Here is a 111462-nt window from a genome sequence, read left to right as displayed (position 1 = left end):
GGCGGGCGCGATGCCGGCCTCCGGCGGGTGAGCCATGCCCTGGGCCGAAGCGCTTGTCCACCGGCCAACCCGCCCGCCCGCTTGTCTCCCCCAGGCCCCCTGCCTATCTTGCGGCCGACGGAATCAGCAGGAAAATCAAAGATGTCGAATACCAGAAACCTGATCGCCTCCGCCCTTGCAGCCATCGTCGTCGGTGGCGGCGTCATGGCCTATGACACATGGAAGGGTGCCGAATGGGTCGTCTCGCCCGAACAGATCGCCGCCGCCAAGGCGGAAGGCAAAGCCGGCTACGAATCCTCGCCTGGCACCGTCACCGTCCTGCCGATCCGCAGCGAGACGGCTGACATCCTGCCGTTCAAATGGGGCCTCTACGGACTTGCCGCCGGAGCCCTGACCTTCCTTTCCCTGCGAAAGAAGAAGGCGGCCGCCTGACATTGCCGGGATGCCGGATTTCGTATTGCCTCGCGAAATCCGGCATCACCCGCGCCTGTGGCCCATTTTTCATCGCATTGCGCGTTACAGTCGGGTCATGGACAAGTCAGGCCTGCTCTTCCTCTTCCTCCTCGGCGCCCTCGCGGCCCTCGTCGTCAGCGTGCTCCTCATCGAAACGGAACAACCGACAGCACGGCAGGACGACGGATCCCTGATCCCGCCCGAAATGACGGACCACGCCCGCTGATCTTGATGAGAATGGAAGGATGGCGGAAGAGGTGGGATTCGAACCCACGGTAGACTCTCGCCTACGCCGGTTTTCAAGACCGGTGCCTTAAACCGCTCGGCCACTCTTCCGTTGATGAAAGGCATTGCCGCCCCTCGAGCGATGCGGCTTTTTAGCAGCTTTGCTTGGCGCGTCAACTTGCTCCGCCGCGACCGCCCCGGCGATCTGGTGAAGGTGACGAAGGCTGCATCGTGAGGTTGTCTTGGCAAGGTCCCGGGATTCAACGAATCTTAAGGCAGACGCCCCTATCGTCTGCGCCATGCGACAGGGAGGCCGGCCGCGCGCCGTGCTTAGAGGGGCCATGATTTCCGAAGACGTTCTCAACTCGGCATTGCGCGACCTGTTCGACGTTTCCCCTGTTCCGTTCTCGATTTCGACGACCGACTTCAACTCCCGCTACATCAAGGTCAATCCGGCATATCTGCGGCTGGTCGGCCGTTCCTGGGAGGAACTGGCGGAAAAGCCGCTCGCCATCGATCTTCCCTACCCGATAGATCATCCCGCCAGGCTCGAGCGGATGCATCTCCTCGAAACGCAGGGCTTCTACGACCTCACGGAAGTGGAGATGCTGAGAAGCGACGGGCAGATCTTCCCGACGCTGATCACCGCGCAGCGCCGAAGGATTGCCGGCGAAAGCCTGGACATCGAGATCGTGATCGACAATTCGGAGCGCAAGGCGCTGGAGAACGCTATCCTCCATGCCGCCCGGACCGACGCGATGACGGGCCTTCACAACCGGGCCTCCTTCGAGGCCCATCTTGTCGAAGCCCTTTCCGTGACCTCCGACGAACGCCGCCTGTCGCTCGCTTATATAGACCTGAACCGCTTCAAGCAGGTGAACGACAGGTTCGGCCATTCCATCGGCGACCGTGTGTTGAAGGAGGTTGCCCGACGGATACGCGAATGGAGCGCCGATGGCGATTTCGTCGCCCGGCTGGGCGGCGACGAATTTGCCGTCGTTTCCTCGTTCAGTTCCGCTCGACCGATCACGCTCGCGCGGTACCTCGGCCTCGCGGCACGGATAGCGGATCTCATGCAGATCGATGGTGAGCCCATTCAGGTCGGCGCGGCCATCGGCATAGCGCAAGCCACGCACGATATGGGCTTCAGCGCCTTCCTCGATAATGCCGACAGGGCGATGTATGAGGCGAAGGCGACCGGCAGCCTGATCGAGGTCCGCTTCGATAAACCTGTCCATGCGCGCGAAATGAAGCTTAGCTGCGGCTAGCACGTGGGCCCCGGCAGCGAAATTTCTGCTTTTGCCGAACCGCCCTTGTTTTCGACACATTGGCCTCCTATATCACGGTCAACGGCATTGCTGATGAGCGCTGGAACGTTTCTGCCGCTCGCAATCGCCGCCATCGCCTGATGCTTTTGACCACGGATGTACTGGCACGGGTGAACAGGTGATGATGAGGAAGGTCGGTGCGTTTTCGCCCCGGCCTTTTTTGTTGCCCGGAACAATCGGGCGGCCTGCCGGTTTCGCCTACGCACCACAGGAGGCCGGCCATGGAACGGACATCCACCGCAAAGCTTGCCGCTGAATATCTTCGCCTGGGCGGCGGGCGGCTCGCCAAGATCGACGACAATCTTCTCAGCACCCGCAAGTGGGAGCATGAAAGCCGGCTGGCCGAGGCGTTCTGGAACGATCACATCGCTCCCCTCGACGAGCAGAGCCGCAACGAGGTAATCTCGCACCTGCCGACGATAAACCAGGTGTAACCGAAAAGTCGCTGGCGCTTAAGTTGCTGTTGGCGGCCCTTCGCGTGCCCACACTCCGCCACGATCTTGGCCATGAGATGACGGGCAACCGGGAACCAATGCACCGGATTCGCCATTATCGTGCCAGTTAGAAGGAGTGCACAGATGAACAAAAAGCTTGGAACTGCCCTGGCGTTGACCCTTGCGCAGGTTTTCGCGACGACGGCCGGCGCGGCGGACATGGTCATTCGCGAGGAAGCCCCCGCCTATGTCGATCCCGGCGCACGCGACGGGGTGAAAATCGGCATGCTGACCTGCGATGTCGGCGGCGGCGTCGGTTATGTGCTGGGCTCCGCCAAGAGCGTCGATTGCGTATTCAAGGCGACGAACGGCGAGCACGACACCTATAGCGGCGTCATCCGCAAGATGGGCGTGGACCTCGGCTTCACGACGCAGGGCCGCATCATCTGGGCCGTGTTCGCCCCGACCGCCGGCTATCACCAGGGCTCGCTCGGTGGCCTCTACCAGGGCGCCACGGCGGAAGCGACGGTCGGTGTCGGGATCGGCACCAATGTGCTCATCGGCGGCACTTCCGGCTCGATCCATCTGCAGACGATCAGCGTCAGCGGACAGATCGGCCTCAACCTCGCGGCAACCGGTACTTCCGTAACGCTGACGCCGCAAGGCTGACGCGAACGACGGGCGGCTTCGGCCGCCCGTTTCGCATGGCGCGCAATCTGCTAGAATGCGCGTGGAGGATTCTTCCATGTTCCGTATCGCCCTGCCCCTTATGACCGCCCTTGCCCTCACCGCCTGCACCATCGCGGATGGCCCTGGCATCGAGCCCATTCCCGGAAGCATCACTTATGGCGGCCACCAGCCGCGCACGAAGCTGACGAAATCGCCCATCGGCAGCACGTTCGATCACCGGTTCTATGACGATCGTGGCCGGCAGGTGATCGAAACCTACCGCATTCAGCCAGACCGGTCGCTTCTCCTGATTCGCCGCCGCATACGCTTCGACTATCTTTGACGCAGGAGACGATCATGCTGGAAAGCACCGACATCGAACTTGAGGACGAGCGCCTGAAACAGCTCGACATCCTTGCGGAAGAGCGCGCAATGACACCGCCCGAGCTGATGGCACACTACGCCTCCGGCTCCTTCGGCTTCCACGAGGCGGTACACACGGCCTCCATCGTGCTCGACCTCGTCGACGACCAGCTGCTTCAGCATCCGGCGATTGCCGGCAACAGCGAATGGTTCCGTCTCGCGGCACGCGCCAGCGAAGCGCTCTTCAACCTCTACCAGGCAATGGGAGCCGCACAGGTTGCCGGCCACACCGCCGACGAAGGCAAGCGCCCGGAAGACCTCAACGCCAGCAACGACGACTAAGCCGGTTCCGCCTTGCGCCTGCGGGGCGGAAATCCACCTGTCCTCTTACATTATCAAACGAAAGGCGCGTTGCTCCACGCAACGCTGCCGACCAGGACTTCGATCGCCGCTATCCGGCTACCTGCTGCCCCTCGCGCAGGGCTTGAACGACACGCTCGCGGCCGACGCGGATGACATTCTCCATCGCCCGGCGCGCACCCTCCTCGTCCCGCCGGTCGATCTCCTCGACGATGCGGATATGCGTTGCCGCCACATCCCCCCTCTTGCCGCGGTCGGCGGCGGGGGAGCTGAGCTTGAAGGCGCCGACGAGCGCCGCTTCGATCAGGCTGCCCACGGTGCGCAGGAACGGGTTGCGCGAGGCTTCCAGAACCGAGAGGTGGAATTTCAGGTCCGCCATGGCGAGCGTTTCGGCAGTATGCTCCGAATCGCCCATGGCGACGGCGAGCCGCATCATCTGGCTGATATCGGCTTCCGTGGCATGGCGGGCGGCAAGCGCGGCGGCATGCGGCTCGAAGGCAAGGCGCACTTCCGAAAGGTGCAGCAGGAAGTCCTCGTTGATGCCGACGGCGAAGTACCAGGTGAGGATATCGCTGTCGAAAAGGTTCCATTGCGTGTTCGGCGTCACGCGCGTGCCGATGCGCGCACGCGGCACGATGAGGCCCTTGGCGGCCAGCGTCTTCATCGCCTCGCGCAGCACCGTACGCGAAACCTTGAAGCGAGCGGCAAGCTCGGCATCGCCCGGCAACGTCGCCCCGACGGGGTATTCGCCCGCGATGATGGCCCGGCCCAGCTCGTTGACCACCTGCGCATGACTGGTGCGCGTGTTCATCCCGCTGATGACCGTTTCAAGCAAACCCTTGCGCAAGAACCTTCCCCTCCTCCGTTCCGAAGAACCCCTTCTTCCGCGGAACCATCCGGCAGGTATAGAGCAATTCCAGCAAAAGTGCGAAGCGGTTTTGCGCGCGGAATTGCGCACAAACAAGGAGATAGGACTTTCGCGGGCACAAACGGAAAAGGCGCCCGCAAGGGGCGCCTTTCCTTTGGTCGGTGCGTTGCCGCTTACTGCGGCAGCTTGTCGTCGACGCCGGCGACGTAGAAGTTCATGCCGAGCAGCGTGCCGTCGTCCGAAACCTGGCCAGCGGCCAGCCACTCGGAGCCGTCCTGCTTCTTGACCGGGCCGGTGAAGGGGTGCAGCTCGCCGGAGCGGATCTTCGCCTCGACGTCTTCCGCGGCCTTCTTCACGTCGTCCGGCATGTTGGTATAGGGCGCCATGGTGAGAATGCCGTCCTTCAGGCCGTCCCAGATCTGCTCGGACTTCCAGGTGCCGTCGAGAACCGCCTTGGTGCGCTTGACGTAATAGGCGCCCCAGGTGTCGACGATGGCGGTGAGCTGGGTGTTCGGGCCGGCCGCGATCATGTCGGAGGCCTGGCCGAAGGCGTGGATGCCGCGCTCGGCGGCGACCTGCATCGGCGCGGTGGAGTCGGTGTGCTGCGTCAGGATGTCGACGCCCTGGTCGGCGAGCGCCTTGGCGGCATCGGCTTCCTTGCCCGGGTCGGCCCAGGTATTGGCCCAGACGACCTTGACCTTGAAGTCCGGGTTGACGGACTGCGCGCCAAGCATGAAGGCGTTGATGCCCATCACGACTTCCGGGATCGGGAAGGAGGCGATGTAGCCGGCGACGCCCTTCTTGGACATCTTGGCGGCGATCACGCCCTGGATGTAGCGGCCTTCATAGAAGCGGGCATTGTAGGTGCCGACGTTTTCCGCGCTCTTGAAGCCGGTCGCGTGCTCGAACTTCACGTCCGGGAACTTCTGCGCGACCTTGATCGTCGCATCCATGAAGCCGAAGGACGTGGTGAAGACGAGCGCGCAGCCCGAGCGCGCCATGCGCTCGACGGCGCGTTCAGCATCCGGGCCTTCCGGCACGTTTTCGAGGAAGGCGGTCTCGATCTTGTCGCCCATCTCCTTCTCGAGTTCCTGGCGGCCGCGGTCGTGGCCTTCGGAGTAGCCGCCGTCCGTCTTGGAGCCGACATAGATGAAGCAGATCTTCGTCTTGTCCTGGGCGCTGGCGGCGACGGCGAAGCCGAGAACGGCGGCCGACGTTGCGAGAGCGAGAATGATTTTCTTCATTTTATCCTCTGAGGGTTGGAGTGGTTGTTTCCCGTCTTCTTGTTCTCGTCACCGATCCGGCACGAACGGCTTGCCGAGCGAGGCAGGCGTGTTGATCAGCGTCATGCGCCGGTTGTGCGATATCAGGATTAGTACGATAACAGTGGCGGCATAGGGAAGAGCCGACAGGAACTGCGACGGAATGCCGATGCCGAAGGCCTGCGCATGCAACTGGCTGATCGACACCGCGCCGAAGAGATAGCCGCCGAGCAGCACCCGCCAGGGCCTCCACGAGGCGAAGACGACCAGCGCCAGCGCGATCCAGCCGCGCCCGGCCGACATGTTCTCCACCCATTGCGGCGTATAGACCAGCGAGAGCTGCGCGCCGGCAAGGCCCGCGCAGGCGCCGCCGAACATCACGGCGAGATAGCGCGTGCGGATGACATGGATGCCGAGCGCATGGGCGGAGGCATGGTTGTCGCCGATCGCCCGGACCTTCAGGCCCGCGCGGCTCTTGAACAGGAACCAGTTGACGCCGATGACGATGGCGATCGACAGGTAGAAGATGATGTCCTGCTTGAAGAGCAGCGGGCCGATGAAGGGAATGTCGGCGAGCAGCGGGATCGCGATCGGCTCGAGCTTGGCGCCCGACATGCCGACATAGGGCTCGCCGATCTGGCCGGAAACGCCAAGGCCCAGGATGGTGAGCGCAAGGCCGGTCGCCACCTGGTTGGCGACGAGCGTCAGCGTCAGGAAGCCGAAGAGCAGCGAGAACAGCGCCCCGCCGGCAATGCCGGCGAGAATGCCGATATAGGGCGAGCCGGTGACCTGCGTGGCGGCGAAGGCGATGGCCGCCCCCATCACCATCATGCCCTCGACGCCGAGATTGAGCACGCCGGTGCGCTCCGTGACGAGCTCGCCGATGGAGGCGAGCACGAGCGGCGTTGCCGCGGTGATCACGGTCAGGAGGATGGCCTCGATCATGCCCATCAGAGCGCTCCCTCGTTTCCACGGGTAAGGCGGGAGAAGACCAGCCGGATCTTGTACTGGATGAGCGTGTCGCAGGAGAGCACGAAGAAGAGCAGCAGCCCCTGGAAGACGCGCGTGACCTTGTCGGAGACGGTGAGCGTCAGTTGCACAGCCTCGCCGCCGACATAGGTGAGCGCCAGGAACAGGCCCGCCGCGATGATGCCGAGCGGATTGAGGCGTCCGAGGAAGGCGACGATGATCGCCGTGAAGCCATAGCCGGGCGAGATGATCGGCTGCAATTTGCCGATGGTGCCGCTGACCTCGGAAATGCCCGCAAGGCCGGCGAGCGCGCCGGACAGCAGCATGGAGAACCAGATCATGCGCTTTGACGAGAAGCCGGCAAAGCGCCCTGCCCGCTCCGACTGGCCGAGCACGGTGATCTCGAAGCCCTTCAGCGTGTAGCGCATCATCACCCACAGCGCGACGGCGGCGATGATGGCGAAGGCGAAGCCGAGATTGGCCCGACCGGAGGAAACGAGCTCGGGAAGGATCGCCTCCGGCGCGAAATCGCGCGTCACCGGGAAGTTGTAGGCATCGGGACTGCGCCAGGGGCCGCGCACGAGCCAGTCGAGGAAGAGCTGGGCGATATAGACCAGCATCAAGCTCGTCAGGATCTCGTTGGTGTTCATATGTGCCTTGAGGAAGGCGGGCACGCCGGCATAGAGCGCGCCGCCGACCATGCCGAAGATCAGCATCAGCGGCAGGACGAGCGAGGAATGCCAGTCGTGAAAGACGACCGGCACGATGGAGCCGGCAATCGCTCCGGCGATGAACTGCCCCTCGGCGCCGATGTTCCAGTTGTTCGAGCGGTAGCAGACGGAAAGGCCGACGCCGATCAGGATCAGCGGCGCGGCCTTGATGGCGATCTCGTGCAGCGACCAGACGTCGAGCAGCGGCTCGATGAAGAAGCTGTAGAGCGCCGAGCCCGGGCTCTTGCCGAGCAGCGCGAACATGATGCCGCCGGCGATGACCGTCAGGCCAAGCGCCAGGAAAGGCGAGAGGATGGAATAGAATGTCGAGGGATTGGCGCGCTTTTCGAGTTCAATGCGCATGAGCCGCCTCCTCGCCCTCGGTCTTGCCGTACATGCCGCCCATCAGGAGGCCGATCTTTTCGCGCGTCAGCTCGCGGGCCGGATAGGCATCGGAAAGCCGCCCCTCGCTGATGACGGCGATCTCCGTCGCCACCTCGAAGATCTCATCGAGGTCCTGGCTGATCACCAGCACCGCCGAGCCCGATTTCGCAAGGTCCACGAGCGCCTGCCGGATGCGGCTTGCCGCCCCCGCATCGACGCCCCAGGTCGGCTGGTTGACGATCAGCACGGCCGGCTGGCGGTCGAGCTCGCGGCCGACGATGTATTTCTGCAGGTTGCCGCCGGAAAGCGAGCCGGCGGCCGGGTCCTCGCCGCTCTTGCGCACGTCCATCGTCTCGGAAATGCGCCGCGAGGCGATGTGCACGACGGCGCGGCGGATGATGCCGAGGATGCCGCCGGAAAGGAACGTTCGGCGATCCGACTGGTTGCGCGCCAGAACGAGGTTGTCGGAAAGCGGCAGGCCCGGCACGGCGGCATGGCCATGGCGCTCCTCGGGCACGAAGCCGGCGCCCATCAGGCGGCGGGCGGTGATGCCGAGATTGCCGGCGGCCCTGCCGCGGACCGAGACGGCTGACGCATCGGCGACCGGATATTCGCCGGAGAGCGCATCGAAAAGCTCGCCCTGCCCGTTGCCGGCGACGCCCGCGATGGCCAACACCTCGCCGCCACGCACCTTGAGACAGACGTTCTTCAGCGCGACGGCGAAGGGCGTGCGCGCCGGAACGCTGAGATGCCTTGCCTCGAGCAGCACGTCGCCCTTGGCATTCGTTCCCGCCGCGCTGACGGAGGCGACATCGCTGCCGACCATCATGCGGGCGAGCGAAGCGGGCGTCTCCTTGCGCGGGTCGCAGGCGCCGGTGACCTTGCCGTGGCGAAGAACGGTGGCGCGGTCGCAGATGCGCTGCACCTCCTCGAGCCTGTGGCTGATATAGAGGACCGAGCGGCCCTCGGCCTTCAGCTTGGCGAGCGTTTCGAACAGGCGGTCGGCCTCCTGCGGCGTCAGCACCGAGGTCGGCTCGTCGAGGATGATGAGTTCCGGGTTCTGCAGCAGCGCGCGCACGATCTCGATGCGCTGGCGCTCGCCGACGGAAAGGTCGGCGACATGGGCCTTCGGATCGAGCGGCAGGCCGTAGAGATGGGAAAGGCGCGAGGCTTCCTCGGCCACCTTCGAGAGCGAGATGCCGGGGCTCAGCGACAGCGCGATGTTCTCGGCGACCGTCAGCGCCTCGAACAGCGAGAAATGCTGGAAGACCATGCCGATGCCGAGGCGGCGGGCCGCGCCGGGGCTTGGAATGCGGACGGATTCGCCCTTCCACAGAATCTCGCCGCTGGTTGGCGCCAGGACGCCGAACAGCATCTTGACCAGGGTGGACTTGCCGGCGCCGTTCTCGCCCAGAAGGGCATGGATTTCGCCGGGCTGGATATCGAGGTCGATGCCGTTACAGGCGGCAAACGAACCGAATAGCTTTGTCAGGCTGCGGACAGCCAGCAACGGACGGCCCCCAGACGCTCCAACGGCTGACACTATGCCCCTCTTTCCTGCAATCCCGTTCCCCGCGCCTCTTCAGGTCGTTTTCAGGGAATGAGCAATGTCGTTCCACTCGTTTTTCTTGATTCCAGATCCGTGTGGGCGCGTCCCGCGTCCGCCAGCGAATAAGTCTGATGAATATTGATACGCACTTTGTTGCTGCGCACAACATCAAAGAGCGAATTTGCACATGCATCGAGCGCCGCGCGTGTCGCGATGTAATGGAAGAGCGTCGGGCGGGTGGCGAAGAGCGAGCCCTTCTGGGCGAGAAGCCCCATATTGAATGCATCGACCGGGCCGGAGGAATTGCCGAAGCTGACGAAGAGGCCGCGCGGCTTGAGACAGTCCAGCGATTTCGGGAACGTGTCCTTGCCGACGGAATCGTAGACGACATCGACGCCGGCCCCATCGGTCAGCTCCCGCACGCGGGCCGCGAAATCCTCCCTGCCGTAATCGATGACGTGGTCGTAGCCGTGCGCCAGCGCAAGATCGATCTTCGCCTGCGATCCGGCCGTGCCGATCACCGTCGCGCCGAGCGCCTTTGCCCACTGGCCGGCGATGAGGCCGACGCCGCCCGCCGCCGCATGGAACAGGATCACGCTGCCGGGCTTCACAGGGTAAGTCTGGAGTAACAGATACTGCCCCGTCATGCCCTTCAGCATCATGGCGGCGGCAGTTTCCAGGGAAATGCCCTCCGGCACCTTCACCAGGTGCTTCGTCGCGACATTGCGCTCGGCCGCGTAGGCGCCGTCCGCCGAGGCATAGGCGACGCGGTCGCCTACGGTAAAATCCGTCACGCCTTCGCCGACCGCCGTCACCGTTCCCGCCCCTTCCTTACCGGGAATGAACGGCAGGTCGGCCTTATAGAGGCCGGTGCGGAAATAGACGTCGATGAAGTTGAGGCCGATGGCCGCCTGCCGGATCTGCACCTCGCCCGGACCCGGCGGGCCGAGCGGCGCGTCTTCGAGTTTCAGGACGTCCGGCCCGCCGAGACTGCGAACGACGATCGCCTTGGTCATGTCATGCTCCTCCGGGTTCTAGAGCATTTCCAGCAAAAGTGCGAAGCGGTTTTGCGTCCGGAAATGCGACAAAACAATGAGTTAGAGCGTTTTCGTGATTCGGAGAAAAGCGAAAATGCTCTAGCGCCGGCCGAGGCTGGGAAAGACCTGCAGCACGCCGCCGATGACATAGAGATAGAGACCGGTGCCGACCACGCCCCAGACCACCCAGGCCGGCGATGCGAAATGCAGGAGCAGCGCATAGATGCCGAGGAACGACCAGAGGAAGAAGATCGCCAGATTGAGCGGCCGCAGCCGCTGGACGCGCACCGGATGCAGGAAATTGATCGGCATGAAGGTAAGGAAGACAGAAACGAAGACGACGACGGACGCCGTCACCTCGCTCGCCTGTATGACGAAGAGCGTGAAGACCACCATGTTCCACACGACCGGGAAGCCCGAGAAGAAATACTCGTCCGTCTTCATGCCCATGTCGGCATAGTAGATGGCGCTCGACACCACGATGGCGCCGGCCGCGACGAAGGACCACGGCTCGCCGATCATGCCGCTCTGGTAGAGCGCGAAGGCCGGCAGCAATACGTAGGTCACGTAGTCGATGACATTGTCCAGCGTATCGCCGGACCAGTTCGGCAGCACTTCCTTGACGCGCACCTTGCGCGCGATGGGCCCGTCGATGCCGTCGACGAGGAGCGCAAGGCCGAGCCACCAGAACATGTCGACGAAACGGTGCTCGGCCGCGGCCACGACGCCGAGAAAGGCGAGAAACGAGCCGGACGCCGTCAGGATATGGACGGAAAAGGCGCGGATTTCCGCATAGGGCACGCGCTTGTAGTTGAAGAATTTCATTGCGGTTCGCCGTCCATCCCTTGGGGCTTTTTCCCGGCCGCGATCCGCCGAACGCGCCCTCTTCGTGTCTTGCCGTAATATGCATTGATTGCCGGCCATCGCCAGTGAAAATCCGCGGCCCGCCGGTGCGTATCCGGCCCTGCGCGGATTCATCCCATGGAAATTGCCTCTTTGCGGCCCTACTCTTGCCCGCTACAAGCATCGCAAATCTGTGGGAAACGTTTCCCATTCCGGAGGTCGGTCATGAGACAATTCGATATCGCGATCGTCGGCGCGGGCCTTGCCGGCAGCCTCGCGGCCCTCGCGCTTTCCGATTCGGGCCGCACCGTCGCGCTGATTGCCCCGCCGACCCGCGTTGCGGACGGCCGCACGACAGCGCTCATGGACCAGTCCATCGCCTTCCTGAAGACGCTCGCGCTTTGGGATGCGATCGCCCCGCACGCCGCCGCGCTCGAGACCATGCAGATCCTCGACGGCACGACACGGCTCCTGCGCGCGCCGCCGGTCGCCTTCCGCTCCGGCGAGGTGGGGCTCGATGCGTTCGGCTACAATATTCCCAATCTCCCCTTCCTCAAGGTACTGGACGAGCGCATCGCGGCGCAGGGCAATATCGCGCGGCTGGAAAACGGCGTGACGGCCGCCAACAGCTTCGAGAACGGCGTGGAGCTGGTGCTGGACGATGGCGAGCGTGTCCTCGCCGCGCTGGTCGTCGGTGCGGACGGCAAGAAGTCGCGCATCCGCGACAGCGCCGGCATCGGCGTTCGTGCCTGGTCCTATCCACAATCCGCGCTGGTGCTGAACTTTGCGCATGAGCGGCCGCACGGCAATGTCTCGACGGAATTCCACACGGAAAGCGGCCCCTTCACGCAGGTCCCCCTGCCCGGCCGGCGCTCCAGCCTCGTCTGGGTCCTGCCGCCGAAGGAAGCGGCGCGGCTGCGGGACCTGCCCGTTTCCGACCTCGGCCAGGCGGTGGAAGAGCGCATGCAGTCCATGCTCGGCAAGGTCACCGTCGAAGCCGGCGCCCAGAGCTTCCCGCTCTCCGGCATGACGGCCGACCATTTCGGCAAGGGACGCTTCGTGCTGCTCGGCGAGGCCGCCCATGCCTTCCCGCCGATCGGCGCGCAGGGGCTCAACCTCAGCCTGCGCGACATCATGGCGCTCAAGGAGCTGATCGGCGATAGTGAGCCGGCGAACTATTTTGCGCTTGGCGAGCGCTTCGACCGCAGACGCCAGGCCGACATCCGCTCGCGCACGCTCAGCGTCGATCTCCTCAACCGCTCGCTGCTTTCCGATTTCCTGCCCGTGCAATTCCTGCGGTCCGCCGGCCTGCACCTGCTGTCCGCCCTCGGGCCGCTGCGCAGCATCGTCATGCGCGAGGGCATCGAACCGCTCGGCTCGCTGAAGGCCTTTCGCGAGGGCCTAAGGGAACGGGTCGCCCGGAAGCAGGCCTGACTTGATGAGGTAGAGCACGATCGTCACCGTCGCGACGGAAAGAACCGTCGTGATGAGGATCGTCGCCGACGCCCTCTCCTGCCACACGCCATATTGCTGGCCGATGACGAAGACATTCGTCGCGGTCGGCAGCGCCGCGAGCAGCACGGCCGTATAGACCCAGACCGGATCGAAATTGCCGGCAAGGCCGAGCACCAGATACATGACGACCGGCAGCAGCAGGAGCTTTGCCGGCACGATATAGCCGATCTCCACCGGCACGCGCTTCAACGGTCGCAGCGCCAGCGTGACGCCCATGGCGAAGAGCGCGCAGGGCGCGGCCGCCTGCGCCAGGTAATCGATCAGCCGCTGCAGGGATTGCGGCGGCTCGAAACCGGCAAAGGCGGCGGCGAAACCGGCTGCCGTCGCGATGATGAACGGATGCGTGACGATCTTGTGGAGGATACCGCCGACGACCTGATGGGCCGGCCGCTTCTCGCCGCCGGCAAGCGCCATCAAAGCGGGCGCCACCATGAAATGCAGCATGTTCTCGAAGCAGAAGACGAGCGCCACGGGCACCGCCGCCGGCTCGCCGAAGGCGAGCAGCGCAAGACCGGGCCCCATATAGCCGATATTGCCATAGGCCGCGGCAAGCCCCTGCATGGTCGCCTCGCCGACACTCGCGCGGCGCAGCCACAGCCCCAGGGCGAAGATCAGGCAGAAGACGAGATAGGTCGCCCCGACATCGGCGACGATGAAATCGACGCGGGTCAATTGCTCGATCGGCGTCTTCGCCACCAGCTTGAAGAACAGGGCCGGCAGCGCGATGTAGATAATGAAGGTATTGAGCCAGCCGAGCGCCTCGACCGGCTGCTTCGTGATCTTCGCGACCACGTAGCCGAGGAGAATCATGCCGAAGAACGGCAGGACCAGTCCGATGATATCCGCCATGGGCTAAGGTCTGCTTCCGCTTGCCGAGGATGATGTTTCCGACTAGCCGATTTGCGAGAGAATGGGAAACGTTTGCTGGAACCAGATCGCAACGGCGCTGACATAGCCGAAGATGAAGGCAAGGCCGGTGAGGACCAGCAGCCCGCCCATGATCTTCTCCACCGTGCCGAGATGGCGGCGGAAGCGCACGAGGAAGCGCATGAAGGCGCCGGAAAAGCCGGCCGCGATCCAGAACGGAATGGCAAGGCCGAGCGAATAGACGGCCAGCAGCACCGCACCGTCGCCGACGGTCTCGCGCGCCGCGGCGATTCCGAGGATCGCCCCCAGCACCGGACCGATGCAGGGCGTCCAGCCGAAGGCGAAGGCAAGGCCCATTATATAGGCGCCGGAGGCCGTCGCCGGCTTGCCACCGCCCTGGAAGCGCGCCTCGCGGGCAAAGAGCCCGATGCGCAGCACGCCGAGGAAATGCAGGCCCATCAGGATGATGATGACGCCGCCGATCTGGGCGAGCACGTCGAGATGCTTGCGCAGCACCATGCCGATCGTCGAGGCCCCGGCGCCGAGCGCGACGAACACCGTCGCAAAGCCCAGCGTGAAGAAGAAGGCCGCCAGCAGCACAGCGCCCCGCGTATCGCGCCGCACCGCCACCGCCTCGCTGCCGCGGAACTGGTCCACCGAAATGCCCGCCATATAGCACAGATAGGGCGGCACGAGCGGCAGCACGCAGGGCGACAGGAAGGACAGCGCCCCGGCAAGAAGCGCGCTCAGAAGGGAAATATCGGCAATCGACAAGGGGCTACTCCACCACGGCCGGAGAAAGCGGCTCCAGACCGCAACCGGCCCGCCCGCATCTCCGTTTGCGCCTCTGATAGCCGCCGCGCCCCGCTCCTGCCAATCACCTTTTGGAGAACGCGGCGAAATGCAGCAAAAGCTGTTTTTCGCCACATTTTCTGGGTTGACCCGGCAAACCCGCCTGCATATGTTCCGCGCACTTCCGAGGAGCGCATTCGCTCCGCTTGGGAGCGCGTAGCTCAGCCGGTAGAGCAACTGACTTTTAATCAGTAGGTCCAGGGTTCGAATCCCTGCGCGCTCACCACTTTCACCTGGTTTCCGCGTCCCGAAAAATGCCGCCTGATTTGTCATCAGGAGCATATACCGCCAGCGAAGCGATCGACTTCCTAGTGGACTGTATATTTCAGCAGTCCCAGCGACCAGTTTACGCTGCGGTTCTCCGTGTCGCGCGTCCAGGTCTGCTTCAGCGTGCCGGCTATATCGGCGATGGTGGTGCGGGCGTCGAGTTCCTTCGTCAGGCCATAGTCGTTCGGGGCGACCTTGGTGAGATCGACGTCGTCGGCGATGACGATGGCGACAAGGACGTTTTCGCCCGGCCCGTCGGCCTCGAAATCGAAGCCGTAATAGTCGTCTGGAATGGTGAGCGGCATGTTGGCGGTCAGCGGCGTGATCTTGCGGGCCGCCTCGTTGGGGAATATCTGCGTCGCCTTGCCGTCCTTGTCGACGTCGTAGAGGATGAGGAGCCCGCTCGTGGCGCTCGTCACCGTGATGCGGAAGGCGTCCCCCGTCTTCAGATAGTCCGAGGAGAGCGCCACCTGGACGTCGCCGGTCTCGGCCTTGCCGAGGATATCGCCGACGGCCTCGACCGGGTCGGCGGCGACATAGGCCGTCTGCTGGGTGTTCTCGACCTTCACCTCCTCGACCTTGCCGTAATCGGTCGTCGGCTGCTGCGCTGTCTCGCCGCCCGCCTGCTGCGCCTGCCCGCCGGCATCTGCCGGCGCGACGGCGCTGGCGCCGAGCAGCGCGTAATTCACCTCGAGCTGGGGGTCTAGGCCCTGGCATTCCGACTGCGCGGCGCAATAGGACTGAGACTGCTTCTTCACATATTCCAGCAATTCGGCATTGGAGACGATGCCGTTGCCATTGCTGTCGGCGGCGGCGGTCTCGTGGCCGTTGACATAGGAGAGCGTGAAGACGCCGTGCCTCTCCTCCGGCGGCAGGCGGGTATCGTCCCAGGCGACCTGATAGGGCGAGGCGGCGCTCCACGCTTCCACGCCGTTCTGCCTGGCGGTCTCCGGCTTGTCGACCACGGCGACATCGATGCGCAGGCCGCGTGTCTTCACCGCTTCGCCTGGCTTTGCATGCGGGCGCGGCAGGAAGCGCGCGCTTTCCATCGCCTCGGCGACCTCCGTCGAGAGCGAGCGGGAGATGGTGCCGGAGTGGCAGGCATCGATGACGATGGTGACGGCGCGATCCTTGAGCTTCGCCAGCATCGCATCGATCTCGTCGTCGAGAATCACATTGGTCCAGTCGCCGTCGCCGGCGGCGATGTCATAGGTGGAAAGCGCCTCGTCGAGCCCGTCCTCCTCGTCGCCGCTCACGTCCTTCACCTGCAGGCCGTGGCCCGAAAAATAGAAATAGACGCGGTCCCCCGGCTGCGTGCCGTTGACCAGCCAGTCGTCGATGCTGGCGAGGATCGCGGCCCGGCTGGCATCCTGGTCCCGCAGGACGCGGATCGAATCGGCCGGATAGCCGAGCTTTTCCTTCAGCAGCGTCTCGATCAGCGGCGCGTCGTTCTTCGGCCCTTCGAGGAACATCTTTTCCGGCAGGTTGGCATAGGTGCCGATCCCGACGATCAGCGCGCGGTCGGCGGCGGAGGCCATGGAGCCAAGACCGAGCGAAAGCAGAAGGGCTGCGGCATACCGGATCATCAGAGCGCTTCCCGCGTGTAAAGGGGTTGGATGGCGACGCTCGCCTCCTTGCCGTCGAGGCGCGTCATCAGCGCCTGGAGCAAGGCGGCGGCGGTCACGTTGCGGTCGGCGAGCACCGCGCCGATGGCGTCCACCGGCTCGGCGGTCCAGATCGTGATGAGGTGATCGGCGCCGAAGGGCTTGACCACCTCGACATCGGTCAGCTTGAACTCGGAACTCGCCGTTCCCGCCGCCTGCATGTCGAGGAACTGCACCTCGCCCGTATTGGCGAGGTTGAAGACCAGCATGTTGGGATAGCGCCCGGCCGGGGCGTCGAAGCGCAGGCGATCGCCGGCGGCATAGATATCCCGCGTCGGCCTCAGGGAGACGGATCCGGGATTCTGGCTGGCCATGGCCTTCAGGAAATCGAGCAGCACGAACTTGCCGACCACCGCCTGGATGCGGTCCGGACCGATATTTTCCGCGGCGACATCGCCGTTCGGCGTATAGAAGACGCCATTGGCGACATCCCAGCGGAAGGGCGTGCCCGTGCCGTCCGTGTTCTCCGGCTTTTCGGCATCGCCGTCGATCTCAAGGGCGATCTTGCCAGTCCAGCCGAGCTCCCGCGCCGGTTTGAAGGCGTGCGGCGTCGGATTGTCGCCGGCGGCCTCGCCATTGCCGGGAAGGCCGCGCGTGAGGCGCACGACGACCTCGCTCTCCGAGCGCGCCACCTGCGGCGTGAAATTCGGCACCTGCAGCGCTTCCGAGCGGTTCTTCACATTCGAGAAGACATAGTCCTCCAGTTCGATGCGGGTGATGATGCCGTCGCCGTTGCGGTCGGCGCTGCCCTCCACCGCGCGGGCGAAGCTCCAGCTCAGCGCGCCGCGCGGTTCGCCGTCGATGATGACCTCCGGCGTCGGCTGGCTCTCCAGCGACGCGGCGAGCACCGTCACCTGCTTGAAGTCGATTTCCTTGAGATTGGCACCGTCGATCGCCTCCTGCGAGGGCGCGGCGAGCTTGACCTTCACGGCGGGCGCAAGGCGCGACTTGCCCTTGATGGAGCGGCTCATGCCGCCGGAAAAGCAGCTGTCGGAGACGAAGAGCACATGCACGCCCTTGCCTTCCGCCTCCGCGAACCAGGCATTCATCTCGTTGTCGACGATGATCTCCCTGGAGGTCTCCTCGTAGCGGTTGCGGTCGAAGCCCGGAAGCTGGAGGAATTCGTCGAGCCCGTCCGCCTCGTCGCCCGCGATGAGTTCCGGCATCTGCGCGCCGTGGCCGGCATAGGTGAAGATGATGGTGTCGCCCACCGCCGCCTCGGCCACCATGTCCGTCCAGGCCTTGCGGATATCGTCCTTGCGCGCCTCGGAATTGGTGAATTTCACGACCTTGAAGCCCGCGGCGCTCATCGAGCGGTAGACGTCCTCCGCGTCGCGCACCGCGCCGTCGAGGCTGACATCGTTCGGATACTGGTCGACGCCGACAACGAGCCCGTAGGTCTGCGCCGCGAGGGCGGCGCCCGGAAAGGCAGCGGTGAGGGAAAGCGCCAGGAGGCGCGGCAGCAGCGCCCTCATTCGAGATCCACCTCGACCCGGCGGTGCAGCTGGTTCAGCGTCTCCGTGTCATAGGCGCTGGCATCGTCCGGCTTGAAGGGCTCGTCCTCGCCCTTGCCGACGGTCGTGATCGTGCCGGCATAGCCGGCATCGTAAAGGTAGGTCTTCAGCGTTTCGGCGCGCGCCAGCGAAAGCTTGTAGTTGGCCTCCGCGGTGCCGACCGGGTCGGTGTGGCCGATGAGCTTGATGGCGGCCGGCTTGACGGCCTTCAGGCACTCGGCGAGGTCCTTCGCCGCCTCGACGCCCTCCGGCGTGAAATCCGCCGTGCCGAACACGTAGCGCACCGGCGTCGACTTTTTCTTGATCGTGACCCCGCGGAACGCGATCTTGCAGCCGCCGCGCATGGAGAGCTTGACCGGGCGCGGGGCGGCAAGGCGCATTTCGCCTGCAAGCCGGTCGAGGCGCAGGATATACGCCTCGTCGGGCGCCATCCAGTCCGGCGTCAGCGTCTTGTTGGAGCCGTCCTCCAGCGCGATCTGGTAGAGCCGCGCGGCCTCCTCGTAATCCTTGCGCTCACGGGCAAGGTCGCCGAGCGCGTCATAAACCTGCCAGGGGCCGCCATATTTCTCCTTCAGTTCCTCCAGCACCTGCCGGTGATCGGCAAGCTTGCCGCCATTGCCGACATCGGCGGCGATGCGGTTGAAGGCGGTCAGCGCGGCGACGCGGCCGACGAGCGTGCGCTCGTTGGCGCTGCAATTGGCCGTACCCGCCGTCTCGGCGGCGGCAAACGCCTTCTGCTCGTCACCGGCATTGAAGGCATCGACGACGCCGTTGAACGCCTCGCAGGACGCCGATGCCGGCGCCGTATCCGCAAGGACGAAAGCGGTCGTCGCAAGCGCGATCGCGATGAAGGCCCGCAACGGTGCCCGTGCGAGACCGGGGGCAGGACCGCCTTGGCGCGCCGAAGAAATGCGAAAATGCTCCCGGTATCGCATCAGCATGGTCCGTCCAGTCCCCTCATGTCCTCGTCGAATCGGCAGGCAGGGGCCGGAGGCCCCTGCCCTTGCTATCATTGGATTTCGAACGTCACCATCTGCAGGCCGCTCGCACCGTTGTCCTGTTCGGCCTGCTTGGCAAGGTTGATGGCAAGGCCGCGCGTGGTCGGCTGCCTGGAGCCCGCAACGATCTGCTTGGCCTTTTCCGCCGTGAGCTTCTGGTCGCCGAGGCCGCCGATCTTGCAAACGGCGATCATCGTCTCGCCGGGCGACGGCGAATCGAAGGTCAGGTTGCCGCTGCCGGGTTGCGGAATGACACGCCGCTCGCCGGGACGGAGCGTCGTGTCGCCGATCATCACGTCCGGGATGATCTCGACATTGCCGGTATCCTCCACATAGACCACCTGGAGCTCGCAGTCGTGGTTCGTGCTGAGCTCGAAGCTGAGGTAATCCCCGACCTTCGCGCTCGTCGACGGCACATGCAGGGCGAGCTTCACCTTGTCGGCCTGCGCCTTGTCGTCCTGCTTGTAGGCCGGAACGGCGTGGGCGGTGTTCGTCGCCGCCTGATACTGATCGTCGCCGGTTGCCTGATCCGGCTGCTGGTGGGTGGCGGTATCGACGGCGACCGCGTCGTGGTTGACGCCGCGCTTCAACGGTTCGAGCTGCAGAAGCGGCTGAAGCATGAAGGCATATTGCTCCTCCAGCTCGACGCGCGGAACGGTGGCCCCCGCCTCCAGCGTCGCGACCCAGTCGAGGCCGATGCGCAACGCGCCGGCATCCGTCAGACGGCGGATGTCGGAGGCGAACTGCTCGGGCGTCATGTCGAACTCGGCGGCAAGCTGCTCGAAGTTCAGCTCGTCCTCGTACTTGTCGGCGAAGTAGGTGAAGATCTCCGCCCCGCCGGGCGCCTTGAGGCTGGTCTTGCCGCCGCCGGCCGTCGCCTCGGTGATGCCGAGGCGGTCGAGCGCGGAGACGAAGCGGTCGGTATCACGCTTGTAGACCTCGTTCAGCTCCTCCTGCGGCACATAAAGGGCGAGCAGCTCGTCCTGTTGGTCCCTGGAGAACAGCGTGGAGGTCTCGATATGCTCGCGCAGCTGGTCGCGCTTCGACAGGATGCCGTCGAAATGGCAATCGAAGCACGAGCGGGCATTGATGATCTCGACGCCCTTGCCGATCGGCCGTTTGCGGAAGGACACGATCTTCGCCGGGCCGACATCGAGCTGGTCGCCCTTGTTGGTCGACAGGTAATATCCCTGCATGCCGTTCGGCAGCGAGAAGATCATTTCACCGCCATCGTGCTCGAAGGGCAGCAGGCCGGCTTTCAGGCGGATACCGTCCGGCCCGGCCGGGAAACGCTTGAGCACCTGCCGGCCGACGTCGCCGGCAAAATCGTAGGACTTCCAATAGTAGCCGCCGAAGGGCATGTCGTGCCGCTCCAGCATGCGGTTATGGTCGGAAACCCCGGAGGAACCGTCGGCGAAGCCGGCGCGGACGACGCGGCGGCGCTCGATGTTCTGCGCGACGTTGACGCCGAAGCGCTGCTCCAGCTCGATGATGTTGGTCGGCAGCTTCATGAGACGGTTATAGACCTTCGGCCGGGCGCCGTTGCTCATGAACCAGTCGATCCGCATGATGGGAAGTTGCGTTTCCGTCGCCTTGGCCAGCGCCTGCAGCGAGGCGTTGCTGGCCGGATCGACGCCGTAGAAATATTCGTTGACCAGGAAATCGTAGTCTTCCTGGCTCCATTCGAGATCGCGCAGGTCGATGCGCACCAGAAGGCCGTCGGAGCCCTCCACCTCCTCAGGAACGACGAGTTCCGGCCCGTAGGACAGCGAATTGAGAAGCTTCTTGAAGCCGCCGGCGAGCACCTTCATGCGCTTGAGGAAGGTCTCGTGCGTCTCGCAACTCATCATGCCGTTATACTGGTCGCGATAGCTGAAATAACGCATGAACGGCTGGTCGTGCGCATCCACCTTGGAAATGTCGCGCAGCGCCAGATCGACGAAATCGAGATATTTCAGCATCGGCCGGGAGCGCTCGGTCTTCGTCGCCGAAACCGCGGTCGGGATCGCCGACTTGCTCAGCGAATTGATCCAGTCGGCAAGGCCCTGCACCTCGGCATCCGAGGGGCGCTTGCCGAGCGGCATGCGGCCGCTGGTGACACTCGTATAAAGCAGGGACTTGGAGGCGTCGCCGGGCGTGACGAAGGCCGGGTTCGCGGCAATCGAGCCCAGTTCGCCCGAGGGGAACGAGCCCTGCGAGCTTTCGCCCGGCCCATGGCAGTTGCGGCAATATTTGCCGATGAAGGCATCGGCCGCCGAGGCGAATTCCGTGCTGCCCCCGCCGGCGCCGAGCGCGCTTTCCGCCGTCGCCTCGCTGCACACCGGCGTCGGGCTCGTCTCGACCGGCGTCACCTTGACTTCGCGGTCGGCGAGGAAGGCGTACATCGCCTGCCTGTCCTCATCGGAAAGGGTGGAAAGGCCCTCGGCGATGCGGCGCATGACCGGATCGGAAAGCGGCGAGCCCGAGAGCTTCTTGCCCTCCCCGATCAACCCCTTGGTGAAGACCTCATGGGAGGCAAGGCCGGCCATGCGCGCCTTGGTGATATCCGGCGCGACGGCGCCGGTCAGGCCTTTCTCGCCCTCGTAGGCGCGGGCAAGGTCGAGGCCATAGGTGGTCGTGCGCGGCGTATGGCAATCGCCGCAGCCGCCGACATTCTCGACGAGGTAGCGGCCGCGCTCCATCTGCGTCTCTTCGCGCTTCTGGTAGGCCTGCACGACGAAATGGCTGCGCTTCCAGAGCGTGATCGTCGTCTGGCGGCTGAAGGGGAAGGCGATTTCGTGTTCCTTCGAGGCGGCATCCGATTGCGGCAGCGTCTCGATATAGGCCTTGATGTCCAGGACGTCCTCCGGCTTCATGCCGCCATAGGACGTGTAGGGCATGACCGGATAAAGGTTGTCGCCGTCCTTCTTGAGGCCGACCATCACGGCGTTGAGGAAGTCCGCATTCGACCAGCCGCCGATGCCGTTCGGATGGGCGGAGATGTTCGGCGCGAAAAACTTGCCGATCGCCGTCTGCATCTCCATGCCGCCGGAAAGCAATTCGGTATTGTCGCCGGAGCCGTGGCAGGCGCCGCAGCCGGCGGCGCTGAACATGATCTTGCCGTTCTCGACATTCGCCTGATAGCTGCCGTAGGCGTCCGGCGCGAACTGGTCGATGGCGAAGGCCCCGGCTGGACAGAGAACCGCCACGGCAAGGCCGAGCGCCGCGAAAAGCCGCGCGCCGGGCCGGATGAATGACTTGCTGAACACGCGCATGGCTTGTTCCCTTCGCTCCAGAACGCCGGCTCGCCGGCTGGAAATCCTCAACGGAATTCGAAACGTTCGAACTCGACGCGGCGCGGCGGCTTGCCGAGTTCCCTCAATCCCTTCTCGATGGCCATGCGCAGGGGCGGCGGGCCGCAGAACCAGAGGTCCGCCTCCGCCGGGTCCATGCTGGTGCCGGCGACGAGCTTGGAAGCGTCGAAACGGCCGTCGGTCGTCGAGTTGTGCAGCACGAAGCTGAAATTGCCGAGCTTTTCCGCCTGCGCCCTGAAGGTGTCGACGCCGATGGCTTCCGCGCCGTCGCGCACGCAGTAGACCATGTGGATGTCCTGCCCCTCGTCGCCCTTCAGCCGGCTCGCCATGGCGAGGAACGGTGTGACGCCGATGCCGCCGGCAAGCCAGATCTGCTTCTTGCCGCCGCGCCTGTGGTTGAAATGGCCGTATCCGCCCTCAAGCGTCAGCGGATCCCCCACCGCCACCGCCTCCCGCAGCGCCTTGGTATAATCGCCGAGCGGCTTGATGGCGAAGCGGACGGTGCCGTCGTCCTCGATGCCGGCGATGGTGAAGGGATGCGGCTCGCGAAGACCGGACTTGTTGACCCGGAAGAAGCCGAACTGACCGGGCAAGGCCCGAAGCTTGCGGCCGGTCGGCCGCGCCGTGATGATCGTCGCGCCGTCGTGACGGTGAACGTCGACCACCTCGTATCTGCGCGTGCGGAGCCAGGGCAACAATTGCGTATAGGCATAGCTGACCACGCCGAGGAGGGCGAAGAGGTTGAGATAGGTCGCCAGCAGCGCCGTGCCGTCATAGGGGCGCTTGATGAACATCTGGTGGAAGGCGACCAGCACGAAGAGCAGGCCGATGAGCCGGTGCGTGAAGCGCCAGTACTGGTAGGGAATCTGGAAGCGCGTCTTTGGAACGACCTTCACGATGGAGAGGACGAGCAGGAAGACGAAACCGTAGAAAGCCCACTCGCCCGCCGTCTTGGCGAGCTTGTTGAGATCACCCGTCAGCGAGAGCCCCTGGAAATCCGGCGCCACGAAATAGTGCACGAGGATAAGACAGAGCACCGCAATACCGATCTTGCGGTGGAACTGGTAGATGCGGTCGAGGCCGCCGAAGAGCCGCTCGATGAAGGGCGGACGCGTCGCCATGAACTGCGCGATGCCCATGGCGACGAAGGCCATGGAGGAGGCCATCAGGGAGAAGGTGGTGCCCGCATTGGTATGGCTGACGGCCGGCACGGCGAGAAGGCCGGCGAGAACGATCAGGATCGTCGCGATGATGGAACCCGCAGTCAACCTATGCCCCCACAATGCAACTGGACGGTCCGAGTGGCGGGCATGCTGGCAAGGCCCATGACATTCGTCAACCGCAATCCTCCTATCGACGGGCGGGCCGGCGGCTTTATTCGGGGGCTTTCGGGCTGCTCCGCGAAACGGCTGGGGAAAACCTAATATGACAACGGAACAAGGCACATAGAAATGGACTTGGCCGGTTTTCCTTTAAGCCAGCGGCAAGCCATCTCGCGCCCGGAGAGGTCTGGACGACAGGCGAATCCCGCCTCTACCCGGATACTTCCGGGCCTCGCGCCAACCCATCGCCGCAACGCTCGTGATATATCAGTCGCCTTGCCATTCATTTTGCGACATGCCACCATGTGATATATCAACCGGGACAACGGAATGACGGAAACCGCGGCATCGCAGGCCCACCTCGCCTATCTCGCCCTCGAAGGGCTCATCGTCACGCTCAAGCTGAAGCCCGGCTCGCTCGTCACGGAAAGAGAGCTCATCGAGCTTGCCGGTCATGGCCGCACGCCGGTGCGCGAGGCGATCCAGAAGCTGGAATGGCAGGGGCTGATCGCCGTGCGCCCCCGCGCCGGCCTGCAGATCACCGCGATCCGCCCCGAGGATCATGAGGAAGTGATGACGACGCGCCGGCAGCTGGAACCCCTTGCCGCCGACCTCGTCGCACGCCATGCCGGCGAAGAGCACCGCGAGCAACTCGTCGCCTGCGCGCAGGAGATGACCGCCTGCTCCATCCGCTCCGACATGGAAGGCTTCCTGGCGGCCGACAAGGCGTTCGACGAGATCATGGAGGCGGCCTGCCCCAACCGCTTCCTGACCTCCGCCCTCGCCTCGCTCCAGACCCATTCGCGCCGCCTGTGGTTCGCCCGCGCCGATCATCGGCACATGGACCGCTCGGTAGACCTGCACGTCAAGGTCATCCGCGCCATCCGCAACGGCGACGGCCCGGCCGCGGCGTCCGCTATGACGGACTTGCTGGATCACCTGTCCGACTGACGGAAAAGCGTTCACAAAAAAGGCGCCCGAAGGCGCCCTTTCCGAAGAACCAGCCCTTCGCTCAGTCGACGAAGGCGCGCTCGATCACGAATTCGGCGGGCTTGCTGTTGGCGCCCTCGGTAAGGCCGGCCTGCTCCAGCAGCGACTTGGTTTCCTTCAGCATCGCGGCGGAGCCGCAGATCATGCCGCGGTCGATCGCCGGATCGAAACGCGGCACGCCGAGATCGGCGAACATCTTGCCGTTGGAAATGAGGTCCGTGATGCGGCCCTGGAACGGATAATCCTCGCGCGTCACCGTCGCATAGTGGCGCAGCTTGTCGCCGACGACTTCGGCGAGGAATTCGTGGTTGCGGATTTCCTCGACGAGGTCGAAGCCGTATTTGAGCTCAGCGACTTCACGGCAGGTATGCGTGAGGATGACCTCGTCGAACTTCTCGTAGGTTTCCGGATCGCGGATAAGGCTCGCGAAGGGCGCGATGCCGGTGCCGGTGGAGAACATGTAGAGCCGCTTGCCGGGCGTCAGCGCATCGAGGACGAGCGTGCCGGTCGGCTTCTTGCGCATCAACACGGTGTCGCCGGGCTTGATCTGCTGGAGATGCGAGGTCAGCGGGCCGTCCGGCACCTTGATCGAGAAGAATTCCAGCTCCTCGTCCCAGGCGGGGCTTGCGATGGAATAGGCGCGGTAGACCGGCTTGTCGCCGACCATCAGGCCGATCATCGCGAATTCGCCGGAGCGGAAGCGGAAGCTTTCCGGGCGCGTCATGCGGAAGCGGAACAGGCGATCCGTATAGTGCTGCACGCTCGTCACCGTCTCGGCGAATACGCCGGCGGGAATGGCGGGCACGAAATCTTCGGTCTTGGCAGGTGCGTTCATTTCGGGATCGATCCTGGCTTGCGTCGGAAAAAATTGACGATAGGCAGATATTACATCTTGAGCGGCAAAGGAAGGTATTCCGTTCCAATGCGCCGATTGGCCGCGCAATAGTTTGCCGCCTGCCTCTTTTCGCGCGGCGCGCGGCCGTTGTCCTTGATCTTGCTCAAGACTATACCACGATTGCGGCCATTCGCCGGCCCCGATGTCAGGCCCGGCGGCGCCAGCTGTAGGAACCGACGTCCTGCGAAGGGCGCGCGGCCGGCTGGTAATGGTTGTCGATGCCTGGCAGGCGGTTTTCCGCAAGCCGCTTCAGCGCCGTCGCATTGCTGACGGCAAAGCTGTCGATGCCGCAGCGAAGCATCAGCGGGATCTGGTCGATCAGCACGTCGCCGACCGCCCTCACCTCGCCCGTGAAGCCGAGCCGCGAGCGCAGCAGCGAGGCGTGGCTGAAGGCGCGCCCGTCGCTGAAGGCCGGGAACGCGACCGCGACCAGCGCCAGCCGGCCCTGATGCCCTTCCAGCCTGCGCACGTCGTCGGCCGGATTGATCAGCACGCCGAGGTCCTTCTCGTCGCTCTCCGCGACCTTCGCGAGGAAGGCGTCGAGGCCGAGGATCGCCTTCTCATTCGAACCGGCCTTGGTCTCCTCCGTTTCGACGACCCAAGGATCGTCCGCCAGGAAACCGGCTTCGTTCCAGATTTTCGTCATGACCGTCCTCCTCAGGCCGCTTCGGCCGTCTTGCCGCCGTAGAGCGCATCCTTGAAAGGCTGCGGCCCAACACGGCGATAGGCGTCGAGGAAGATTTCAGACGGATCGAGGCGAAGGCCGAGATAGGTATCGACGATCACCTCGATGGCATCCGTCACCTTCTCCGGCTCGAAGCCGCGGCCGATGATCTCGCCGATCGACGTGTTCTCGTCGCCCGAGCCGCCGAGCGTGATCTGGTAGAGCTCCTCGCCCTTCTTTTCCACGCCCAGAAGGCCGATATGGCCGACATGGTGATGGCCGCAGGCATTGATGCAGCCGGAGATCTTGATCTTCAGCTCGCCGATCTCGGCCTGCCGTTCCGGCGCGCCGAAGCGGGTGGAAATCTCCTGCGCGACCGGGATCGAGCGGGCATTGGCCAGCGCGCAGTAGTCCAGCCCCGGACAGGCGATGATATCGGTGATGAGGCCCGCATTGGCCGTTGCGAGACCGGCCGCGACGAGGCCGCGGTAGACGGCTTCGAGATCGGCCAGCGCGACATGCGGCAGGATGAGGTTCTGCTCGTGGCTGACGCGGATCTCGTCGAAGGCATATTCCGCGGCGATGTCGGCGACGGCCTCCATCTGCGCATCGGTCGCATCGCCCGGAATGCCGCCGATGGGCTTCAGCGAGATCGTCACCATGCCGTAGTCGGGATGCTTGTGCGGCTGCACGTTCTGATGCACCCAGCGGGCGAAATCCGGGTCGGCCTTCTTCCACTGGGCAAGGCTTGCCCAGCCTTCGGCGCGGGGCGCAAGCTCCGGCGGCGCGAAATAGGCGGAAATGGCGGCGACGTCCTGCTCGGGCAACTTCAGCTCGGTGTCCTTGAGCTCGGCGAACTCGACTTCCACCTGCCGCGCCAGTTCTTCCGCGCCGGTCTCGTGCACGAGGATCTTGATGCGCGCCTTGTACTTGTTGTCGCGGCGACCGTGGAGGTTGTAAACGCGCATGATCGCGGTCGTGTAGGACAGAAGGTCCTCTTCCGGCAGGAAGTCGCGGATCTTCTTGGCGACCAGCGGCGTGCGGCCCTGCCCGCCGCCGACATAGACGGCAAAGCCGATCTCGCCCTTCTCGTTCTTCTTCAGATGCAGGCCGATATCATGCACCTGGATGGCCGCGCGGTCGCGCTCGGCGCCGGTGACGGCGATCTTGAACTTGCGTGGCAGGAAGGAGAATTCCGGATGGACGGAGGACCACTGGCGCAGGATCTCCGCATAGGGCCGCGGATCGGCGACCTCGTCGGCCGCGGCGCCCGCGAAATGATCGGCCGTGACGTTGCGGATGCAGTTGCCGGAGGTCTGCAGCGCGTGCATCTCGACCGTCGCGAGCTCGGCCAGCGCATCGGGCAGCTCGGAAAGCTTCGGCCAGTTGTACTGGATGTTCTGGCGCGTGGTGAAATGGCCGTAGCCGCGGTCATATTTGCGGGCGATATGGGCCAGCATGCGCATCTGGCGCGAATTCAGCGTGCCGTAGGGAATGGCGACGCGCAGCATATAGGCGTGAAGCTGGAGATAGACGCCGTTCATCAGGCGCAGCGGCTTGAACGCATCCTCGGCCAGCTCGCCGGAAAGGCGGCGCGCGACCTGGTCGCGGAACTGTTCCACGCGGCCGGAGACAAAGGCGTGATCGAATTCGTCGTAACGGTACATGCAATATCCTCAGGCGGCCGTGGCGGCGAGGCCGACATAGCCGGCGGCATAGGCGATGGTCGGGCCCTGCGCGCGGATGCGCTCGCGCATGCGCAGCGGGCGCAGCACGCCGTCGACCTCCTCGACGTCGACCACGTTCACGTCGACCACCTTGTTGTCGGCGAAGGCCTGCTTGCCGGTGGCTTCCAGCGCCTCGACGGCCTCCTTGTGGCGCGCGACGAAGGCGGCCTGGAGCTGTTCGTTCCAGGTGCCGGCGGCGTCGAGCCAGACGGAGATGCCGTCGGAAAGGCGATTGGCTGTCAGAACCTTGTCGGCCATGTCATGCTCCCAGTGCTGCTGTGGCGCGAACCGGATCGCGGGCGGCGAGCGGTTCGGAATGTTCGAAATTGGCGCCGGCGACGGCTTCGCCGATGATCACCATGACCGGGCCGGAAAGCTCGTCGCGATGCTCGAGGCCCGGAAGGTCCTTGAGCGTGCCGTGCAGCAGCCGCTTCTCGCGGCGGCTGGCATTCTCCACGACGGCGACGGTCGTGTCGGCCGGAAGGCCGGCATCCATCAGCCGCGCAGCGACGGAAGCGGCGACCGTGCGGCCCATATAGACGGCGACGGTGGCGCCGGAAATGGCAAGCCGCGCCCAGTCCGGCAGCACGGCGCCCATCAGATCGTGACCGGTGGTGAAGACGAGCGAGGAGGCAACGCCGCGCAGCGTCAGCGGCAGCTCGAAATCGGCGGCGGCCGCGAAGGCCGAGGTGATGCCCGGCACGACCTCGTAAGTGACGCCGGCCTGGCGGAGCGCGGCCATTTCCTCGCCGGCACGGCCATAGACCAGTGGATCGCCGGACTTCAGGCGCACGACGCGCTTGCCTGCCTTGCCGAGCTCGACCAGGAGGTCGTTGATCTCTTCCTGCGACTTGGAATGGCAGCCCTTGCGCTTGCCGACCGACAGGCGCTCGGCATCGCGCCGACCCATGTCGACGATGGCCTGCGGCACGAGCGCATCGAAGACGATGACATCGGCATTCATCATCACGCGCTGGGCGCGCAGCGTCAGCAGGTCTTCCGCGCCCGGACCGGCGCCGACGAGCCAGACATGGCCGGCGGCCCTGTCCTGCGAATTCAGCAGCGCGTTTGCGGAGCGGCGGGCGAGCTCGATATCGCCATTGTCGACGGCATCGGCGACGGCGCCCTGGAAGAAGCGGCGCCAGAAGACGCGGCGGGTGACGCCACGCGGCAGCACGCGGTCGACGGCTTCGCGGTAGCTGTCGGCAAGGCTGGCAAGGCGGCCGAGCGAGGGCGAAAGAAGCTGGTCGACCTGCGCGCGGATCATCTGCGCGAGGACGGGACCAGCGCCCTCCGTGCCGATGGCGACGGCGACAGGCGCGCGGTTGACGAGCGCCGGCGTGAAGAAATCGCAATAGTCGGGCTGGTCCACGGCATTGACCGGGATGTGCAGTTCGCGGGCGGCTGTGGCGATGGCGCGGTCAGCACCCGCATCGCCGGTCGCGGCGAAGACGAGCGTCGCATCCGCGATGGCGTCCTTCGAGAAGGGAGCACGGACGAGATCGAGGCCCTTCTCGGCGATGAAGCGGGCGAAATCGGCCTCCGGCGCCTCGGCCAGAACGACGATCCGGGCATCCGTATTGAAAAGCAGGCGGGTCTTGGCGAAAGCCTCGTCGCCCTCGCCCACGACGACGACCGTCCTGCCGCTGACGCGGAAGAACGCCGGGAATGTCGAGAGCTTGGCCTGTGCTTCGGTCATGGTCGGGTCCGGTTGAAGTGTGCGCAATATCGCGAAAATCGGCCAGCAACAAAAGAAACAGAAATTCCAATGGCCTTGGAGGGGCGTATTGTTTTACTCACAGGCCCCGCATTTTGAGCATAAGTCACCGGCCGCCCTTGCCTGTCCGCGCTCGCGACCGCTAAGGATGCCGGGAAAGCCAATCGGGATTCCCATCATGGACCAGGCTACGCTCGTAAAGCGCCTCCTCGACGTCATCGAATTCGACATCCTGCCGCTGACGCGTCAGGGCGTTCGCGCCGGCAACAAGGTGTTCGGCGCGGCGGTCCTGCGAAAATCCGATCTCTCGCTGGTCATCGCCGAAACGAACAACGAGACGGAAAATCCGCTCTGGCATGGCGAAGTGCACACGCTGAAGCGCCTTTACGAGCGCGTCGAAAAGCCGGACACGAAGGACTACGTCTTCCTCTCGACGCACGAGCCCTGCTCCATGTGCCTTTCGGCCATCACCTGGGCCGGCTTCGACAATTTCTACTATTTCTTCAGCCATGAGGATTCGCGCGACAGCTTCGCGATCCCGCATGACCTGCGCATCCTCAAGGAGGTCTTCCGGCTCGATGCCGGCGGCTATGCGAAGACCAACGCCTTCTGGCATTCAGCCGCCATCGCCGACCTCATCGCCACCTCTGACGAAGCGGCGAAAGTCGATCTCAAGAGGCAGGACGCCGAGATCCGCGCCGCCTATGACGCGCTTTCCGAGTGCTACCAGTCCGGCAAGGCCGGCAACACCATTCCGCTGAACTGAGGGTCGCCATGCAGCCGAGCCGCGACATCGACCGTCTGATCGAAATCATGGCCGCCCTGCGCCAGCCCGAGACCGGCTGCCCCTGGGACGTCGTCCAGACCTTCGAGACGATCAAGCCCTACACGATCGAGGAAGCCTACGAGGTCGCCGACGCCATCGAGCGGAACGACATGGACGACCTCTGCGAGGAGCTGGGCGACCTTCTGCTCCAGGTCGTCTTCCATGGGCGCATGGCCGAGGAGCGCGGCGAATTCGATTTCGGCAGCGTGGTCGAGGCCGTGACCCGCAAGATGATCCGCCGCCATCCGCATGTCTTCGCCCGCTCGGATGCCGACACGCCCGAGGCGGTGAAGCTGCAATGGGACGAGATCAAGCAGGCGGAGAAACGCGAGCGCAAGGAGCGCCGCGCCAAGCGTGGCCTGCCGGAGGATCCGTTGCGCGGCCATCTCGGCTCGGTGCAGCGCTCGTTCCCGGCGCTCGTCGAGGCGCTGAAGCTCCAGGAGCGCGCGGCGAAGGTCGGCTTCGACTGGTCGGAGCCCGCACCGATCCTCGACAAGATCGAGGAGGAGATCGGCGAATTGCGCGAGGCCCTTCGCGACGACGACAAGAAAGCCGTTGCCGACGAGCTCGGCGACCTGATCTTCGCGCTGGTCAATATCGGCCGCCATGTCGGCGCCGACCCGGAAATGGCGCTGCGTGGCACCAACACCAAGTTCCGCAACCGGTTCTCGCATATCGAGGACAGCCTTGCGGCCAATGGCGAAAGCCTCGAAAAGGCGACGCTGGAGCGGATGGAAGAGTTGTGGCAGGCGGCGAAGGGGATCGAGCGACAATTGGCGAAATAGGCCGGGGCCGCCCCTCATCTGCCTGCCGGCACCTTCTCCCCGCAAGCGGGGCGAAGGCCTATGCCGGTCCGGTTTCCCGAACTACCAGCGCCAGCAAGAGAACGGGACCTCTCCACATCTCCCTTCTCCCCGCTTTCGGGGAGAAGGTCGCGGCAGCGGGATGAGGGGCTATTTCACGACCGGACGCGCCGGCGTCAGCGCTCCCAATCTTCCCGCACCGGCTTGCCGCCGATACCGAGCCGGCGGTCGAGCTCCGCGGCTTCCGTTTCCGTCAGCCGCAGTTCCAGCCGCACATTGCCGTCCTCAAGGTCCTCGCGGGCATCGACGATGGAATGATCGTAGATCCACGGCAGAAGCTGCAACTGCATCACGGGCACCACGACGTCCCGATCGACCAGTACGCCGGAAAGGCGCTGGTTGATCTCGGCCAGCAGCCTGTCGACACCCTCGCCGGAAATCGCCGAAACGGCGATGACGTTGGGCTGGCTTTCCGCCTTCTGCACCAGCGCCTCGCGCGCCTCCGGCTCCAGCCGGTCGATCTTGTTCCAGACTTCGAGGATGCGTTCTGCGCCGTCCTTCTCGTCGATGCCGAGATCGGCGAGAATGCGCAGCACGTCGGACGACTGCGCGCCGTTGTCCGGGTCGGACATGTCGCGCACATGCAGGATCAGGTCCGCCTCCAGCACCTCTTCCAGCGTCGCGCGGAAGGCGGCGACGAGGTGGGTCGGCAGGTCGGAGATGAAGCCCACCGTATCGGAGAGGATGACGGTGCGGCCCTGCGGCAGCTTCATGCGGCGCAAGGTCGGGTCGAGCGTGGCGAAGAGCATGTCCTCGGCCAGCACCCCTGCCCCGGTGATGCGGTTGAACAGCGTCGACTTGCCGGCATTGGTATAGCCGACGAGCGCGACGATGGGATGCGGCACCTTCTTGCGCTTGGAGCGGTGAAGCTGGCGGGTGCGGCGCACCTGCTCCAGCTCGCGCTCCAGCTTGACGATCTTGTCCTGCAAGAGGCGGCGGTCGGCCTCGATCTGCGTTTCGCCCGGGCCGCCCATGAAGCCCGCGCCGCCGCGCTGGCGCTCGAGGTGGGTCCAGCTCCGCACGAGACGACCGCGCTGGTAGTTGAGATGGGCGAGCTCGACCTGAAGCGTGCCTTCCTTGGTGGAGGCCCGGCGGCCGAAGATTTCGAGAATGAGGCCGGTTCGGTCGATGACCTTGGCGTTCCATTCCTTCTCGAGATTGCGCTGCTGCACGGGCGTCAGGGGATGGTCGACGATGACGAGGCCGGCATCGTGCTCGTCGAGCGCCGCCTTGATCTCCTCTATCTTGCCGCTGCCGAGCAGCGTGCCGGGCTTCGGCTGGCTGACGGGCACGATGGCCGAGAAGGCGACGGTGAGGTCGATGGCGCGGGCAAGGCCAATCGCCTCTTCCAGACGCGCCTCGTCGGATCGCGGCGCGGGGGCTGCCGGGTCAGGCTTGGCGCGCGCGGCCTTCAGCACCGGCACGATGACGACGGCACGCATGTCGTCCCGGTGCTTTTCGGCTTCCGGGACGATGGAGTCCTTGCTTGTATCGGATTTGCTAATGTTCTTGGGTCCTGTCAGGAGCCGCTTTCCTCGGTCTCGAACATCTGCAGCGGCTGGCCGGGCATGATGGTGGAGATCGCGTGCTTGTAGACGAGCTGCGAGTGGCCGTCGCGACGAAGCAGCACACAGAAGTTGTCGAAGGAGGTGACAACCCCGGTCAGCTTGACCCCGTTGATGAGGAAGATCGTCAGGGAAATTTTTTGCTTGCGAACGGTGTTAAGGAAAAGATCCTGAAGGTTCTGAGAACGTTCCGCCATGGCGCCGCTTCTTTCTGATTGCCGGCCCTCAAGACCGGATTGACTGAAAATAAATGTCCCCAGGCCCGGAAGAAACTCCCGGACCGTCGGGTTTGGTATCAAATCGCGGTCTTCTCCGCAACGGCGAAAAAAGCGTCCCGAAGTTTCTGCGCGGTCAGGCCGGGATGGCCGTTGGCGATGGCGTGGCCGTCGATGGCGACGACCGGCAGGCAGATCGTCGTCGCGCCGGTGACGAAGACTTCCCGCGCTTCCAGCATTTCCGCGACGGAAAAGCGCCGCTCCTCCACCGCAATGCCGAGTTTTGCGGCAACGTCCATCAGCGTCGTGCGGGTGATGCCGCGCAGGATCGCGCGGTCGGCCGGGCGCGTCACGAGCCGGCCCGCCTTGTCGACGATCCACAGGTTCGTCGCACCACCCTCCGTCACATTGCCCTCGGCATCGACGAAGATCGCTTCCTGCGCGCCCGCCTCCTTCGCCTGCTGGCGGGCAAGTACGTTCGGCAAGAGGCCGACCGTCTTGATGTCCACCCGCTCCCAGCGATTGTCCGGAACGGTCACCGCCTTGATGCCGGCCGCATATTTCTCGGCACCTGCCGCTGCGCTCAGGGCTTTCGCGGTGACGACGAGCGAGGCCCGCACCTCCGGCGACGGGAAGACATGGTCACGGCGGGCCGTGCCGCGCGTCACCTGGAGATAGACCATGCCGTCGGTCACGCGGTTGCGGCGAAGCACTTCCTTCATGATTCCGACCAGCGCGGCGCGTGGCATCGGCGGGCGGATGCGGATTTCACCCAGCGAGCGGTCGAGCCGGTCGAGATGGCGCGTCAGGTCCACGATGAAGCCATGCCGTATCTGGCAGACCTCGTAGACGGCATCGGCGAAGAGGAAGCCGCGGTCGTCGATATGCACGGCGGCATCGGCATGGCGAACGTAGCGGCCGTTGACATAGGCGAAACGGGGCATGGGAAATCCTAGAAATACTGGATGCTGACGCGAAAGAGCTGCTCGACATGGCGCACGGCCGCCGCCGCGGCGAAGAGCACGACCCGGTCCTTCGCTTTGATCTTGGTGTTACCATCCGGGCGGATCACCGTCTGGTCGCGATAGACCGCACCAATGCGGATGCCCGGCGGCAGCTCGATCTCGCGCAGCGGGCGGCCGACCAGCGGCGAGGTTTCCAGCGCCTCGGCCTCGATCACCTCGGCCGAGCCCTTCTGAACGGCATAGACCGCGCGGATGCGGCCCTTGCGGACATGTTGCAGGATGCCGGAGATCGTGACGGCGCGCGGATTGATATGCGCGTCGATGCCGAGGGTCTTGGTGAAATCCTCATAGGCAGGATCGTTGATCAGGACTAGGTTCTGCTTGCAGCCGAGACGCTTGGCCATGACGCTGCCGAGAATGTTGATCTGGTCGTTGTTGGTGAGCGCGACGATCAGGTCCGCATCCTGGATATCGGCTTGCAGCAGCATCCGCTGGTCGAGCGCCGAGCCGTGCAGCACGACGGCATTGCGCAGCTTGTCGGCGACCGCGACGGCGCGCTCGCGGTCGCTCTCGATGATCTTGAGCCGCGTCTTCGGCTGGTAATCCTCGATGGCCTTGGCGACGAAATAGCCGATATTACCGCCGCCGGCGATGACGATGCGGGCGGCCTCCTGCTCCTCGTGGCCGAAGAGCGCGAGCGTGCGCCGCACATGCCCCTTGTCGCAGACCACATAGGCGAGATCGCCGGAATGGAGCTGGTCGGAGGAATTGGGAACGAAGAGCCTGCCGTTGGAATAGATGCCGGTGACGGTGGCGTTGAGGTCCGGGAAAAGCTCGCTGAGCTGTTTCAGCGGCGTCTCGACGACCGGACAATCCTCCATGCACTCGATGGCCACCATGACGATGCGGTCGTCGGCGAAGCGCACGACATCCGTCGCACCGGGGAAGGAGATGCGCCGCAGCACCATCTTGCCCACCTCCACCTCGGGCGAGATGGTGACGTCGATGGGCATGTTCTCGCGCGAGAAGAGATCGGAATATTCCGGCGCCAGATAGTTCTGCGAGCGAATGCGGGCAATCTTGGTCGGCACGTTGAAGAGCGAATGCGCCACCTGGCAGGCGACCATGTTGATCTCGTCGAACAGCGTCACGGCGATGATCATGTCCGCCTGGTCGGCGCCGGCCTTCGCCAGCACCTCGGGATGCGCGCCGTGGCCGACGACGCCGCTGACGTCGAGCGTCTCGGTGATGGCCGCTATCAGCGAGGGCTGATTGTCGATCACCGAGACGTCGTTACCCTCTTCGGACAACCGTTCTGCGATACCGTAGCCGACGCGTCCGGCGCCGCAGATGATGACCTTCATGACGTCGAATCCCTCAAATCCCCGAGGGCCTTATACGCCAAGCGACTTCAGTTTGCGATGGAGCGCGGAGCGTTCCATGCCGACGAATTCGGCCGTGCGGGAGATGTTGCCGCCGAAACGGTTGATCTGGGCGATGAGATAGTCCCGCTCGAACATTTCGCGCGCCTCGCGCAGCGGCAGCGTCATGATGTGCTGGTCGCCCTGGGTCGAGATCTTCGGCAGCATGTCGCCCACTTCCGTCGGCAGCATGTCGGCGGTGATCGGCGTATCGGGACCATCGCTGCGGGCGAGGATCATCAGCCGCTCGATATTGTTGCGGAGCTGGCGGATATTGCCCGGCCAGTCGTGCGCCTGGAGCACGGCGAGCGCATCGTCGCCGATCTTGCGTGCCCGGATGCCGGCCTGCTCGCTGACCTGGCGCATGAACATGTCGACGAGGAAGGGAATGTCCTCACGCCGCTCGGCAAGCGGCGGCACGCGCACCGGCACCACCGCGAGGCGATGGTAGAGGTCTTCCCGGAAGCCGCCCTCGGCGATCAGGCTTTCGAGATTGTAGGCGGTGGAGGAGATGATGCGCACATCGACCTTCACCCGCTTGGAGCCGCCGACGCGCTCGAACTGCTGGTCGACGAGCACGCGCAGGATCTTGTTCTGCGTCTCGCGCGGCATCTCGCCGATCTCGTCGAGATAGAGGATGCCGCCATGGGCCTCCTCCAGCGCGCCGGTGCGGCGCGGCTGGCCGGGCGTGCCCTCCGTGCCGAACAGCGCGATCTCCATGCGCTCCGGCGTGATGGCCGCCGCGTTCAGCACGACGAACGGGCCGTTCGCGCGGCTCGACTTGCGGTGGATCATCCGCGCCACCAGCTCCTTGCCGGAGCCTGAGGGGCCGAGGATCATGATGCGGCTATTGGTCGGGGAAACCTTCTCGATATTCTGGCGAAGCTGCGAGACGGCGACGGAGGTGCCGATCAGCTCGGCCGGATCGCCGGAGCGCTTCTTCAGCTCCGTCACCTCGCGGCGCAGCTTGGAATTCTCCAGCGCCCGCTCGGCGATCAGGATCAGCCGGTCAGCCTTGAAGGGCTTCTCGATGAAATCGTAGGCGCCGCGGCGGATTGCCGAGACGGCCGTCTCGATATTGCCGTGGCCGGAGATCATCACGACCGGCAGGTCCGGGTAGCGGCTCTTGATCTCGTCGAGCAGCGCGAGGCCGTCGAGCTTGCTGCCCTGCATCCAGATATCGAGGAAGACGAGGCGCGGCACGCGGTCGCTGATGGCGGCAAGCGCGCTGTCGCTGTCGAAGGCAGTGCGCGTCTCGTGCCCCTCGTCCGAAAGAATGCCGGAGACGATCTCGCGGATGTCCTCTTCGTCGTCCACTACGAGAATATCAGACGCCATGGCTCATTTCCTTGCTCTTATTATCCGCATCGGCGGCCACCGTTTCCTCGTAGGGCAGGATCACGCGGATCATCGCCCCATGGCCGTGGTCGAAGTCCGCAGGCGCATCGTGCAGCTCGAGCTGCCCACCATGGTCTTCGATGATCTTCTTGACGATTGCGAGGCCGAGCCCCGTGCCCTTCTCACGCATCGTCATATAGGGTTCGAGAATACGGTGCCGGTTCTCGGTCGGCAGGCCCTTCCCGTTGTCGACGACATCGACGACGAAGCGGCGACCCGCATCGTCCGGCCGGGCACGCACGAGGATCTTGCGCTCGTCGCGCGAGGCATCCGGCGGCAGCGCCTCGATGGCCTCCACCGCATTCTTGATGAGATTGCCGAAGGCCTGGCCGAGCATGCGCGCATCGAACAATCCGGTCAGCGGGACCTCGCCGAGGTCCTTGTGGAAGGCGACGTGGTTGTTGCCCATCTCGCGCAGGAACACCGCATCCTTGAGGATGCCGCGCAGGTCCGAGCGTTCCTTGGTCGGCTTCGGCATGCGCGCGAAGGCGGAGAATTCGTCCACCATGCGGCCGATGTCCTCGACCTGACGCACGATGGTGTCCGTACACTGGTCGAAGACCGCGCGGTCCTCCTGGTCGATCTGCTTGCCGTAGCGGCGGCGGATGCGTTCGGCGGAAAGCTGGATAGGCGTCAGCGGGTTCTTGATCTCGTGGGCGATGCGGCGCGCCACGTCCGCCCAGGCGGTCGAGCGCTGAGCGATGACGAGGTCCGTGATGTCGTCGATGGTGACGACGTAGGATTCCTGCGCGTCCTTGGCCTCTTCGCGCGTCACCTGCACGTTCAGCGTCCGCTCCTTGCCGCCGTGCATGATGTTGACCTGCCGGCGGTAATCGTTGCGGTGGCGGTGCGATCCTTCCGCCAGCACGGCGGCGATCTCCGGCGCCACCTCGGCAAGCGGCTGGCCGATCAGGTCGTTCACCTGCCGGCCGAGCAGGATTTCCGCGGAAAGATTGGCGATGGTCACGCGGCCATCGCCCTCGACGCCGATGACGGCGGCCGTCACGCCCGACAGCACCGCCTCGATGAAGCGCCGGCGATGGTCGACCTCGTCCTTCGCGTCGAGGATCTGGTCCTGCTGCGCACGAATCTCGGCGATCATCTTGTTGAAGGTGCGCGAGAGATTACCGACGTCGCCATCGGCGACGCGCACCGGCACGCTGACGTCGAGATTGCCGGAGGCGACGCTGTCGGCCGCGCCGATCAACTGGCGGATCGGCCGCACGATACGGTCGGCCACCGCGATGGCGGTCCAGATGGCGGCGAGAAGCACGATCAGCGCGAAGCCGATATAGAGCACACCGAAGGCGATCTGCAGCGTCGTGCGCCCGGCCTCGAGTGCGCGGTATTCGGCGGTGTTCTCCTCCATCAGCCGCATCGAGCGCATCACCTCGGGATCGACCGTGCGGATCGTGTAGAGGAAGGCGTCCGGTATGTTTTCCAGCTTGATGATCGCGCCGACGAGGTTCGTCGCGCCCGGCGGGATGAGCGTCGGCTGGCCTGCGGCGGAGGCTCTCAGCGCGTCCTCGGGGATCGGCGGCAAGGGATTTTCGGTCTGGATATTGGCCTGCAGGATAGTCGATCCGTCGGCGCGCATCAGGAAGGCGCCGAGCATCCCGCGCCCGCGCGCCTGCCGCGTCATCAGCTCGATGAAGCCGGTGCGGTCGAGGCTGTAGAGCTGGCGGTTGCGGTCGAGGTCGTTGGCCATGGAGACCGTCTGGCCTTGCAGATAGCTGGCATTTTCCAGCACATAGGCCTGCGCCACGTTCAGCGACGAGCTGACGATCGACTGGGTGCGGATGGAAAACCACCGGTCGAGGCCGACATCGAGCGTGATGGACGCGAAGATGGCGACGAGCACGGCGGGCGTGATCGCCACGATCGAGAACAGCGCGACGATGCGCACGTGAAGCCGCGCGGCGGCACGGCCGCGGCTGCGGGCGCGCAGCAGCCGCAGGATCTCGCGGCCGATCAGGAACATCAGGCCGACGACGAAGAGCGCGTTGACCGACGCCGAGGCGATGACGACGTTGGCTTCCGGCTTGATCGGCGTCAGGCCGAGCAGGATGAACAGCGAGATCGTCGCGGCGACGAGCGCGCCGCCGGCCAGGAGAAGCCCCGGCAAGGCGAAGGAGGCGCGCCGGTCGGCGACCGCCCCGTTTTCCTGTCCTTCCGAAAGCAGGCTCACGCCTTCCGTCATCTGCCGCATCGCTCCCCGGCCGTGCACTTTTGGCGCACCGGCGTTCTATCTTGTTTTCCGGGATGGCGCCGGCCGCGTAGAACCGGGTGCCACGCGCCCACGGTTCCGACGGCCGGGCATGCGGGCCTATTCGGCCGCAAACCCCTCTGTTACCCTCAAGCAACAGATTGTGGCCAAAATGCAACGCCCCTTGGCGGCAAGTCAAGCGGAACGGGAACTTCTATACACAGATACACCCAGTTCGCGAATTTTCTTGCGCAGCGTGTTGCGGTTGAGGCCGAGGAGGTCGGCAGCCTTGATCTGGTTGCCACGGGTGGCGGTGAGCGCGGCAAGAATCAGCGGATACTCCATCTCGGCCAGCACGCGCTCATAGAGGCCCGATGGCGGCAGGCTGTCGCCGAAACTTGCGAAATACTGCCGCATGTTCTCTTCCACGGCCTGCGAGATCGACAGCGATCCGCTGCGCGGCACCGCCTTTTCGATGGGGCTGTCGGGAATGTCGGCGCGCAGCTCTGCCTCGATGATCTCGCGGGTGATGATGTCCTGCGGATAGAGCGCGGTCAGCCGGCGCACGACGTTTTCCAGTTCGCGCACGTTGCCTGGCCATGGATGCGCCTTCATCAGCTCCAGCGCCTCCTGGTCGAAGCGCTTGGCATCCAGCCCCTCCTTCTCCGCCTGCTGCACGAAATGGCGCACGAGATCGGGAATGTCCTCCGCCCGGTCGCGCAGCGGCGGCAGGCGCAGCGGCACGACGTTGAGGCGGTAATAGAGGTCTTCGCGGAAAAGGCCCTGGTTGATCGACTGCTTCAGGTCCTTGTTGGTCGCGGCGACGATGCGGACATCGGTGCGGATCGGCGTGCGGCCGCCGACGGTGGTGTATTCGCCCTGCTGGAGAACGCGCAGAAGCCGGGTCTGCGCGTCCATCGGCATGTCGCCGATCTCGTCGAGGAAGAGCGTGCCGCCCTCGGCCTGCTCGAAACGGCCGGTGGAGCGGGTCTGCGCGCCGGTGAAGGCGCCCTTCTCGTGGCCGAAGAGCTCCGATTCGATGAGGTCGCGCGGGATCGCCGCCATATTGATGGCGACGAAGGGGCCGTTCCGGCGCTTGCCGTAGTCGTGCAACGCGCGGGCGACAAGTTCCTTGCCGGTACCCGATTCGCCGGTGATCATCAGCGTCAGGTCCGTCTGCATCAGGCGGGCGAGCACGCGGTAGATCTCCTGCATGGCCGCCGAGCGGCCGACGAGCGGCATGCCGTCCTGCGCGTCGTCGTCGAGGCGGGCCGGCTTGCGCTTCGGTTCGGAGAGCGCCCGGCCGATGATGGCGATCAGTTCGGTGAGGTCGAAGGGTTTCGGCAGGTAGTCGTAGGCGCCCTTTTCCGAGGCCTTGATCGCCGTCATGAAGGTGTTCTGCGCGCTCATGACGAGCACCGGCAAGTCGGGCCGCGCCTTCTTGATGCGCGGCAGCAGGTCGAAGGCGTTCTCGTCCGGCATGACGACGTCGGTCACGACGATGTCGCCCTCGCCGGCGGCGATCCAGCGCCACAGGGTCGCTGCATTGGAGGTGATCCTCACGTCATAACCCGCGCGGCTCAAGGCCTGGTTGAGCACGGTGCGGATCGCGGCATCGTCATCGGCAACGAGGACTGTGGCGCCTGTCATCAATCATGTCCTTTGGTCTTGGGATAGTCGTCGTCTTCACTGACGCCGCGGGAGGCCGGCATCAGCACGCGGAAAGTGGTTCGGGCGCCCTGGCTGTCGCATTCGACGATGCCGCCATGGCCGCCGATGATCTTGGCGACCAAGGCGAGGCCGAGGCCGGAGCCGTTGGTCTTGGTGGTGATGAAGGGATCGAAGAGATGCGGCAGCAGGTCGGCCGGCACGCCCGGCCCGTTGTCGTGCACGCAGAACTCCAGCGGCAGCGAAATCTTCTCCCGCGTACCAGCGACGGAGAGCCGGATGCCCGGCCGGTAGGCGGTGGTGAGCAGTATCTCTCCGTCCGGCCGGTCGCCTATGGCTTCCGAGGCGTTCTTGATGAGGTTGAGGAACACCTGCACGAGCTGGTCGCGATTGGCATAGACCGGCGGCAGCGAGGGGTCGTAGAGCTCGCTGATCTTGATATTGCGCGCAAAGCCGGCTTTCGCGACGGCTTTCACATGGTCGAGCACGGAATGGATGTTGACGGGCACGCGATCGACCGGGCGCTCGTCGGAGAAGACCTCCATGCGGTCGACCAGCGAGACGATGCGGTCGGTCTCGTCGCAGATGAGCCGCGTCAGCGCCCGGTCCTCGTCGATGACGGAGGTTTCCAGAAGCTGCGCCGCGCCGCGGATGCCCGAGAGCGGATTCTTGATTTCATGCGCCAGCATCGAGGCAAGGCCCGTCACGGAGCGGGCGGCGGCGCGGTGGGTGAGCTGACGGTCGATCTTGTCCGCCATCGAACGCTCCTGGATCACCACGACCACGGAGCCCGGATCGGTGGTGACCGGCGCCACATAGATATCGACGAGCTTTTCCGCGCCAAGACGCGGGGAGCTGAGGTCTACCCGGTATTCGCTGACCGGCGCCTTGCGCTCGCGCACCTGGTCGATCAGCGTCAGGAGCGGACTGCCGAAGGGAATGAAGGCCGAGATGTCGTGGCGCGCGAGATGGCTCGCGCTCGCCCCGAAGAAGGATTCGGCCTCCCAATTGGCGAAGGCGATCAGCCCGCCTGCATCGACGAGGATCACCGGGTTCTGGATGGCGTTGAGCACGGCGAGCGCAAGCTCGGGCGCGCGTGCCGCATTGGGATCTGCCGGCTTGCCGGTCATGCGGCCTCTCCGAGCTTCGCTGTCCCGGCCGAAAGCAGGGCCTCGGCCAGCCGTCCGGCGACGAGATCGCTGTCGCGCGCCGTCATGATCTCGGCCTTCGCCGCGCCGGGCAGACCGGGTGCGAAACGCTCCAGATACCAGCCGACATGTTTTCGCGCATGACGCAGGCCCGCCTCGATGCCGTAGAAATCGAGCATCATGCGGTAGTGCTCGACCGCGAGCGTCGAAACCTCCTCCGCGGAGGGGTGCCCGCATGCCCCCGCCAGCACCGCCGGATGCCAGGGCCGGCCCTGCGCGGAGCGGCCGACCATCACAGCATCCGCCCCGGAGCGGCGGAGGATTTCCAGCGCGTCCTCGGCCGTATCGACATCGCCATTGGCAATGAGCGGAATGGAGAGGACATCGCGCACGGCGCGGATCGCATCCCAGTCGGCCCTGCCCTCATAGAACTGCATGCGCGTGCGCCCGTGCACGGTGATCATCGCCGCGCCCGCCGCCTGGGCGCGGGCCGCGATATGCGGGGCGTTCAGCGAATCATGGTCCCAGCCGAGCCGCATCTTCACCGTGACCGGCACCTTCACGGCGTCGACAGTCGCCTCGATCAGGCCGAGCGCATGGTCGGGATCGCGCATCAGCGCGGATCCGGAATAGCCGCCGATCACCTTCTTGGCCGGGCAGCCCATATTGATGTCGATAATGTCGGCACCCTCGCCTTCCGCGATGCGCGCCGCCTCCGCCATCCAGTGCGCCTCGCGCCCGGCGAGCTGCACCATATGCGGGCGGATGCCGCAATTGCGGATGCGCGACCAGCTTTCCCGCGCGTTCAGCGCCAGCTCGCGGCTCGCCACCATCTCCGTAACCACCAGCCCCGCGCCAAAACGCCAGGCGAGATCGCGGAACGGCAGGTCCGTGACACCGGACATCGGCGCCAGCACCACACGGTTGCGCAGGGTCTGCGAACCGATCGCCAGCGGTGCGGAAAGTTGGGGGATCGCCAATTGCTTATCTTTCAAGCAGGTCATGTTTTTGCACTATTTTTAGCCACTATTCTCGTTCTTGCCAAGCCGCAATCACGCCCGGACGCAATTTTCCGCGCGGCGCTGGCATTGCCGCATCCTTCCGGCTAAACCACCCCGAACGCTTTGAAACGGAGGTGTGGAACCGAGATGCTGGCGGAAAATGCGCTATCCTGCGGTGTTGTGATCGTTGCCGCCGGGCGCGGCGAGCGGGCGGGCAGCCATGCCGAAGGCCCCAAGCAATACCGCCGCATCGGCGGAAGGCCGGTCATCTCCCATACGCTCGATCTCTTTGTCAATTGGCCGCATGCCAAGCGTATCGTCGTCGTGATTCATCCCGATGACGAGGTACTGTTCGAAACCGCCCGCGCCGCCGCCCAGCCCGCCGGCGACCGCCTGACGGTCGTCCATGGCGGCCAGACGCGCCAGCAGTCCGTGCTTGCCGGTCTCGAAGCGCTGGCCGTAGACGAGGTCAGCCATGTGCTGATCCAGGATGCCGTGCGCCCCTTCGTCGAGCCCGCTATCCTGGAGCGCACGCTTACCGCCTTCCATCACGGCGCGCGCGCCGTCCTGCCCGCCGTCGCGGTCGCGGACACGCTGAAGCGCGCGGATGCCAACGGCAATGTCGCCGAAACGGTCTCCCGCTCCGGCCTTTTCGCGGCGCAGACGCCGCAGTCCTTCCACTTCCAGACCATCCTGGAAGCCCATCGCCGCGCAAGCGCCTCCGGCCGCACAGATTTCACCGACGATGCGTCCATTGCCGAATGGGCCGGGGTGCGCGTGCATCTCGTCGAAGGCAGTGCCGGCAACGTCAAGCTCACGCTACAGAAGGATATCGCCATGGCCGACCAGCGCCTTTCCCATGGATTGCCCGACGTGCGCACCGGTAACGGCTATGACGTGCACCAGCTCGTCGAAGGCGACGGCGTAACACTCTGCGGCCTCTTCATCCCGCACGACCAGAGGCTTTCCGGTCATTCCGACGCGGATGTCGCGCTGCACGCCCTGACGGATGCCCTGCTCGCCACCTGCGGCGCCGGCGATATCGGCGACCATTTCCCGCCGTCCGATCCGCAATGGAAGGGCGCCGCCTCGCGCATCTTCCTCGAACATGCGGCGGCCATCGTGCGCGCCAACGGCGGCACGATCATGAATGCCGACGTCTCGCTGATCGCCGAGGCGCCGAAGGTCGGCCCGCACCGCGAGGCGATGCGGCGGAACCTTGCGGAATTCCTCGGCATTTCGCAGGATCGCTGCTCGGTGAAGGCGACGACGAACGAGAAGATCGGCTTCGTCGGGCGGCGCGAAGGCATCGCCGCGATCGCCACGGCCACCGTGGTCTACAGGGGGAGCGAGGCATGAGCATCTGGCCGGAGGACATCGAGAAGACCGCGCGGCGCATCGTCACCGATTTTTCCGCGCGCGGGCTGATGATCGCGACCGCCGAATCCTGCACGGCGGGCCTCATTGCCGGCGCACTCACCGAGATCGCCGGCTCGTCCAACGCCTTCGACCGCGGCTTCGTCACCTATTCCAACGCGGCGAAGCAGCAGATGATCGGCGTTTCGGCCGAAACGCTGAAAGCGCATGGCGCCGTCTCGCGCCCGACAGCGCTGGAGATGGCGGAAGGCGCCATTCGGCATTCGAACGCGGACATCTCGGTCGCCGTCACCGGCATTGCCGGCCCCGGCGGCGGCACGGACGAAAAACCGGTCGGCCTCGTCCATCTTGCCGCCGCGCGCAAAGGCCGCGAAACGCTGCATCGGGAAATGCGTTACGGCGATATCGGCCGTAGCGCCGTGCGGCTCGCGACGATCCGCACGGCCCTTGAAATGCTGGTCGAATTGTCAGCCGATTGACGGATCGCCATAGATCGCCGCTGCACGCTTCTCGAAGGCGTCGGTGAACATGCGGAAGGCGCGGTCGAACATCGAGCCCATCAGCGCGCCGAGGATGCGGCTCTTGAACTCGTAGTCGATGAAGAAATGCACCGAACAGCCGCCGTCCGGCGTCGGCTCGAAGCGCCAGCGGTTGTCGAGATAGCGGAAAGGCCCATCGATATATTTCACGTCGATGGCCCGCTCGGCCCGGTTCAGCAGCACCTGCGTCGTAAAGGTCTCGCGGATCGCCTTGTAGCCGACCGTCATGTCCGCGATCAGCAGCTCCTTGCCGTCCCGCTCCTTGCGCGAACGCACCGCCAGCCCCTCGCAGAGGGGCAGGAATTCCGGGTAGCGCTCGACATCGGCGACGAGGTCGTACATCTGCTCGGGCGTATGGGGAACGGGTCTGCGGGTTTCGAACTGGGGCATGGCCGAGAGCTAATGAACCGCGGCAAGTCTTGCAAGTAGCCGGTTGTTCTCGCGCCGCGATTTCAACACGCAAACCGGCACTTCGGGTCCAAATGCCGCAAGATTCTCCTCGATCTCGGGACTTTCCGTCTTCTCGAAATTCCAGACATAGGCAAGGAATTCACGGTCGATCTTCTCCGGACAATCGTCGGCCATTTCCGGCCGCGAGCGCCCGCGATAGCGCAGCCAGCGCGAAATCACGCCGTAAAGCGACATCAGGCGCGGCGGGCGAAGCCATAGTACCAGATGGGTGCGCGGCAGGCGCAGCGGCAGGGTGCCGGGGCTGGTGCCGTCGATGATCCAGCGCTCGCCTGCGACGATCCCCTGAAGACGCGCCAGCGCCTCGGCGCGCGGGCGCGTCTGCCAGCCCGGCAGCCAGAATATCTCCCGGTCCATCGAGACGTAAGGCAGGCCGAGCCGGCCGGCGAGCCTCAGCGCCAGCGTGCTCTTGCCGCTGCCCGAACAGCCGATCACCAGCACGCGCTCCGCGGTCTTCAACCGCTCCGCCGCTTCCTCGATCGTGATCGTCATCGCCGCCTCCGAAATGAAAACCCCGCCGTCGGGCAGGACGGCGGGGCTTAAAGGAGACCGGCGGAAAAGTCTATTCCGCGGCGGCGAGAAGTTTTTTCTCGCGCGCGGTGCGCAGGCGGGCGAAGTCGTCACCGGCATGGTGCGAGGAGCGCGTCAGCGGGCTGGAGGAGACCATCAGGAAGCCCTTGGTATAGGCGACGGTCTCGTAGGACTTGAACTCTTCCGGCGTGACGAACTTTTCCACCTTGTGGTGCTTTCGCGTCGGCTGGAGATACTGGCCGATGGTCAGGAAGTCGACATCGGCGGTGCGCAGGTCGTCCATGAGCTGAAGCACTTCGTTGCGCTCCTCGCCAAGGCCCACCATGATGCCCGACTTGGTGAACATGGTCGGGTCCAGTTCCTTCACGCGCTGCAACAGGCGGACGGAGTGGAAGTAGCGCGCGCCGGGGCGAACCGTCAGGTAATTGCCCGGCACGGTCTCCATGTTGTGGTTGAAGACGTCGGGCTTGGCGGCGACGACGCGCTCCAGCGCACCCGGCTTCTTGAGGAAGTCCGGCGTCAGGATCTCGATGGTCGTTGCGGGGGACGCCGCGCGGATCGCCCAGATCACCTTCTCGAAATGCTCAGCGCCGCCGTCTTCCAGATCGTCGCGGTCGACGGACGTGATGACGACATGCGACAGGCCCATCTGCTTGACGGCCTTGGCGACGTTTTCCGGCTCCGCCATGTCGAGTGCATTGGGCTTGCCCGTCGCCACGTTGCAGAAGGCGCAGGCGCGGGTACAGATCTCGCCCATGATCATGAAGGTCGCGTGCTTCTTATCCCAGCACTCGCCGATATTCGGGCAGCCCGCTTCCTCGCAGACCGTTACCAGCTTGTGCGAGCGCACGAGATCGCGCGTTTCCTGATAGCCCTTGGAGACCGGCGCCTTGACGCGGATCCATTCCGGCTTGCGCAGCACCTCGGTATCCGGCCGGTGGGCCTTTTCCGGGTGGCGAACGCGCGGGGCGTTCGGATCAGGATTGGTGCGGTCGAGAATGGTGACCATGTCTATCCACTTCCTAGCGGGCTTCTGCGCCCGTCTTGCGGACCGAAATTCGAAAGCCCGCCTCATGTGGAGGCGGGCTTTAGCACGTTCAAGCGTTCAGTGCACGTCCATAGGCGTCGAGCACGCTTTCCTTCATCGTTTCCGAGATCGTCGGATGCGGGAAGATCGTGTGCATCAGTTCTTCCTCGGTCGTCTCGAGGTTCATGGCGACGACGAAGCCCTGGATCATTTCCGTCACTTCAGCGCCCACCATATGCGCGCCGAGCAGTTCGCCGGTCTTCTTGTCGAAGACCGTCTTAACCATGCCCTGGTCCTCGCCGAGCGCCACGGCCTTGCCGTTGCCGGCGAAGGTGAAGCGGCCGACGCGGATATCGCGGCCCTGTTCCTTGGCCTTGGCTTCCGTGAGGCCGACGGAGGCGACCTGCGGGTGGCAATAGGTGCAGCCCGGGATCTTGGACTTGTCCATCGGATGGACGTTCGGCAGGCCGGCGATCTTCTCGATGCAGATGACAGCCTCGTGCTCGGCCTTGTGGGCGAGCATCGGCGGGCCGGCAACGTCACCGATGGCGTAGATGCCGGGAACGTTGGTCTTGCCGTAGCCGTCGATGGCGATGAAGCCGCGGTCGGTCTTCACGCCGATCGCCTCGAGGCCGATATTCTCGATATTGGCCTGCACGCCGACGGCCGAGATCATGCGGTCGGCGGTGATCTTCTCGATCTTGCCGTCCTTCATCTCGACATGGGCGGTGACGGAGTTGGCGCCCTTTTCCACCTTGGCGACCTTGGCCTCCAGATGGATCTTCATGCCCTGCTTCTCGAACTGCTTCTTGGCGAGCGCCGAGATCTCGACGTCCTCGACCGGCATGACGCTCTTCATCACTTCGACTACCGTCACATCGACGCCGAGCGTGCGGTAGAAGGAAGCGAATTCGATGCCGATGGCGCCCGAGCCCATGACGAGCAGCGACTTCGGCATTTCCTCCGGCTTCATCGCCTCGAAATAGGTCCAGATCAGCTTGCCGTCCGGCTCGATGCCCGGCAGGGCGCGCGGGCGGGCGCCGGTGGCGATGACGATATGCTTGGCGGTGTAGGTGCCTTCGGGAAGGACGTTCTTCGGAACCGGCGCCTGCGGCTGCTGGATCGCCTTGGTCGTCTTGGAAACGACGATCTCGCCGGGCTTGGTCAGCTTGGCCTCGCCCCAGATGACGTCGACCTTGTTCTTCTTCATCAGGAAGCCGACGCCGCCGTTCATGCGCTGGGCGATGCCGCGCGAGCGGGCGACGATGGCCTTGAGGTCCGGCGTCACCGAGCCTTCGACCTTGATGCCGTAATCGCCCGGATGCTGGGCGTAATGGAAGATCTCGGCCGAGCGCAGCAGCGCCTTGGTCGGGATGCAGCCCCAGTTGGAGCAGATGCCGGCGAGGTGCTCGCGCTCCACGATGGCCGTCTTCAGGCCCAATTGCGCGGCGCGGATCGCGGCGATGTAGCCGCCCGGACCCGAACCGATAACGATGACGTCGTAGGCATTCGACATGAGCGCTTCCACTCCTCTGTTGTTCGCATGCGCCGCGGCCGGAGGGTCGCCCCGGCGCGGCATGACGAGGAGCGGGAAGCCCGTTCCTCAGGGAATGTCCTCGACCTTTTCCGGCCGGATGAGCATCCCGTAGATTTCGTCCTTGAGCCGCATCCGCATCTTCCGCATGTCGGCCATGTGGAAGTCGTCGACCGGCTCGATGTCAGTCTCGGCACGGTGAATGGCGAGATTCACCGTCTGGTATTCCTCGCAAATCCGGTGGAAGTGGCCGTCGATCTCGCGAAGATGGCGGATCGCGGCAACGTGCTCCGGAAATTCCTCTGCCAGTTGGTGCGGGGTGTTCGGCATGTCCATCTCCTTAACCGGGGTTGATGGTGACAGCCTAGCTTTCCCGCGCCTTCACTCCTTGATCCCGGTCAAAGCCCGAGCATCATGCGCACGATCGGCTCGAGGCCCTTACCGATCGCCCGCGTGTTCTTCGCATCGAGATGCACGCCGTCGAGCGGCGTCGTCCCGGCCACGGAACCCGCGTCGAAGAAGCCGCAGCCGATCTCGTCCGCAAGGTCCGAATAGAGCGTCGCCAGCATGGCCGATTGCTCCACGCCGCCGGCGAACATCGCGGCAAAAGCGGTGTTCGCGGTCTCGCAAAGCGGCGGCGGCGAGACGATCAGTACTTCCGGGCTCTCCTCCGCATTGAACGACCAGGCATGATGGCGCACCAGCGACACCAGCCGCTCCACGCCCTGCACCGCACCGAACGCCGTTCCGCAGACGGCCGGCTTCATGTCGTTGGTGCCGAGCAGGATGATGACGAGGTCGATCGGATCGTGGCTGTGCAGGATGGTCGGCAGGATGCGCGCGCCGTTGCGGTCGCAGTCCGCCATATGGTCGTCATAGGCGGTGGTGCGGCCGTTAAGACCTTCCGCGATCACGGTGACCTCGGGCCCCAGAGCCTTGGCGAGCACGCTCGGCCAGCGATCCTCGAAGGAATGCCGGTCGAGCGTTTCCGCGTTGTAACCCCAGGTCAGGCTATCGCCGTAGCAGAGAACCGTCTTCATGGCCGCACTCCGCTATCAGACGAGCATCCCCATCGGGTTCTCGATATAGCGCTTGAAGGCGCCGAGAAGCTCGGCCCCGAGCGCGCCGTCGACGCAGCGATGGTCGGTGGAGAGCGTGACGGTCATCGCGTTGACGATCACCATTTCGCCCTTCTTGACCACGACCCGCTCCTCGCCCGCGCCGACCGCCAGGATCGTCGCATGCGGCGGGTTGACGACGGCGGCGAAGTTCTTCACGCCCATCATGCCCATGTTGGAGACCGCGGTCGTGCCGCCCTGGTATTCCTCGGGCTTCAGCTTGCGTTCCTTGGCGCGCTTGCCGAGGTCCTTCATCTCGTTGGAGATGGCGGAGAGCGTCTTCAGCTCGGCGCTGCGGATGATCGGGGTGATCAGGCCGCCCGGGATGGAGACGGCGACGCCGACATCCGCATGCTTGTGCTTGACCATGTTCGTATCGGTCCAGGAGACGTTGGCGTCCGGCACGTCGCGCAGCGCAAGCGCCATGGCCTTGATCACCATGTCGTTGACCGAGAGCTTGTAGGCCGGCTTGTCTTCCTTGCGCGGCGCGCTGTCGTTGAGCTGGGCCCGCAGCGCGAGCAGCGCGTCGAGCTCCACGTCGACCGACACGTAGAAGTGCGGGATCGTCTGCTTGGATTCCTGCAGGCGCTTGGCGATGGTCTTGCGCATGCCGTCATGCGGCACGAGCTCGTAGGAGCCCGGCTCGAAGAGCTTGAGCACGGCATCCTCGGACATGCCCTTCGGCGCAGCGGCAGGGGCCGCGGAAGCGGCGGCGGCCGGGGCGGCGGCTGCGGCGGGCTTTGCGCCGCCGGAGGCGACGGCCTTCTCGACGTCACCCTTCACGACGCGGCCATGCGGGCCGGAACCGGAAACCGACGCGATGTCGATGCCGGCTTCCTTGGCAAGGCGGCGGGCGAGCGGCGAGGAGAACACGCGGTTGCCGTCCTTCGCTGGCGCGGGCCCTGCGGAAGCCGTCGCGGCCGGAGCCGGTGCTACTGCGGCAGCGGGTGCCGGAGCTGGCTGTTCCGCTTCCTTCGGCGCCTCGGCCTTGGCCTCGGCCTTCGGGGCGGAGCCGCCGCCGGCAGCGGCAGCAGCCACGTCCTCGCCATCGGCGGCGAGGATGGCGATCAGGCTGTTGACCTTTACGCCTTCCGTGCCGGCCGGAACGACGATCCTGGCGACCGTGCCCTCGTCGACGGCTTCGACTTCCATCGTCGCCTTGTCGGTCTCGATCTCGGCGATGACGTCACCGGACTTGACGGTGTCGCCTTCCTTGACGAGCCACTTGGCGAGATTGCCCTCCTCCATGGTGGGCGAAAGGGCCGGCATCGTGATGTTGATCGGCATATCCCAGCCCTCCCCTTACTTGTAGCAGACGGCCTTCACCGCCTGGACGACTTCATCGACGTTCGGCAGCGCCAGCTTCTCGAGGTTCGCGGCATAGGGCATCGGGACGTCCTTGCCGGCGATCGTCAGGATCGGCGCGTCGAGATAGTCGAAGGCCTGCTGCATGACGCGGGTCGCGATCTCGGTGCCGACGGAAGACTGCGGATAGCCCTCTTCCACGGTGACGAGGCGGCCCGTCTTCTTGACCGATTCGATGACGGTCGGCAGGTCCATCGGGCGGATGGTGCGAAGGTCGATCAGCTCGACGTCGATGCCGTCCTTCTCCAGTTCCGCGATCGCCTTCAGCGCATAGGTCATGCCGATGCCGAAGGAGACGACGGTGACGTCGTTGCCCTTCTTGTGGATGCGGGCCTTGCCGATCGGCAGGACGAAATCGTCCATCTTCGGCACTTCGAAGCTCTGGCCGTAGAGGATTTCGTTCTCAAGGAAGATGACCGGGTTCGGATCGCGGATGGCGGCCTTGAGCAGGCCCTTGGCGTCGGCTGCCGTGTAGGGCATGACGACCTTGAGGCCCGGGATGTGGCTGTACCAGGCCGCATAGCACTGCGAGTGCTGGGCAGCGACGCGGGCCGCCGCGCCGTTCGGGCCGCGGAAGACCATCGGCGCGCCCATCTGGCCGCCCGACATGTAGAGCGTCTTGGCCGCGGAGTTGATGATCTGGTCGATCGCCTGCATGGCGAAGTTGAAGGTCATGAACTCGACGACGGGCTTGAGACCCGTCATCGCCGCGCCGACGCCGACGCCGGCAAAGCCGTGCTCGGTGATCGGCGTATCGATGACGCGGCGGGCGCCGAATTCCTGGAGCAGGCCCTGCGTGATCTTGTAGGCGCCCTGGTATTCGGCGACTTCCTCACCCATGACGAAGACGTCCTCGTCGCGGCGCATTTCTTCCGCCATGGCGTCGCGCAGCGCTTCACGCACCGTCGTCATCACCATTTCGGTGCCGGCCGGGATATCCGGATCGGCGGCGATCTCGCCCTTCGGCGCGGCCGGAACCGGCGCTGCGGCAGCAGGAGCAGGCGCAGGTGCGGCGGCTTCGGCCGGCTTTTCGGCGGCGGCAGCCTTCGGCGCGGCGACGGCATCGGCGCTTTCGCCGTCCTGCAGCAGCACGGCGATGGCCGTATTGACCTTGACGCCCTCGGTGCCGGCGGCGATCAGGATCTTGCCGATCACGCCTTCGTCGACGGCCTCGACTTCCATCGTGGCCTTGTCGGTTTCGATCTCGGCGATGACGTCACCAGACTTGACGGTGTCGCCCTCGTTCTTGACCCACTTGGACAGCGTGCCCTCTTCCATCGTCGGAGACAGGGCGGGCATGAGAATTTCGATTGGCATAGGTATCCCTCCCCGGATTACAGCAGGATGTCGGTGTAGAGTTCGGATACATCCGGCTCCGGATCGGACTGCGCGAAATCGGCGCTGTCGGCGACGATGTCACGGACGTCCTTGTCGATCTGCTTGAGATCGTCCTCGCTGGCCCAGCCCTTTTCGAGAAGGCGCGCGCGCACCTGCTCGATCGGGTCGTGCTCCGAGCGCATCTTCTGCACCTCGTCCTTCGAGCGGTACTTCGCCGGGTCGGACATGGAGTGGCCGCGATAGCGGTAGGTCTGCATTTCGAGGATGACCGGGCCCTTGCCGGCGCGGCAATGCTCGACCGCCTCGTCGGCGGCGGCCTTCACGGCGCGCACATCCATGCCGTCCACCTGGAAGCCGGGAATGTTGAAGGAAGCGCCGCGATGCGAGAAGTCGGTCTGGGCGGAGGCGCGCGAGACGGCCGTGCCCATGGCGTAGCGGTTGTTCTCGATCACGTAGATCACCGGCAGCTTCCAGAGCGCCGCCATGTTGAAGCTTTCGTAGACCTGGCCCTGGTTGGCCGCGCCGTCACCGAAATAGGCAAGCGAGACGTTGTCGTTGCCGCGGTAGCGGTTGGCGAACGCGAGGCCCGTGCCGAGCGAGACCTGGGCACCGACGATGCCGTGGCCGCCGTAGAAATGCTTCTCCTTGGAGAACATGTGCATGGAGCCGCCCTTGCCCTTGGAAAGGCCGCCGCGGCGTCCGGTCAGTTCCGCCATTACGCCCCGCGCACTCATGCCGCAGGCCAGCATGTGGCCGTGGTCGCGATAGCCGGTGATGACCTGGTCACCTTCCTTCAGCGCGAGCTGCATGCCGACGACGACGGCTTCCTGGCCGATATAAAGGTGACAGAAGCCGCCGATGAAGCCCATGCCGTAGAGCTGGCCGGCCTTTTCCTCGAAACGCCGGATTAGCAGCATCTCGCGATAGGCCTTGAGGTCGTCTTCCTTGGAGAAGTCGGCGATGGTGCCGCCGAGGAAATCTTTCTTCGCAGGCTTTGCCGCAGGCTTGCGGCTGGACGTGGACGCGTTTTTGCGCGGAGCCATTCGTTCCTCCCTATGTTTGCCTTCTTGGCGAAAACCATAGGGGAGAAATCCGGCCGCAGCAATGCCATAATTGCATGGCTTATATTCTGAACAAGCCTCTGAATAATAAGGCTGATTTACGATTAACCAGATTTCGGTTAATCGACATTTTCAGTGGAAAATGACGATTTCGTCGGCGCGCGACATGTTCAGATACGAGCGCGCTTTTTCGTCGAGCATGTCCCGCTCGAGCGAGCCGTCGCTCATCAGGGCGACCTCTTTTTCCAGGATCTGGCGCTGGCGCACGAGCACGTCGAGACGCGCCTGGCGCTCCACTCTCTGCCGCTCAAACTCCTCCATTCCCCTGAGGCCGAGATCGCCATGGACGGAATGGTAACCGAAATAGGAAAGGAATGCGACCGTAATTACCGGCAGAGTAAGCCGGCCGAACTTCCGCTTCTTGTGATGTTTGGTCCACATGCAAGTGCCCCGATACGCAGTACGGATTGTACACTAGCACCAAGGGGTTAACCGATCATTGACCATGACGGGCGCGGCGGCAGGGAAGCATGTGACGGGTGCGCGCTCCCTCGTGGCGCTATAACGAAGCGAGGTTGGGCGCCGTGTCATCCCCGGTCGAGCCCGAGGATGACGACAGAAGAAAAGCCGCCGGCTGAAGCAGCGGCACGCCATGCCGCATCACCCGACGCGACACCATACATCGACGGATGGACCAGGAGCCCAATCCTTCGCCGCAGCCTCGCCCTTTGCCGCCGTCATTCTCGGGACCTGCCCCAAGGACAATGCCACGCGCCACAGCCGGACAGGTCAAAGAAAGAAGGCTGACTAGGCAAAAAACCGCACGCCTCCCCAGCCCTAAAAAAACAAAACCCGCGTCTCGCGACGCGGGTTTCATCATTTCGGATAAACTGTTTTTCCGATCAGCCGCGCAGGATGCTGCGGCCTGCGAACCGTGCCTGCGCGCCAAGCTGCTCCTCGATGCGGATGAGCTGGTTATACTTGGCGGTACGGTCGGAGCGGGCCAGCGAGCCAGTCTTGATCTGACCGCAGTTGGTGGCGACGGCGAGGTCGGCGATGGTGGAGTCTTCCGTCTCGCCCGAGCGATGCGACATGACGGCGGTGTAGCTCGCCTTGTGCGCGGTCTCGACGGCGTCGAGCGTCTCGGAGAGCGAGCCGATCTGGTTGACCTTGACGAGGATCGAGTTGGCGACGCCCATCTTGATGCCGTCGCGAAGGCGCGCGGAGTTGGTGACGAAGAGGTCGTCGCCGACGAGCTGCACCTTCTTGCCGATCTTGTCGGTCAGGAGCTTCCAGCCGTCCCAGTCGTCTTCCGCCATGCCGTCCTCGATGGAGAAGATCGGATACTTGGCCGCGAGTTCCGCGAGGTAATCGGCCATGGCACCGGGCTCCAGCGTGCGGCCTTCGCCTTCCAGGACATACTTGCCGTCCTTGAAGAACTCGGTCGAAGCGCAGTCGAGCGCGATGAACATGTCCTCGCCCGGACGATAGCCGGCCTTCTCGATGGACTTCATGATGAAGTCGAGCGCGGCGGGCGCCGAAGCGAGACCCGGCGCGAAGCCGCCTTCGTCGCCGACATTGGTGTTGTGGCCGTCGGCGGCGAGCTGCTTCTTCAGCGTGTGGAAGACTTCCGAGCCCATGCGCACGGCGTCACGGATCGTTTCCGCGCCGACAGGCACGATCATGAATTCCTGGAAGTCGATCGGGTTGTCGGCATGCGCGCCGCCGTTGATGATGTTCATCATCGGCACCGGCAGGACACGGGCGTTCGGGCCGCCGACATAGCGGTAGAGCGGCAGGTTGGCGGCTTCCGCGGCGGCCTTGGCGACGGCGAGCGAGACGCCGAGGATGGCGTTGGCGCCGAGGCGGGCCTTGTTCGGCGTGCCGTCGAGCTCGATCATCGTCTGGTCGATCTGGATCTGGTCTTCCGCATCGAGGCCGCCGATGGCTTCGAAGATCTCGCCGTTGACGGCGGCGACGGCGCTCTCGACGCCCTTGCCGAGGTAGCGCTTGCCGCCGTCGCGCAGTTCGACGGCCTCATGCGCGCCGGTCGAGGCGCCCGAGGGAACGGCCGCGCGGCCGAAACTGCCATCTTCGAGGTGCACGTCCACTTCGACGGTGGGATTGCCGCGGCTGTCGAGAATCTCGCGGCCGATGATGTCGATGATAGCAGTCATGGATATCGTCCTGTTTCGGGGTTCGTAAATCGATTAAAATCCACTTTTAATCGACCATTCGGAAATTACAATGGCACGATGGCGCCGAAAAACGGATGGCACGTCTTCGTGTCATCCGTTTGAAATCTCAGGCCTTGGCGATGGCGTCGAAGGCGAGCAGCTTTTCCAGCAGCCGCGGCATGTCCTTGAGGTGCACCATATTCGGCCCGTCGGAAGGCGCATTGTCCGGGTCCTCGTGCGTCTCGACGAAGAGGCCGGCAATGCCGACGGCGACGGCGGCGCGCGCCAGCGTCTCGACGAATTCGCGCTGGCCGCCGGTCGAACCGCCCTGCCCGCCCGGCTGCTGCACCGAATGGGTGGCGTCGAACACGACGGGCGCGCCGAGGGCGGCCATGATGGGCAGCGAGCGCATGTCGGAGACGAGCGTGTTATAGCCGAAGGACGCGCCCCGCTCGCAAAGCAGCACGTTCGGATTGCCGCTCTCGGTGAACTTCGCCAGCACGTTCTTCATGTCCCAGGGCGCGAGGAACTGGCCCTTCTTGACGTTGATCGTGCGACCGGTCCTGGCGGCGGCGACGAGAAGGTCCGTCTGGCGCGACAGGAAGGCGGGGATCTGCAGGATGTCCACCGTCTTGGCGACGACGGCGCATTGCTCTTCCGTGTGGATATCGGTCAGGACCGGGAAGCCGAAATCCTTCTTGAGGTCGGCGAAGATCTCCATCGCCTTTTCAAGCCCGATGCCGCGCTTGCCGGAAAGCGAGGTGCGGTTCGCCTTGTCGAAGGACGACTTGTAGACGAGGCCGATGCCGAGCTTGTCGCAGAGTTCGACGAGCGTGCCGGCGATCATGTAGGCATGGTCGCGGCTTTCCATCTGGCAGGGGCCGGCGATCAGCGAGAAGCGCTTGTCCTGGGCGAAGGTGACCTTCCTGGTGCCTTCGCCGACGATGACGGTGGAATTGGTTTTCATCTCATTCTCCAAAGACGAAGAGGACGCCCTGACCCGGTGCCGGCGGCACCAGAAGGCGGTTGTCCCGCTCGCGGAAGGCGACGCCGCGCTGCGCCAGCAGGCGGCGACAATCGGACAGGCTGGAAACTCTGAAGACGACCGCCTGCCCCTTGAGGCCACGGTCCGCGCCGGCGACCGGCGCAATGCCGTAGAACCCTTCGAGGCCGGCATCGTTCAGCACGGTGATGCGGCCGCGCGGCGTATCGACCGACATGCCGAAGGACATGGCCTCGATCTCGCGCTCGTCGGCGGCTTCCTGCACGAGATACTGGAAGTCCGTCGGGTTCTGTTCTGACAGCACGACCTCGGCGAGCGCCACGACGCCGTTGCCGTGCGTTTCCAGCGCCTTGCGGTCGGAGGGCAGCGGCAGGATGCGCTGAGAAGCGAAGAAGAAGAAATCGGGGCTGCGCAGGTCGGCGGCGAAGGCAAGGCGGAAGCTGCCGGTCGCGGACGTGCCGTCCGGCAGCAGCATGTCGCGGGAAAACTCCAGGATCTCGCCGCCGGAAATCCCCGCCGACCGGTAGCGCCGGTCATCGTCCCAAGCATCGCCTGTCGCCATGGCGATGCCGGAAAAGCCCTCCTGCCCGCGGCGGAAGCGGAACGCCTGGTCGCGGGCGATGAACGTATTGCCGCTGCGCGCCGCTTCCTCGCATTCCTCGCGGTTGGCGATGCCGAGCGGCTCCAGATAACTGCCGTCGGAAAGGAAGACGCAACAGTTTTCCGTGCCGAACGGATGGCGCGCGTCCTTGGCGACAGTGAAGCCGAGCTGCGTCAGGCGCTCGCGGGCAATTCCAAGCTCGGACACCGGCAGCACCAGATGGTCGATCGGGCGGGGCGTTCTCGAACTCACGGTCATGGCAAAATCCGGTCGTGTTTCAGGCGCCCCGTGCTTTGCATGCTTTCGGCCCGCAATGCAAGCACCACCACCTTGCGCTGCGGCCGGCCGGAACTTTTCCGCGCCTTGCCCGTTTGGGAAGACTTTTCGCATGGAGGGGCGCCATTCCGAAATCCCGCGACATCACGCGCCAGCGCGACCTGCATGAATCCCATCCCCTCTGGGCCGACTCGCCGCGCATTACCCTGCGCGTGCGCGGCAAGCCATCGCGGACGGACTACGACTGCATCGTCGTCGGCGCCGGCATTTCGGGCGCCCTCGCGGCCCATGCGCTCGCCGATGGCAAGCGGTCCGTGCTCGTCGTAGACCGCCGGCAGCCCGTCCATGGCAGCACGCTCGCCAGCACGGCGATGATCCAGCACGAAATCGACGTCCCCCTGCACAGGCTCGCCGGCATGATCGGCGAGGAAAAGGCCCGGCGCGCCTGGTGGCGCTCCGCCCGCGCCGTGGAACAGTTGACGCGGATCGTTGCGGACACAGGCATATCCTGCGGCTTCGAGCGCAAGAAGACACTCTTCCTTGCCGGCGATGCCTATGGCCGGCGGGCCTTGCAAAACGAACTGGACACCCGCAGCGCGGCAGGCATCGCAGCGGATTTCCTCGATGCCGCCACCCTCGCCGAGCGCTTCTCCATCCAGCGCACCGGCGCACTTCTCAGCGATATCTCGGCCTCCGCCAATCCGGCGCAGATGGCGGCCGGCATCCTGCGGGCCGCCGCCGCGTGCGGCGTGGAGATCGTCAGCCCGCTGGAGATCACCGACATGCGCGCCACAGCGGACGGCGTGTTCCTCGCCACGGAAGAAGGCAGGATCCTCTCGGCGCGGCACGCCGTCTTCTGCTCCGGCTACGAATTCCTCGAAGCGGTCGCCGACCGGGATCATGCCATCGTCTCCACCTGGGCGCTCTCGACGCCGCCCGGCACGGTGCTGCCCGACTGGCTGAAGCACTGCATCGTCTGGGAGGGCGCCGATCCCTATCTCTATCTGCGCAGCTCCCGCGACGGCCGGCTGATCGCGGGCGGCGAGGACGAGGAGAGCGAAGACGCCTATGCCTCGCCGCAAAAGCTTCGGCATAAGGCGAAGACGATCCACCGCAAGGTCGAGGCCCTGCTCGGCCTTTCCCTGCCGCAGCCAGACCATGTCTGGGCCGCCCCCTTCGGCACCACCCGCACCGGCCTGCCGCTCATCGGCCGCGTTCCCGGCCTGCCGAACGTCTTCGCCGTGATGGGTTTCGGCGGCAACGGCATCACCTTCAGCCAGATCGCGGCCGAGATCGTCGCCGCCGATATTGCCGGCCATGGCGATGCGGATGCCGATCTTTTCGCCTTCCGCGCCCGCGATTCCTGACGAAACGCCAGTCCGCGCGGGCGATATTCCCCTTCCGTCGAATGGTTGCGGCCGGCAAGGCGCGTTATGCTCGTCATCGACCTTGAAAGACCGGACCGCCATGCTGCTCGCCATCCTTTCCGATATCCACGCCAACCGCGAAGCCTTCGAGGCCGTGCTGGCGGCCGCGGAAGCGGCCGGGGCGGAGCGCTTCGTGCTGCTCGGCGATATCGTCGGCTATGGCGCGGATCCCGAATGGTGCTCGGAACAGGCGATGCGGCTTGCCGCGGGCGGCGCCATCGTGCTGCGCGGCAACCACGACGACGCGGTCGGCAATCCTTCCGTCTCGATGAATGCCACGGCGACGCTGGCGCTCGAATGGACGCGCCGCCAGCTTGGCGGCGCCACCCGCGCCTTTCTCGCCGCCCTGCCCTTCAAGGCACGCGAGGGCGACTGTCTCTTCGTCCATGCCGATGCCAGCGCGCCGGCCGACTGGAACTATGTGCTCGACGCCAGCGATGCCGGCCAGCACCTCGTCGCCTGCGAAGCGCGCGTCAGCTTCTGCGGCCATGTGCACAAGCCGGCGCTCTACTGCACCGCGCCGGGCGGCAAGGTCACGTATTTTGCCCCCGTCGCCGCGACGCCGGTGCCGCTCCTGCCGCAGCGCCGCTGGCTTGCCGTCATGGGCTCGGTCGGCCAGCCGCGCGACGGCAACCCGGCCGCCGCATTCGCACTCTACGATACCGAGAGCGCGGAGCTCCGCTTCATGCGCGCTGCCTACGACGTGGAAAAGGCGGCCGACAAGATCCGCGCGGCGGGCCTTCCGGCCGCGCTCGCCGACCGCCTGCTGCGGGGACGCTAGATGGTCAAGGCAAGGCTGAAACCCGGCGACGTGATCGACGGCTTCGTCATCGAGGATATCGCCCATAATGGCGGCATGGCGCGCATCTGGAAGGTCAGCCGGCCGGATATCGACTTCCCGATCCTGATGAAGGTGCCGGTCATCGGCGAGGGTGACGATCCGGCGGCGATCGTCGGCTTCGAGATGGAGCAGATGATCCTGCCGCGCCTTTCCGGCCCGCATGTGCCGCGCTTCGTCGCGAACGGCGATTTCGCGACGCTCCCCTATATCGTCATGGAGCGCCTGCCCGGCACCTCGCTCTATCCGCTGCTCGAACGCCTGCCGCTGCCGCCGGAAGAGGTGGCCGCCATCGGCGCCAAGGTGGCGGTGGCGCTCGATTCGCTGCATCGCCAGCATGTCGTCCATCTCGACCTGAAGCCCTCCAACGTCATGTTCCGCGAGACCGGCGAGGCCGTGCTCATCGACTACGGCCTCGCCCGCCACATCCACCTGCCGGACCTGATGGACGAGCAATTCCGCCTGCCCTACGGCACCGCGCCCTACATGGCGCCCGAGCAGGTGCTCGGCACGCGCAGCGATTTCCGCAGCGATCTCTTCGCGCTCGGCGTCATGCTCTATTTCTTCGCGACCGGCGAGCGCCCCTTCGGCGATCCGCAGCGACTGAAGGGCCTGAAGCGCCGGCTATGGCGCGATCCGCTGCCGCCGCGCGCCCGCAACGCCGCCATCCCGCCCGCCTTGCAGGAAATCATCCTGCGATGCCTGGAGGTGAACCCCGCCTGGCGATATCCGAGCGCCGCCCAGCTCGCCCTCGACCTTCAGGATCTTTCTTCCGTCAAGCTGACGGCGCGGGCGGAGAAGATGAAGCGCGATCCGCTCGGCATGGTGCTGCGCCGCCGCTTCAATCCCGTGCCCATCGAGGCCGCGAGGCCCCGGACGGCGGAGGCCCAGCTTGCGAGCGCCCCCATCGTTGCCGTCGCCATCGACCTTGCAGGCGAGACACCGGACCTTGCCGAAGCCATCCGCAAGACCGTTGCCCGCATCATCGAGAACACGCCGGATGCCCGCATCGCCTGCATCAACGTGCTGAAGATCAACCGCATCGCCATAGACACCTCGCTGGACGAGGAAGGCCGCAACAAGCATGTCCTGCGCCTCGTGCAGCTTCGCAACTGGTCGACCGACCTGCCGGCGCCCGGCGGGGGAATCACCTTCCATGTGCTGGAGGCCGTCTCGCCCGCCGATGCCATTCTCGAATATGCCCGCGAAAACTACGTCGACCACATCGTCATGGGCGCGCGCGCCGAATCGGCCATGCGCTCCATGCTCGGCAGCGTTTCCGGCGGCGTCGCCGCCCATGCGCCCTGCACGGTGACCGTCGTGCGCAACCGCCTGCCGCCGGAATAGACGAGGCCGGACGCCCCGTCATTCGCCTGTCATGTGACAGTGCTGTCTCTTCCCGCGTGAATGCACCCCGGCAGCCGCCCGTTGAGGGCCGGCGCCCATCGGAGTTTGCGTGAATGGACATGGCTCAGGCCCTCGCCCTTGCCTCGGGCGCCCTCGTTGCGACCAACCTTGCGAGCATCCTCGTCGCCGGAAGACGGCTGGACCCGGCCGGCGCGCCGCCGCCGGAGGTTCGCAAGAAACCGCCGGTCTCCATCGTCGTTCCCGTGCGCGGCATCGAGAATTTCTCGGCGGAGACGCTGGACCGCGCCTTCCGCCTTACCTGGCCGAAATACGAGCTTCTCTTCTGTGTCGCCCACGGCAACGATCCCATCGTTCCCGAAATCGAACGGACGGCAGCCGCCCACCCGGATGTCGAGGCCCGCATCCTCGTCGGCGACGACCGCATCGGCGCCAATCCCAAGCTCAACAATTGCGTCAAGGGCTGGCAGGCCGCGCGTCACGACTGGGTCATCCTTGCCGATTCGAACGTGCTGATGCCACCGGATTATATCCAGCACCTCATGGCCGCCTGGCGCAGTGACACCGGCGTCGTCTGCTCGACGCCGCTCGGCTCGCGCCCGGACGGCTTCTGGGCCGAGGTGGAATGCATGTTCCTCAACACCCAGCAGGCGCGCTGGCAATATGCCGGCGAGGCGCTTGGCTTCGGCTTCGCCCAGGGAAAAAGCATGCTCTGGTACAAGCCGATGCTGGACGAGAACGGCGGCATCCACGCGCTGAATGCCGAGATCGCCGAGGATGCCGCCTCGACGAAGCTGGTGAACCGGCTTGGTTTCAAGGTGCACCTCGTCTCCTCGCCCTTCGAGCAGCCGCTCGGGCACCGCACCGGCCGCGAGATCTGGTCGCGTCAGAGCCGCTGGTCGCGCCTTCGCCGCGTCACTTTCCCCGGCTTCTTCGCGCCGGAGATCCTGCTCGGCATCCTGCCGCCGCTCCTTCTCGCACTCGCCGCCGCCCTCCTTGCCGGAACCCCGCTGACGCCCGCCCTTCTGCTGGTGCTCGCCGGCATCTACCTGCCGGAAGCCGGCCTCGCGCTCGCCAAGGGCTGGCGCCTCTCGCTCTGGTCGCTTCCCGCGATGATGCTGCGCGACATGATGATGCCCGCCATCTGGCTGCGCGCCTGGCTCGGCGGCAACGTCGACTGGCGCGGCAACACGATGACGATCGGCACCGCCGCCTGCGAACTCAAGGAAGCGCCGGCAGGGCCGTGATACCCGAAGCCGCTACGACTTGCCGACCTGAATGCGCAGATAGGGATTCCTCGGATCGTAGCTGGTCCGGGGTTTTCCCTTGCCCGTCTTGATCAAACCGGCGGCAAGGTGCCCCTGCGGGCCGAAAAGATAGTCGCTTCCCGCGCACAGATGCGCGAGCATCCGGTAGTCGAAATATTTCAGGCTGTGCTGCGTGAGAAAGACCGCGTTATCGTAGGATTTCCCTTTGATACCGGCGTAGTTCGCGCTCTTCATGAAGGCCTTCAACGCCTTCTTGTTGACCGAAGCGCCCCGGCATTCCTTTCCGAGCACTTTCACGAGCGTAACGATCCGCATCGTCTCGGCGTCATGGTCCGGCAGGGGCTTGGCGGTGCGGGCGAGATAGGAATTGGTCGCCGGATCGTTCGTCATCGACTTCGCCCAGAAAGCGGGCATTTCATCCGCGATGCAAAGGCCTGCCGATCCCAGCAGTCCCAATGCCAGCATACCAAGAAATCGACCCATTCGCATTCACTTTCCCTCCCTCGCGACGGCCCGATGCTTTGGGCCAGAACGCAACTGTAGCGATAAAGCCGAGGGTGGAAAAGAAAATTAGGGGTAGATTATGCAGGGTATATCGCGAAACCCGCCTATTGGTGGGCCTCCGCAGGAAGCGCATCAAAAGTTGCCGGAAATCGTTGATTTTACTTGCATATTTGGCGACCCCTGCAGGACTCGAACCTGCGACCTACTGCTTAGAAGGCAGTTGCTCTATCCAGTTGAGCTAAGGGGCCGTCGGGACCTCAGTGGGTCCAGGGCTGCATGCGGTTGAAGCGGAAGTTGTCCGGATAGGCAACGCGCTTGCGGGTCGCTTCCTTCGGCTCGATCACGCGGTATTCGATGCCGTTGCGCGTGGCATAGGCAATCGCTTCCTCACAGGTTTCGAATGTCAGCTTGACCTGCTGGTACATGTCGCCAGAGCTCGTATAACCCATGATCGGATCGATCGTCCGCGGCTTTTCGGCATCGAACTCCAGAACCCAGAGATTAGTCTTGGCCTTGCCCGACTGCATGGCGGTCTTGGCGGGACGATAGATCTTCGCGGTCATCGAAACGGCTCCAGAATTCTCGCATAAGGGCACGCTCCGACGTGCGCCCGGCCATGCATAGCCCAGATTCCGTAAAGGGGAAATGACTGGACATGCATTTACCACCGAAACGCCCGCCACGCACCGGCTCGAAGAGCCCGAACCTGGTGGCGCCCGTTCATTCTCGTTAAACTCCTGCGCTCCACCTGCGGCACCCGCCGACGAAGCGTCCGAGCAATGGCCGCAGGTCCGTGGAGAGTCAAGGGCTTTTGCCGGGTTGCGCGCGCAGCTCCCGGCACCGCCATCACGGCGACCCGTTCGCAAATCACGGAACTTTCACAGGATATAATACGGGGAATGGACAAGCCTCGGAGAAACGCCTGTTTCCTTGGCTTTTGCCGGTGGTCGGAGTGGAGAGATTCGAACTCCCGACCCTCTGGTCCCAAACCAGATGCGCTACCAGACTGCGCTACACTCCGTCCGTTCCGGCGATGGGGAGATACACGGATCGCGCCGCCGCCGCAACAGTAAAGGGCGAGTTTTTCAGCCCTGATCGGGGAAGTCCGTTTTGGCTGCGGGCCTTATCCCTTGCGCAGCTTTTCCATCAGCGCGTTCTGCACGCGGTTGCCGGTGCGGATGCCGAGGCGTTTGACGGTGCCGCCGTTCAGTTCCAGCACATAGTCGATCGGGCCCTTCGAATCGATGATCGATTCGTCGAGCGGCCTGGCGTTCTCCTTGATGGAGCGGACCTTGCCGTCCTTGCCGATGAACAGCATGTCGAGCGGCAGGTAGGTGTTCTTCATCCACATGAAGACCTGGCGCGTCTCGCCGAAGGCGAAAAGCATGCCGTGGTCCGGCGCCATTTCGCGGCGGTTCATCAATCCCTGCTCGCGCTGGCGGGGCGTCACGGCCAGTTCCACCGTGAAGGCATGGCTCTTGCCGTTCTTCGTGACGATGGTCAGCGGCTGGGTATCGAATTTCTCGCCCGCGCCGGCGACGGATGCAAGGCAAAGAAAAAGCGCCATGAAGGCGCTTGCCAGACGTGTGACGTCCAAAATCCGTGAAAAGACAGCCATCAATGTGCCCTGTTGCCCGGAACCGGAATGTCGGGATGGATCTCCGCGGCCATCAGGCCCTTCTCGCCGTCGCCGAAGCGCACCAGCACGACCTGGCCGGGGCGCAGCTCGGTGAGGCCGAAGCGCCGCAGGGTCTCCATGTGGATGAAGATGTCTTCCGTGCCCTCGCCGCGCGTCAGGAAGCCGAAGCCCTTGGTGCGGTTGAACCACTTGACCAGCACGCGCTCCAGCCCGCTCGAAGGCGTGACCTGCACATGGGTCTTCACCGGCGGCAGCTGCGAGGGATGCACGGCGGTGGTCTGGTCCATGGAAAGGATGCGGAAGGCCTGGTAGCCGCGGTCGCGCTTGTGGATGAGCGCAACGACGCGCGTGCCTTCGAGAACCGTCTGGTAGCCATCACGGCGCAGGCACGTGACGTGCAGCAGCACGTCCTGCATGCCGTTGTCCGGCACGATGAAGCCGAATCCCTTGGCGACGTCGAACCACTTGATAACGCCGGTGATCTCGATCAGGTCGACGGCGTCGCTGCCCTGGTCATCACGCATCGTGATTTCCTTTGAAGACATCCTGTCCGCCATGACCTGCCAGCCCCTCGTTTACGCGTCACATGAGTTACGGTTAACTGATTCTTGAGAACCAGAATAACATTGTCCCGATGCGAATGCGCAAGCCCCTTTGAAAGTTTTGCCGGCTCCCTTGATAGGCTGCAAGGCTTGCCCGAGGCTGACAAAACCCTAACCTTTCAGCGATTCCAATTTGAAGGACATTGCAATGCGTTATCTTCACACGATGGTCCGCGTCAAAGACGTCGACAAGTCCCTGCATTTCTACTGCACGCTCTTCGGCCTTGAGGAAGTGCGCCGGATCGAGAACGAGAAGGGCCGCTTCACGCTGATCTTCCTGGCGGCGTCCGGCGACCTCGCCACGGCGCGCGAGAACGCCGCGCCCTGCCTGGAACTGACCTATAACTGGGACAGCGAGGACTATACGGGCGGTCGCAATTTCGGCCACCTCGCCTACGAGGTCGACGATATCTACGCCTTCTGCCAGAAGCTGATGGACAATGGCGTCACCATCAACCGCCCGCCGCGCGACGGCCACATGGCCTTCGTGCGCTCGCCCGACGGCATTTCCATCGAGATCCTGCAGAAGGGCGCAAGCCTCGCCCCGGCCGAGCCCTGGGCCTCGATGGGCAATACGGGCGCCTGGTAATTCGTCCCGGACGCAAGCTCCGGGCAAAGCTTGCGTCCTAAACCTTCGACGACGAACCATCGTTTTGCCGTATTTGACCGGAAGCTTCTTGCCGTTCCGGTCGATCGCCAGCGTGAGGGGGCGTTTGGCCGTTTTCTGGCCGGATTGCTCCCGTTCTGCGTTTCACGGCTTCATCGTTCCGGTCTTCCTGCAATGGCCGGGCGATACATCGCGGCAACCGCAGCATGGCCCCCTGGCCTTTTCGATTGCGGTTGCGACTGTCTGAAGAAATGGCCCCACCGTCGGCAAGACCGGGGCATGAACGTCGAAAGCGGGGGAAAGCCTTTGCAGACCATGCAAGGAAAGTGGCCGAGCCTGAAGACGCTGCGGTATGGATTGCTGCTGGCCGTCTCGGTTGCCACGCTCTCGGGCTGCGTATCCGCAGTCTCCACCGATCTGCGCGCCGACAACACGACCGCGCAGGACAAGGAAGAAACAGCCGCCGCAAGCGGGGAAGAGACCACCACGCCGGTCATCGCCGCCGAAGGCGCGGCGCAGGGCTCCCAAGCCACCGCGGCCGTCGATCAACAGGGCCAGGGTGAAGCGGGCCGCGACATGGCGGGCGCCGTCATGCAGCCGGCCAATCTGGATGCGGGCAAGGCCAGCATCTATTCCAATGGCGGCCAGGCGCCGGTCGGCACGGCCTATGCGGCGCAGGCCACGAACACCTCCAACGGCGGCCTCTTTGCAAGCGCCGGCACGGCGCAGGGCGCCGGCAAGACAGGGCGCCTGCCCGTCGAGGACATGCCGCAGCTCAATACCGCCGGCGGCGAGGAAGTCGCCATGCTCGGCGAAAGCGACGCCATGCCGGAGAACATACCGATCCCGACTTCGGCCCGCGCCGCACTCGTCGAGGAGCCGGCAAGGGTGAATGCCGCCGAAAAGGCGCTTGCCGCGCTGCCGGATAACGCCCAGAACGGCCAGAACAAGCGGGTGACGGTCGCCTCGCTCTTTGCCGACAAGGCAACGGCGAACGACGGCGGCGACGGCCTTGCAACGCAGCAGCAGCGCCGCGTGCTCAACCGCGACAGCGCAGGCGCCACCCAGAAAGCGTCCCTTGGCGTCCTGCCCGGGGTCGCCACGGCGAATTCCATGTTCTCGACGGATCATTCCGAATCGGACGAGGTCGAGGACGATGCGCCGCAATTCAAGGAAGTGGCTTCCATCGCCGGTCTCGCACGCCTTGCGCCGAACGGCCTGTGGCTGCAGACCGAGAAGGTGAAGACCGGCTGCTTCAAGCCGGAACTGCTGCAGGTGCTGAAGACGATCGAAAAGCATTACGACAAGCCCATCATCGTCACCTCCGGCCTTCGCGACGTGAAGCCCAATCGGGAGAAGCAGTCGCTGCACACGCGCTGCGAGGCGGCCGACATCCAGATTTCGGGCGTCAGCAAGTGGGAGCTGGCCGAATATCTCCGCAGCATGCCTGGCCGCGGCGGCGTCGGCACCTATTGCCACACCGAATCCGTGCATATCGACATCGGCCCCGAGCGCGACTGGAACTGGCGCTGCCGCGCACGGAAATAGAACATGGGGCTAAGCCCCCGGGATCAAAGCCCTTTTACCTTCGCAAAGCCGCCTTCCGGGCGGCTTTTCATTTTTTTGTCACGAGCGCCTTTTCCCGCTTGCGGAATAAAAAACGCCCTTCTATAAGACGCCCACCGCACGCGCCCTTCGTCTATCGGTTAGGACGCCAGATTTTCATTCTGGAAAGAGGGGTTCGACTCCCCTAGGGCGTGCCACGGTCCCTCCCCTTGAAGTCACCTGTTTTTAGCGCGCCGGAGCCCTTCGCTTCGCTGTTGAAAAAGTTGCGCCGAACGCGATTTTTCGTCTTGCGCATCCGCCGCGTCCCGACTAGAAGACGCCCACCGCACGCGCCCTTCGTCTATCGGTTAGGACGCCAGATTTTCATTCTGGAAAGAGGGGTTCGACTCCCCTAGGGCGTGCCACGGGTCCCTCTCCCATCATCGTTGAAATCATGCCTTCGAGCGCTCCCGCGCGCCTGCTTTCACGGCTGGGAAAAAACTGAAATTTCCTGCATTTAGGGCTTGCGCGAATCCACACCCCCGACTAGAAGACGCCCACCGCACGCGCCCTTCGTCTATCGGTTAGGACGCCAGATTTTCATTCTGGAAAGAGGGGTTCGACTCCCCTAGGGCGTGCCACGGTCCCTCCCCGACATTGCTATCGAGACTGCACCGTCAGAACGCCTTTGCCGCGTCGATCACGCGGAACTGGATGCGCCGGCTGCCCTGCCAGCTATCGGCGGAAAGCGTGCCGGCGAAATGCACCGCCTGCCCGCGCTCCTTCATCAGGAAAAGCCCGAGATCGGCTTCCGCCGCACGGAAGGCCATGGCGTCCAGCCGTCCGCCGTCAGGGCCTTCCAGGCTGACGCGCAGGTGATTGACGCCGACGGGGCGCACGTCGCGGATGCGGTGCGCCGGCAGCGCGAAGATCGGCTGCGGATGGCCGGAACCATAGGGGCCGGCCTGCTCGAGCTGGTCGGCCAGCGCGAGCGTGGCGCCGCTGGCGCTGAGCGCGCCGTCGATCTTCAGGGTTTCCGAGGCGACGAGGTCGGGCACGGTGCGCTGGGCGCGCTCCTCGAAGAAGCTGCGCAAGCGGCCGAGCTTTTCCCGCTCCACCGTCAGGCCCGCCGCCATGGCATGGCCGCCGCCCTTGACGAGGATGCCCTCCTCCACGGCAGCACGCACCATGCGGCCGAGATCGAAGCCGCTGATCGAGCGGCCGGAGCCAGTGCCCTTGCCGGAAGGATCGAAGGCGATGGCGAAGGCCGGGCGGCGGAAGCGGTCCTTCAGCCGCGAGGCGAGCAGGCCGACGACGCCGGGATGCCAACCCTCGCGGGCTGTCAGGATCACCGAAGCGTTTTCGCCCGTGCCGTATTCCGCCTGCGCTTCGGCTTCCGCCTCGGCCAGCATGGCGGCCTCCATGGCCTGGCGTTCGCGGTTGAGCTCGTCGAGCTGCTTTGCGATGCGCTCGGCCTCGCCCGGCTCGTCGATGGTCAGGAGGCGGCTGCCGAGGGCGGCATCGCCGATGCGCCCGCCGGCATTGATGCGCGGGCCGACGAGGAAGCCGAGATGATAGGGCGTCACCGGCCCGCCGATGCCCGCCTGCTTGAGCAGCGCCGTCAGGCCGGCATTGCCGAGATGGCGCGCGGCGACGAGGCCCTTGACCACATAGGCGCGGTTCAGCCCCTTCAACGGAACGACGTCGCAGACCGTGGAAAGCGCCACCAGATCGAGCATGGAGAGGAGATCGAAGCTCCCCGCCCGCGTATCGCCCTTCTGGCGCAGGAACCGCTGCAGAGCCACCAGCACGAGGAAGACGACGCCGGCGGCGGATAGATGCCCCTGCCCCGACAGATCGTCCTCCCGGTTCGGATTGACGAGCGCCAGAGCCGGCGGCAGCGTCTCGCCGACCTGATGGTGGTCGATGACGACGACGTCGATGCCGCGTTCCCGCGCGACGGCGAGCGATTCGTGGCTCGTCGAGCCGCAGTCGACGGTGACGATCAACTGCGCGCCCCGGTCAATGAGCTGGCCGATGGCGTTCGGGTTCGGGCCGTAGCCCTCGAAGATGCGGTCGGGAATGTAGATTTCCGCCGGCACGCCGAAATGCGTCAGGAAGCGGTAGAGCAATGCCGAGGAGGAGGCCCCGTCGACATCGTAGTCGCCGAAGATCGCGACGCGCTCGCCGCGCTCGATGGCGCGCGCCAGCCGCTCCGTCGCGACCTCGCAGTCCATCAGGCTATAAGGCTCGGGCATCAGCCGGCGCAGCGTCGGATCGAGGAATTCCAGCGCATTCTCGAAGGGAATGCCCCGTCCGGAGAGGACGCGGGAGATGAGGTCCGGCAGGCCGTGCGTCTGGCTCATCGCCAGCGCGCGGTTCTCCCCCGCCTGGTCGAGCCGCGCCACCCAGCGCTGCCCGGTCGCCGAGCGCTCGACGCCGAGAAAGGCCCGGCTGACGGGATCTGCGTTTTCCAACATGCTCATGGCGGCTCCGGTCGTGTTACCCCTCCTGCATCGGCAGGCCGGCCCCTCATCCGGCCTGCCGGCCACCTTCTCCTTGGCTGCGGAAGAAGGAAAAGTGCCGCACCGTTTTCCTCAACTCTCCAACGTTGCGTGGGGCAAGTCCCCTCTCCCCGCTTGCGGGGAGAGGGTTAGGGTGAGGGGCTGATCCGCACCGAGATGCGGGCAGCGAAAATCAAGCCGTCTTCGGCCGCTCGATGCGGATCACCTGCGGCTCGCCGACAAGATAGCCCTCGCTCTTGATGGAAGCGACGGCCTTGCGGACGGAATCCTCCATCGTCGCGTGGGTGACGAGGATGATCGTCTTCGGATCGGTCGATTCGGCCGTCGACTGCGCGCGCTGCACGATCGATTCCAGCGAGATGCCGTTCTCCGCCATGTGCCGCGCGATGCTGGCGAAGACGCCCGTGCGGTCCTCCACCGAGAGGCGGATGAAATAGCCGCCGTGGTGCTTGCGGATCTGCGCGCGCTTGTAGGGGGCGAGTGCGGCGGCCGGGCGGCCGAGCGCCGGCACGGTCTGCGCGCCGGGGCGGCTCTTGGCGATGTCGGCGATATCGCCGAGCACGGCCGAAGCCGTGGCATTGCCGCCCGCGCCGGGGCCGACCATCAGCAGCTCGCCGAGAATGTCCGATTCAATGGCGACGGCGTTCGTCACGCCGTCGACCTGCGCGATGACGCTGTCGAGCGGTACCATTGTCGGATGCACGCGCTGCTCGACGCCCGTATCGGTCTTCTGCGCGACGCCGAGCAGCTTGATGCGATAGCCGAGATCGGCGGCGGCGCGGATATCGTCGATGGAGATATTTGTGATGCCTTCGAGATAGATGTCGTCGGCCGAAATCCTCGTGCCGAAGGCGAGCGTCGTCAGGATCGACAGCTTGTGCGCCGTATCGTTGCCCTCGATGTCGAAGGCGGGATCGGCTTCGGCATAGCCGAGGCGCTGGGCTTCCTTGAGGCACGCCTCGAAGGACAGGCCTTCCTTCTCCATCTTGGTCAGGATGTAGTTGCAGGTGCCGTTCATGATGCCGTAGACGCGGGAAATCGTGTTGCCGGTCAGGGATTCGCGCAGCGCCTTGATGACCGGGATGCCGCCGGCGACCGCCGCCTCGTAGTTGAGGAGCGAGCCGTGCTTCTCGGCGAGGCCGGCAAGCTCGACGCCATGGGCGGCGAGCAGCGCCTTGTTGGCCGTCACGACATGGACGCCGCGCGACAGCGCCGCCTTGACGGCGGCAAGCGCCGGATCGCCCGCCCCGCCCATCAGTTCCACGAAGACGTCGATCTTCGCCTCGCGGGCGAGCGCGACCGGATCGTCGAACCATTCGGCAGCGGAGAGATCGACGCCGCGATCGCGGCCCTTGCTGCGCGCCGTGACGGCGGCGATCTCGATCGGGCGGCCGCATGTCGTCTCAAGCATGTCCCTGCGTTCGACGAGAATCTTCGCGAGCGAGGCACCAACGGTCCCCAAGCCCGCAATGCCGATCTTCAGGGCATCAGCCATGGTCATGTCCTATGAGTTCTGGAAAAGCCCTCCGCTAGAAGCGCGGAGGGCGGATTTCATTAGCGATGGGCGTTCAGCGAGATGACGTTGTGCATCGTCTCGTCGGCCGTGGAAAGGAACTTCTTGATATTGCGCGCAGCCTGGCGGATGCGGTGCTCGTTCTCGACCAGTGCGAGGCGGACGTAATCGTCGCCGAGCTCCCCGAAGCCGACGCCGGGAGCGACGGCGACATCCGCCTTCTCGACGAGCAGCTTGGAGAATTCCAGCGAGCCGAGATGGCGGAACTTTTCCGGGATCTTCGCCCAGGCGAACATGGTCGCCGCCGGCGGCGGAACCTCGAAGCCGGCCTTGCCGAAGGTCTCGACCATCACGTCGCGGCGGCGCTTGTAGACGTTGCGCACTTCCGCGATGTCCGAGCCGTCGCCGTTCAGCGCATGGGTCGCGGCCACCTGGATCGGCGTGAAGGCGCCGTAGTCGAGATAGGACTTCACGCGGGTCAGCGCGGCGATCAGGCGCTCGTTACCGACGGCGAAGCCCATGCGCCAGCCGGGCATGGAGAAGGTCTTCGACATGGAGGTGAATTCGACGGTGATGTCGATGGCGCCCGGCACTTCCAGCACGGACGGCGGCGGCGTGTCGTCGAAGTAGATTTCCGAATAGGCAAGGTCGGAGAGCACGATGATGTCGTGCTTCTTCGCAAAGGCGATGACGTCCTTGTAGAAATCGAGCGTGGCGACCTGCGCCGTCGGGTTCGACGGATAGTTGATGATCAGCGCGAGCGGCTTGGGGATCGAGTGGCGCACGGCGCGCTCGAGCGGCGGGAAGAAGCTCTCGTCCGGCTCGACCGGAATGGAGCGGATGACGCCGCCGGTCATCAGGAAGCCGAAGGCGTGGATCGGATAGGTCGGGTTCGGGCAGAGGATGACGTCGCCCGGCGCGGTGATCGCCTGCGCCATGTTGGCGAAGCCTTCCTTGGAGCCGAGCGTCGCGACGACCTGCGTCTCCGGGTTCAGCTTCACGCCGAAGCGGCGGGCGTAATAGGCGGCCTGCGCGCGGCGAAGGCCGGGAATGCCCTTGGACGAGGAATAGCGGTGCGTGCGCGGGTCCTGGACCACCTCGCAGAGCTTGTCGACGATGGCCTTGGGGGTCGGCAGGTCGGGGTTGCCCATGCCAAGGTCGATGATGTCGGCGCCGCCCGCTCGCGCGCTTGCTTTCAAACGGTTGACCTGTTCGAAAACATATGGCGGCAGACGCCGGACCTTGTGAAACTCTTCCATCTCTAACCCCGTTGAGCGCGGAGCCCCTCCGGACCCTGCCGGACGACACAAAACTCCGCGCGTTTCAAGTGACCGGATAAGGGCGAAAGCGTTCGAAATGAAGGCGCTCCGCCCGCGCCGGCGGCCAAAAGGCCGTCTTTCGCTTTGCTGCCAAACGGCACGAAAGGCAAGCGCTATTTCGTGCCTTCGATTTCGGCCAGCGTCGCCTTGCCGTGGTTGTCGCGCAGCGCCTGCAATTCGGCGAGCTGCCGACGATATTCGGCTTCCGAGATCGTACCCGCCTTGCGGCGATGCGCAAGCGCCATCAGGCTCGCCTGGTAATTGGCCGCTTCCTCGTCGCTCATCTGCTGCGTCTCGCCGCGCACGATGGCGGTGATGTCGGGATAGACGGCCGCGCGGTTCGCGCCGGCATTCACCGTCGCGGGCGCTTCCGACGAGGCGCAGGCGGCGAGCGCGGCCGGCATGGCGGCCATGAGAAGGACGGCGCTGAAGCGCCTGAATTCGAACGCCATGAGGCTGTATGCTCCTGTCGAAACGGCCGGTTCCGGATATTGCCGCGAAAGGCTTCGAGGCCCTTGTAATCTGTTTCGCAGAGAATGTAAAAATACAAAAGTAACAATAAAATCGGGAGGGAGCGATGGCCGAGGACAGCAAAGCGGGCGGGCGCGATGCGGCCGGCGACAAGCCCGGTTTCCAGCCTTTCGATCCCGCCGCGATAGAGCCCTATATCGTCAAGGATCCCGAGGCGCTGACGGTCAACTTCGCCCGCACCGTCGAGCAGCTCGGCAAGGCCGCCTCCGCCTGGCTCGCCCCGCGCGAAACCGGCGAGAAGGTCGACGCCGTCGCCGAGCCGATGGTCGACATGGTCAAGACGCTCTCCAAAGTCTCCGAATACTGGCTGGCGGATCCGCGCCGCACGCTCGACGCCCAGACCATGCTGCTCGGCAGCTATTTCGGCATCTGGTCGCGCACGCTCAGCAAGCTCGGCGGCAACGAGGTCGAGGAAGCGCCCGATCCGCACGCCAAGGACAAGCGCTTTTCCGACGAGGACTGGGTAAAGAACCCGTTCTTCGATTTCCTGCGGCAGGTCTATTTCGTGACCTCCGACTGGGCGGAAAAGCTGGTGGCCGATGCCGAGGGGCTCGACGAGCACACCCGCCACAAGGCCGGCTTCTACGTGAAGCAGATCGCCAGCGCGATCTCCCCTTCCAACTTCATCACCACCAATCCGCAGCTCTACCGCGAGACGGTCGCCACCAATGGGGCGAACCTCGTGCGCGGCATGAAGATGCTGGCCGAGGATATCGCCGCCGGCCGGGGCGATCTCAAGCTGCGCCAGACGGATACCAGCAAGTTCGCCATCGGCGAGAACATGGCGCTGACGCCGGGCAAAGTGCTGGCGCAGAGCGACGTGTGCCAGGTCATCCAGTACGACGCGACGACGGACAAGGTGCTGAAGCGCCCGCTCCTCATCTGCCCGCCGTGGATCAACAAGTTCTACATCCTCGACCTCAACCCGGCGAAATCCTTCATCAAATGGGCGGTCGACCAGGGCCATACGGTCTTCGTCATCTCCTGGGTGAACCCGGACGAGCGCCATGCGGGCAAGGATTGGGAAGCCTATGCCCGCGAAGGCGTCGGCTTCGCGCTGGACACGATCAGCCAAGCGACCGGCGAGGACGAGGTCAATGCCATCGGCTACTGCGTCGGCGGCACGCTGCTCGCCGCGACGCTCGCGCTGCATGCTCGGGAAGGCGATAAACGCATCCGCACCGCGACGCTCTTCACCACCCAGGTCGATTTCACCTTTGCCGGCGACCTCAAGGTCTTCGCCGACGAGGACCAGATCGACGCCATCGAGCGCGGCATGAAGGCCACGGGCTATCTCGACGGCTCCAAGATGGCGACCGCCTTCAACATGCTGCGCGCCTCCGAGCTGATCTGGCCCTATTTCGTCAACAATTACCTGAAGGGCCAGGAGCCGATGCCCTTCGATCTTCTCTACTGGAATTCAGATTCCACGCGAATGCCCGCCGCCAACCATTCGTTCTACCTGAGGAATTGCTATCTCAACAACACCCTCTCCAAGGGCGAGATGGTGCTGGCCGGCGAGAAGGTTTCGCTGAAGGACGTTAAGATCCCGATCTACAACCTCGCCACCAAGGAGGACCATATCGCCCCGGCGAAATCGGTCTTCGTGGGCAGCAAGTATTTCGGCGGCAAGGTCACCTATGTCATGGCCGGCTCCGGCCATATCGCCGGCGTCGTCAATCCGCCCGACAAGATGAAATACCAGTTCTGGACCGGCGGTCCGGTCAAGGGCGAATTCGAGGACTGGGTGAAGAAGGCCGAGGAGACCCCCGGCTCCTGGTGGCCGCACTGGCACGAATGGATCAAGGCCGAGGACGACCGCATGGTGCCGGCCCGCAAGACCGGCGGCACCATGAACTCCATCGAGGAGGCCCCCGGTTCCTATGTGCGCGTGCGTGCCTGACGCCTTGTGAAGTACATCCCATGAAATTCGATCCGCCGCTCGTTTCCGGCACGCTCGTGCAGCGCTACAAGCGCTTCCTCTTCGACGCCATCCTCGACGACGGGACGGCGATCACCGGCTCCTGCCCCAATACCGGCTCGATGCGCGGGCTGACGGCGCCGGGCTCGCGCATCTGGATGTCGGAAAGCGACAGCCCGACGCGCAAGCACCGCCACCGCCTCGAACTGGTGGAAGCGGACGACACCGTCGTCGGCGTCAATACGGGCCTGCCGAATCGGCTGGCGGAGGAAGCCATCCTTGCCGGCCTCGTCGCCGATCTCGGCAGCTATCCGGTGCTGGAGCGGGAAAGGAAATACGGCCGCAACTCGCGCATCGACATCCTGCTTTCCGGCGATGCCCGCCCGCCGGCCTATGTCGAGGTGAAGAACGTGCATTTCCGCCGCACGCCCGGCCTTGCCGAGTTTCCCGATACGGTGACGGCGCGCGGCGCAAAGCACCTCGAAGAGCTGGGCGACATGGCCGAGGCCGGCTTCCGCGCCGTCATGCTCTATCTCATCCAGCGCGAGGACTGCGATCTCTTCCGCATCTGCGCCGACCTCGACCCCACCTATGCCGGCGGCTTCCGCCGCGCGCTTTCGCGCGGCGTCGAGGCCTATGCGGTCAAATGTGCCGTTACACCCGGGCAAATCCGGCCTGTGGCATCGATCGCCATGGACGAACCCGGTGTCGCTGTTTTATGACGGTACGACAAAGACGAGTGAAAGTTCGACCATGGTGACCTATATCGACGCGACCTCCGCGCCGCTGAAGAACACGGGCGTGATCCGCCTCTACGACGCGGACGCCTTTGCCGGCATGCGCAAGGCCTGCCAGCTCACGGCCCGCTGCCTCGACGAGCTCTATCCGCTGGTCAAGCCGGGTGTCGCCACCGACGTCATCGATCGCTTCGTCTTCGAATTCGGCATGGATCACGGCGCCCTGCCTGCGACGCTCAACTACCGCGGCTACACCAGGTCCACCTGCACCTCGATCAACCACGTCGTCTGCCACGGCATCCCGAACGACAAGCCGCTGCGCGAGGGCGACATCGTCAATATCGACGTCACCTACATCCTCGACGGCTGGCACGGCGATTCGAGCCGCATGTACCCAGTCGGCGAGATCAAGCGCGCCGCCGAGCGGCTGCTCGAAGTCACCCATGAATGCCTGATGCGCGGCATCGCCGCCGTGCGGCCCGGCGCGCGCACCGGCGCCATCGGCGAGGCCATCCAGACCTATGCGGAAGCCGAGCGCTGCTCCGTCGTGCGCGACTTCTGCGGCCACGGCGTCGGCCGGCTCTTCCACGACGCCCCGAACATCCTGCATTACGGCCGCGCCAATGAAGGCCCGGAAATGAAGGAAGGCATGATCTTCACCATAGAGCCGATGATCAATCTCGGCCGCCCGCATGTGAAGGTGCTGTCCGACGGCTGGACGGCGGTCACGCGCGACCGCTCCCTCTCGGCGCAGTACGAGCACACGGTCGGCGTGACGGCCGACGGCTGCGAGATCTTCACGCTGTCGCCCGGCGGCCTCGACCGCCCCGGCCTTCCCGCATAGGCCGCCCATGACGGGATCGCGCGGCCGCACGGACATTTCGCCCTCCATCTTCACGGCGGACGATCCGGCGAGCGTCGACGATCTTTTCGGCCCCAGCGACGAGCGCGGGCACTTCTACGAGCGCCCTGCCCGCGCCGCGCCCGCCAAGCCGATCTCCGCCGCCGTGGAGGACAAGCACTATCATGGCCACCGCGAGCGCCTGCGCACCCGCTTCCGCGACAATGGCGACACGGCACTCGCCGATTACGAGATCCTGGAGCTGCTGCTCTTCCGCCTGATCCCCCGCCGCGACACCAAGCCGGTGGCCAAGGCCCTGCTCGATCGTTTCGGCACGCTGTCCGGCGTCTTCGGCGCGACGCCCGCGCTGCTGCAGGAGGTCAAGGGTATCGGCGAGGCGGTGGCATTGGACCTCAAGCTCGTCTCCGCCGTCGCCCAGCGCACGCTGAAGAGCGAGATCCGCAACAAGACGGTGCTCGCCTCCTGGTCGTCGGTCATCCAGTATTGCCACGCCGCCATGGCGCACGAGCCGCGCGAGCAGTTCCGCATCCTCTTCCTCGACAAGCGCAACACGCTGATCGCCGACGAGGTGCAGGGCCACGGCACGGTCGACCATACGCCGGTCTATCCGCGCGAAGTGGTGCGCCGCGCCCTGGAACTTTCGGCAACGGCCATTATTCTGGTCCACAACCATCCTTCCGGTGACCCGACCCCGTCGCGGGCGGATATCGATATGACGAAGACCATCGTGGAAACCGCCCGGCCGCTCGGCATCACGGTGCATGACCACATCATCATCGGCAAGGACGGCCACGCCAGCCTCAAGGGGCTGCGGCTCATGTAGTTCCGAAGCGGCTTCGGGCGCGCGATATGGGAAACCGGTGAGCGCGCCTTCATCCGTTTGAAACGGTTTGATGCCACATTCGGTTGACCGAAATTGCTCGGCGGAGAAAATTGCTGCAACGCAATACGATTCTCTGCCGCAGAAGACTGGGACAATCACACATGCAGGAATACGATCTCGTCGTCGTGGGCAGCGGCCCCGCAGGCCGCCGCGGCGCCATCCAGGCAGCAAAGCTCGGACGCAAGGTGCTCGTCATCGAACAGGGCAAGCGCGTCGGTGGCGTGTCGGTGCATACCGGCACGATCCCGTCGAAGACGCTGCGCGAAACGGCGCTCAACCTTTCCGGCTGGCGCGAGCGCGGCTTCTACGGCCGCGCCTACCGCGTGAAGCAGGAAATCAGCGCCGATGACCTGCGCCGCCGCCTGCTCATCACGCTCGACCACGAGGTGGAGGTGCTGGAACACCAGTTCGCCCGCAATCGCGTGCAGCATATCCGCGGCAAGGCGAAGTTCCTGACGCCCGAGACCATGGAGATCGTCAAGGACGACGGCGAAACCATGCATGTCAGCGGCAAGAGCATCATGCTCGCCGTCGGCACCAAGCCCTTCCGCCCCGACAGCATCCCCTTCGACAGCGAGAGCGTGCTCGACAGCGACGAGCTGCTCGACATCAAGGAGCTGCCGCGCTCGATGGCCGTCATCGGCGCGGGCGTCATCGGCATCGAATATGCGACGATCTTTTCCGCGCTCGACACGCAGGTGACGGTGATCGACCCGAAGCCGACGATCCTCGATTTCATCGACCGGGAAATCGTCGAGGACTTCATCTACCAGCTCCGCGACCGCAACATGAAGCTCATCCTCGGCCAGAAGGCCGACAAGGTGGAAAAGCTTGCCAACGGCAAATGCGAGATCACGCTGGACAACGGCCGCCACGTCACCTGCGACATGGTGCTCTACGCCGCCGGCCGCGTCGGAGCGACGGACAGCCTGAACCTTGCCGCCGCCGGCCTTACCGCCGACTCGCGCGGGCGCCTCAGCGTGAACCCGGAAACCTTCCAGACCGAAGTGCCGCACATCTACGCCGCCGGCGACGTCGTCGGCTTCCCGAGCCTTGCCTCGACCTCGATGGAACAGGGCCGCATCGCCGCCCGCGTCGCCGTCGGGGCGATTGCCAAGGAGCCGCCGAAATATTTCCCCTACGGCATCTATGCCGTGCCGGAAATCTCCACCTGCGGCCTCACCGAGGAAGAGGTGAAGGAGCGCGGCATTCCCTATGAATGCGGCATGGCGCGCTTCCGCGAGACCTCGCGCGGCCACATCATGGGCCTCGATTCCGGCCTGCTGAAGATGATCTTCTCGCTGAAGACCCGCCGCCTGCTCGGCGTGCATATCGTCGGCGAGAACGCCACCGAACTCGTCCATATCGGCCAAGCCGTCTTGAACCTGAAGGGCACCGTCGAATATTTCGTCGAGAACACCTTCAACTATCCGACGCTCGCCGAAGCCTACAAGATCGCCGGCCTCGACGCCTGGAACCGCATGGGCGACCTGTCGCAGACCGGCTGACCATCAGCCGGGAAGGAGCGGCGCGCATGAGGATCCTGTCGCTGAATGTCTGGGGCGGGATGCTGCATGCGCCGCTCTTCGACTATCTCGCCGCCGTCGACGCCGATATCTATTGCCTGCAGGAGGTGCCGCGCGCCGTCGCCGCCCGTTCCGAATGGCTGACCTATCGCGACGGCGCTGTGGAGCTTCAGCAGCGCGCCAATCTCTACCGCGAGATCGCCGCCGTCCTGCCCGGCCACGACGGCTTCTTCGCCCCGACAGCCCGCGGTGAGCTGATGGATGGCGACCGCCCCTGCCATCAGGAATTCGGCCTCGCCACCTTCATCCGGCAGGACATCGCCGTCATCGGCCAGGCGCTCGATTTCGTGCACGGCGCCTTCTCTCCGCACGGTTTCGGCGCCCATCCCCGCGCCCGCAATGCCCATGCCTTCCGGCTTTACGACTACAAGGCGGACCGCGCGCTTTCCGTCGTGCAGTTTCACGGGCTTCGCGAGATCGACGGCAAGGGCGACACGGCGAGCCGCGCTAAGCAGGCCGAAGCCCTCACGGCCCTCATCCAGCGCCTTCATCGGCGGGAAGAAGGTCTTATCCTCTGCGGCGATTTCAACGTTCTTCCCGAAAGCCGCACCTTCCAAACCCTCTCGCGCCTCGGCCTCACCGATCTCGTCACGACTCGCGGCTTCACCGACACGCGCACGTCGCACTACACCAAGCCCGGTCGCCACGCGGACTACATGCTGGTGAATGCGGCCGTGCCTGTCGCGGATTTCACCGTGGTGGAGGCACCGGAGGTTTCCGACCACAGGGCGCTGCTGCTGACTGTCGATTGACGGTCGGGCCGCTTTGGGAACGACCCGAGCACATCCCAAGCTAGACGGCAACCGGCTGTAGCGGCAGGCAGATTTCCGTCAGCAACTCGTTCGGCGGCACCTCGCGGGGATTGTTGAGATATAGCTCGAACATCACCTCGTCGCGGATCGAGCGGCCGGAGCCGGGCAGCCATGTGCCGTAGAGCCACCGATACGCCGCGCCCATATTCGTATAGGGCCCCTGATGGCGCAGCACGGCATAGTCGCCGCCCGCCAGAACGCGCCGCGTCAGGGGCGGCTCGGCGGGGATGTTCTCGTCGGCGGTGACGCAGGCGAAGGAGCGCAGTTTCTCCTCCGCCACCAGATCGGGATCGTCGAAGAAGACGCCGATCATGCGCATGTCCGGCCGGAAGAGGTTGCGGGAAAAGAGCGTGCCGTAAAGCGCCTCGAAGGCCTTGCCGATGCCCATATAGGATCCGGCATGGGGAACGGCGAGCAGCGGCTGCCCGGCAAGGGTACGGATGGTGACGTCGAACATGCGCGAAGACTCCTCGTCGCTTTCGGGGGCATAGGCGCGATGGGACCCCTCCCTGCGGTAGCGCGCCGGCGGCATGCCATAGGCGGCCGCGAAGGTGCGCGTGAAGGATTGTAGGTTGGGATAGCCCCATCGCACGGCGATGTCCCGGACGGAGCGCTCGCTGCGCACCAGATCACCCGCCGCACGATGGAGACGCAGCCGGCGCACGGTCGCCGCCAGCGTCTCGTTGTGCACGGCCCGGTAGACGCGGTGCCAGTGATGGGCGGAAAGGCAGGCGATCTCGGAGAGCCGGTCGAGGTCCAGGTCCTCGTCCAGATGTTCGTGGATATAGGCGGACACCCGCAGCAGGCGTTTTTCATAGGCCGCCCAGATCTCGTTCTCGCTCATGCCTTTTCCTCTCGCCGGGACGCATTGAACCAAGCACGAGGTAATTTCACAAATCCTGCGCTTCTCTCCTGCCTTGCAATTTTCGCATAGCCTTGCCTTCCGTCATTGCAAAATCGGGCGACTCGGCGTGAGATGCCCTCGCCGGCCCTTTCCCCCATCACCGGCCTTTCGAGGCTCCCATGACCGATACATTGATGCCGAAGCTCGCCAGCGTTTTCGCGGAGGGCTACAGCCCCGCGCGTCTGCGCACCGATGCGCTTGCCGGCCTGACCGTGGCGATCGTCGCCCTGCCGCTTTCCATGGCGATCGCCATCGCCTCGGGCGTCACGCCCGACCGCGGCCTCTACACCGCCATCGTCGGCGGCTTCCTCGTCTCCGCGCTCGGCGGCAGCCGCTTCCAGGTGGGTGGACCGGCGGGCGCCTTCATCGTGCTGGTCTCGGCAACCGCCGCCCGGCACGGGGTCGAGGGCCTGCTGCTCGCCACCTTCCTCGCCGGCATCATGCTGGCCATCGCCGGCTATCTCCGGCTCGGCAAATACATCAAGTTCATCCCCTATCCGGTGACGGTGGGCTTCACGGCCGGCATCGCCATCATCATCTTCTCCAGCCAGATCGGCGAGCTCCTGGGGCTGAAGCTCGAAGGCCGCGAGCCGGGGCCGATCATCGAGAAGCTCGCCGCGCTCTGGGCCGCCCGCCCCACCTTCAACCCCGCCGCCTTCGGCGTTGCGGGGCTTACCATCGCGGTCATCCTGCTTCTGCGCCGCTTCCGCCCCTCCTGGCCGAACCTTCTCATCGCTGTCGCCGTCGCCTCGGCCGCGACCGCGCTCCTCGCCCTGCCGGCGGACACTATCGGCACCCGCTTCGGCGGCATCCCGCGCAGCCTGCCCGTGCCGGCGCTGCCCTCCTTCTCGCCCGACCTCGTCGTCGCGGTGCTGCCCGATGCGGTCGCCTTCGCTTTGCTCGGCGCGATCGAATCGCTGCTCTCCGCCGTCGTCGCCGACGGCATGACGGGCCGGCGGCATCGCTCCAGCATGGAGCTCGTCGCACAGGGCTTCGCCAATGTCGGCTCGGCGCTCTTCGGCGGCATCTGCGTGACCGGCACCATCGCCCGCACGGCGACGAATGTCCGCTCCGGCGCCACCAGCCCGGTCTCCGGCATGCTGCACGCCCTCTTCCTGCTGATCTTCATGCTCGTCGCCGCGCCGCTCGCCAGCTACATTCCGCTCGCCGCCCTTGCCGGCGTGCTCGCCGTCGTCTCCTTCAACATGGTCGAGCGCCCAGCTATCGGCGCCCTCTTCCGCTCCTCGCGCGGCGACGCGGCGGTGCTCGTCGTGACCTTCCTCCTCGTCGTCTTCCGCGATCTCACCGAAGGCATCGTCGTCGGGTTCCTGCTCGGCGCCGTACTCTTCATCGACCGCATGGGCAAGGCGGTGGATATCCGGGAGGAAACCGTGCCGCGCCTCGTGCGCGCCATCGAGGAGGCCGGCGAGGACAGCGGCCTGCCCGAGCGGCCGGTCGTCGCGGACGATCCGGATACGGTCGTCTATCGCATCAGCGGCGTGTTCTTCTTCGGCGCGGCCGCCAGCGTCGGCTCCGTGCTCGACCGCATCGCCGACCAGCGGCGCAATTTCGTGCTCGACTGCACCGACGTGCCGCTGCTCGATTCCACCGCCGCCAGCGTCATCGAGGGGCTGGTGCGCAAGGCCGACCGCGCGGGCGTCCGTGTCTTCATCGCCGGGTTGAAACCGGACATGCGGCGGCTGCTGGAGGCCCATGAGCTGCACGCCCCGCGCGTCACCTATACGGCGACAGCCAATGCCGCTCTGGCGGAAATCGCAAGCAGGCCGGCGTAAAGTTAGCCGGCTACGGAAATACCGCCCTGCTCGGGAGAAATCCGCATGCGTTCCGCAAGCGCGGTGAGGTTTCCACCGGGCCGGGCGAGCATCACGCGGTTGCGGCCGGCTTCCTTGGCGGCATAGAGCGCGCTGTCGGCCGCCGAATGCAGGCGGTCGAAATCCGCGCCGAAGGCCGCCACGTCGGCAAGGCCGATGCTGACCGAAACGCCGATCTCGCGCCCCTCGCAGGTCACCGACATGGCGGCGATCTCGCGGCGGAGCGTTTCGGCGAAGGGCTCCACCCGTTCGGCGCCCTGCCCGGGCGCAAAGAGCGCGAATTCCTCGCCACCGAACCGGCAGAACAGCATGGCCTCGTCCAGACAGGAGGAAACCCGGGCGGAAAAGCGCTTCAGCACCGCATCGCCCGCGACATGGCCATAGGTATCGTTGATCGCCTTGAACCGGTCGAGGTCGAAGATCATCAGCGTGCCCTCGCCCTTGCCGGAAAGGTGTACCCGCACATCCTCGAGGAACGAGCCGCGATTGGCGATGCCGGTCAGCGCATCCGTGCGCGAGGCCTGGCGATAGATCGCCTCGCCGCGCTCCTTGATCAGCACCAGCATGGCGACGGCCGCAAGGATCGTATGGGCGAAGAGCTCCAGCGAGAAGATGGCGAACCAGGCCGAATGCGCCGTCCCGTCGGCGAGCGGCGCCGGGAAGAAGATCGCCAGCGGCACGCGCAGGAAGTAGATCATGCCATGCGTCACGAAGAAAAGCGCGGCGATGGATCGGGTCGGCAGCCGCTCGACCTTGCGGCCGCGCCAGATATCGATGCCGATGGCGCCCGAATAGGCGGCGATGATGATCGAAGACAGGATGATGCGGTTATTGACATTGCTCGCCACCGCATCGAAACCGAGATAAGCGATGCTCCAGAGCAGCGGCCCGGCCAGCACGATCAGAAGACTGGCGGACCGGCGGTCGAAGACCCGGAAACCGGCCCACATGAAGGCGTAGCCGAAGGCGGCGAACGCATTGCCGAGGCCGACGGTCAGGACCGGCAGGCCGATGGGCCGCAACGCGAAGAGCAGCGTGCAGGCCGAGCCCACCCACATGGACAGGCACCAGTAGCCGGCCGCCGCATGGCGCCGGTCGGTGAGCCAGACCTGCAGCATGAAAATCCCGACGACCATGGTCGACAGGAAGGTGCAGATCATCAAGGTCGAGATGCTGATGACGTCTTCAATCAATATGGGCACTCCACACGCCGGAATGCTAGGTGCAAACCTTGAAGACTTCGCAAACGAAACGGCGGGCCAGGACCCGCCGCTCGATGAATTGTGGAGTAAAAAGGAACGCTTAGCCGGCCAGCGCCGCGGCGACGGCCTCGACCGCATCGGTCGCCCTGGCACCATCCGGCCCGCCGGCCTGCGCCATGTCCGGACGGCCGCCGCCGCCCTTGCCGCCCAGCGCCTCGGAGGCGCGGCGAACGAGATCGACGGCGCTGAAGCGGCCGGTGAGATCTTCCGTCACGGCGACCACGGCGCTCGCCTTGCCGTCGGGCGAGACGCCCACGAAGGTGACGACGCCCGAGCCGAGGCTCTTCTTGCCCTCGTCCGCAAGGCTCTTGAGGTCCTTCGGCTCGACGCCGGTGACCACCTTGCCGAGATATTTCACGCCGGCAACCTCGCGCACGCCGTCGTCGCCACCGGCCGTGCCGCCGGAGAGCGCCAGCTTCTTTTTGGCTTCCGTCAGTTCGCGCTCCAGCTTGCGGCGTTCGTCGACCAGCGCCTCGACGCGGGAGAGAACCTCGCCCGGCTGGGCCTTGAGCGCATTGGCGAGCGCCTTCACGCGCTCGTCCTGCTCGGCGAGATAGGCGCGGGCAGATTCCCCGGTCAGCGCTTCCAGACGGCGCACGCCCGAGCCGACGGCACTGTCGGAAAGGATGCGCACGAGGCCGATCTCGCCCGTGGAGGAGACATGCGTTCCGCCGCACAGCTCGACCGAATAGGGCCGGTTGGCCTTGGCGCCGCGAATGCCGGTGCCCATGGAGACGACGCGGACCTCATCGCCGTATTTCTCGCCGAACAGCGCCATGGCGCCCTCGGCGATCGCGTCGTCCACCGTCATCAGACGGGTGGTGACCGGCGAATTCTGCACGATGATCTCGTTCGCCATGTCCTCGATGACGCGCAGTTCCTCGGCCGTCATGGGCTTGGGATGCGAGACGTCGAAGCGCAGGCGCTCCGGCGCGACCAGCGAGCCCTTCTGGGCGACATGGGTACCGAGCACTTCGCGCAGCGCCTCGTGCAGGAGGTGCGTTGCCGAATGGTTGGCGCGCAGCCGCGAGCGGCGGGCGTGATCGACCGTGAGCGCCACGGCGTCGCCGACCTTGATCGTGCCTTCGGTGACGGTCGCGACATGCACGAAGAGGCCTTCGCCCTTCTTCTGGGTATCCGAAACGGTGAGCTTGGCGTTGTCGGCGGAGATCGTGCCGGTATCGCCCATCTGGCCACCGGATTCGCCGTAGAACGGCGTCTGGTTGATGACGAGCTGTACCTGCTCGCCGGCATTGGCGGTTTCGACCGCCTTGCCGTCGCGCACGATCGCCTGGACGACGCCCTCGGCGGCCTCGGTGTCATAGCCGAGGAATTCGCTCGCACCGAACTTTTCCTTCAGCTCGAACCAGATCGTTTCCGTCGCCTTGTCGCCCGAACCAGCCCAATGCGAGCGGGCCTCTGCCTTCTGGCGCTCCATGGCGTCCGTGAAGCCGGAAAGATCGACACCGATCTCGCGAGCGCGCAACGCGTCCTGCGTCAGATCGAGCGGGAAGCCATAGGTGTCATAAAGCTTGAAGGCGGTCTCGCCGTCCAGCATGTCGCCCTTGTGCAGCGTGTTGGTGGCGTCGGAGAGAAGGTTGAGGCCGCGCTCCAGCGTGGTGCGGAAACGGGTTTCCTCCAGCTTCAGCGTCTCGGAGATCAGCGCTTCGGCGCGCTGCAGCTCCGGATAGGCGCGGCCCATCTCGCTGACCAGCGTCGGCAGCAGCTTCCACATCAGCGGTTCTTTCGCGCCGAGAAGCTGCGCGTGACGCATGGCGCGGCGCATGATACGGCGCAGCACATAGCCGCGACCGTCCTTGGCCGGCAAGACGCCGTCGGCGATCAGGAAGGCGGAGGAGCGCAGGTGGTCGGCGATGACGCGGTGGCTGGCGCGAGCCTCGCCTTCCGCCGGAACGCCGGTCGCCTCGACGGAGGCGTCGATCAGTGCACGGAAGAGGTCGATATCGTAGTTGTCATGCTTGCCCTGCAGCAGCGCGGCGATGCGCTCCAGGCCCATGCCGGTGTCGATGGACGGACGCGGCAGGTCGAGGCGCTCGTCCTTCGTGATCTGCTCGAACTGCATGAAGACGAGGTTCCAGATCTCGATGAAGCGGTCGCCATCCTCTTCCGGCGAGCCGGGCGGGCCGCCCCAGATATGATCGCCATGGTCGTAGAAAATCTCCGAACAGGGGCCGCACGGACCGGTATCGCCCATCGCCCAGAAATTGTCGCTGGTCGGGATGCGGATGATGCGGTCGTCGGAAAAGCCGGCGATCTTCTTCCACAGGTCGAAGGCCTGATCGTCCGTGTGGTAGACGGTGACGAGCAGCCGGCTCTTGTCGATGCCGAATTCCTTCGTGATCAGGTTCCAGGCAAGCTCGATGGCGCGCTCCTTGAAGTAGTCGCCGAAGGAGAAGTTGCCGAGCATCTCGAAGAAGGTGTGGTGGCGCGCGGTATAGCCGACATTGTCGAGGTCGTTGTGCTTGCCGCCGGCGCGCACGCATTTCTGCGCGGTGACCGCCGTGGAATAGGGACGCGACTCCAGGCCGGTGAAGACGTTCTTGAACTGCACCATGCCGGCATTGGTGAACATCAGGGTCGGGTCGTTGCGCGGCACGAGCGGGCTCGACGAGACGACCTCGTGGCCTTCCCTGCGGAAATAGTCGAGGAAAGTCGACCGGATCTCATTCACGCCGCTCATGTCGCGTCCTTCATCTTGGCGCCGCCTGCCCCGCAGGCTGCGCATCATCCACCCAATGTCATATTCGGCAGACGCGAAACCGCCCCGCCGGCCGGAGTGCCCGCCGGAAGCCCCTTGCGAGGCTCTCCATCCGCCAGTTCCGTCGAAACTGCACACGCCGGCCGCCTTTCCCGGGAAAGGCCGTAAACCGCGGGCGCGCGCGAGAATTGATGGCTTTTATCGCCCGCACCCTTCCCTGTCCAGACACCAAAAAACCGGCCTTTCACGAAGAAGAGGCCGGTTTCCGGATTATCGTTCCGCATGGGGCGCAATCGCAGACCGATCCGCGTCATGCACGGGCGCGCGCGGCGCCGGAGCGATCAGGGCTCGCCGTCGTCGCCGTCGTTCGGGTCCGGACCGCCGTTTTCCAGGAAGCGGTCGGCGATCAGGCCGGCATTCTGGCGCAGCGTCATCTCGATCTCGCGGGCAAGATCCGGATTGTCGCGCAGGAACGTCTTGGCGTTCTCGCGGCCCTGGCCGAGACGCTGGCTGTTATAGGAGAACCAGGCGCCGGACTTCTCGACGATGCCGGCCTTGACGCCGAGGTCGATGAGCTCGCCCGTCTTGGAGACGCCCTCGCCATACATGATGTCGAATTCGACCTGCTTGAAGGGCGGGGCCATCTTGTTCTTGACGACCTTGACGCGGGTCTGGTTGCCGATGACCTCGTCGCGCTCCTTGACCGCGCCGATGCGGCGGATGTCGAGGCGGACGGAAGCATAGAACTTCAGCGCGTTGCCGCCAGTCGTCACTTCCGGCGAGCCGTAGACGACGCCGATCTTCATGCGGATCTGGTTGATGAAGATGACCATCGTGTTGGACTTGGAGATGGAGGCGGTCAGCTTGCGCAGCGCCTGGCTCATCAGGCGGGCCTGGAGGCCCGGCAGGCTTTCGCCCATTTCGCCCTCGATTTCGGCGCGCGGCGTGAGCGCGGCGACCGAGTCGACGACCAGCACGTCGATGGCGCCAGAGCGTACCAGCGTGTCGGTGATCTCAAGCGCCTGTTCACCGGTGTCGGGCTGCGAGATCAGCAGGTTTTCCAGATCGACGCCGAGCTTGCGGGCATAGACCGGGTCGAGCGCGTGTTCGGCGTCGACGAAGGCGCAGATGCCGCCCTTCTTCTGGGATTCGGCAATGGTCTGGAGCGCCAAGGTCGTCTTGCCCGAGCTTTCCGGACCGTAGATCTCGATGATGCGGCCCTTCGGCAGGCCGCCGATGCCGAGCGCGACGTCGAGGCTGAGAGAGCCCGTCGAAACCGTCTCGACCTCGATGACGCTGTCCTTTCCGCCGAGCTTCATGATGGAGCCCTTGCCGAAGGAGCGCTCGATCTGAGAGAGAGCCGCTTCGAGTGCCTTGCTTTTATCCACTGTTTTATCCTCTACGAGCCGCAAAGTGTTCTGTGCCATTTGGTCCACCTTTAGGTTATTGAAGCAAGACAGGCAACGAAGCCGCCGATGAAAGCTATGTACACTTTTTGTTCTCGTTTCGCAAGACCCATTCATCTCATTGAATGACTTTGGAAATCGAGAGCGTGTTCTATTTTCGTTTCAGCGGGCGAACGGCACGAAAGACGAGACAGGATACCACGGCCGATCAGGCTCCATGCGGGCGAATCGGCGGGGATGCGAAGGAAGACCATGACGGACAGGACGATACTGGTGATGGGCGGCGCCCATGTGGACAGGCGCGGACGCATCGCCGGCGAAACGGCGCCGGGCGCAAGCAATCCGGGCGCATGGTTCGTGGAAGCGGGCGGCGGCGCCTTCAATGCGGCGCGCAACCTTTCCCGGCTCGGCCACAAGGTGCGGCTCGTTTCGCCGCGCGGCGGCGATTCCGACGGCGACATCGTTGCCGCCGCTGCGGCCGCGGCCGGCGTGGAGGATACGCCCTTCATTTTCCTCGACCGCGCGACGCCGAGCTACACCGCCATCATCGAGCGTGACGGCAACCTCGTCATCGCGCTGGCCGACATGGAGCTCTACCGGCTGTTCTCGCCGCGCCGCCTTCAGCAGCGCGCGATGCGCGAGGCGATCGACACGGCCGCGCTCATCCTCACCGATGCAAACCTGCCGGGCGAGACGCTGGCCGCCATGGTCGAGGCAGCCAAGGCGTCGGGCGTTCCGGTCGCCGGCATCGCCATTTCCCCGGCCAAGGTGGTGCGGTTCCAGGGCAGCCTTTCCGCCCTCGCCTTCCTCTTCATGAACGAGGCGGAAGCCCGCACGCTGACGGGCGAGACGCCGGAAAACCCCGCCGACTGGCCGAAGGCGCTGCGCGCCGCCGGGCTTTCCGCAGGCGTCGTCACGCGCGGCGGCAGGGGGGTGATCGCCTTCGACGAAAAAGGCGCGGCCCTCGTCATTCCGCCGGATATCCCGGCTCTCGGCGACGTGACCGGCGCCGGCGATTCGCTCGCCTCCGGCTTCCTCAGCGCATGGACGGGCGGCGCGACGGTCGGCGAGGCGCTGCGCCACGGGGTTGCGGCGGCGGCGATCACCGTGCGCTCTCCTCTGGCGGTGGCCGAAGAAATGTCGCAGGCCACCCTTTCGGGCGCACTTTCTCTTGTGCCGGAGGCTGAAATCCTGTCATGAGACTTTTTTGCTCGAAATCCAGAGCAAGATTCCTCCCAGGACTCTCAAGGAAAACAGCATGACCAGACCCGTATCCCCTCTCCTGCCCATGCGCTACTCGGCCGAAGTGGCCGCCGCGAAGGAACGCGGCGCGCCCATCGTCGCCCTCGAATCGACGATCATCACGCACGGCATGCCCTATCCGGGCAATCTCGACATGGCCCGCAGCGTCGAGCGCATCATCCGTGAACAGGGCGCCGTGCCCGCCACCATCGCCGTCATCGACGGCGTGCTGCATATCGGCCTCGAAGACGCCGAACTCGAAGCGCTCTCGCAGACCAAGGGTGCACTGAAGGTCTCGCGCGCCGACATCGCCTTCGCGATCGCCGAGCGCCGCACCGGCGCCACCACCGTCGCCGCCACCATGATCGGCGCGGCGCGCGCCGGCATCAAGGTCTTCGCCACCGGCGGCATCGGCGGCGTCCACCGCGGCGCGGAAGAAACCTTCGACATCTCCGCCGACCTGGAAGAGCTGGGCCGCACCGGCGTCATCGTCGTCTGCGCCGGCGCCAAGGCGATTCTCGACATTCCGAAGACGCTGGAGGTTCTGGAAACGCGCGGCGTGCCGGTCGTGACCTATGACAGCCCGACCTTCCCGGCCTTCTGGTCGCGCGATTCGGGCCTCAACAGCCCGCTGACGCTGAACAGCCCCGCGGCCATCGCCAACTTCCAGAAGGTGCGCGACCAGCTCGGCATCGACGGCGGCATGCTGATCGCCAATCCCGTTCCGGCAGCCGACGAAATCCCGCGCGACGAAATGGAAATCTACATCGCCCGCGCGATCGACAATGCCGAACGCGACGAGATCGCCGGCAAGGCCGTGACGCCGTACCTGCTCGACAACCTCTTCCACCTGACGGACGGCCGCAGCCTGAAGACGAACATCGCGCTGGTGGAAAACAATGCGCGGCTTGCGGCGGAAATCGCCGTGGCGCTGGTCGATTGATGACAAAAAGGCGGCCGGTTCTTCCGGCCGCCTTTATTGAACACGAGGTCCCTCACCTCTCCTTCGCTACCGGCGCCGCGTGGCGACGGTTTTCAAGCGAATCCGGTCTTGTCGCGCTGCAGCCGTAAGTTCGACCTGAGGATTTCTGCCTCACCCGGCCTTCGGCCGCGTCATGGCGAAGACATCCGCCCCGCCGTCGCAATAATCCATGTAGCCCATCCGCCCGAGCGGCCGGGCGACGGCCATGTCGATCATGCCGTCTTTCAGGATTTCCCGGCTTATATGGATGCCGACGACCTCACCGAATACCACCCAGTTGTCCGATTCGCGCCCGTCGAGGCCGAGCGGCCGCAGGATCTGCGTCGCCCGGCATTCGAGCGCCGCATGCGCCTCGCCGACATAGGGCGCATCGACGAGCCGGCCGGCCACCGGCGTCAGTTTCGCGATATCGAATTCGTCGACGCCATGGGGCACGGCGACCGAGCTTGCATTCATCTCCGCGGCGAGATGCCGGCTGGCCAGCGAGCAGGTGAAGACGCCGGTCGCCTCGATATTCGTCACGCTGTCCTTGTGGCCGCTGGAGGAGAACATCACGAGCTTCGGCCTGTCGCTCACCGCATTGAAGAACGAATAGGGCGACAGGTTGCGCCGCCCGTCCGCCGCCTTCGTGCCGATCCAGCCGATCGGGCGCGGCGCGACGATCGCCTTGAAGGGATCGTGCTTCAGGCCGTGGGCGTTCGCCCCGGTCTCGTAGAACAGCGCGTCAGGCGTCATCGCCGACCCATGTGACGATTTCGGCGAGCTCCGGCCGCGGACGCTCGGTCGGCGGAACGGTGGGCGTGCCGATATGGATGAAGCCGGCGACCTTCTCGCCCGGCTCGACGCCGAGGATGGGATAGGCGCGCTCGTCGAAGGCATACCATTCCGTCAGCCAGTTCGAGGCGAAGCCATGCGCATTCGCCGCCATCACGAGGTTGAGGCAGACGGCGCCGGCCGACATGACCTGCTCCCATTCCGGGATCTTGAAATGCGGCGCCGCGCGGCTGACGACGGCGATCACCACCGGCGCGCGGGTGAGCCGCGTGTTCTCCACCTTCACCATTTCTTCCGAAAGGTCCGGCTTGTCGGCGAACGCGATCTTCGCCAGCGCCTCGCTGATCCGCCGGCGGTCCTCGCCGCGATAGACGATGAAGCGCCAGGGTGCGAGCTTGCCGTGGTCCGGCACGCGCGAGGCGAGCTTCAGCATCTCCTCCACCTCGCTTTTCGAGGGGCCGGGCGCGCTCATCTGGAAGGCGGGGATCGACCGGCGGGTCGAAAGATAATCGATCAGCTTTATTTCGGTTTTCATTGCGGGGGAGTTCCAATATCGTGCCGCCGGCGCGGCCTTGAAAATGCCATTTGCCGGGCCTTCAAGTGGAGCCTTACAGTCAGGAAGTCAACCGTTCCCATGCGCATGCGAATCCATCCCGTCGCCGCCGCAGGCATCGCCTTCGCGAGCCTTGCCGCCTCTTTCGTAACGGCACGCGCGCAGGATTCGCTCGAGAGCTTTTCGCAGATCCCGACGCCGCTGAAGGGCAGCAAGCTGATGTCCTTCAACCCCGTCGTCACCGGCGAGGCAACGCCGGCGAACCTGCGTGACGTCACCTGCGAGGCGCTGCTGACCAAGGACGGCCAGCCGATGCAGCATGGCCTGACCTGGCGCGTCTTCTCGCCCATTCCGGCCGCCGACGGCAAGCTGCCGCTGCTCGCCACCTCCGAGGGCGGCACGGCCGCCTTCCACCTCGTTCCCGGGGAATATTTCGTCAATGTCGCCTTCGGCCGGGCCGGCGCGACGAAGAAGCTCGTGGTGCCCGAACAGGGCTCCGTCGACAAGCAGGTCATGGTGCTCGATGCCGGCGGCATCATGTTGAACGCCGTTTCCGGCGCGGATGTGCGCATTCCGCCGAAGGAGTTGAGCTTTGCGATCTATTCCGCCGAAGTGCGCGAGGATGGCGAGCGCAACCTCGTGATGGACGACGTGAAGCCGAATTCCGTCGTGCGGCTCAATGCGGGCACCTATCACGTCGTTTCCGACTATGGCGACGTCAACGCCGTCATCCGCGCGGATATCCAGGTGGAAGCCGGCAAGCTGACGCGCGCCACCATCCAGCACCGCGCCGCCAAGCTGACGCTGAAGCTCGTCTCCGAGCCGGGCGGCGAGGCCATCGCGGATACCGCCTGGTCGATCCTCACCTCCTCCGGCGACACGGTCTCCGAAAGCGTCGGCGCGTTCCCGACGCTCGTTCTGGCGGAAGGCAGCTACATCGCCGTCGCCCGCAACAAGAACAGGATCTACCAGCGTGATTTCCAGGTGAAAGCCGGCGTGAACACCGATGTCGAGGTGCTGCTCGACGAAAAGGCGAACGACCAGAAGGCCGCCGCCGAGGACGTGGTGGACTAGGCGGAAAAGCCGCTCATCCCGCTGCCGCGACCTTCTCCCCGCAAGCGGGGAGAAGGAAGATGTTGCATCGCCTTGCCACAAGTCCCTTCTCCCCGCTTGCGGGGAGAAGGTGCCGGCAGGCGGATGAGGGACAAGCGCCCCTCGCCTCAAGCCTTGCCGAGCTTGCGCTTCAGGTCCGGCGGCATCGCTTCCAGCGACAGGGCTTCGATCGCCTCGTCGAGCGACATCGCCGTCTGGTTCTGCGAACCGAGGCGGCGGATGTTGACGGAGCGTTCCTCCGCCTCGCGCTTGCCGCAGACGATGATGACCGGGACCTTGGTCACCGAATGCTCGCGGACCTTGTAGTTGATCTTCTCGTTGCGAAGATCGGTCTCGACGGTCAGGCCCGCCTCGCGCAGCTTGTCGGCCACCTCGCGGGCATAGTCGTCCGCCTCCGAGGTGATGGTCGCCACGACCACCTGCATCGGCGCGATCCACAGTGGCATATGCCCTGCGAAGTTCTCGATGAGGATGCCGAGGAAGCGCTCCATCGAACCGCAGATAGCGCGGTGGATCATCACCGGCTGGCGCTTTTCCGAGGCCTGGTCGATGTAGAAGGCGCCGAAGCGTTCCGGCAGGTTGAAGTCAACCTGCGTGGTGCCGCACTGCCATTCGCGGCCGATGGCGTCCTTCAGCGTATATTCGAACTTCGGCCCGTAGAACGCGCCCTCGCCCGGCAGGATGCCGGTCTTGATGTTGTTCGACTGCTGCTGGATCGTGTCGAGCACCTGCTTCATCACGCTCTCGGCGCGATCCCAGAGCTCGTCCGAGCCGACGCGCTTGTCCGGCCGGGTGGAGAGCTTGATGGTGATCTCCTCGAAGCCGAAGTCCTTGTAGACCGAGAGGATCAGGTCGTTGATGCGCAGGCATTCGGCCGCCATCTGCTCGTCGGTGCAGAAGACATGCGCGTCGTCCTGCGTGAAGCCGCGCACGCGCATCAGCCCGTGCAGCGCGCCGGAAGGCTCATAGCGATGCACGTTGCCGAATTCAGCAAGGCGGACGGGCAGTTCTCGATAGGACTTCAAGCCGTGCTTGAAGATCTGCACATGGCCCGGGCAGTTCATCGGCTTCAGCGCGAAGATGCGCTCGTCGTCGGTCTCGTCGCCGGCGACGGTCACCTTGAACATGTTGTCGCGGTACCAGCCCCAGTGCCCCGAGGTTTCCCACAGCGACTTGTCGAGCACCTGCGGCGCGTTCACCTCTTCATAGGTGCCGGCGAGACGGCGGCGCATATAGGCGACGAGCGTCTGGAACATGCGCCAACCCTTGCCGTGCCAGAAGACGACGCCCGGCCCTTCCTCCTGGAAATGGAACAGGTCCATTTCGCGGCCGAGGCGACGATGGTCGCGCTTCTCGGCTTCGGCGAGGATATTGAGATAGGTGTCAAGCTCCTCCTGCGTGCGCCAGGCGGTGCCGTAGATGCGCGTCAGCATCGGATTGTTCGAATCGCCGCGCCAATAGGCGCCCGCGACCTTCATCAGCTTGAAGGCCGTGCCGATCTGGCCGGTGGCGGCCATGTGCGGGCCGCGACACAGGTCGAACCAGTCGCCCTGGTAGTAGATCTTGAGGTCCTGCCCCTCGGGGATCGCATCGACCAGCTCGACCTTGTACTTCTCGCCCTTGGAGGAGAAGACCTCCTTGGCCTTGTCGCGCGACCAGACTTCCTTGGTGAAGGGCTTGTTGCGCTGGATGATCTCCTTCATGCGCTTTTCGATCTTCGGCAGATCGTCGGGCGTGAAGGGCTCGTCCTTGGCGAAGTCGTAGTAGAAGCCGTTGTCGATGACCGGGCCGATGGTCACCTGCGTGCCGGGCCACAGCTCCTGCACGGCCTCTGCCATCACATGGGCGGCGTCGTGGCGGATCAGTTCCAGCGCGCGGTCGTCCTCGCGGGTGACGATCTCGATCCGCCCGTTGGAAACGGGATCGGAGAGATCGCGCAGCTCGCCATCGAGCGCAATCGCGACCGCCTTCTTGGCCAGCGACTTGGAAATCGCCTCGGCCACGTCACGCCCGGTCGAGCCCGCGGGATATTCGCGGACGGAACCATCGGGAAAAGTCAGGGAAACAGGTGCAGACATTCAAAAATCTCCTATCCAGTCCCGCCAACGAATGCGGGTGGTATGCGAGTGAAAAGGCCGGGATTCCGGCATGTAGCGTGTGCGATATAGGGGGAAAACGGGGGAATTGGAAGAGGTTGCGAGACAACGCCGGCTCTAGCCCTGAGCCAACGCGACACTGTCGCGAAAATCCGTCGTAAAACCATGATATTTGCGAGCGAGTTTTGCGACAGAAAATCCGCTAGAAATTCAACGCCGCCGATTTCGCCGCGAAACTTAGGATTTTCGCGACAACCGGTCTGCTATGCGGACGAAACTGTCGTTGGGCTACGCTCGATGCTACTCGGCGACATCTGAATGCCCAGCTCCATTGTTGGCGAACTTGTTCAGATGCTCTCTGACTTGACCCATACGTTTCAAGCGTCAAGAAGATAGATTTCGAGGTGATCAATGGAGGTTTGAATAGCATGCGAGACAATCGATATGGGGCACTCTCATCCTGGGTTTACAGTCTCGATAAGCCGGTCGGTCGGTCCTTTGGAGATCTGGAATATTATCGGAATCGTCTGGCACAATGCCATGGTCCCATCCTTGAGCCCGCAGTGGGCAATGGCCGGATTTTCGTGCCACTGCTGCAGGAAGGCTTCCAGATCGAAGGTTTCGATGCCTCTGAGGAGATGCTGAATTACTGCCGGGATGAGTGCCGGGAGCGGAATCTTTCAGTGGATTTGACCCTGCAGACCTTCGAGGAATTCTCCTACGACAAGAGCTTCGCCGCTATCATCGTTCCGGCTGGATCATTTCAGCTCATCGCCGATGAAGTTGCCGCAGCCGCAGTTTTGAAGCGCTTTTATGATCACCTAGCCCCCGAGGGGCGATTGATCATCGACCTCGACCCGATTGGCAGCATACTTGCTCCCCCTGGTCCCATTCGGAGCTGGACCACCGAAGGTGGTGACCTGCTGACCTTGACCGACAACCGGGTGGAGACCAACTATCTCGCGCAAACGACGCTTTCTCACAGTCGCTATGACCGCTGGCACAATGGGGCGCTGATAGAGACCGAGTTGGAATTGTTCAAACTGCGTTGGTGGGGTGTCCATGAGTTCCGGTTGGCCCTACAGGCCGCCGGTTTTGTGGATGTGCAGGTGTCAGGCAATTATCAGCATGCACGCGCGCCGCAGCCGGAGGATGAGATTTTTACTTTCGAAGCAAAACGAATGACCGCTTAGGGCTCAAAGTGCCTGTCGCGGAACTCCCGATTAAAACGACACTTATTTTTGTGACTTTCGCAACGTCGCAAAATACCAAGTTCTGCGATAGCCGCAATGGTTGCCGCACACGCAAAAGTTTCCCCTCAAAAAAATCAGCGCCCAAATTTTCCCCGCCCCCAAAACCTCCCTTATCCTGAACCTCCTTCCGCCGCCGGACGGATCGCGTAACGTGTCGATGCGGGCGGGAGGAGGCGCTTTCGTGTTCTGCCGAAACGTACGGCAGGGGCGGAAGAGGCGAGGAGCGCTGCGGGGCGAAAGCTTCCGTCGCAACAGGCTTCCCCCTTCCCCGGGTCTTGCGGGGTCGGTTTGGGTCCGCCATGCAAGCGCTGGCCGATGCATGCCCGCCAAAGCCGCGAAAGCGGTTTTCGGACAAGGTTCATGCGGAGGCAGCGTGCAGCGAAGCAGCTCCCCGCCTGAAGGAGGCCGGACCGCCTCCGAAGAACGCCTGGGCCGCGCGAAAGCGAAGCCACCATCCATACACCAGAGAGGCAACGCTTTCGCGCGGTTCTCCGGACAGTTTCGAAAACCCGGTGGATCGCCATGCGGGCGGTTTTGGCGCGCCCGCCGATGGAGAAGGTCGACGCGGAAAGGAGCGCGCGATGTCTTACGGTCAGGAACTTTTCAAGGACAAGCGGCACCAGAGGCGCACGCAGCGTCTCCAGCCGTATTTTCGTCAGGCGGCCACCTTTGCCGGCCTTCACCTTGCCTGCCGCCTGCCGAAATGCCGTCGGGCAAAGCGCTGCACCGGCTGCTGGCCGGCGGAGGAGATCGCCACCACCCATTACAAGCAGTTTCCGCCCTGCGTGATGGACAATGCCACGCAATCCGCGATCAACTGCGCGTCGCGGGAACTCGAAGAACGCCAGCACCGGGAATGGCTCACCGCCGGCTACAGCCAGGAGGACCTGGACAGGTGGGAAGAGGAAGCGGAGGCGCTGGACGACGACCCCACGGTGCCCGTGGGATGGGAGACCGCGCTCGCGCCGCCTATCGGGCCAGTAGCGCGCAAAGGCCGTTGACCGTGTTGGCGTTGCGCAGCGTGCCGATGCCGAGCTTCTTCGTCGTCAGGTGCGCAAGCAGCTTCGTTTCGCTCGGTTTCGCGGCGAAATCGATCCAGAGGTCGCCGTGCGAAAGGGCAAGGCGGATGCCGGGTGTCGCGTGGCTTTCGAGCCTTGCCAGCGCTTTCCCGTCGAGCGGCGCGCGCATGGCGCGCACCACGACGTCGGCGCCGTTGCCTTCAGGGAACGGATTGCCGGCGGCAAGGCGCTTCCAGCCTTCGGCGGTGCGGGCGATGATGTCGACATGCTTGCCGAAGCGGGCGCGAAACCCCGCTTCCAGCCGCGCCTCGATTTCGGCGAGCGGCGCGGCCTCGCCGTCGAAGATGAGATTGCCGGTGGCGACCAGCGTGCGGGCGTTGCGCAAGCCGAGGCCTTCGGCCATCGCCTTGAGGTCCGCCATCACCACCCTTTTCCCGGGCGTAAGCACGATGGAATGCAGGAGGGCGACATAGGTTTCCACCGCTCAGCCGCGCTCCGCCTTCGAGACGCGCCACAGCCGCCATGGCGCCCACCAGGCAAGGCGCGCTTTCAGCGTCTCCGGTACGGGATCGAAGCCATGCGTGCCGCCGGGACCACAGCGGGCGACGCGGAAGAGCGTCATGAACCCGCCGCGCCACAGGCCATGGCGCGCGACGGCCTCGTAGCCGTATTCCGAGCAGGTCGGCAGGTGGCGGCAGGAATTGCCGATGAAACCGGAGAGTGTGAGCTGGTAAAGGCGGATGAAGGCCATGCCGAACAGCCGCCCCGGCGTCTTGCGGAACGGGCCGTTCCAGTTGCGGCCCTTGGGGCGCGGCCGTTCGGGAGCGTGGTGGCAGTCGGGAGCGTTACACATGAGCTTTGCGGCCCGGGGGAAGGATGCCCCTCGCCCGCCTGCCGGCACCTTCTCCCCGCAAGCGGAGAGAAGGGACTCGCGGGAGCATCCGGTGCTCCATCGACCGTGCGGCTTGAAGGGAAAACGGTGCGGCATTTCCCCTCTCCACGCTCGCGGGGAGAAGGTCGCGGCAGCGGGATGAGGGGCAGGCGGCAAACACCGCCCTCACCCGGCCTTTTCCAGCCGCTTCGCCTCGATCTGGCCGATGGCGTCGACCACGGCGTCGAAGGTCAGCATGGTGGAGGCGTGGCGGGCCTTGTAATCCTTGACGGGCTTGAGGAAACGCATGTCCTCGAAGCGGCCGGTCGGTCCCTCGCCGTCGGCCTTCAGCATGGCGAGCATGTCCTCGCGCGCCTTGCGGATTTCCGCCACCGTCGCGCCGATCACATGGCGCGCCATGACCGAGGACGACGCCTGGCCGAGCGCGCAGGCCTTCACCTCGTGGGCGAAATCGCTGACGGTATCGCCGTCGAGTTTCAGATAGACCTTCACGCGCGAGCCGCAGAGCTTGGAATGGGCGCCGGCCTCGGCGTCCGCATCCGGCAGGGTGCCGATGCGCGGGATGTTGCCGGCGAATTCGAGGATACGGCTGTTATAGATATCGTCCATCATGGCCCTGTTTTCCGCGCTTTTTGCGGAATCTTCAATGATCCGAGGAGATTATTCCGGCCTCGTCGGGAAAAAAGCACGGCGTGTCGCCTCAGGCCTCTTTCGCAGTGGTTGTTCGATACTATATGATAACTCGTATTGGGGTGAGGGTTTTACAAGTGTCGAACCATCACCTGTTGTTTGGGAAACCGTGCCGGACGGTCGATCGCACTGATAAGCGATGACCCGAAAGCCCCGGAGCCCGCCAACGGAACCCAAGCCTGCAGGGTTAGGCGAATGGCCAGTGGCGAGTCCGATAAACACGTCAGGTAACCTGCAGAAAGGTCAATGGGTCCATGGACGCCATAGTCACCAATTTTCCCCGCGTCGAGGATGATGCTGGTCGCCCCACGCAGAAAGAGGCGGAAGACGCCGTTCGCGTTCTGCTTCGCTGGGCCGGCGACGATCCGCAGCGCGAGGGCCTGCTCGACACGCCCAAGCGCGTCGCGAAAGCCTATCGCGAACTCTTTTCCGGCTACGACCTTGCCGCCGAGGATGTGCTCGGCCGCACCTTCGAGGAGGTCGCCGGCTATGACGACATGGTGCTGGTGAAGGACATTCCGTTCTTCTCGCATTGCGAGCACCATATGGTGCCGATCATCGGCAAGGCGCATGTCGCCTATCTGCCGAACGGCCGGGTGCTGGGTCTTTCCAAGATCGCCCGCGTGGTGGAGATATTCGGTCGCCGCCTGCAGACGCAGGAGACGATGACGGCGCAGATCGCCAAATCCATCGACGAAACGCTGAACCCGCGGGGCGTCGCCGTGATGATCGAGGCCGAGCATATGTGCATGGCCATGCGCGGCATCCAGAAACAGGGCTCGACAACGCTCACCACCACCTTTACCGGTGCCTTCAAGACCGAGCCGGCCGAACAGGTCCGGTTCATGACAATGATCCGGAGCTAGGCGACAGCCGGCTCCGCCCGACGGAGCCGACCGCCATGCCGATCACCTTTCAAGCCCCCTCCAGGGACAAGGCCGAGCTGGAGACAGGCCCGTCCTTCACCCCCCGCTTCGACGGCAACGGCCTCGTGACCGCCGTCGTGACGGATGCGAAGGACGGCGAACTGCTGATGGTCGCCCACATGAATGCCGAAGCGCTGGCGCTCACCATCGAGACCGGCATCGCGCATTACTGGAGCCGCTCGCGCAATTCACTCTGGAAAAAGGGCGAGACCTCCGGCAACCTTCAGACCGTCGTGGAACTCAGGACCGACTGCGACCAGGACGCCGTCTGGCTGAAGGTCTCCGTCGCCGGCCACGACGCCACCTGCCATACCGGTCGCCGCTCCTGCTTCTACCGCACGGTCTCGGGCGGCCCGGACGGCGCGGTGCTGACGATCACCGGCGGCGAGCCGCAATTCGACCCGGCGACCGTCTACAGCAAAAATTAAGCATCTCTGCGAATAGCGTCCCGTTCCGGCACGGATTTACCATTTGGCAACCTGTCGGGTCGCCTAATCCAAGCATGGCGGACCTTATCCCCGCCATGCGGATCAGGATATGGAACCCCATCGCTCGCATGCGCTTCGAAAGGTTTCCGACGCCACCCTAAAAGGGGTAGCGGTATCCGGGGCAGGCCCCCATCTTCCGCCTCGAGAAAAGTGCTCTTTCCGGGATTTTTTGTCCCGAAAGTTCCCCGCGTCACAGATTGCAACTATTCTGCCATTTATTGTGCTCCCGAGGGCAGCCAATTGGCGGAACCGTTTGCTTTACCGCGAATTCCTTTAGGGAACGGAGGTCCGGAATGTTGAACTGGAGTTTCAATCGTAGCCTCGTAACGGCGGATGCCTCGGATCCCGGCGGACCTTCCATGAACGACGTTTCCCACATTCCCGCGCCGGCGCCGCCGCGCAAGCCGAAGATCGCCCTTGCCCTCGGCGGCGGCGCCGCCCGCGGCTGGGCCCATATCGGCGTGCTCCGGGCGCTGGAGGAAGAAGGCATCGAGGTGGGCATGATCGCCGGCACCTCCATCGGCGCCCTCGTCGGCGGCTGTTATCTGGCCGGCAAGCTCGATGAGCTGGAGGCCTTCGCCCGCTCGCTCACCATGCGCCGCATTGCGAGCCTCCTCGATTTCACCATTCGCGGCTCCGGCCTCTTCGGCGGCATGCGGCTGACCAGGCGCATGCAGGAGCATATCGAGAACCTGTCGATCGAGGATCTCGACCGGCCCTTCGTCGCGGTGGCGACGGAGGTCAACAGCGGCCACGAAGTCTGGATCAACAGCGGCTCGCTGATCACGGCATTGCGCGCGTCCTATGCCCTGCCCGGCATCTTCGAGCCGATCAAGTGCAACAACCGCACGCTGGTGGATGGCGCCCTGGTGAACCCGGTGCCCGTTTCCGTCTGCCGGGCGCATGAGGAGCTTCTGGTCGTCGCCGTCAACCTCAACTACGACCTCTACGGCCGCTCGGCCGTGATCAAGCACAGCGCGGGCCCGCAGAAGATCGAAGAACAGAAGCAGGAGGACAGCGCCGCCCGGCTGGGGCTGACGAGCGTCATGGTGCAGTCCTTCAACATCATCCAGGACCGGATTTCCCGCGCGCGCCTTGCCGGCGATCCGCCGGACCTCGCGCTGCATCCCAAGCTGGCCGATATCGGCCTTTCGGAATTCCATCGCGCCGGTGAATCCATCGAACGCGGCTACCTTGAGGGCAAGGCGCGGATTTTCGAGATCAAGCGGATGCTGGAAGTGGTGATGGCTCGCTGAATGCGGGCTTTCTGGGAAAATCGACCGGTTCTTGCACGGGAAAGACGAAATGGGCGGCGGGCGGAGCGATGGAAATCGTTCCGCCCGAACCCGTTCGGTGCCGTATCAGCTTGCGATATAGGCCTTGATGGCTTCGGCTTCGTGCTGGATCGCGCGGATGTGGGATTTCACCACGTCGCCGATCGAGATGATGCCGACGAGGCGGCCGTCCTTTTCCACGGGAATGTGGCGGGCGCGCAACGTGCTCATCATTTCCATGAGCTCCTCGACCGTCTGGTTTTCGCCGCAACGATGGACATTGCCCCACATGATGGAGGAAATGGGCTTGTCCAGGCATTCGCCGCCGCTGCGGGCGATGGCGGCCACGATATCGCGCTCGGTCAGAATGCCCGCGATGCGGTCATTTCGATCCACGATGACGATGGCGCCGATATGATTTTCATGCAGATAGACGGCAGCCTGCCTTACGGTGAGCTGCGGGCCGCCGGTTACGACGTTGCGGCCTTTTTCGTCCAGTATAGTCCTTACATACATGCGTACCTCCCGTGTGCATCATGACGCTGAGAGGCGGGACATCCGCGCAGGGATGCCCTGCCAGTACGGGGCGGCATCCCTTCCTCCTTGCGGATGCTACCCTGTTCCGGTGTGCATGTGCGAACCGGAACAATGTTATGGTGCGCCACGAAAGAGGCGATTGCAAGACGGCTAATAGACTATCGTTAATCCCGCCGGCTCTCGGCCACGGAAACGTCGAAGATCGGGAAGAACAGGAAGCCGAACAGGAAGCCGCCGATATGCGCTTCCCACGCCACCGCCCCGCCGGCGGCCACAGAACCGAAGATCTGGCCGAAGCCGATCAGGAAGTTCGTGAGGAACCAGATACCGGAAAAGACCAGCACGGACCGGTTGGAGAGTGCTTCGGGGATGGTGAGTCGGCGGTTGAGATGGGCAAATTGCCGGCTGACGCGCCCGCTCGGCGAAAAGACGAAGCGCGCCGCTGCGCCCATCAGGCCCGACACGACGCCGGAGGCACCCACGACGAGGATCATCGCGCCCCAGTGCAAGGCCGTGTGGAAGGCGACGGCCGCGATGGCCGAAAGGCACCAGAAGAGGAAGAACCGCACGGTGCCGATGCGCCGCACGACGGGCGCCCCGAAGGCGACCATCCAGAACGCATTGAAGATCAGATGCTCCCAGCCGCCATGCAGCAGCGAATAGGTGACCGGGCTCCACAGCCAGCTCAGGTCCCATTCGGAGAACGGAACGGCATAGCGCCCCGGGATGAAGGCGAATTCCAGCAGCACGTATTCGTCGGCCGACGGCGAAAGGACATAGGTGCGCACCAGATGGACGAGCGTCAGCAGCCCGAGAACGAAGACGAGGCTTCCGGGCAGGTTGAACGCCGGCTCCCGCTTGCGGGCCTCGAACCCGTCACCCTGCACTTCGATGCCGTCGTTACTCATGACCGAACCACCCAACTCAAAAATCGATTCGTGCTTATATCGAGAAAAGAAAGGCCGTGCAGCTTTCGCCGACGGCCGGTGCCCCCAATCCCCGGGGCGAAACAGATGTGCAGTAAACCATTCCCTCGTGAAGGGATGCCGGATGTTCTCCCAAGCCGGCCGGCCGCGCAATGGAAACCAATCGTTAACCTTAATATCCGTCTGGCACGAAACTCGCACAGTCTCTCACAAATGCCCCCTGCACCGCCTCCGGCGTGCCGTAGCGGGACAGAGCAGACGGAAGAACGAGCATGCATACCAGAGCTGCAACCACGCTTTACGATTACTGGACGCGCCAGCGCGGCGAGCGCGCCGTGCCATTGCGGAGCACCATCGAACCCGCCGACATCGCGGCGATCCTGCCGGATGTCTTCATGCTGGAGTATGGACGACTGCATGCGCCGCGCTTTCGCCTCGCCGGCACGCGCATGTGCGCCCAGTTCGCCCGCGAGCTGAAGGGCATGGATTTCGACGCGCTGTTCGCCCCGGACCAGCGCAGCCGCGTGGCCCGCATGGCGGAAAACGTCATGGCCGAGGCCGTGCCCGCGATCATGCGGATCCGGCTCGTCGACGGCGCGCTGGAAAATACCGAGGCGGAAATCGTGCTGCTGCCACTTGCGACCGCCGGCCGGACGGCCGACCGCATCATCGGCACCTTCGCCCCCCTGCCCGGCCAACGCCAGCCGCTCTCGGCCTTCCGCTATGCCACGCTCGATGCGCTTTCGGTCATCGACCCGGCGCGCAAGGACGATCTGGCCGGCAGCCGCCCGCCGATCCCCATGCCGACATCCGTCATGGCCATGCGACCGGCCGGCTTCGGCCAGAAGATCAGCCGGGTCATGCACCTGCGCATTTTCGAAGGCGGGCGGAAGGACGGCGGATTGGCGGAAACGCAACCAACATCGCCCAAAGGTTGTTGAAACCACAACCCGAGGCGACATTTTCCCGCTCCGGCAAACCTTCTGTTAACCCCGAAAGGTTAAGGGTTGGAAAGAGATAGGACGATCAGGCACGCGCGCTCATGTACTCTTTCCAGCAAGCATCGCCGGCAACCAGAGCAGCGCAACCCGACCAGCGCAACTTCCAGCGCGTCTCGGTGAACCTGCCCGGCCGCCTGATGCTAGCCAGCCATGACGAATTCGACTGCACCGCCCTCGACATGTCGCCGGGCGACGCCAGCTTCGTCTGCAGCGCGCGCCCGCGGATGGGCGAGCGCATCATCGCCTATATCGACCATGTCGGCCGCATCGAGGGCTCCGTCGCGATCCTTCGCGAAGACGGCTTCGTCATCCAGTTGAACGCGACGGACCGCAAGCGGGAAAAGCTCGCGGCCCAGCTCACCTGGATCGCCAACCGGCACGAGCTCGGCCTGCCGGAAGACCGCCGCCACGACCGCCTCACGCCGCGCAATACACGCACGGACCTGACGCTCGACGACGGCCGGCGCTATCCCTGCCGCATCATCGACCTTTCGCTTTCGGGCGCCGCCGTCGATATCGACGTCCGCCCTGCCCTCGGCACGCCTGTCCAGCTCGGCAACATGAAGGGGCGCGTCGTGCGCCACTTCCAGGAAGGCGTCGCCATCGAGTTCTCGTCCGTCCAGTCGCGGGAAGCCCTCACGGCATTCCTGTAGCATTCCGGCACAGCCGAAAGCCGATATTGTTTCAAAAAGGGCCCTGCGGGGCCCTTTGCTGTTTCAGCCCGGATCGAGACACATTCTCGAAAAAGAAAATCAAAAAAAATCTGCCGCGCGAGTCCATCATCGGGAAAAATGCAGCGATGCGAGTACGCATGATATCCGACGACGACGTTGTGCCAGCACTCATCCGCGTGGAAATTCCGGCTTCCAATAAGCCGAGCCTAGCCCAATATCGCCCGATTAAATCGAAAAACAATTATGAATCAATAGCATGGCGGAAAATGAAAGCCCGCAACCGCGAGCGTATTCGCTACAATTTTAATCAAATTCGCTTCAAATACAGTTCAAATCAATCTCAAATTCTATTCTTGTTTTATGCTTATGCGATCTTGATTTGAACTAAGTTCTACTTCGGCTTTTCGCGCAAGCTCAAAACATACCTGTCATTGTCGCCTCATCGAACGGGGACATAGCAATGACAAAAATCATCAAGACAGGGACGTTTGCATTCCTCCTTTCCCTGGTTGCGGCACAGGCCGCCATGGCGCTGCCGGCCAACACGCCGCTTGCAGGCGCGACCAACCAGCCGATCGGCCACTATGAATTCTGCAAGGTCAATGCCAGCGAATGCGGCCCGAACGGCCGCGACGACGGCCCGCTCAAGCTGACGCAGGAAAACTGGAAGACGATCCTCAACGTCAACTACGCCGCCAACACCGAATTCGCGCCGATGACCGACATGGAAATCTACGGCGTCGAGGAGAAGTGGGCCTATCCGGAATATGCCGCCGACTGCGAGGACTATGTCCTCATCAAGCGCAAGCGCCTGATGGAAGCCGGCATCTCGCCCGCGAACCTCCTGATCACCGTCGTCCTCCAGCCGAACGGCGAAGGCCACGCGGTCCTGACCGTGCGCACCGACCGCGGCGACTTCGTGCTCGACAACATGCGCAACAAGGTCCTGCTCTGGTCGGAGACCGAATACCGCTTCCTCAAGCGCCAGTCGTCGGCCAATGCCGGCAAGTGGGTCAAGCTGCAGGACGGCCGCGCCGAAGCTGTCGGTAGCGTCAGGTAAGGACCGGCGCCCGAGGGCGCGCGAAGAGACTGCCCGGCGGCTTCGCCGGGCAACAGAAAGGGCCCGGTCAGTCCCCCAATCCCCGTCCCCGACCTTGGCCCTGCGGCCGGTTCTCCTGTCCCGGAACCGGCCGCTCCCTTTTTGAGGGCATGTCCGCCCAAATCCTCAACCGAAAATTAACCATGTTGGCAGACCCTCCGCCCAGGTGTCCCGCAATAGACGGGTCGAAGGAGCGCGAGGCGACATGGCTGCGACGGCAACCGGCAACGAGGACCATGCCCCGCTCATCTCCAATCGCCTGCTGACGCGCCTGACCGTCGGCGTCGCGGTTCTCGCCGGGCTGACGCTCGCCATCAGCGTCGCCGGCCGCGCATTGGGCGAGCGCATCGCGCTTGCCGGCCATACCGAAAGCGCTGAGGCCGTGGACGTCGTGATCGGCCAGGACCAGATCCGCCTTCCCGCCAATACGATCCGCTTCGAGGAGCAGCGCCGGCCGGGCCGCACGGAGCGCGTCGATCTCTACCTCACCTGGCCGGAGATGAATGGCTATTCCAACGCCGAGCGCATCCGCTTCAACGATGCGACGCGGCCCGAGAGCCTGATTTTCCTCAATCTTTCGCAAAGCACCATGTCGCGCGACATGTCCGGCCGGCTGGCGCCAATCTACAGCCACCTGTTCGACGACCGGACGGAACCCGGTCCGGCCGGCCTGACGATGCAGCCGCTGCGGGAGAATTCCGGCTATGGCGGCGAGGTATTCTTCACCGGGACGCTGCCCGACGGCTCCGACTATGCGGTGCGCTGCATGATGCCGGCGGACGAATCGCAATCGACCAGCGCGGATTGCCAGCGCGATATCCACATCGGCCGCGATCTTTCTGTGCTTTACCGTTTTTCGAGCAGACTTTTGCCGCAGTGGCAGGCGATGGAGGCGCGCGTACGCGATTATCTCGCCGCATCCCTCGTCGAAAACGGCCGCCCTGCCTCGACCACTCGCACCCGATAAAACACGGCCAACCTGTGAAACCAATAATTCATCATAAACCGATTGGTAACGCTGTGTGGCTATTGTGCCTCAAACGGTCGTCGCGGCAGCTCGCAAGCGGACGGCATATGCAATCCGAGAATGAAGAGTAACGTAGTGTCCCGTTCCGTATTCCTCGATTTTCTCCCCCGCTCTTTCCAGGCGATTGCCAATGCGGCGAAAGGTCTGGTGATGATCGGCACGGTCGCCACCCTCGCCTTCGCGACCCCGGCCGCCGCAAATCCGAAATACTCGGGCATCGTCATCGACGCCAAGACGGGCAAGGTACTCTATAGCGAGGATGCGGACGAGCTGCGCTATCCGGCATCGCTCACCAAGATGATGACGCTCTACCTCACCTTCGAGGCGCTGGAAGCCGGCAAGATCCGCCTCGATTCGCGCGTCCCCTTCTCCAAGAATGCCGCCAGCGAGCCGCCGACAAAGCTCGGCGTCGGGACCGGCAAGTCCATCACCGTCGAACAGGCCATCCTCGGCCTCATCACGCGCTCGGCGAACGACGCTTCGACGGCGCTGGCCGAATTCCTCGGCGGCTCGGAAGAGCGCTTCACCCGCATCATGACGCAGAAGGCCCGCGCGCTCGGCATGACGCGCACCGTCTATCGCAATGCCAACGGCCTTCCGAATACGGCGCAGGTCACCACCGCGCGTGACCAGGCCCGCCTCGGTATCGCGCTGCGCCAGCACTTCCCGCAGTATTATTCCTATTTCTCCGTTCGCAGCTTCCGCCTCGGCAAGCAGGTCATCAACGGCCACAACCGCCTGTTGGGCAGCGTTCGCGGCGTCGACGGCATCAAGACCGGCTATACCCGCGCTTCCGGCTACAACCTCGTGACCTCGGCCGTCGCCGATGGCCGCAGCGTCGTCGGCGTCGTCATGGGTGGCCGCTCGGGCGGTGCCCGCGACCAGCAGATGCGCAAGCTGATCGCCACCTACATGCCGAAGGCCTCGCGCCGCGGCGGCGGCGATCTGATCGCCCAGACCAAGGATGCCCCGACGCTCAGCGCCGAAGTCGCAAGCAATGCGACCACCGCATCTGTCTCCGGTCGCGGCCTCGACCTGCCGGAAAACGGCCCGGTCCCGTCCTATCGCTACACCGAAAGTCATCTCGAAACGGCCTATGCCGCATCGGCCGACAGCTCGCAGGTCGTCGGCAAGCGTGCGCTCGCCGCAACCCTGAAACTGCAGCGTGAAGCCGCCGTTCCGCAGGAAGACCTGACGGAACAGGGCGACACCGGCGGCAATGTCGATAATCTGACCACCTCCGCCGTCGCCGAAACCACGCCCTCGGGCTGGGTGATCCAGATCGGTGCGACGCCGGACCGCGGCCAGGCGCAGAAGCTTCTGTCCAAGGCCCAGGACCAGGGCGGCAAGGCGCTCTCCAGCGCAAAGCCCTTCACGGTCGCCGTCAACAGCGGCAGCGAACAGCTCTACCGCGCCCGCTTCGGCGGCTTCGACAACCAGGACCGCGCGACGGCCGCCTGCAAGGTCCTGAAGCGCAAGGGCTTCGCCTGCTGGGCAAGCCAGCAGTAACGCGATCGGACCGTGCCAAATGCGGCGCGGTCCCTGAAATACCGCCTTGCACCCGCAACGGCCGCCGGAAAGGTATTGCGTACCGGAGGCTGCGGGGGGAAGGCAGGCAGGCCGTCACGACGGCTGTGCCATCCTCGATAAGGTAATGCGTACGAGGCAGATCATGGCGATGAACGAGAACCTCTTCGATGTCCCACTCGCAGCGCGCGACGAAAAGCGCCGCTCGCTGAAGGGAACGCTCCATCCGCTGCACGAGGCGGCGATGCGGATCGCGGATATCGGGCTCGGCCGTTCACGCAACCGGACGAAGGATCTCGTCGGCATGCTGCTCGCCCACGGCGCCCGCGCCTGGCGCTCGGGCCAGCCGGTTGCCGGGATCCATCTCCATGTCGGCGTCAGCGAGCACCGCCACCCGGTTCGCCTGCGCCTTCGCTGAGGATCGTCAGAGAAGGCCGAGTTCGGCAAGCTCCCGGCGAAGTTCCATCGGCAGGTCGGCAGTGCCCTCGCCCATATTCGTCAGGTCGCGCGGGGCATCCTCTTCGGTAAGGTAGCGCCACCCCTGAAAGGCGCGGCGCGGCTGGAGCGCGGTTTCGACGACTTCCGGCCCGAGCACGAGCTCGCAGCGCGAAATCCCGTCGACATCCGTGAAGGTCTTGATGTCCAGCAATTGCTGGCGCGCCTGCACCTGTCCCTTGATCACCCAGTAGAGCGAACCGCCATCGAGCAGTTCCCGGTCACGCTTGGGGATCATGCGGGTGATATGGCTGGAATGGGGCTCCATGCCCGCCGCCATCGCGATCAGCGAACGTTCGGACACCCATTCGCGCAGGTCCTCGATCGAGTCCGCGCCGACACAGAGTTTGATGAGATGAAGGGCCATGCCCCTTTGAACGCCCTTGCGGCGGCCCGGTCAAGGGGCCGCCGTGTCGCACTCCACAGGCAAGGGCCTTCGCTCAGCACTCCACCACATTGACGGCGAGGCCGCCGGTGGAGGTTTCCTTGTACTTCTCGTTCATGTCGACGCCGGTCTGGCGCATCGTCTCGATGCAGGCGTCGAGCGGCACGAAATGCTGGCCGTCGCCCTTGATGGCGAGCGAGGCGGCCGTCACCGCCTTGACCGCGCCGAGCGCGTTGCGCTCGATGCAGGGCACCTGGACGAGGCCGGCGATGGGGTCGCAGGTCATGCCGAGATGGTGCTCCAGCGCGATTTCGGCGGCATTCTCCACCTGCTCGGGCGTGCCGCCCATGACGGCGGCAAGGCCGGCGGCGGCCATGGCGGAAGCAGAGCCCACTTCACCCTGACAGCCGACTTCCGCGCCGGAGATCGAGGCATTGTGCTTGATGATGCCGCCGACGGCGGCGGCCGTCAGCAGGTAGTCGCGGATGCCGTCCTGATCGGCGTCCTCATGGAAATGCAGGTAGTAGCGGATCGTGGCGGGCACGACGCCGGCAGCGCCGTTGGTCGGCGAGGTGACGACGCGGCCGCCCGCGGCATTCTCCTCGTTGACGGCCATGGCGTAGACCGAGAGCCAGTCGTTGGCGAGCAGCGGGTTGGCCTTGTTCGAGCGCCACTCCTCCTGCAGCTTGTCATGGATCGAGCGGGCGCGGCGGCGGACCTTCAGCCCGCCCGGCATGATGCCCTCGTTCTTGAGGCCGCGGTCGATGCAGCTCTTCATCGCCTCCCAGATGCGGTCGAGGCCGGCATTCAGCTCCTCGCGCGACATGGTGGCTTCCTCGTTCGCGCGCTTCATCTGCGCGATCGTCATGCCGGAGCGCTCGGCCATTTCCAGCATCTGCTTCGCCGAGGCAAAGGGGAACGGCACCTTCCTGTCGCTGGAGCGCGCCTTGGCAGTGCGCATCTGTTCGAGCTCGGTATCGGTGACGACGAAACCGCCGCCGACGGAATAGTAGATGCGTTTCAGGAGCAGCCGGTCGTCGCGGTCATAGGCGGAGAAGGTCATGCCGTTGGCATGGCCGGGCAGCGGGTTCTTCTTGTCGAAGATCAGATCGTTCTTCGGCTGGAAGGCATAGCCGGGATGGCCGGGCGGCGTTATGCGCCCGGTGCGCTCGACTTCCTCGACGATCGCATCCATCCGGTCGGGATCGACGGAATCGGGCCGCTCGCCCATCAGGCCGAGGATCACCGCGCGGTCCGAACCGTGGCCGACGCCGGTATAGGCGAGCGAACCGTGCAGGCTCATGCGGATGGCGGCGACATGCGCGCCGGCGGGGCGCGGCCAGTCATTCGACAGGATCAGGTCGAGAAAACGGTTCGCCGCCGACATCGGCCCCATCGTGTGCGAGCTCGACGGACCGATACCGATCTTGAAGACATCAAAAACCGAAAGAAACATTCCCGGACTTCTCCTTGCCGCGGCAGGCTGCATGCTTTGATCCGCAAAGCTACGTTATCACGGACCGCGCCCATGGCGATCTCCCGACATCGGGTTTTACCAACGCGACATGCCGGGAAACAAAAACAGCGCGTCCCGAGGGAACGCGCTGTTAATGTAAGGGCTGTGGCCGGGTATTTTCAGATGCCGCCGAAAAGATAGGCGATGACCAGAACCGCGCCAAAACCGAGAACTGCCCGGGCGGTCACGCCCCAGCAGGATTTCTGAACTGTGCTTTCCATGATTTCCCCGATGGAACATGCCGGCGCAGCAGCCGTGATCGGCGCTGCATGGGCTCTGTTTAATGAAGAATTCATGAAACCGCAATCGCGAAAAATGGCGAAACCAAGGCGAATGCTTCATGGGTGACCTGCACGGCGCGCATGACCTGTCGCAAAATCAGACAGTTGCGGGCGGCAAGCCCGGCGCGCTTGCCGCCGCCTTTCCGCCGCAAGTCTGAACGGGCTTCGGGCTGCGGCGCCGGCCCCTTGCAAAATGCCGAATCCATGGCACAAACCCAGGCATGACCAGTCCGGATATCGCCGCCCTTGCCGTCTTCATCGTCCTGTGGGTCGGGTATTCCTGGCTTACCGACCGGGCGAAGCTGTTCGACCGCGTGAGCCTGACGCGGGCGATGAGCTCGCAGCGCGCGATCTGGATTCGCAACGCCATGCACCGAGACCTGCGCATGATCGACACGCAGATCATGGCCGGCCTGCAGAACGGCACGGCCTTCTTCGCCTCCACCTCGCTTCTGGCGCTCGGCAGCTGCTTCGCGCTGCTCGGGGCGACGGACAAGGTGTTCAGCCTTTTCAACGACCTGCCGGAAGTATTCCGAGGCAGCCGCTCCGGCTTCGAGATGAAGGTCGGCGGGCTTGCCATCATCTTCGGCTATGCCTTCTTCAAGTTCGGCTGGTCCTATCGCCTCTTCAACTACTGCACCATCCTGCTCGGCGC

105 protein-coding genes and 7 tRNA genes (1 of these 112 cut by a window edge) are annotated in these 111462 nt (G+C 64.7%); 46 read left to right on the top strand and 66 right to left on the bottom strand.

What is annotated here, in order from left to right; translation table 11 throughout:
• Nucleotides 1-141 precede the first annotated feature (141 nt).
• Nucleotides 142-432 carry a hypothetical protein gene (locus ACZ48C_RS07835; protein WP_318911962.1) on the top strand — a complete coding sequence of 97 codons (291 nt, stop codon included), beginning with the start codon at nt 142-144 and terminating at the stop codon, nt 430-432.
• A gap of 97 nt (nt 433-529) precedes the next feature.
• The gene (locus ACZ48C_RS07830) at nt 530-679 is read left to right on the top strand and encodes a hypothetical protein (protein ID WP_318911964.1); all 150 of its coding nucleotides are present in this window, start codon (nt 530-532) and stop codon (nt 677-679) included.
• A gap of 20 nt (nt 680-699) precedes the next feature.
• On the opposite strand, the gene ACZ48C_RS07825 is transcribed toward ACZ48C_RS07830, so the two are convergent.
• A tRNA-Ser gene (locus ACZ48C_RS07825) sits at nt 700-789 on the bottom strand.
• 230 nt (nt 790-1019) lie between these two features.
• Here ACZ48C_RS07825 and ACZ48C_RS07820 point away from each other — a divergent pair.
• The 5 genes from ACZ48C_RS07820 (at nt 1020) to ACZ48C_RS07800 (ending at nt 3814) form a co-directional block, all read left to right on the top strand.
• The gene (locus ACZ48C_RS07820) at nt 1020-1946 is read left to right on the top strand and encodes a diguanylate cyclase domain-containing protein (protein ID WP_464782659.1); all 927 of its coding nucleotides are present in this window, start codon (nt 1020-1022) and stop codon (nt 1944-1946) included.
• A 281-nt stretch (nt 1947-2227) separates the two neighbouring features.
• Complete coding sequence (locus ACZ48C_RS07815) at nt 2228-2440, top strand: hypothetical protein (protein WP_119256327.1); 213 nt, start codon at nt 2228-2230, stop codon at nt 2438-2440.
• A gap of 144 nt (nt 2441-2584) precedes the next feature.
• A complete protein-coding gene (locus ACZ48C_RS07810; protein WP_119256326.1) occupies nt 2585-3109 on the top strand; it encodes a DUF992 domain-containing protein in 525 nt (174 codons plus the stop codon).
• Between the two features lie 76 nt (nt 3110-3185).
• The gene (locus tag ACZ48C_RS07805) at nt 3186-3452 is read left to right on the top strand and encodes a hypothetical protein (protein ID WP_464782658.1); all 267 of its coding nucleotides are present in this window, start codon (nt 3186-3188) and stop codon (nt 3450-3452) included.
• 14 nt (nt 3453-3466) lie between these two features.
• Nucleotides 3467-3814: a hypothetical protein gene (locus ACZ48C_RS07800; protein ID WP_318911969.1), complete on the top strand. Its 348-nt coding sequence runs from the start codon at nt 3467-3469 to the stop codon at nt 3812-3814.
• Between the two features lie 109 nt (nt 3815-3923).
• On the opposite strand, the gene ACZ48C_RS07795 is transcribed toward ACZ48C_RS07800, so the two are convergent.
• The 7 genes from ACZ48C_RS07795 to pcsA form a co-directional block, all read right to left on the bottom strand.
• The gene (locus tag ACZ48C_RS07795) at nt 3924-4643 is read right to left on the bottom strand and encodes a FadR/GntR family transcriptional regulator (RefSeq protein ID WP_464782788.1); all 720 of its coding nucleotides are present in this window, start codon (nt 4641-4643) and stop codon (nt 3924-3926) included.
• Nucleotides 4644-4873: 230 nt separating this feature from the next.
• Complete coding sequence (locus tag ACZ48C_RS07790; RefSeq protein WP_464782657.1) at nt 4874-5944, bottom strand: BMP family ABC transporter substrate-binding protein; 1071 nt, start codon at nt 5942-5944, stop codon at nt 4874-4876.
• 48 nt (nt 5945-5992) lie between these two features.
• Nucleotides 5993-6913 carry an ABC transporter permease gene (locus ACZ48C_RS07785; RefSeq protein ID WP_318911971.1) on the bottom strand — a complete coding sequence of 307 codons (921 nt, stop codon included), beginning with the start codon at nt 6911-6913 and terminating at the stop codon, nt 5993-5995.
• Nucleotides 6913-8004, bottom strand: a complete 1092-nt coding sequence (locus ACZ48C_RS07780) for an ABC transporter permease (protein WP_464782656.1) — start codon at nt 8002-8004, stop codon at nt 6913-6915. The genes ACZ48C_RS07785 and ACZ48C_RS07780 overlap by 1 nt, the downstream gene beginning before the upstream one ends.
• On the bottom strand, nt 7994-9568 hold the full coding sequence (locus tag ACZ48C_RS07775) for an ABC transporter ATP-binding protein (protein WP_464782655.1): 1575 nt from the start codon (nt 9566-9568) through the stop codon (nt 7994-7996). Before ACZ48C_RS07775 ends, ACZ48C_RS07780 begins: the two co-directional genes overlap by 11 nt.
• Before the next feature lie 50 nt (nt 9569-9618).
• Nucleotides 9619-10590: a quinone oxidoreductase family protein gene (locus ACZ48C_RS07770; protein WP_464782654.1), complete on the bottom strand. Its 972-nt coding sequence runs from the start codon at nt 10588-10590 to the stop codon at nt 9619-9621.
• Nucleotides 10591-10710: 120 nt separating this feature from the next.
• Entirely contained in the window at nt 10711-11436 is a 726-nt protein-coding gene (gene pcsA / locus ACZ48C_RS07765; protein WP_119256317.1) for a phosphatidylcholine synthase, read from the bottom strand.
• A 243-nt stretch (nt 11437-11679) separates the two neighbouring features.
• Between pcsA and ACZ48C_RS07760 the strand changes: the two genes are divergently transcribed.
• The gene (locus ACZ48C_RS07760; protein ID WP_464782653.1) at nt 11680-12888 is read left to right on the top strand and encodes a UbiH/UbiF family hydroxylase; all 1209 of its coding nucleotides are present in this window, start codon (nt 11680-11682) and stop codon (nt 12886-12888) included.
• Here the strand turns inward: ACZ48C_RS07760 and ACZ48C_RS07755 are convergent.
• Nucleotides 12856-13818, bottom strand: a complete 963-nt coding sequence (locus ACZ48C_RS07755; protein ID WP_318911978.1) for an AEC family transporter — start codon at nt 13816-13818, stop codon at nt 12856-12858. The genes ACZ48C_RS07760 and ACZ48C_RS07755 overlap by 33 nt on opposite strands.
• 42 nt (nt 13819-13860) lie before the next feature.
• Nucleotides 13861-14610, bottom strand: coding sequence for a cytochrome c biogenesis CcdA family protein (locus ACZ48C_RS07750; RefSeq protein ID WP_464782652.1), 750 nt, complete (start codon nt 14608-14610; stop codon nt 13861-13863).
• A gap of 228 nt (nt 14611-14838) precedes the next feature.
• On the opposite strand from ACZ48C_RS07750, the gene ACZ48C_RS07745 reads away from it, so the two are divergent.
• Nucleotides 14839-14914, top strand: a tRNA-Lys gene (locus tag ACZ48C_RS07745).
• An 82-nt stretch (nt 14915-14996) separates the two neighbouring features.
• Here ACZ48C_RS07745 and ACZ48C_RS07740 read toward each other — a convergent pair.
• The 5 genes from ACZ48C_RS07740 to ACZ48C_RS07720 form a co-directional block, all read right to left on the bottom strand.
• Nucleotides 14997-16541, bottom strand: coding sequence for a caspase family protein (locus ACZ48C_RS07740; RefSeq protein WP_464782651.1), 1545 nt, complete (start codon nt 16539-16541; stop codon nt 14997-14999).
• Nucleotides 16541-18094, bottom strand: a complete 1554-nt coding sequence (locus ACZ48C_RS07735) for a caspase family protein (protein WP_464782650.1) — start codon at nt 18092-18094, stop codon at nt 16541-16543. Before ACZ48C_RS07735 ends, ACZ48C_RS07740 begins: the two co-directional genes overlap by 1 nt.
• On the bottom strand, nt 18091-18993 hold the full coding sequence (locus ACZ48C_RS07730) for an OmpA family protein (RefSeq protein WP_464782649.1): 903 nt from the start codon (nt 18991-18993) through the stop codon (nt 18091-18093). Before ACZ48C_RS07730 ends, ACZ48C_RS07735 begins: the two co-directional genes overlap by 4 nt.
• Nucleotides 18994-19142: 149 nt before the next feature.
• Nucleotides 19143-22385 carry a c-type cytochrome gene (locus tag ACZ48C_RS07725; protein WP_464782648.1) on the bottom strand — a complete coding sequence of 1081 codons (3243 nt, stop codon included), beginning with the start codon at nt 22383-22385 and terminating at the stop codon, nt 19143-19145.
• Between the two features lie 47 nt (nt 22386-22432).
• Entirely contained in the window at nt 22433-23692 is a 1260-nt protein-coding gene (locus ACZ48C_RS07720; RefSeq protein WP_464782647.1) for a ferredoxin reductase family protein, read from the bottom strand.
• 384 nt (nt 23693-24076) lie between these two features.
• Here ACZ48C_RS07720 and ACZ48C_RS07715 point away from each other — a divergent pair, with 384 nt between their 5' ends.
• Nucleotides 24077-24697: a GntR family transcriptional regulator gene (locus ACZ48C_RS07715; protein WP_119256308.1), complete on the top strand. Its 621-nt coding sequence runs from the start codon at nt 24077-24079 to the stop codon at nt 24695-24697.
• 61 nt (nt 24698-24758) lie between these two features.
• On the opposite strand, the gene ACZ48C_RS07710 is transcribed toward ACZ48C_RS07715, so the two are convergent.
• The 5 genes from ACZ48C_RS07710 to cysG form a co-directional block, all read right to left on the bottom strand.
• Complete coding sequence (locus tag ACZ48C_RS07710) at nt 24759-25571, bottom strand: ferredoxin--NADP reductase (RefSeq protein WP_464782646.1); 813 nt, start codon at nt 25569-25571, stop codon at nt 24759-24761.
• Nucleotides 25572-25776: 205 nt separating this feature from the next.
• A complete protein-coding gene (locus ACZ48C_RS07705; RefSeq protein ID WP_464782645.1) occupies nt 25777-26277 on the bottom strand; it encodes a DUF934 domain-containing protein in 501 nt (166 codons plus the stop codon).
• An 11-nt stretch (nt 26278-26288) separates the two neighbouring features.
• Entirely contained in the window at nt 26289-27962 is a 1674-nt protein-coding gene (locus ACZ48C_RS07700; RefSeq protein WP_464782644.1) for a nitrite/sulfite reductase, read from the bottom strand.
• Nucleotides 27963-27971: 9 nt separating this feature from the next.
• Entirely contained in the window at nt 27972-28280 is a 309-nt protein-coding gene (locus ACZ48C_RS07695) for a DUF2849 domain-containing protein (protein ID WP_454635403.1), read from the bottom strand.
• Between the two features lies 1 nt (nt 28281).
• Nucleotides 28282-29721: a siroheme synthase CysG gene (cysG, locus tag ACZ48C_RS07690; protein ID WP_464782643.1), complete on the bottom strand. Its 1440-nt coding sequence runs from the start codon at nt 29719-29721 to the stop codon at nt 28282-28284.
• A gap of 196 nt (nt 29722-29917) precedes the next feature.
• On the opposite strand from cysG, the gene ACZ48C_RS07685 reads away from it, so the two are divergent.
• Nucleotides 29918-30505: a deaminase gene (locus ACZ48C_RS07685; protein ID WP_464782642.1), complete on the top strand. Its 588-nt coding sequence runs from the start codon at nt 29918-29920 to the stop codon at nt 30503-30505.
• An 8-nt stretch (nt 30506-30513) separates the two neighbouring features.
• Nucleotides 30514-31350, top strand: a complete 837-nt coding sequence (gene mazG, locus ACZ48C_RS07680) for a nucleoside triphosphate pyrophosphohydrolase (protein ID WP_464782641.1) — start codon at nt 30514-30516, stop codon at nt 31348-31350.
• A gap of 194 nt (nt 31351-31544) precedes the next feature.
• Here the strand turns inward: mazG and hflX are convergent, their stop codons facing one another.
• The 9 genes from hflX to dusB all read right to left on the bottom strand — a co-directional run bounded on the left by hflX (nt 31545) and on the right by dusB (nt 43018).
• The gene (gene hflX / locus ACZ48C_RS07675; RefSeq protein WP_318912001.1) at nt 31545-32870 is read right to left on the bottom strand and encodes a GTPase HflX; all 1326 of its coding nucleotides are present in this window, start codon (nt 32868-32870) and stop codon (nt 31545-31547) included.
• Between the two features lie 77 nt (nt 32871-32947).
• Nucleotides 32948-33190, bottom strand: coding sequence for an RNA chaperone Hfq (gene hfq / locus ACZ48C_RS07670; RefSeq protein ID WP_023514954.1), 243 nt, complete (start codon nt 33188-33190; stop codon nt 32948-32950).
• Between the two features lie 98 nt (nt 33191-33288).
• Nucleotides 33289-34152: a D-amino-acid transaminase gene (locus ACZ48C_RS07665; RefSeq protein WP_464782640.1), complete on the bottom strand. Its 864-nt coding sequence runs from the start codon at nt 34150-34152 to the stop codon at nt 33289-33291.
• Nucleotides 34153-34160: 8 nt separating this feature from the next.
• Entirely contained in the window at nt 34161-35537 is a 1377-nt protein-coding gene (gene trkA / locus ACZ48C_RS07660) for a Trk system potassium transporter TrkA (RefSeq protein WP_119256298.1), read from the bottom strand.
• Nucleotides 35538-35567: 30 nt separating this feature from the next.
• Nucleotides 35568-36932: a nitrogen assimilation response regulator NtrX gene (ntrX, locus tag ACZ48C_RS07655; RefSeq protein ID WP_464782639.1), complete on the bottom strand. Its 1365-nt coding sequence runs from the start codon at nt 36930-36932 to the stop codon at nt 35568-35570.
• Nucleotides 36922-39192 carry a sensor histidine kinase NtrY-like gene (locus ACZ48C_RS07650; RefSeq protein ID WP_464782638.1) on the bottom strand — a complete coding sequence of 757 codons (2271 nt, stop codon included), beginning with the start codon at nt 39190-39192 and terminating at the stop codon, nt 36922-36924. The genes ntrX and ACZ48C_RS07650 overlap by 11 nt, the downstream gene beginning before the upstream one ends.
• A gap of 201 nt (nt 39193-39393) precedes the next feature.
• Nucleotides 39394-40848: a nitrogen regulation protein NR(I) gene (gene ntrC, locus ACZ48C_RS07645; protein ID WP_119256296.1), complete on the bottom strand. Its 1455-nt coding sequence runs from the start codon at nt 40846-40848 to the stop codon at nt 39394-39396.
• A complete protein-coding gene (locus ACZ48C_RS07640) occupies nt 40848-41996 on the bottom strand; it encodes a two-component system sensor histidine kinase NtrB (RefSeq protein WP_464782637.1) in 1149 nt (382 codons plus the stop codon). The genes ntrC and ACZ48C_RS07640 overlap by 1 nt, the downstream gene beginning before the upstream one ends.
• Nucleotides 41993-43018, bottom strand: a complete 1026-nt coding sequence (gene dusB, locus ACZ48C_RS07635; RefSeq protein ID WP_464782636.1) for a tRNA dihydrouridine synthase DusB — start codon at nt 43016-43018, stop codon at nt 41993-41995. The genes ACZ48C_RS07640 and dusB overlap by 4 nt, the downstream gene beginning before the upstream one ends.
• A 144-nt stretch (nt 43019-43162) precedes the next feature.
• Here dusB and ACZ48C_RS07630 point away from each other — a divergent pair, with 144 nt between their 5' ends.
• The gene (locus ACZ48C_RS07630) at nt 43163-44374 is read left to right on the top strand and encodes a bifunctional 2-C-methyl-D-erythritol 4-phosphate cytidylyltransferase/2-C-methyl-D-erythritol 2,4-cyclodiphosphate synthase (RefSeq protein ID WP_464782635.1); all 1212 of its coding nucleotides are present in this window, start codon (nt 43163-43165) and stop codon (nt 44372-44374) included.
• Nucleotides 44371-44871, top strand: a complete 501-nt coding sequence (locus ACZ48C_RS07625) for a CinA family protein (RefSeq protein WP_464782634.1) — start codon at nt 44371-44373, stop codon at nt 44869-44871. The genes ACZ48C_RS07630 and ACZ48C_RS07625 overlap by 4 nt, the downstream gene beginning before the upstream one ends.
• Here ACZ48C_RS07625 and ACZ48C_RS07620 read toward each other — a convergent pair.
• From ACZ48C_RS07620 to ACZ48C_RS07560, 13 genes are all read right to left on the bottom strand, one after another.
• A complete protein-coding gene (locus tag ACZ48C_RS07620) occupies nt 44860-45321 on the bottom strand; it encodes a type II toxin-antitoxin system RatA family toxin (protein ID WP_424547380.1) in 462 nt (153 codons plus the stop codon). The genes ACZ48C_RS07625 and ACZ48C_RS07620 overlap by 12 nt on opposite strands.
• A 9-nt stretch (nt 45322-45330) precedes the next feature.
• Complete coding sequence (locus ACZ48C_RS07615) at nt 45331-45891, bottom strand: P-loop NTPase family protein (protein WP_464782633.1); 561 nt, start codon at nt 45889-45891, stop codon at nt 45331-45333.
• A 70-nt stretch (nt 45892-45961) separates the two neighbouring features.
• Nucleotides 45962-46939 (bottom strand): lipoyl synthase, encoded by a 978-nt coding sequence (gene lipA, locus ACZ48C_RS07610; protein ID WP_454635393.1) that lies wholly within the window; start codon nt 46937-46939, stop codon nt 45962-45964.
• Nucleotides 46940-47027: 88 nt separating this feature from the next.
• Nucleotides 47028-48473: a dihydrolipoyl dehydrogenase gene (gene lpdA / locus ACZ48C_RS07605; protein WP_464782632.1), complete on the bottom strand. Its 1446-nt coding sequence runs from the start codon at nt 48471-48473 to the stop codon at nt 47028-47030.
• A gap of 87 nt (nt 48474-48560) precedes the next feature.
• The gene (locus ACZ48C_RS07600) at nt 48561-48821 is read right to left on the bottom strand and encodes a YdcH family protein (protein WP_464782631.1); all 261 of its coding nucleotides are present in this window, start codon (nt 48819-48821) and stop codon (nt 48561-48563) included.
• Between the two features lie 68 nt (nt 48822-48889).
• A complete protein-coding gene (locus ACZ48C_RS07595; protein WP_464782630.1) occupies nt 48890-49531 on the bottom strand; it encodes an SGNH/GDSL hydrolase family protein in 642 nt (213 codons plus the stop codon).
• A gap of 15 nt (nt 49532-49546) precedes the next feature.
• Nucleotides 49547-50896 carry a pyruvate dehydrogenase complex dihydrolipoamide acetyltransferase gene (locus ACZ48C_RS07590; RefSeq protein WP_464782629.1) on the bottom strand — a complete coding sequence of 450 codons (1350 nt, stop codon included), beginning with the start codon at nt 50894-50896 and terminating at the stop codon, nt 49547-49549.
• 15 nt (nt 50897-50911) lie between these two features.
• The gene (locus ACZ48C_RS07585) at nt 50912-52291 is read right to left on the bottom strand and encodes a pyruvate dehydrogenase complex E1 component subunit beta (protein ID WP_424547385.1); all 1380 of its coding nucleotides are present in this window, start codon (nt 52289-52291) and stop codon (nt 50912-50914) included.
• A 17-nt stretch (nt 52292-52308) separates the two neighbouring features.
• The gene (pdhA, locus tag ACZ48C_RS07580; RefSeq protein ID WP_119256284.1) at nt 52309-53355 is read right to left on the bottom strand and encodes a pyruvate dehydrogenase (acetyl-transferring) E1 component subunit alpha; all 1047 of its coding nucleotides are present in this window, start codon (nt 53353-53355) and stop codon (nt 52309-52311) included.
• Nucleotides 53356-53505: 150 nt separating this feature from the next.
• Nucleotides 53506-53814: an FtsB family cell division protein gene (locus tag ACZ48C_RS07575; RefSeq protein ID WP_119256283.1), complete on the bottom strand. Its 309-nt coding sequence runs from the start codon at nt 53812-53814 to the stop codon at nt 53506-53508.
• A gap of 461 nt (nt 53815-54275) precedes the next feature.
• The gene (gene eno / locus ACZ48C_RS07570) at nt 54276-55550 is read right to left on the bottom strand and encodes a phosphopyruvate hydratase (RefSeq protein WP_454635388.1); all 1275 of its coding nucleotides are present in this window, start codon (nt 55548-55550) and stop codon (nt 54276-54278) included.
• Nucleotides 55551-55677: 127 nt separating this feature from the next.
• Entirely contained in the window at nt 55678-56517 is an 840-nt protein-coding gene (kdsA, locus tag ACZ48C_RS07565; protein WP_464782628.1) for a 3-deoxy-8-phosphooctulonate synthase, read from the bottom strand.
• 1 nt (nt 56518) lies between these two features.
• The gene (locus tag ACZ48C_RS07560) at nt 56519-57412 is read right to left on the bottom strand and encodes a VOC family protein (protein ID WP_313193024.1); all 894 of its coding nucleotides are present in this window, start codon (nt 57410-57412) and stop codon (nt 56519-56521) included.
• Between the two features lie 143 nt (nt 57413-57555).
• On the opposite strand from ACZ48C_RS07560, the gene ACZ48C_RS07555 reads away from it, so the two are divergent.
• The 4 genes from ACZ48C_RS07555 to ACZ48C_RS07540 all read left to right on the top strand — a co-directional run bounded on the left by ACZ48C_RS07555 (nt 57556) and on the right by ACZ48C_RS07540 (nt 62307).
• Nucleotides 57556-58797 (top strand): NAD(P)/FAD-dependent oxidoreductase, encoded by a 1242-nt coding sequence (locus ACZ48C_RS07555; protein ID WP_464782787.1) that lies wholly within the window; start codon nt 57556-57558, stop codon nt 58795-58797.
• Nucleotides 58798-58897: 100 nt separating this feature from the next.
• On the top strand, nt 58898-59638 hold the full coding sequence (locus ACZ48C_RS07550; protein ID WP_464782627.1) for a metallophosphoesterase family protein: 741 nt from the start codon (nt 58898-58900) through the stop codon (nt 59636-59638).
• Nucleotides 59639-61042 (top strand): protein kinase domain-containing protein, encoded by a 1404-nt coding sequence (locus ACZ48C_RS07545; RefSeq protein WP_464782626.1) that lies wholly within the window; start codon nt 59639-59641, stop codon nt 61040-61042.
• A 113-nt stretch (nt 61043-61155) separates the two neighbouring features.
• The gene (locus ACZ48C_RS07540; RefSeq protein WP_464782625.1) at nt 61156-62307 is read left to right on the top strand and encodes a ceramide glucosyltransferase; all 1152 of its coding nucleotides are present in this window, start codon (nt 61156-61158) and stop codon (nt 62305-62307) included.
• A 12-nt stretch (nt 62308-62319) separates the two neighbouring features.
• Here the strand turns inward: ACZ48C_RS07540 and ACZ48C_RS07535 are convergent, their stop codons facing one another.
• The 6 genes from ACZ48C_RS07535 to ACZ48C_RS07510 form a co-directional block, all read right to left on the bottom strand.
• Nucleotides 62320-62718 (bottom strand): hypothetical protein, encoded by a 399-nt coding sequence (locus ACZ48C_RS07535; protein ID WP_464782624.1) that lies wholly within the window; start codon nt 62716-62718, stop codon nt 62320-62322.
• A gap of 285 nt (nt 62719-63003) precedes the next feature.
• Nucleotides 63004-63080, bottom strand: a tRNA-Arg gene (locus ACZ48C_RS07530).
• A 9-nt stretch (nt 63081-63089) separates the two neighbouring features.
• Nucleotides 63090-63395, bottom strand: coding sequence for an ETC complex I subunit (locus ACZ48C_RS07525; protein WP_119256251.1), 306 nt, complete (start codon nt 63393-63395; stop codon nt 63090-63092).
• Nucleotides 63396-63776: 381 nt separating this feature from the next.
• Nucleotides 63777-63853: transfer RNA gene (locus ACZ48C_RS07520), tRNA-Pro, on the bottom strand.
• Nucleotides 63854-63955: 102 nt separating this feature from the next.
• On the bottom strand, nt 63956-64399 hold the full coding sequence (locus tag ACZ48C_RS07515) for a DUF192 domain-containing protein (protein WP_119256250.1): 444 nt from the start codon (nt 64397-64399) through the stop codon (nt 63956-63958).
• Between the two features lie 50 nt (nt 64400-64449).
• Complete coding sequence (locus ACZ48C_RS07510; RefSeq protein WP_318912052.1) at nt 64450-65028, bottom strand: cold-shock protein; 579 nt, start codon at nt 65026-65028, stop codon at nt 64450-64452.
• Nucleotides 65029-65221: 193 nt separating this feature from the next.
• Here ACZ48C_RS07510 and ACZ48C_RS07505 point away from each other — a divergent pair, with 193 nt between their 5' ends.
• From ACZ48C_RS07505 to ACZ48C_RS07485, 5 genes are all read left to right on the top strand, one after another.
• Nucleotides 65222-65662, top strand: a complete 441-nt coding sequence (locus ACZ48C_RS07505) for a VOC family protein (RefSeq protein ID WP_424547392.1) — start codon at nt 65222-65224, stop codon at nt 65660-65662.
• Nucleotides 65663-65995: 333 nt separating this feature from the next.
• Nucleotides 65996-67228, top strand: coding sequence for a D-Ala-D-Ala carboxypeptidase family metallohydrolase (locus tag ACZ48C_RS07500; RefSeq protein WP_464782623.1), 1233 nt, complete (start codon nt 65996-65998; stop codon nt 67226-67228).
• Between the two features lie 140 nt (nt 67229-67368).
• A tRNA-Glu gene (locus tag ACZ48C_RS07495) sits at nt 67369-67443 on the top strand.
• A gap of 132 nt (nt 67444-67575) precedes the next feature.
• Nucleotides 67576-67650, top strand: a tRNA-Glu gene (locus tag ACZ48C_RS07490).
• A 141-nt stretch (nt 67651-67791) separates the two neighbouring features.
• A tRNA-Glu gene (locus ACZ48C_RS07485) sits at nt 67792-67866 on the top strand.
• Between the two features lie 36 nt (nt 67867-67902).
• Here the strand turns inward: ACZ48C_RS07485 and recJ are convergent.
• From recJ to ACZ48C_RS07465, 4 genes are all read right to left on the bottom strand, one after another.
• Complete coding sequence (recJ, locus tag ACZ48C_RS07480) at nt 67903-69705, bottom strand: single-stranded-DNA-specific exonuclease RecJ (RefSeq protein WP_464782786.1); 1803 nt, start codon at nt 69703-69705, stop codon at nt 67903-67905.
• A 217-nt stretch (nt 69706-69922) separates the two neighbouring features.
• Complete coding sequence (locus ACZ48C_RS07475; RefSeq protein ID WP_464782622.1) at nt 69923-71245, bottom strand: homoserine dehydrogenase; 1323 nt, start codon at nt 71243-71245, stop codon at nt 69923-69925.
• Nucleotides 71246-71304: 59 nt separating this feature from the next.
• Nucleotides 71305-72522: an LL-diaminopimelate aminotransferase gene (locus ACZ48C_RS07470; RefSeq protein WP_460931200.1), complete on the bottom strand. Its 1218-nt coding sequence runs from the start codon at nt 72520-72522 to the stop codon at nt 71305-71307.
• A gap of 173 nt (nt 72523-72695) precedes the next feature.
• Nucleotides 72696-73034: an SHOCT domain-containing protein gene (locus ACZ48C_RS07465; RefSeq protein ID WP_119256244.1), complete on the bottom strand. Its 339-nt coding sequence runs from the start codon at nt 73032-73034 to the stop codon at nt 72696-72698.
• A 125-nt stretch (nt 73035-73159) separates the two neighbouring features.
• Here ACZ48C_RS07465 and ACZ48C_RS07460 point away from each other — a divergent pair, with 125 nt between their 5' ends.
• The 6 genes from ACZ48C_RS07460 to ACZ48C_RS07435 all read left to right on the top strand — a co-directional run bounded on the left by ACZ48C_RS07460 (nt 73160) and on the right by ACZ48C_RS07435 (nt 79854).
• Entirely contained in the window at nt 73160-75016 is a 1857-nt protein-coding gene (locus ACZ48C_RS07460) for a PHA/PHB synthase family protein (protein ID WP_464782621.1), read from the top strand.
• Nucleotides 75017-75036: 20 nt separating this feature from the next.
• Nucleotides 75037-75756, top strand: coding sequence for a DNA/RNA nuclease SfsA (gene sfsA, locus ACZ48C_RS07455; RefSeq protein ID WP_464782620.1), 720 nt, complete (start codon nt 75037-75039; stop codon nt 75754-75756).
• A gap of 31 nt (nt 75757-75787) precedes the next feature.
• Nucleotides 75788-76615, top strand: a complete 828-nt coding sequence (map, locus tag ACZ48C_RS07450) for a type I methionyl aminopeptidase (protein WP_119256241.1) — start codon at nt 75788-75790, stop codon at nt 76613-76615.
• A gap of 7 nt (nt 76616-76622) precedes the next feature.
• The gene (radC, locus tag ACZ48C_RS07445) at nt 76623-77456 is read left to right on the top strand and encodes a RadC family protein (RefSeq protein WP_464782619.1); all 834 of its coding nucleotides are present in this window, start codon (nt 76623-76625) and stop codon (nt 77454-77456) included.
• 161 nt (nt 77457-77617) lie between these two features.
• A complete protein-coding gene (gene sthA / locus ACZ48C_RS07440) occupies nt 77618-79024 on the top strand; it encodes a Si-specific NAD(P)(+) transhydrogenase (protein ID WP_119256239.1) in 1407 nt (468 codons plus the stop codon).
• Between the two features lie 26 nt (nt 79025-79050).
• Nucleotides 79051-79854: an endonuclease/exonuclease/phosphatase family protein gene (locus ACZ48C_RS07435; protein WP_464782618.1), complete on the top strand. Its 804-nt coding sequence runs from the start codon at nt 79051-79053 to the stop codon at nt 79852-79854.
• Between the two features lie 40 nt (nt 79855-79894).
• On the opposite strand, the gene ACZ48C_RS07430 is transcribed toward ACZ48C_RS07435, so the two are convergent.
• A complete protein-coding gene (locus tag ACZ48C_RS07430) occupies nt 79895-80758 on the bottom strand; it encodes an AraC family transcriptional regulator (protein WP_464782617.1) in 864 nt (287 codons plus the stop codon).
• A 179-nt stretch (nt 80759-80937) separates the two neighbouring features.
• On the opposite strand from ACZ48C_RS07430, the gene ACZ48C_RS07425 reads away from it, so the two are divergent.
• A complete protein-coding gene (locus tag ACZ48C_RS07425; protein WP_464782616.1) occupies nt 80938-82611 on the top strand; it encodes a SulP family inorganic anion transporter in 1674 nt (557 codons plus the stop codon).
• Nucleotides 82612-82613: 2 nt separating this feature from the next.
• Here the strand turns inward: ACZ48C_RS07425 and ACZ48C_RS07420 are convergent, their stop codons facing one another.
• The 3 genes from ACZ48C_RS07420 to recA all read right to left on the bottom strand — a co-directional run bounded on the left by ACZ48C_RS07420 (nt 82614) and on the right by recA (nt 88058).
• Nucleotides 82614-83843, bottom strand: a complete 1230-nt coding sequence (locus tag ACZ48C_RS07420) for a GGDEF domain-containing protein (protein WP_464782615.1) — start codon at nt 83841-83843, stop codon at nt 82614-82616.
• A gap of 109 nt (nt 83844-83952) precedes the next feature.
• Nucleotides 83953-86613: an alanine--tRNA ligase gene (gene alaS / locus ACZ48C_RS07415; protein WP_464782614.1), complete on the bottom strand. Its 2661-nt coding sequence runs from the start codon at nt 86611-86613 to the stop codon at nt 83953-83955.
• A 359-nt stretch (nt 86614-86972) separates the two neighbouring features.
• Nucleotides 86973-88058, bottom strand: coding sequence for a recombinase RecA (recA, locus tag ACZ48C_RS07410; protein WP_119256233.1), 1086 nt, complete (start codon nt 88056-88058; stop codon nt 86973-86975).
• A gap of 231 nt (nt 88059-88289) precedes the next feature.
• Between recA and ACZ48C_RS07405 the strand changes: the two genes are divergently transcribed.
• Together ACZ48C_RS07405 and ACZ48C_RS07400 are read left to right on the top strand one after the other, a co-directional pair.
• The gene (locus tag ACZ48C_RS07405) at nt 88290-89237 is read left to right on the top strand and encodes a carbohydrate kinase family protein (protein WP_464782613.1); all 948 of its coding nucleotides are present in this window, start codon (nt 88290-88292) and stop codon (nt 89235-89237) included.
• 58 nt (nt 89238-89295) lie between these two features.
• Nucleotides 89296-90222, top strand: coding sequence for a pseudouridine-5'-phosphate glycosidase (locus ACZ48C_RS07400; protein ID WP_119256231.1), 927 nt, complete (start codon nt 89296-89298; stop codon nt 90220-90222).
• Between the two features lie 150 nt (nt 90223-90372).
• Here ACZ48C_RS07400 and ACZ48C_RS07395 read toward each other — a convergent pair whose 3' ends face one another.
• Together ACZ48C_RS07395 and ACZ48C_RS07390 are read right to left on the bottom strand one after the other, a co-directional pair.
• Nucleotides 90373-90981 carry a flavin reductase family protein gene (locus ACZ48C_RS07395; protein ID WP_464782785.1) on the bottom strand — a complete coding sequence of 203 codons (609 nt, stop codon included), beginning with the start codon at nt 90979-90981 and terminating at the stop codon, nt 90373-90375.
• Between the two features lie 4 nt (nt 90982-90985).
• On the bottom strand, nt 90986-91570 hold the full coding sequence (locus ACZ48C_RS07390; RefSeq protein ID WP_318911847.1) for a nitroreductase family protein: 585 nt from the start codon (nt 91568-91570) through the stop codon (nt 90986-90988).
• 105 nt (nt 91571-91675) lie between these two features.
• On the opposite strand from ACZ48C_RS07390, the gene ACZ48C_RS07385 reads away from it, so the two are divergent.
• Nucleotides 91676-92662: a hypothetical protein gene (locus tag ACZ48C_RS07385; protein WP_464782784.1), complete on the top strand. Its 987-nt coding sequence runs from the start codon at nt 91676-91678 to the stop codon at nt 92660-92662.
• Nucleotides 92663-92808: 146 nt separating this feature from the next.
• Here ACZ48C_RS07385 and thrS read toward each other — a convergent pair whose 3' ends face one another.
• Nucleotides 92809-94779, bottom strand: a complete 1971-nt coding sequence (gene thrS / locus ACZ48C_RS07380; protein ID WP_464782612.1) for a threonine--tRNA ligase — start codon at nt 94777-94779, stop codon at nt 92809-92811.
• 446 nt (nt 94780-95225) lie between these two features.
• On the opposite strand from thrS, the gene ACZ48C_RS07375 reads away from it, so the two are divergent.
• Together ACZ48C_RS07375 and ACZ48C_RS07370 are read left to right on the top strand one after the other, a co-directional pair.
• On the top strand, nt 95226-95990 hold the full coding sequence (locus tag ACZ48C_RS07375; protein WP_464782611.1) for a class I SAM-dependent methyltransferase: 765 nt from the start codon (nt 95226-95228) through the stop codon (nt 95988-95990).
• A 359-nt stretch (nt 95991-96349) separates the two neighbouring features.
• Nucleotides 96350-97051, top strand: coding sequence for a hypothetical protein (locus ACZ48C_RS07370; RefSeq protein ID WP_464782610.1), 702 nt, complete (start codon nt 96350-96352; stop codon nt 97049-97051).
• Here the strand turns inward: ACZ48C_RS07370 and ACZ48C_RS07365 are convergent.
• The 3 genes from ACZ48C_RS07365 to ACZ48C_RS07355 form a co-directional block, all read right to left on the bottom strand.
• The gene (locus ACZ48C_RS07365; RefSeq protein WP_464782609.1) at nt 97020-97550 is read right to left on the bottom strand and encodes a DUF1697 domain-containing protein; all 531 of its coding nucleotides are present in this window, start codon (nt 97548-97550) and stop codon (nt 97020-97022) included. The genes ACZ48C_RS07370 and ACZ48C_RS07365 overlap by 32 nt on opposite strands.
• A 3-nt stretch (nt 97551-97553) precedes the next feature.
• The gene (gene yidD, locus ACZ48C_RS07360; RefSeq protein WP_464782608.1) at nt 97554-97922 is read right to left on the bottom strand and encodes a membrane protein insertion efficiency factor YidD; all 369 of its coding nucleotides are present in this window, start codon (nt 97920-97922) and stop codon (nt 97554-97556) included.
• A gap of 204 nt (nt 97923-98126) precedes the next feature.
• Nucleotides 98127-98573, bottom strand: a complete 447-nt coding sequence (locus tag ACZ48C_RS07355) for an iron-sulfur cluster assembly scaffold protein (RefSeq protein WP_318911836.1) — start codon at nt 98571-98573, stop codon at nt 98127-98129.
• A gap of 332 nt (nt 98574-98905) precedes the next feature.
• Between ACZ48C_RS07355 and folE the strand changes: the two genes are divergently transcribed.
• The 3 genes from folE (at nt 98906) to ACZ48C_RS07340 (ending at nt 101321) form a co-directional block, all read left to right on the top strand.
• Nucleotides 98906-99517 (top strand): GTP cyclohydrolase I FolE, encoded by a 612-nt coding sequence (gene folE, locus ACZ48C_RS07350; protein ID WP_318911835.1) that lies wholly within the window; start codon nt 98906-98908, stop codon nt 99515-99517.
• Nucleotides 99518-99552: 35 nt separating this feature from the next.
• Complete coding sequence (gene hisI / locus ACZ48C_RS07345) at nt 99553-100005, top strand: phosphoribosyl-AMP cyclohydrolase (RefSeq protein WP_464782607.1); 453 nt, start codon at nt 99553-99555, stop codon at nt 100003-100005.
• 353 nt (nt 100006-100358) lie between these two features.
• Entirely contained in the window at nt 100359-101321 is a 963-nt protein-coding gene (locus ACZ48C_RS07340) for a patatin-like phospholipase family protein (RefSeq protein ID WP_119258258.1), read from the top strand.
• Nucleotides 101322-101426: 105 nt separating this feature from the next.
• Here ACZ48C_RS07340 and ACZ48C_RS07335 read toward each other — a convergent pair whose 3' ends face one another.
• Both ACZ48C_RS07335 and ACZ48C_RS07330 read right to left on the bottom strand, forming a co-directional pair.
• Entirely contained in the window at nt 101427-101855 is a 429-nt protein-coding gene (locus ACZ48C_RS07335) for a CBS domain-containing protein (protein ID WP_119258259.1), read from the bottom strand.
• Between the two features lie 185 nt (nt 101856-102040).
• Entirely contained in the window at nt 102041-102784 is a 744-nt protein-coding gene (locus ACZ48C_RS07330) for a rhomboid family intramembrane serine protease (RefSeq protein WP_119258260.1), read from the bottom strand.
• Between the two features lie 290 nt (nt 102785-103074).
• Between ACZ48C_RS07330 and ACZ48C_RS07325 the strand changes: the two genes are divergently transcribed.
• The 7 genes from ACZ48C_RS07325 to ACZ48C_RS07295 all read left to right on the top strand — a co-directional run bounded on the left by ACZ48C_RS07325 (nt 103075) and on the right by ACZ48C_RS07295 (nt 108548).
• Nucleotides 103075-103743: a PAS domain-containing protein gene (locus ACZ48C_RS07325; protein WP_464782606.1), complete on the top strand. Its 669-nt coding sequence runs from the start codon at nt 103075-103077 to the stop codon at nt 103741-103743.
• A 101-nt stretch (nt 103744-103844) separates the two neighbouring features.
• The gene (locus ACZ48C_RS07320) at nt 103845-104456 is read left to right on the top strand and encodes a PilZ domain-containing protein (RefSeq protein ID WP_119258262.1); all 612 of its coding nucleotides are present in this window, start codon (nt 103845-103847) and stop codon (nt 104454-104456) included.
• 158 nt (nt 104457-104614) lie between these two features.
• Complete coding sequence (locus tag ACZ48C_RS07315) at nt 104615-104860, top strand: hypothetical protein (protein WP_464782605.1); 246 nt, start codon at nt 104615-104617, stop codon at nt 104858-104860.
• 77 nt (nt 104861-104937) lie between these two features.
• Complete coding sequence (locus ACZ48C_RS07310) at nt 104938-105537, top strand: transglutaminase-like cysteine peptidase (RefSeq protein WP_464782604.1); 600 nt, start codon at nt 104938-104940, stop codon at nt 105535-105537.
• Nucleotides 105538-105781: 244 nt separating this feature from the next.
• Nucleotides 105782-106543, top strand: coding sequence for a hypothetical protein (locus ACZ48C_RS07305; RefSeq protein ID WP_454632623.1), 762 nt, complete (start codon nt 105782-105784; stop codon nt 106541-106543).
• Between the two features lie 120 nt (nt 106544-106663).
• Nucleotides 106664-108112, top strand: coding sequence for a D-alanyl-D-alanine carboxypeptidase (locus ACZ48C_RS07300; protein ID WP_464782603.1), 1449 nt, complete (start codon nt 106664-106666; stop codon nt 108110-108112).
• Between the two features lie 163 nt (nt 108113-108275).
• Nucleotides 108276-108548, top strand: a complete 273-nt coding sequence (locus tag ACZ48C_RS07295) for a hypothetical protein (protein WP_119258435.1) — start codon at nt 108276-108278, stop codon at nt 108546-108548.
• 6 nt (nt 108549-108554) lie between these two features.
• Here ACZ48C_RS07295 and ACZ48C_RS07290 read toward each other — a convergent pair whose 3' ends face one another.
• Entirely contained in the window at nt 108555-108992 is a 438-nt protein-coding gene (locus tag ACZ48C_RS07290) for a DUF1489 family protein (protein ID WP_318911825.1), read from the bottom strand.
• A 73-nt stretch (nt 108993-109065) separates the two neighbouring features.
• The gene (locus ACZ48C_RS07285; protein ID WP_318911824.1) at nt 109066-110466 is read right to left on the bottom strand and encodes an L-serine ammonia-lyase; all 1401 of its coding nucleotides are present in this window, start codon (nt 110464-110466) and stop codon (nt 109066-109068) included.
• Nucleotides 110467-111028: 562 nt separating this feature from the next.
• Here ACZ48C_RS07285 and ACZ48C_RS07280 point away from each other — a divergent pair.
• A protein-coding gene (locus ACZ48C_RS07280; RefSeq protein ID WP_464782602.1) for a DUF599 domain-containing protein crosses the window boundary here: on the top strand, nt 111029-111462 show its 5' portion. The gene runs 256 nt beyond the window's last position; only the first 434 of its 690 coding nucleotides appear in the window; it begins with the start codon at nt 111029-111031; the stop codon falls past the right edge of the window.

The organism is Shinella sp. 1A1 (assembly GCF_055379515.1).
This window is presented reverse-complemented; position numbering and strand designations above follow the sequence as displayed.

What these genes read in the sequence shown, in the direction of transcription:
- ACZ48C_RS07650 (WP_464782638.1), bottom strand. Translation starts at nt 39,192, where the DNA reads ATGACGGAAGGCGTGAGCCTGCTTTCGGAAGGACAGGAAAACGGGGCG.
- ACZ48C_RS07685 (WP_464782642.1), top strand. Translation starts at nt 29,918, where the DNA reads ATGGACCAGGCTACGCTCGTAAAGCGCCTCCTCGACGTCATCGAATTC.
- ACZ48C_RS07735 (WP_464782650.1), bottom strand. Translation starts at nt 18,094, where the DNA reads ATGAGGGCGCTGCTGCCGCGCCTCCTGGCGCTTTCCCTCACCGCTGCC.
- ACZ48C_RS07710 (WP_464782646.1), bottom strand. Translation starts at nt 25,571, where the DNA reads ATGAACGCACCTGCCAAGACCGAAGATTTCGTGCCCGCCATTCCCGCC.
- ACZ48C_RS07290 (WP_318911825.1), bottom strand. Translation starts at nt 108,992, where the DNA reads ATGGCCCTTCATCTCATCAAACTCTGTGTCGGCGCGGACTCGATCGAG.
- ACZ48C_RS07430 (WP_464782617.1), bottom strand. Translation starts at nt 80,758, where the DNA reads ATGAGCGAGAACGAGATCTGGGCGGCCTATGAAAAACGCCTGCTGCGG.
- ACZ48C_RS07335 (WP_119258259.1), bottom strand. Translation starts at nt 101,855, where the DNA reads ATGTATGTAAGGACTATACTGGACGAAAAAGGCCGCAACGTCGTAACC.
- ACZ48C_RS07795 (WP_464782788.1), bottom strand. Translation starts at nt 4,643, where the DNA reads ATGAACACGCGCACCAGTCATGCGCAGGTGGTCAACGAGCTGGGCCGG.
- ACZ48C_RS07560 (WP_313193024.1), bottom strand. Translation starts at nt 57,412, where the DNA reads ATGACCGTGAGTTCGAGAACGCCCCGCCCGATCGACCATCTGGTGCTG.
- recJ (WP_464782786.1), bottom strand. Translation starts at nt 69,705, where the DNA reads ATGTTGGAAAACGCAGATCCCGTCAGCCGGGCCTTTCTCGGCGTCGAG.
- ACZ48C_RS07705 (WP_464782645.1), bottom strand. Translation starts at nt 26,277, where the DNA reads ATGACGAAAATCTGGAACGAAGCCGGTTTCCTGGCGGACGATCCTTGG.
- lipA (WP_454635393.1), bottom strand. Translation starts at nt 46,939, where the DNA reads ATGGTCACCATTCTCGACCGCACCAATCCTGATCCGAACGCCCCGCGC.
- radC (WP_464782619.1), top strand. Translation starts at nt 76,623, where the DNA reads ATGACGGGATCGCGCGGCCGCACGGACATTTCGCCCTCCATCTTCACG.
- dusB (WP_464782636.1), bottom strand. Translation starts at nt 43,018, where the DNA reads ATGACCTGCTTGAAAGATAAGCAATTGGCGATCCCCCAACTTTCCGCA.
- ACZ48C_RS07370 (WP_464782610.1), top strand. Translation starts at nt 96,350, where the DNA reads ATGCAAGCGCTGGCCGATGCATGCCCGCCAAAGCCGCGAAAGCGGTTT.
- folE (WP_318911835.1), top strand. Translation starts at nt 98,906, where the DNA reads ATGGACGCCATAGTCACCAATTTTCCCCGCGTCGAGGATGATGCTGGT.
- hflX (WP_318912001.1), bottom strand. Translation starts at nt 32,870, where the DNA reads ATGCGTGCCGTCGTCATCGTGCCGGTGCTGAAGGCCGCGCGCGCCAAG.
- ACZ48C_RS07830 (WP_318911964.1), top strand. Translation starts at nt 530, where the DNA reads ATGGACAAGTCAGGCCTGCTCTTCCTCTTCCTCCTCGGCGCCCTCGCG.
- ACZ48C_RS07575 (WP_119256283.1), bottom strand. Translation starts at nt 53,814, where the DNA reads ATGTGGACCAAACATCACAAGAAGCGGAAGTTCGGCCGGCTTACTCTG.
- ACZ48C_RS07465 (WP_119256244.1), bottom strand. Translation starts at nt 73,034, where the DNA reads ATGGCGTTCGAATTCAGGCGCTTCAGCGCCGTCCTTCTCATGGCCGCC.
- ACZ48C_RS07835 (WP_318911962.1), top strand. Translation starts at nt 142, where the DNA reads ATGTCGAATACCAGAAACCTGATCGCCTCCGCCCTTGCAGCCATCGTC.
- ACZ48C_RS07375 (WP_464782611.1), top strand. Translation starts at nt 95,226, where the DNA reads ATGCGAGACAATCGATATGGGGCACTCTCATCCTGGGTTTACAGTCTC.
- ACZ48C_RS07475 (WP_464782622.1), bottom strand. Translation starts at nt 71,245, where the DNA reads ATGGCTGATGCCCTGAAGATCGGCATTGCGGGCTTGGGGACCGTTGGT.
- ACZ48C_RS07505 (WP_424547392.1), top strand. Translation starts at nt 65,222, where the DNA reads ATGCGTTATCTTCACACGATGGTCCGCGTCAAAGACGTCGACAAGTCC.
- thrS (WP_464782612.1), bottom strand. Translation starts at nt 94,779, where the DNA reads ATGTCTGCACCTGTTTCCCTGACTTTTCCCGATGGTTCCGTCCGCGAA.
- ACZ48C_RS07790 (WP_464782657.1), bottom strand. Translation starts at nt 5,944, where the DNA reads ATGAAGAAAATCATTCTCGCTCTCGCAACGTCGGCCGCCGTTCTCGGC.
- trkA (WP_119256298.1), bottom strand. Translation starts at nt 35,537, where the DNA reads ATGAAGGTCATCATCTGCGGCGCCGGACGCGTCGGCTACGGTATCGCA.
- ACZ48C_RS07470 (WP_460931200.1), bottom strand. Translation starts at nt 72,522, where the DNA reads ATGGAAGAGTTTCACAAGGTCCGGCGTCTGCCGCCATATGTTTTCGAA.
- hisI (WP_464782607.1), top strand. Translation starts at nt 99,553, where the DNA reads ATGCCGATCACCTTTCAAGCCCCCTCCAGGGACAAGGCCGAGCTGGAG.
- kdsA (WP_464782628.1), bottom strand. Translation starts at nt 56,517, where the DNA reads ATGAAAACCAATTCCACCGTCATCGTCGGCGAAGGCACCAGGAAGGTC.
- ACZ48C_RS07810 (WP_119256326.1), top strand. Translation starts at nt 2,585, where the DNA reads ATGAACAAAAAGCTTGGAACTGCCCTGGCGTTGACCCTTGCGCAGGTT.
- alaS (WP_464782614.1), bottom strand. Translation starts at nt 86,613, where the DNA reads ATGAGCGGCGTGAATGAGATCCGGTCGACTTTCCTCGACTATTTCCGC.
- ACZ48C_RS07640 (WP_464782637.1), bottom strand. Translation starts at nt 41,996, where the DNA reads ATGACCGGCAAGCCGGCAGATCCCAATGCGGCACGCGCGCCCGAGCTT.
- ACZ48C_RS07800 (WP_318911969.1), top strand. Translation starts at nt 3,467, where the DNA reads ATGCTGGAAAGCACCGACATCGAACTTGAGGACGAGCGCCTGAAACAG.
- cysG (WP_464782643.1), bottom strand. Translation starts at nt 29,721, where the DNA reads ATGACCGAAGCACAGGCCAAGCTCTCGACATTCCCGGCGTTCTTCCGC.
- ACZ48C_RS07725 (WP_464782648.1), bottom strand. Translation starts at nt 22,385, where the DNA reads ATGCGCGTGTTCAGCAAGTCATTCATCCGGCCCGGCGCGCGGCTTTTC.
- eno (WP_454635388.1), bottom strand. Translation starts at nt 55,550, where the DNA reads ATGACTGCTATCATCGACATCATCGGCCGCGAGATTCTCGACAGCCGC.
- pcsA (WP_119256317.1), bottom strand. Translation starts at nt 11,436, where the DNA reads ATGAAATTCTTCAACTACAAGCGCGTGCCCTATGCGGAAATCCGCGCC.
- ACZ48C_RS07665 (WP_464782640.1), bottom strand. Translation starts at nt 34,152, where the DNA reads ATGCCCCGTTTCGCCTATGTCAACGGCCGCTACGTTCGCCATGCCGAT.
- map (WP_119256241.1), top strand. Translation starts at nt 75,788, where the DNA reads ATGGTGACCTATATCGACGCGACCTCCGCGCCGCTGAAGAACACGGGC.
- ACZ48C_RS07325 (WP_464782606.1), top strand. Translation starts at nt 103,075, where the DNA reads ATGCATACCAGAGCTGCAACCACGCTTTACGATTACTGGACGCGCCAG.
- ACZ48C_RS07785 (WP_318911971.1), bottom strand. Translation starts at nt 6,913, where the DNA reads ATGGGCATGATCGAGGCCATCCTCCTGACCGTGATCACCGCGGCAACG.
- pdhA (WP_119256284.1), bottom strand. Translation starts at nt 53,355, where the DNA reads ATGGCTCCGCGCAAAAACGCGTCCACGTCCAGCCGCAAGCCTGCGGCA.
- lpdA (WP_464782632.1), bottom strand. Translation starts at nt 48,473, where the DNA reads ATGTCGAATGCCTACGACGTCATCGTTATCGGTTCGGGTCCGGGCGGC.
- ACZ48C_RS07815 (WP_119256327.1), top strand. Translation starts at nt 2,228, where the DNA reads ATGGAACGGACATCCACCGCAAAGCTTGCCGCTGAATATCTTCGCCTG.
- yidD (WP_464782608.1), bottom strand. Translation starts at nt 97,922, where the DNA reads ATGTGTAACGCTCCCGACTGCCACCACGCTCCCGAACGGCCGCGCCCC.
- ACZ48C_RS07715 (WP_119256308.1), top strand. Translation starts at nt 24,077, where the DNA reads ATGACGGAAACCGCGGCATCGCAGGCCCACCTCGCCTATCTCGCCCTC.
- ACZ48C_RS07550 (WP_464782627.1), top strand. Translation starts at nt 58,898, where the DNA reads ATGCTGCTCGCCATCCTTTCCGATATCCACGCCAACCGCGAAGCCTTC.
- ACZ48C_RS07600 (WP_464782631.1), bottom strand. Translation starts at nt 48,821, where the DNA reads ATGCCGAACACCCCGCACCAACTGGCAGAGGAATTTCCGGAGCACGTT.
- ACZ48C_RS07300 (WP_464782603.1), top strand. Translation starts at nt 106,664, where the DNA reads ATGAAGAGTAACGTAGTGTCCCGTTCCGTATTCCTCGATTTTCTCCCC.
- ACZ48C_RS07595 (WP_464782630.1), bottom strand. Translation starts at nt 49,531, where the DNA reads ATGAAGACGGTTCTCTGCTACGGCGATAGCCTGACCTGGGGTTACAAC.
- ACZ48C_RS07620 (WP_424547380.1), bottom strand. Translation starts at nt 45,321, where the DNA reads ATGCCCCAGTTCGAAACCCGCAGACCCGTTCCCCATACGCCCGAGCAG.
- ACZ48C_RS07805 (WP_464782658.1), top strand. Translation starts at nt 3,186, where the DNA reads ATGTTCCGTATCGCCCTGCCCCTTATGACCGCCCTTGCCCTCACCGCC.
- ACZ48C_RS07535 (WP_464782624.1), bottom strand. Translation starts at nt 62,718, where the DNA reads ATGACGAACGATCCGGCGACCAATTCCTATCTCGCCCGCACCGCCAAG.
- ACZ48C_RS07630 (WP_464782635.1), top strand. Translation starts at nt 43,163, where the DNA reads ATGCTGGCGGAAAATGCGCTATCCTGCGGTGTTGTGATCGTTGCCGCC.
- ACZ48C_RS07385 (WP_464782784.1), top strand. Translation starts at nt 91,676, where the DNA reads ATGCGAATCCATCCCGTCGCCGCCGCAGGCATCGCCTTCGCGAGCCTT.
- ACZ48C_RS07770 (WP_464782654.1), bottom strand. Translation starts at nt 10,590, where the DNA reads ATGACCAAGGCGATCGTCGTTCGCAGTCTCGGCGGGCCGGACGTCCTG.
- recA (WP_119256233.1), bottom strand. Translation starts at nt 88,058, where the DNA reads ATGGCACAGAACACTTTGCGGCTCGTAGAGGATAAAACAGTGGATAAA.
- ACZ48C_RS07515 (WP_119256250.1), bottom strand. Translation starts at nt 64,399, where the DNA reads ATGGCGCTTTTTCTTTGCCTTGCATCCGTCGCCGGCGCGGGCGAGAAA.
- mazG (WP_464782641.1), top strand. Translation starts at nt 30,514, where the DNA reads ATGCAGCCGAGCCGCGACATCGACCGTCTGATCGAAATCATGGCCGCC.
- ACZ48C_RS07780 (WP_464782656.1), bottom strand. Translation starts at nt 8,004, where the DNA reads ATGCGCATTGAACTCGAAAAGCGCGCCAATCCCTCGACATTCTATTCC.
- sthA (WP_119256239.1), top strand. Translation starts at nt 77,618, where the DNA reads ATGCAGGAATACGATCTCGTCGTCGTGGGCAGCGGCCCCGCAGGCCGC.
- ACZ48C_RS07310 (WP_464782604.1), top strand. Translation starts at nt 104,938, where the DNA reads ATGACAAAAATCATCAAGACAGGGACGTTTGCATTCCTCCTTTCCCTG.
- ntrX (WP_464782639.1), bottom strand. Translation starts at nt 36,932, where the DNA reads ATGGCGTCTGATATTCTCGTAGTGGACGACGAAGAGGACATCCGCGAG.
- ACZ48C_RS07700 (WP_464782644.1), bottom strand. Translation starts at nt 27,962, where the DNA reads ATGTACCGTTACGACGAATTCGATCACGCCTTTGTCTCCGGCCGCGTG.
- ACZ48C_RS07330 (WP_119258260.1), bottom strand. Translation starts at nt 102,784, where the DNA reads ATGAGTAACGACGGCATCGAAGTGCAGGGTGACGGGTTCGAGGCCCGC.
- ntrC (WP_119256296.1), bottom strand. Translation starts at nt 40,848, where the DNA reads ATGACAGGCGCCACAGTCCTCGTTGCCGATGACGATGCCGCGATCCGC.
- ACZ48C_RS07510 (WP_318912052.1), bottom strand. Translation starts at nt 65,028, where the DNA reads ATGGCGGACAGGATGTCTTCAAAGGAAATCACGATGCGTGATGACCAG.
- ACZ48C_RS07695 (WP_454635403.1), bottom strand. Translation starts at nt 28,280, where the DNA reads ATGGCCGACAAGGTTCTGACAGCCAATCGCCTTTCCGACGGCATCTCC.
- ACZ48C_RS07590 (WP_464782629.1), bottom strand. Translation starts at nt 50,896, where the DNA reads ATGCCGATCAACATCACGATGCCGGCCCTTTCGCCCACCATGGAGGAG.
- ACZ48C_RS07305 (WP_454632623.1), top strand. Translation starts at nt 105,782, where the DNA reads ATGGCTGCGACGGCAACCGGCAACGAGGACCATGCCCCGCTCATCTCC.
- ACZ48C_RS07755 (WP_318911978.1), bottom strand. Translation starts at nt 13,818, where the DNA reads ATGGCGGATATCATCGGACTGGTCCTGCCGTTCTTCGGCATGATTCTC.
- ACZ48C_RS07500 (WP_464782623.1), top strand. Translation starts at nt 65,996, where the DNA reads ATGCAAGGAAAGTGGCCGAGCCTGAAGACGCTGCGGTATGGATTGCTG.
- ACZ48C_RS07355 (WP_318911836.1), bottom strand. Translation starts at nt 98,573, where the DNA reads ATGATGGACGATATCTATAACAGCCGTATCCTCGAATTCGCCGGCAAC.
- ACZ48C_RS07615 (WP_464782633.1), bottom strand. Translation starts at nt 45,891, where the DNA reads ATGACGATCACGATCGAGGAAGCGGCGGAGCGGTTGAAGACCGCGGAG.
- ACZ48C_RS07320 (WP_119258262.1), top strand. Translation starts at nt 103,845, where the DNA reads ATGTACTCTTTCCAGCAAGCATCGCCGGCAACCAGAGCAGCGCAACCC.
- ACZ48C_RS07760 (WP_464782653.1), top strand. Translation starts at nt 11,680, where the DNA reads ATGAGACAATTCGATATCGCGATCGTCGGCGCGGGCCTTGCCGGCAGC.
- hfq (WP_023514954.1), bottom strand. Translation starts at nt 33,190, where the DNA reads ATGGCGGAACGTTCTCAGAACCTTCAGGATCTTTTCCTTAACACCGTT.
- ACZ48C_RS07315 (WP_464782605.1), top strand. Translation starts at nt 104,615, where the DNA reads ATGATATCCGACGACGACGTTGTGCCAGCACTCATCCGCGTGGAAATT.
- ACZ48C_RS07525 (WP_119256251.1), bottom strand. Translation starts at nt 63,395, where the DNA reads ATGACCGCGAAGATCTATCGTCCCGCCAAGACCGCCATGCAGTCGGGC.
- ACZ48C_RS07285 (WP_318911824.1), bottom strand. Translation starts at nt 110,466, where the DNA reads ATGTTTCTTTCGGTTTTTGATGTCTTCAAGATCGGTATCGGTCCGTCG.
- sfsA (WP_464782620.1), top strand. Translation starts at nt 75,037, where the DNA reads ATGAAATTCGATCCGCCGCTCGTTTCCGGCACGCTCGTGCAGCGCTAC.
- ACZ48C_RS07390 (WP_318911847.1), bottom strand. Translation starts at nt 91,570, where the DNA reads ATGAAAACCGAAATAAAGCTGATCGATTATCTTTCGACCCGCCGGTCG.
- ACZ48C_RS07740 (WP_464782651.1), bottom strand. Translation starts at nt 16,541, where the DNA reads ATGATCCGGTATGCCGCAGCCCTTCTGCTTTCGCTCGGTCTTGGCTCC.
- ACZ48C_RS07460 (WP_464782621.1), top strand. Translation starts at nt 73,160, where the DNA reads ATGGCCGAGGACAGCAAAGCGGGCGGGCGCGATGCGGCCGGCGACAAG.
- ACZ48C_RS07820 (WP_464782659.1), top strand. Translation starts at nt 1,020, where the DNA reads ATGATTTCCGAAGACGTTCTCAACTCGGCATTGCGCGACCTGTTCGAC.
- ACZ48C_RS07405 (WP_464782613.1), top strand. Translation starts at nt 88,290, where the DNA reads ATGACGGACAGGACGATACTGGTGATGGGCGGCGCCCATGTGGACAGG.
- ACZ48C_RS07540 (WP_464782625.1), top strand. Translation starts at nt 61,156, where the DNA reads ATGGACATGGCTCAGGCCCTCGCCCTTGCCTCGGGCGCCCTCGTTGCG.
- ACZ48C_RS07435 (WP_464782618.1), top strand. Translation starts at nt 79,051, where the DNA reads ATGAGGATCCTGTCGCTGAATGTCTGGGGCGGGATGCTGCATGCGCCG.
- ACZ48C_RS07340 (WP_119258258.1), top strand. Translation starts at nt 100,359, where the DNA reads ATGTTGAACTGGAGTTTCAATCGTAGCCTCGTAACGGCGGATGCCTCG.
- ACZ48C_RS07400 (WP_119256231.1), top strand. Translation starts at nt 89,296, where the DNA reads ATGACCAGACCCGTATCCCCTCTCCTGCCCATGCGCTACTCGGCCGAA.
- ACZ48C_RS07585 (WP_424547385.1), bottom strand. Translation starts at nt 52,291, where the DNA reads ATGCCAATCGAAATTCTCATGCCCGCCCTGTCTCCGACGATGGAAGAG.
- ACZ48C_RS07625 (WP_464782634.1), top strand. Translation starts at nt 44,371, where the DNA reads ATGAGCATCTGGCCGGAGGACATCGAGAAGACCGCGCGGCGCATCGTC.
- ACZ48C_RS07295 (WP_119258435.1), top strand. Translation starts at nt 108,276, where the DNA reads ATGGCGATGAACGAGAACCTCTTCGATGTCCCACTCGCAGCGCGCGAC.
- ACZ48C_RS07425 (WP_464782616.1), top strand. Translation starts at nt 80,938, where the DNA reads ATGACCGATACATTGATGCCGAAGCTCGCCAGCGTTTTCGCGGAGGGC.
- ACZ48C_RS07545 (WP_464782626.1), top strand. Translation starts at nt 59,639, where the DNA reads ATGGTCAAGGCAAGGCTGAAACCCGGCGACGTGATCGACGGCTTCGTC.